General features: G+C 71.3%; 113 protein-coding genes and 1 pseudogene. 57 read left to right on the top strand and 57 right to left on the bottom strand.

Translation table 11 applies throughout. The features are described 5' to 3' along the window. Positions 1–90 precede the first annotated feature (90 nt). On the bottom strand, positions 91–1,248 hold the full coding sequence (locus AB0M93_RS32450) for an acyl-CoA dehydrogenase family protein (protein ID WP_364280477.1): 1,158 nt from the start codon (positions 1,246–1,248) through the stop codon (positions 91–93). A gap of 106 nt (positions 1,249–1,354) precedes the next feature. Here AB0M93_RS32450 and AB0M93_RS32455 point away from each other — a divergent pair, with 106 nt between their 5' ends. Then, a complete protein-coding gene (locus AB0M93_RS32455) occupies positions 1,355–3,028 on the top strand; it encodes an AMP-binding protein (RefSeq protein WP_364280480.1) in 1,674 nt (557 codons plus the stop codon). 42 nt (positions 3,029–3,070) lie between these two features. Here the strand turns inward: AB0M93_RS32455 and purE are convergent, their stop codons facing one another. From purE to AB0M93_RS32480, 5 genes are all read right to left on the bottom strand, one after another. Continuing rightward, the gene (gene purE, locus AB0M93_RS32460) at positions 3,071–3,568 is read right to left on the bottom strand and encodes a 5-(carboxyamino)imidazole ribonucleotide mutase (protein ID WP_364280483.1); all 498 of its coding nucleotides are present in this window, start codon (positions 3,566–3,568) and stop codon (positions 3,071–3,073) included. A gap of 14 nt (positions 3,569–3,582) precedes the next feature. Then, positions 3,583–4,767 (bottom strand): 5-(carboxyamino)imidazole ribonucleotide synthase, encoded by a 1,185-nt coding sequence (locus AB0M93_RS32465; protein WP_364280486.1) that lies wholly within the window; start codon positions 4,765–4,767, stop codon positions 3,583–3,585. A 13-nt stretch (positions 4,768–4,780) separates the two neighbouring features. After that, positions 4,781–5,989 carry a glycosyltransferase 87 family protein gene (locus AB0M93_RS32470; protein ID WP_364280488.1) on the bottom strand — a complete coding sequence of 403 codons (1,209 nt, stop codon included), beginning with the start codon at positions 5,987–5,989 and terminating at the stop codon, positions 4,781–4,783. Then, the gene (locus AB0M93_RS32475; protein WP_364280491.1) at positions 5,964–7,307 is read right to left on the bottom strand and encodes a glycosyltransferase 87 family protein; all 1,344 of its coding nucleotides are present in this window, start codon (positions 7,305–7,307) and stop codon (positions 5,964–5,966) included. Before AB0M93_RS32475 ends, AB0M93_RS32470 begins: the two co-directional genes overlap by 26 nt. Positions 7,308–7,378: 71 nt before the next feature. After that, positions 7,379–8,224 carry a GGDEF domain-containing protein gene (locus tag AB0M93_RS32480; protein ID WP_364280494.1) on the bottom strand — a complete coding sequence of 282 codons (846 nt, stop codon included), beginning with the start codon at positions 8,222–8,224 and terminating at the stop codon, positions 7,379–7,381. Positions 8,225–8,494: 270 nt separating this feature from the next. Between AB0M93_RS32480 and AB0M93_RS32485 the strand changes: the two genes are divergently transcribed. From AB0M93_RS32485 to AB0M93_RS32515, 7 genes are all read left to right on the top strand, one after another. Further along, the gene (locus AB0M93_RS32485) at positions 8,495–10,714 is read left to right on the top strand and encodes a sigma-70 family RNA polymerase sigma factor (protein ID WP_364280497.1); all 2,220 of its coding nucleotides are present in this window, start codon (positions 8,495–8,497) and stop codon (positions 10,712–10,714) included. Between the two features lie 19 nt (positions 10,715–10,733). After that, positions 10,734–11,261, top strand: coding sequence for a GtrA family protein (locus tag AB0M93_RS32490; RefSeq protein ID WP_364281039.1), 528 nt, complete (start codon positions 10,734–10,736; stop codon positions 11,259–11,261). 10 nt (positions 11,262–11,271) lie between these two features. Next, the gene (locus AB0M93_RS32495; protein ID WP_364280500.1) at positions 11,272–11,799 is read left to right on the top strand and encodes a GtrA family protein; all 528 of its coding nucleotides are present in this window, start codon (positions 11,272–11,274) and stop codon (positions 11,797–11,799) included. A 229-nt stretch (positions 11,800–12,028) separates the two neighbouring features. Further along, positions 12,029–13,318 carry an MFS transporter gene (locus AB0M93_RS32500; RefSeq protein WP_364280503.1) on the top strand — a complete coding sequence of 430 codons (1,290 nt, stop codon included), beginning with the start codon at positions 12,029–12,031 and terminating at the stop codon, positions 13,316–13,318. 10 nt (positions 13,319–13,328) lie between these two features. Beyond that, positions 13,329–14,177 carry an NAD(P)H-binding protein gene (locus tag AB0M93_RS32505; RefSeq protein ID WP_364280505.1) on the top strand — a complete coding sequence of 283 codons (849 nt, stop codon included), beginning with the start codon at positions 13,329–13,331 and terminating at the stop codon, positions 14,175–14,177. Between the two features lie 20 nt (positions 14,178–14,197). Continuing rightward, positions 14,198–14,842 (top strand): response regulator transcription factor, encoded by a 645-nt coding sequence (locus AB0M93_RS32510; RefSeq protein ID WP_364280508.1) that lies wholly within the window; start codon positions 14,198–14,200, stop codon positions 14,840–14,842. A gap of 95 nt (positions 14,843–14,937) precedes the next feature. Continuing rightward, entirely contained in the window at positions 14,938–15,570 is a 633-nt protein-coding gene (locus AB0M93_RS32515; RefSeq protein ID WP_364280511.1) for a response regulator transcription factor, read from the top strand. Here AB0M93_RS32515 and AB0M93_RS32520 read toward each other — a convergent pair. Further along, positions 15,567–16,850, bottom strand: coding sequence for an ATP-binding protein (locus AB0M93_RS32520; RefSeq protein WP_364280514.1), 1,284 nt, complete (start codon positions 16,848–16,850; stop codon positions 15,567–15,569). The two genes, AB0M93_RS32515 and AB0M93_RS32520, sit on opposite strands and share 4 nt — an antisense overlap. A 3-nt stretch (positions 16,851–16,853) precedes the next feature. Continuing rightward, on the bottom strand, positions 16,854–17,549 hold the full coding sequence (locus AB0M93_RS32525) for a response regulator transcription factor (RefSeq protein WP_003105231.1): 696 nt from the start codon (positions 17,547–17,549) through the stop codon (positions 16,854–16,856). 42 nt (positions 17,550–17,591) lie between these two features. Here AB0M93_RS32525 and hisN point away from each other — a divergent pair, with 42 nt between their 5' ends. The 3 genes from hisN to AB0M93_RS32540 all read left to right on the top strand — a co-directional run bounded on the left by hisN (position 17,592) and on the right by AB0M93_RS32540 (position 22,076). Further along, positions 17,592–18,377, top strand: coding sequence for a histidinol-phosphatase (gene hisN / locus AB0M93_RS32530; protein ID WP_364280517.1), 786 nt, complete (start codon positions 17,592–17,594; stop codon positions 18,375–18,377). Between the two features lie 134 nt (positions 18,378–18,511). Then, positions 18,512–21,781: a GH92 family glycosyl hydrolase gene (locus AB0M93_RS32535; protein WP_364280523.1), complete on the top strand. Its 3,270-nt coding sequence runs from the start codon at positions 18,512–18,514 to the stop codon at positions 21,779–21,781. Between the two features lie 163 nt (positions 21,782–21,944). Continuing rightward, positions 21,945–22,076 (top strand): hypothetical protein, encoded by a 132-nt coding sequence (locus tag AB0M93_RS32540; RefSeq protein WP_364256704.1) that lies wholly within the window; start codon positions 21,945–21,947, stop codon positions 22,074–22,076. A gap of 107 nt (positions 22,077–22,183) precedes the next feature. Here AB0M93_RS32540 and AB0M93_RS32545 read toward each other — a convergent pair whose 3' ends face one another. From AB0M93_RS32545 to AB0M93_RS32565, 5 genes are all read right to left on the bottom strand, one after another. Next, positions 22,184–22,444, bottom strand: coding sequence for a hypothetical protein (locus tag AB0M93_RS32545; RefSeq protein ID WP_103353123.1), 261 nt, complete (start codon positions 22,442–22,444; stop codon positions 22,184–22,186). Beyond that, positions 22,444–23,424: a TNT domain-containing protein gene (locus tag AB0M93_RS32550; protein WP_364280526.1), complete on the bottom strand. Its 981-nt coding sequence runs from the start codon at positions 23,422–23,424 to the stop codon at positions 22,444–22,446. Before AB0M93_RS32550 ends, AB0M93_RS32545 begins: the two co-directional genes overlap by 1 nt. Before the next feature lie 109 nt (positions 23,425–23,533). Beyond that, entirely contained in the window at positions 23,534–24,463 is a 930-nt protein-coding gene (locus AB0M93_RS32555; protein ID WP_364280529.1) for a hydroxymethylglutaryl-CoA lyase, read from the bottom strand. Continuing rightward, entirely contained in the window at positions 24,463–25,053 is a 591-nt protein-coding gene (locus AB0M93_RS32560) for a PH domain-containing protein (RefSeq protein WP_364280532.1), read from the bottom strand. Before AB0M93_RS32560 ends, AB0M93_RS32555 begins: the two co-directional genes overlap by 1 nt. An 84-nt stretch (positions 25,054–25,137) precedes the next feature. After that, positions 25,138–25,935: a biotin--[acetyl-CoA-carboxylase] ligase gene (locus AB0M93_RS32565; RefSeq protein ID WP_364280535.1), complete on the bottom strand. Its 798-nt coding sequence runs from the start codon at positions 25,933–25,935 to the stop codon at positions 25,138–25,140. A gap of 81 nt (positions 25,936–26,016) precedes the next feature. Between AB0M93_RS32565 and AB0M93_RS32570 the strand changes: the two genes are divergently transcribed. Together AB0M93_RS32570 and AB0M93_RS32575 are read left to right on the top strand one after the other, a co-directional pair. Further along, on the top strand, positions 26,017–27,039 hold the full coding sequence (locus AB0M93_RS32570; RefSeq protein ID WP_364280538.1) for a C40 family peptidase: 1,023 nt from the start codon (positions 26,017–26,019) through the stop codon (positions 27,037–27,039). 76 nt (positions 27,040–27,115) lie between these two features. Beyond that, positions 27,116–27,832, top strand: coding sequence for a DUF4097 family beta strand repeat-containing protein (locus AB0M93_RS32575; RefSeq protein WP_364280541.1), 717 nt, complete (start codon positions 27,116–27,118; stop codon positions 27,830–27,832). Here the strand turns inward: AB0M93_RS32575 and AB0M93_RS32580 are convergent. Both AB0M93_RS32580 and AB0M93_RS32585 read right to left on the bottom strand, forming a co-directional pair. After that, positions 27,810–28,466, bottom strand: a complete 657-nt coding sequence (locus AB0M93_RS32580; RefSeq protein ID WP_364280544.1) for a response regulator transcription factor — start codon at positions 28,464–28,466, stop codon at positions 27,810–27,812. The genes AB0M93_RS32575 and AB0M93_RS32580 overlap by 23 nt on opposite strands. After that, positions 28,463–29,587 (bottom strand): histidine kinase, encoded by a 1,125-nt coding sequence (locus tag AB0M93_RS32585; protein WP_364280546.1) that lies wholly within the window; start codon positions 29,585–29,587, stop codon positions 28,463–28,465. The genes AB0M93_RS32580 and AB0M93_RS32585 overlap by 4 nt, the downstream gene beginning before the upstream one ends. 183 nt (positions 29,588–29,770) lie before the next feature. Between AB0M93_RS32585 and AB0M93_RS32590 the strand changes: the two genes are divergently transcribed. Together AB0M93_RS32590 and AB0M93_RS32595 are read left to right on the top strand one after the other, a co-directional pair. Beyond that, entirely contained in the window at positions 29,771–30,097 is a 327-nt protein-coding gene (locus AB0M93_RS32590) for a DUF6223 family protein (RefSeq protein WP_364280549.1), read from the top strand. Between the two features lie 10 nt (positions 30,098–30,107). Further along, positions 30,108–30,446, top strand: coding sequence for a VOC family protein (locus AB0M93_RS32595; protein ID WP_364280552.1), 339 nt, complete (start codon positions 30,108–30,110; stop codon positions 30,444–30,446). 31 nt (positions 30,447–30,477) lie between these two features. On the opposite strand, the gene AB0M93_RS32600 is transcribed toward AB0M93_RS32595, so the two are convergent. After that, complete coding sequence (locus tag AB0M93_RS32600; protein ID WP_364280555.1) at positions 30,478–31,530, bottom strand: alkene reductase; 1,053 nt, start codon at positions 31,528–31,530, stop codon at positions 30,478–30,480. A gap of 65 nt (positions 31,531–31,595) precedes the next feature. Here AB0M93_RS32600 and AB0M93_RS32605 point away from each other — a divergent pair, with 65 nt between their 5' ends. Beyond that, positions 31,596–32,450, top strand: coding sequence for a sigma-70 family RNA polymerase sigma factor (locus tag AB0M93_RS32605; protein ID WP_364280558.1), 855 nt, complete (start codon positions 31,596–31,598; stop codon positions 32,448–32,450). On the opposite strand, the gene AB0M93_RS32610 is transcribed toward AB0M93_RS32605, so the two are convergent. Then, a complete protein-coding gene (locus AB0M93_RS32610) occupies positions 32,440–33,027 on the bottom strand; it encodes a dihydrofolate reductase family protein (protein WP_364280560.1) in 588 nt (195 codons plus the stop codon). The genes AB0M93_RS32605 and AB0M93_RS32610 overlap by 11 nt on opposite strands. 190 nt (positions 33,028–33,217) lie before the next feature. Here AB0M93_RS32610 and AB0M93_RS32615 point away from each other — a divergent pair, with 190 nt between their 5' ends. From AB0M93_RS32615 to AB0M93_RS32625, 3 genes are all read left to right on the top strand, one after another. Further along, positions 33,218–34,036 carry a class I SAM-dependent methyltransferase gene (locus AB0M93_RS32615; RefSeq protein ID WP_364280563.1) on the top strand — a complete coding sequence of 273 codons (819 nt, stop codon included), beginning with the start codon at positions 33,218–33,220 and terminating at the stop codon, positions 34,034–34,036. 16 nt (positions 34,037–34,052) lie between these two features. After that, positions 34,053–34,706 carry a TetR/AcrR family transcriptional regulator gene (locus AB0M93_RS32620; RefSeq protein ID WP_364280566.1) on the top strand — a complete coding sequence of 218 codons (654 nt, stop codon included), beginning with the start codon at positions 34,053–34,055 and terminating at the stop codon, positions 34,704–34,706. 166 nt (positions 34,707–34,872) lie between these two features. Next, the gene (locus AB0M93_RS32625; RefSeq protein ID WP_364280568.1) at positions 34,873–35,775 is read left to right on the top strand and encodes a LysR family transcriptional regulator; all 903 of its coding nucleotides are present in this window, start codon (positions 34,873–34,875) and stop codon (positions 35,773–35,775) included. Here the strand turns inward: AB0M93_RS32625 and AB0M93_RS32630 are convergent. From AB0M93_RS32630 to AB0M93_RS32645, 4 genes are all read right to left on the bottom strand, one after another. Further along, positions 35,732–36,616 (bottom strand): transglutaminase-like domain-containing protein, encoded by an 885-nt coding sequence (locus tag AB0M93_RS32630; RefSeq protein WP_364280571.1) that lies wholly within the window; start codon positions 36,614–36,616, stop codon positions 35,732–35,734. The genes AB0M93_RS32625 and AB0M93_RS32630 overlap by 44 nt on opposite strands. Before the next feature lie 22 nt (positions 36,617–36,638). After that, positions 36,639–37,634, bottom strand: a complete 996-nt coding sequence (locus AB0M93_RS32635; protein WP_364280574.1) for a helix-turn-helix domain-containing protein — start codon at positions 37,632–37,634, stop codon at positions 36,639–36,641. A 141-nt stretch (positions 37,635–37,775) separates the two neighbouring features. Next, on the bottom strand, positions 37,776–38,525 hold the full coding sequence (locus tag AB0M93_RS32640) for an SDR family oxidoreductase (protein ID WP_364280577.1): 750 nt from the start codon (positions 38,523–38,525) through the stop codon (positions 37,776–37,778). Further along, a complete protein-coding gene (locus tag AB0M93_RS32645; protein ID WP_364280580.1) occupies positions 38,522–39,373 on the bottom strand; it encodes an NAD(P)-binding domain-containing protein in 852 nt (283 codons plus the stop codon). Before AB0M93_RS32645 ends, AB0M93_RS32640 begins: the two co-directional genes overlap by 4 nt. 82 nt (positions 39,374–39,455) lie before the next feature. Between AB0M93_RS32645 and AB0M93_RS32650 the strand changes: the two genes are divergently transcribed. After that, entirely contained in the window at positions 39,456–39,821 is a 366-nt protein-coding gene (locus AB0M93_RS32650; RefSeq protein ID WP_364280583.1) for a helix-turn-helix domain-containing protein, read from the top strand. Here the strand turns inward: AB0M93_RS32650 and AB0M93_RS32655 are convergent. Beyond that, the gene (locus AB0M93_RS32655; protein ID WP_364280586.1) at positions 39,787–40,977 is read right to left on the bottom strand and encodes an FAD-dependent monooxygenase; all 1,191 of its coding nucleotides are present in this window, start codon (positions 40,975–40,977) and stop codon (positions 39,787–39,789) included. The two genes, AB0M93_RS32650 and AB0M93_RS32655, sit on opposite strands and share 35 nt — an antisense overlap. Before the next feature lie 73 nt (positions 40,978–41,050). Between AB0M93_RS32655 and AB0M93_RS32660 the strand changes: the two genes are divergently transcribed. Next, positions 41,051–41,626, top strand: a complete 576-nt coding sequence (locus AB0M93_RS32660) for a TetR/AcrR family transcriptional regulator (protein WP_364280589.1) — start codon at positions 41,051–41,053, stop codon at positions 41,624–41,626. Here AB0M93_RS32660 and AB0M93_RS32665 read toward each other — a convergent pair. Continuing rightward, positions 41,616–42,179: an NAD(P)H-dependent oxidoreductase gene (locus tag AB0M93_RS32665; protein WP_364280592.1), complete on the bottom strand. Its 564-nt coding sequence runs from the start codon at positions 42,177–42,179 to the stop codon at positions 41,616–41,618. The two genes, AB0M93_RS32660 and AB0M93_RS32665, sit on opposite strands and share 11 nt — an antisense overlap. A gap of 79 nt (positions 42,180–42,258) precedes the next feature. Between AB0M93_RS32665 and AB0M93_RS32670 the strand changes: the two genes are divergently transcribed. Genes AB0M93_RS32670 through AB0M93_RS32685 form a run of 4 tightly spaced genes read left to right on the top strand, consistent with a single transcriptional unit; the run spans position 42,259 to position 45,310 of the window. After that, positions 42,259–42,675: a MarR family transcriptional regulator gene (locus AB0M93_RS32670; RefSeq protein WP_364280595.1), complete on the top strand. Its 417-nt coding sequence runs from the start codon at positions 42,259–42,261 to the stop codon at positions 42,673–42,675. A 55-nt stretch (positions 42,676–42,730) separates the two neighbouring features. Further along, positions 42,731–43,528, top strand: coding sequence for an SRPBCC family protein (locus AB0M93_RS32675; RefSeq protein ID WP_364280598.1), 798 nt, complete (start codon positions 42,731–42,733; stop codon positions 43,526–43,528). A 34-nt stretch (positions 43,529–43,562) separates the two neighbouring features. Continuing rightward, positions 43,563–44,666 carry a sensor histidine kinase gene (locus AB0M93_RS32680; RefSeq protein ID WP_364280601.1) on the top strand — a complete coding sequence of 368 codons (1,104 nt, stop codon included), beginning with the start codon at positions 43,563–43,565 and terminating at the stop codon, positions 44,664–44,666. Further along, complete coding sequence (locus AB0M93_RS32685) at positions 44,663–45,310, top strand: response regulator transcription factor (RefSeq protein WP_364280604.1); 648 nt, start codon at positions 44,663–44,665, stop codon at positions 45,308–45,310. Before AB0M93_RS32680 ends, AB0M93_RS32685 begins: the two co-directional genes overlap by 4 nt. Before the next feature lie 34 nt (positions 45,311–45,344). Here the strand turns inward: AB0M93_RS32685 and AB0M93_RS32690 are convergent, their stop codons facing one another. Continuing rightward, positions 45,345–46,130, bottom strand: a complete 786-nt coding sequence (locus AB0M93_RS32690; protein ID WP_364280607.1) for a GNAT family N-acetyltransferase — start codon at positions 46,128–46,130, stop codon at positions 45,345–45,347. A gap of 54 nt (positions 46,131–46,184) precedes the next feature. On the opposite strand from AB0M93_RS32690, the gene AB0M93_RS32695 reads away from it, so the two are divergent. Further along, a complete protein-coding gene (locus tag AB0M93_RS32695) occupies positions 46,185–47,822 on the top strand; it encodes an acyl-CoA carboxylase subunit beta (protein ID WP_364280610.1) in 1,638 nt (545 codons plus the stop codon). Continuing rightward, positions 47,819–48,037 carry an acyl-CoA carboxylase subunit epsilon gene (locus AB0M93_RS32700; RefSeq protein ID WP_364280613.1) on the top strand — a complete coding sequence of 73 codons (219 nt, stop codon included), beginning with the start codon at positions 47,819–47,821 and terminating at the stop codon, positions 48,035–48,037. The genes AB0M93_RS32695 and AB0M93_RS32700 overlap by 4 nt, the downstream gene beginning before the upstream one ends. On the opposite strand, the gene AB0M93_RS32705 is transcribed toward AB0M93_RS32700, so the two are convergent. Continuing rightward, a complete protein-coding gene (locus AB0M93_RS32705) occupies positions 48,028–48,486 on the bottom strand; it encodes a MarR family transcriptional regulator (protein WP_364280616.1) in 459 nt (152 codons plus the stop codon). The genes AB0M93_RS32700 and AB0M93_RS32705 overlap by 10 nt on opposite strands. Positions 48,487–48,490: 4 nt before the next feature. Next, the gene (locus tag AB0M93_RS32710) at positions 48,491–49,381 is read right to left on the bottom strand and encodes an LLM class flavin-dependent oxidoreductase (protein ID WP_364280619.1); all 891 of its coding nucleotides are present in this window, start codon (positions 49,379–49,381) and stop codon (positions 48,491–48,493) included. 211 nt (positions 49,382–49,592) lie between these two features. Between AB0M93_RS32710 and AB0M93_RS32715 the strand changes: the two genes are divergently transcribed. Further along, a complete protein-coding gene (locus tag AB0M93_RS32715) occupies positions 49,593–50,219 on the top strand; it encodes a PadR family transcriptional regulator (RefSeq protein WP_364280622.1) in 627 nt (208 codons plus the stop codon). Continuing rightward, positions 50,200–51,813: a DHA2 family efflux MFS transporter permease subunit gene (locus AB0M93_RS32720; RefSeq protein ID WP_364280625.1), complete on the top strand. Its 1,614-nt coding sequence runs from the start codon at positions 50,200–50,202 to the stop codon at positions 51,811–51,813. The genes AB0M93_RS32715 and AB0M93_RS32720 overlap by 20 nt, the downstream gene beginning before the upstream one ends. A gap of 70 nt (positions 51,814–51,883) precedes the next feature. Here AB0M93_RS32720 and AB0M93_RS32725 read toward each other — a convergent pair whose 3' ends face one another. Further along, positions 51,884–53,737, bottom strand: a complete 1,854-nt coding sequence (locus AB0M93_RS32725) for a glycoside hydrolase family 3 N-terminal domain-containing protein (protein WP_364280628.1) — start codon at positions 53,735–53,737, stop codon at positions 51,884–51,886. Between the two features lie 118 nt (positions 53,738–53,855). On the opposite strand from AB0M93_RS32725, the gene AB0M93_RS32730 reads away from it, so the two are divergent. Both AB0M93_RS32730 and AB0M93_RS32735 read left to right on the top strand, forming a co-directional pair. Next, a complete protein-coding gene (locus AB0M93_RS32730) occupies positions 53,856–54,485 on the top strand; it encodes a nucleoside triphosphate pyrophosphatase (protein ID WP_364280631.1) in 630 nt (209 codons plus the stop codon). A 100-nt stretch (positions 54,486–54,585) separates the two neighbouring features. Then, a complete protein-coding gene (locus tag AB0M93_RS32735) occupies positions 54,586–55,938 on the top strand; it encodes a dicarboxylate/amino acid:cation symporter (protein ID WP_364280633.1) in 1,353 nt (450 codons plus the stop codon). A gap of 52 nt (positions 55,939–55,990) precedes the next feature. On the opposite strand, the gene AB0M93_RS32740 is transcribed toward AB0M93_RS32735, so the two are convergent. Further along, positions 55,991–56,713 carry a hypothetical protein gene (locus AB0M93_RS32740; RefSeq protein ID WP_364280636.1) on the bottom strand — a complete coding sequence of 241 codons (723 nt, stop codon included), beginning with the start codon at positions 56,711–56,713 and terminating at the stop codon, positions 55,991–55,993. 114 nt (positions 56,714–56,827) lie between these two features. Here AB0M93_RS32740 and AB0M93_RS32745 point away from each other — a divergent pair, with 114 nt between their 5' ends. The 6 genes from AB0M93_RS32745 (at position 56,828) to AB0M93_RS32770 (ending at position 61,678) form a co-directional block, all read left to right on the top strand. Continuing rightward, positions 56,828–57,103: an SAV_915 family protein gene (locus AB0M93_RS32745; RefSeq protein ID WP_364280638.1), complete on the top strand. Its 276-nt coding sequence runs from the start codon at positions 56,828–56,830 to the stop codon at positions 57,101–57,103. Positions 57,104–57,209: 106 nt separating this feature from the next. Further along, on the top strand, positions 57,210–59,006 hold the full coding sequence (locus AB0M93_RS32750; RefSeq protein ID WP_364280641.1) for an acetyl/propionyl/methylcrotonyl-CoA carboxylase subunit alpha: 1,797 nt from the start codon (positions 57,210–57,212) through the stop codon (positions 59,004–59,006). A 58-nt stretch (positions 59,007–59,064) separates the two neighbouring features. After that, on the top strand, positions 59,065–59,586 hold the full coding sequence (locus AB0M93_RS32755; protein WP_364280644.1) for a DUF1707 domain-containing protein: 522 nt from the start codon (positions 59,065–59,067) through the stop codon (positions 59,584–59,586). A gap of 7 nt (positions 59,587–59,593) precedes the next feature. Continuing rightward, positions 59,594–59,986, top strand: a complete 393-nt coding sequence (locus AB0M93_RS32760; protein ID WP_364280647.1) for a DUF1707 domain-containing protein — start codon at positions 59,594–59,596, stop codon at positions 59,984–59,986. Positions 59,987–60,063: 77 nt separating this feature from the next. After that, positions 60,064–61,089, top strand: coding sequence for a hypothetical protein (locus tag AB0M93_RS32765; protein WP_364280650.1), 1,026 nt, complete (start codon positions 60,064–60,066; stop codon positions 61,087–61,089). A 58-nt stretch (positions 61,090–61,147) separates the two neighbouring features. Beyond that, positions 61,148–61,678, top strand: a complete 531-nt coding sequence (locus tag AB0M93_RS32770; RefSeq protein WP_364280653.1) for a GNAT family N-acetyltransferase — start codon at positions 61,148–61,150, stop codon at positions 61,676–61,678. Positions 61,679–62,149: 471 nt separating this feature from the next. Here the strand turns inward: AB0M93_RS32770 and AB0M93_RS32775 are convergent, their stop codons facing one another. Then, positions 62,150–63,883, bottom strand: coding sequence for a glycerol-3-phosphate dehydrogenase/oxidase (locus AB0M93_RS32775; protein ID WP_364280656.1), 1,734 nt, complete (start codon positions 63,881–63,883; stop codon positions 62,150–62,152). Positions 63,884–64,129: 246 nt separating this feature from the next. On the opposite strand from AB0M93_RS32775, the gene AB0M93_RS32780 reads away from it, so the two are divergent. Next, the gene (locus AB0M93_RS32780; protein WP_364280659.1) at positions 64,130–64,879 is read left to right on the top strand and encodes an MIP/aquaporin family protein; all 750 of its coding nucleotides are present in this window, start codon (positions 64,130–64,132) and stop codon (positions 64,877–64,879) included. A gap of 31 nt (positions 64,880–64,910) precedes the next feature. Beyond that, positions 64,911–66,425 (top strand): glycerol kinase GlpK, encoded by a 1,515-nt coding sequence (glpK, locus tag AB0M93_RS32785; protein WP_364280662.1) that lies wholly within the window; start codon positions 64,911–64,913, stop codon positions 66,423–66,425. A gap of 46 nt (positions 66,426–66,471) precedes the next feature. Here the strand turns inward: glpK and AB0M93_RS32790 are convergent, their stop codons facing one another. The 5 genes from AB0M93_RS32790 to AB0M93_RS32810 form a co-directional block, all read right to left on the bottom strand. After that, positions 66,472–67,275, bottom strand: coding sequence for a VOC family protein (locus tag AB0M93_RS32790; RefSeq protein ID WP_364280665.1), 804 nt, complete (start codon positions 67,273–67,275; stop codon positions 66,472–66,474). A gap of 81 nt (positions 67,276–67,356) precedes the next feature. Next, positions 67,357–68,004, bottom strand: a complete 648-nt coding sequence (locus AB0M93_RS32795) for a class F sortase (protein WP_364280668.1) — start codon at positions 68,002–68,004, stop codon at positions 67,357–67,359. A gap of 91 nt (positions 68,005–68,095) precedes the next feature. Next, positions 68,096–68,662, bottom strand: coding sequence for a hypothetical protein (locus AB0M93_RS32800; RefSeq protein ID WP_364280670.1), 567 nt, complete (start codon positions 68,660–68,662; stop codon positions 68,096–68,098). A gap of 221 nt (positions 68,663–68,883) precedes the next feature. Continuing rightward, entirely contained in the window at positions 68,884–69,339 is a 456-nt protein-coding gene (locus AB0M93_RS32805; RefSeq protein ID WP_364280673.1) for a hypothetical protein, read from the bottom strand. Between the two features lie 72 nt (positions 69,340–69,411). Further along, positions 69,412–70,812 carry an NAD(P)H-quinone dehydrogenase gene (locus tag AB0M93_RS32810; protein WP_364280676.1) on the bottom strand — a complete coding sequence of 467 codons (1,401 nt, stop codon included), beginning with the start codon at positions 70,810–70,812 and terminating at the stop codon, positions 69,412–69,414. Positions 70,813–70,939: 127 nt separating this feature from the next. On the opposite strand from AB0M93_RS32810, the gene AB0M93_RS32815 reads away from it, so the two are divergent. Continuing rightward, positions 70,940–71,392, top strand: coding sequence for a gamma-glutamylcyclotransferase (locus AB0M93_RS32815; protein ID WP_285988293.1), 453 nt, complete (start codon positions 70,940–70,942; stop codon positions 71,390–71,392). A gap of 60 nt (positions 71,393–71,452) precedes the next feature. On the opposite strand, the gene AB0M93_RS32820 is transcribed toward AB0M93_RS32815, so the two are convergent. The 6 genes from AB0M93_RS32820 to AB0M93_RS32845 all read right to left on the bottom strand — a co-directional run bounded on the left by AB0M93_RS32820 (position 71,453) and on the right by AB0M93_RS32845 (position 79,361). Next, positions 71,453–72,295, bottom strand: coding sequence for a DUF559 domain-containing protein (locus tag AB0M93_RS32820; RefSeq protein ID WP_364281042.1), 843 nt, complete (start codon positions 72,293–72,295; stop codon positions 71,453–71,455). Positions 72,296–72,516: 221 nt separating this feature from the next. After that, positions 72,517–73,818, bottom strand: coding sequence for an amidohydrolase (locus AB0M93_RS32825; protein WP_364280679.1), 1,302 nt, complete (start codon positions 73,816–73,818; stop codon positions 72,517–72,519). Positions 73,819–74,015: 197 nt separating this feature from the next. Next, positions 74,016–74,324 (bottom strand): hypothetical protein, encoded by a 309-nt coding sequence (locus AB0M93_RS32830; protein ID WP_364280682.1) that lies wholly within the window; start codon positions 74,322–74,324, stop codon positions 74,016–74,018. 49 nt (positions 74,325–74,373) lie between these two features. Then, positions 74,374–75,357 (bottom strand): methylmalonyl Co-A mutase-associated GTPase MeaB, encoded by a 984-nt coding sequence (gene meaB / locus AB0M93_RS32835; protein WP_364280685.1) that lies wholly within the window; start codon positions 75,355–75,357, stop codon positions 74,374–74,376. A 3-nt stretch (positions 75,358–75,360) separates the two neighbouring features. Further along, positions 75,361–77,529 (bottom strand): methylmalonyl-CoA mutase, encoded by a 2,169-nt coding sequence (scpA, locus tag AB0M93_RS32840; protein WP_364280688.1) that lies wholly within the window; start codon positions 77,527–77,529, stop codon positions 75,361–75,363. After that, complete coding sequence (locus AB0M93_RS32845) at positions 77,526–79,361, bottom strand: methylmalonyl-CoA mutase family protein (protein WP_364280691.1); 1,836 nt, start codon at positions 79,359–79,361, stop codon at positions 77,526–77,528. The genes scpA and AB0M93_RS32845 overlap by 4 nt, the downstream gene beginning before the upstream one ends. Before the next feature lie 152 nt (positions 79,362–79,513). On the opposite strand from AB0M93_RS32845, the gene AB0M93_RS32850 reads away from it, so the two are divergent. After that, positions 79,514–81,241, top strand: a complete 1,728-nt coding sequence (locus AB0M93_RS32850) for a serine/threonine-protein kinase (protein WP_364281045.1) — start codon at positions 79,514–79,516, stop codon at positions 81,239–81,241. Here the strand turns inward: AB0M93_RS32850 and AB0M93_RS32855 are convergent. Continuing rightward, positions 81,225–81,866, bottom strand: a complete 642-nt coding sequence (locus tag AB0M93_RS32855) for a MerR family transcriptional regulator (protein WP_364280693.1) — start codon at positions 81,864–81,866, stop codon at positions 81,225–81,227. The genes AB0M93_RS32850 and AB0M93_RS32855 overlap by 17 nt on opposite strands. Before the next feature lie 115 nt (positions 81,867–81,981). On the opposite strand from AB0M93_RS32855, the gene AB0M93_RS32860 reads away from it, so the two are divergent. The 3 genes and pseudogenes from AB0M93_RS32860 (at position 81,982) to AB0M93_RS32870 (ending at position 84,133) form a co-directional block, all read left to right on the top strand. Beyond that, positions 81,982–82,941 carry a hypothetical protein gene (locus AB0M93_RS32860; protein WP_364280696.1) on the top strand — a complete coding sequence of 320 codons (960 nt, stop codon included), beginning with the start codon at positions 81,982–81,984 and terminating at the stop codon, positions 82,939–82,941. Continuing rightward, positions 82,938–83,357 (top strand): annotated as a pseudogene (locus AB0M93_RS32865) (ABA4-like family protein). Before AB0M93_RS32860 ends, AB0M93_RS32865 begins: the two are co-directional and overlap by 4 nt. After that, on the top strand, positions 83,354–84,133 hold the full coding sequence (locus AB0M93_RS32870) for a purine-nucleoside phosphorylase (RefSeq protein WP_364280699.1): 780 nt from the start codon (positions 83,354–83,356) through the stop codon (positions 84,131–84,133). The pseudogene AB0M93_RS32865 and the gene AB0M93_RS32870 overlap by 4 nt, the downstream one beginning before the upstream one ends. A gap of 138 nt (positions 84,134–84,271) precedes the next feature. On the opposite strand, the gene AB0M93_RS32875 is transcribed toward AB0M93_RS32870, so the two are convergent. Next, the gene (locus AB0M93_RS32875) at positions 84,272–85,432 is read right to left on the bottom strand and encodes a nucleotide disphospho-sugar-binding domain-containing protein (RefSeq protein WP_364280702.1); all 1,161 of its coding nucleotides are present in this window, start codon (positions 85,430–85,432) and stop codon (positions 84,272–84,274) included. A 30-nt stretch (positions 85,433–85,462) separates the two neighbouring features. On the opposite strand from AB0M93_RS32875, the gene AB0M93_RS32880 reads away from it, so the two are divergent. From AB0M93_RS32880 to AB0M93_RS32920, 9 genes are all read left to right on the top strand, one after another. Continuing rightward, positions 85,463–87,076 carry a phospho-sugar mutase gene (locus AB0M93_RS32880; protein WP_364280705.1) on the top strand — a complete coding sequence of 538 codons (1,614 nt, stop codon included), beginning with the start codon at positions 85,463–85,465 and terminating at the stop codon, positions 87,074–87,076. Continuing rightward, positions 87,076–87,534: a flavodoxin family protein gene (locus tag AB0M93_RS32885; protein ID WP_364280708.1), complete on the top strand. Its 459-nt coding sequence runs from the start codon at positions 87,076–87,078 to the stop codon at positions 87,532–87,534. Before AB0M93_RS32880 ends, AB0M93_RS32885 begins: the two co-directional genes overlap by 1 nt. Before the next feature lie 288 nt (positions 87,535–87,822). Beyond that, on the top strand, positions 87,823–88,251 hold the full coding sequence (locus AB0M93_RS32890) for a helix-turn-helix transcriptional regulator (protein ID WP_364280711.1): 429 nt from the start codon (positions 87,823–87,825) through the stop codon (positions 88,249–88,251). Further along, positions 88,248–88,769 (top strand): hypothetical protein, encoded by a 522-nt coding sequence (locus AB0M93_RS32895; RefSeq protein ID WP_364280714.1) that lies wholly within the window; start codon positions 88,248–88,250, stop codon positions 88,767–88,769. The genes AB0M93_RS32890 and AB0M93_RS32895 overlap by 4 nt, the downstream gene beginning before the upstream one ends. Then, positions 88,766–89,890 carry an MAB_1171c family putative transporter gene (locus AB0M93_RS32900; protein WP_364280717.1) on the top strand — a complete coding sequence of 375 codons (1,125 nt, stop codon included), beginning with the start codon at positions 88,766–88,768 and terminating at the stop codon, positions 89,888–89,890. Before AB0M93_RS32895 ends, AB0M93_RS32900 begins: the two co-directional genes overlap by 4 nt. Before the next feature lies 1 nt (position 89,891). Continuing rightward, positions 89,892–91,058: an amidohydrolase family protein gene (locus AB0M93_RS32905; RefSeq protein WP_364280719.1), complete on the top strand. Its 1,167-nt coding sequence runs from the start codon at positions 89,892–89,894 to the stop codon at positions 91,056–91,058. An 85-nt stretch (positions 91,059–91,143) separates the two neighbouring features. After that, positions 91,144–91,533, top strand: coding sequence for a hypothetical protein (locus AB0M93_RS32910; RefSeq protein ID WP_364280722.1), 390 nt, complete (start codon positions 91,144–91,146; stop codon positions 91,531–91,533). 34 nt (positions 91,534–91,567) lie between these two features. Then, complete coding sequence (gene hisS / locus AB0M93_RS32915; protein WP_364280725.1) at positions 91,568–92,857, top strand: histidine--tRNA ligase; 1,290 nt, start codon at positions 91,568–91,570, stop codon at positions 92,855–92,857. A 57-nt stretch (positions 92,858–92,914) separates the two neighbouring features. Next, positions 92,915–94,159 carry a hypothetical protein gene (locus tag AB0M93_RS32920; protein ID WP_364280728.1) on the top strand — a complete coding sequence of 415 codons (1,245 nt, stop codon included), beginning with the start codon at positions 92,915–92,917 and terminating at the stop codon, positions 94,157–94,159. 122 nt (positions 94,160–94,281) lie between these two features. Here the strand turns inward: AB0M93_RS32920 and AB0M93_RS32925 are convergent, their stop codons facing one another. The 8 genes from AB0M93_RS32925 to AB0M93_RS32960 all read right to left on the bottom strand — a co-directional run bounded on the left by AB0M93_RS32925 (position 94,282) and on the right by AB0M93_RS32960 (position 102,757). Then, positions 94,282–95,475 (bottom strand): HAMP domain-containing sensor histidine kinase, encoded by a 1,194-nt coding sequence (locus AB0M93_RS32925; protein ID WP_364280731.1) that lies wholly within the window; start codon positions 95,473–95,475, stop codon positions 94,282–94,284. Continuing rightward, positions 95,472–96,119 carry a response regulator transcription factor gene (locus tag AB0M93_RS32930; RefSeq protein ID WP_364281048.1) on the bottom strand — a complete coding sequence of 216 codons (648 nt, stop codon included), beginning with the start codon at positions 96,117–96,119 and terminating at the stop codon, positions 95,472–95,474. Before AB0M93_RS32930 ends, AB0M93_RS32925 begins: the two co-directional genes overlap by 4 nt. 63 nt (positions 96,120–96,182) lie before the next feature. Then, entirely contained in the window at positions 96,183–97,463 is a 1,281-nt protein-coding gene (locus tag AB0M93_RS32935) for a cation:proton antiporter (RefSeq protein WP_364280734.1), read from the bottom strand. After that, positions 97,460–98,689: a cytochrome P450 gene (locus tag AB0M93_RS32940; RefSeq protein ID WP_364280737.1), complete on the bottom strand. Its 1,230-nt coding sequence runs from the start codon at positions 98,687–98,689 to the stop codon at positions 97,460–97,462. The genes AB0M93_RS32935 and AB0M93_RS32940 overlap by 4 nt, the downstream gene beginning before the upstream one ends. Beyond that, positions 98,686–99,756, bottom strand: coding sequence for an alpha-hydroxy acid oxidase (locus tag AB0M93_RS32945; RefSeq protein WP_364280740.1), 1,071 nt, complete (start codon positions 99,754–99,756; stop codon positions 98,686–98,688). Before AB0M93_RS32945 ends, AB0M93_RS32940 begins: the two co-directional genes overlap by 4 nt. Continuing rightward, positions 99,756–101,291, bottom strand: a complete 1,536-nt coding sequence (locus tag AB0M93_RS32950; RefSeq protein WP_364280743.1) for an NAD(P)-binding domain-containing protein — start codon at positions 101,289–101,291, stop codon at positions 99,756–99,758. The genes AB0M93_RS32945 and AB0M93_RS32950 overlap by 1 nt, the downstream gene beginning before the upstream one ends. A gap of 90 nt (positions 101,292–101,381) precedes the next feature. Next, a complete protein-coding gene (locus AB0M93_RS32955; RefSeq protein WP_364281051.1) occupies positions 101,382–102,305 on the bottom strand; it encodes an aldo/keto reductase in 924 nt (307 codons plus the stop codon). A 50-nt stretch (positions 102,306–102,355) separates the two neighbouring features. After that, entirely contained in the window at positions 102,356–102,757 is a 402-nt protein-coding gene (locus AB0M93_RS32960) for a MerR family transcriptional regulator (protein WP_364280745.1), read from the bottom strand. An 83-nt stretch (positions 102,758–102,840) separates the two neighbouring features. On the opposite strand from AB0M93_RS32960, the gene AB0M93_RS32965 reads away from it, so the two are divergent. Further along, entirely contained in the window at positions 102,841–103,458 is a 618-nt protein-coding gene (locus tag AB0M93_RS32965) for a TetR/AcrR family transcriptional regulator (protein WP_364280748.1), read from the top strand. Here the strand turns inward: AB0M93_RS32965 and AB0M93_RS32970 are convergent. The 5 genes from AB0M93_RS32970 to AB0M93_RS32990 are packed head-to-tail and all read right to left on the bottom strand — an operon-like array spanning position 103,431 to position 107,017. Then, positions 103,431–104,651: a hypothetical protein gene (locus AB0M93_RS32970; protein WP_364280751.1), complete on the bottom strand. Its 1,221-nt coding sequence runs from the start codon at positions 104,649–104,651 to the stop codon at positions 103,431–103,433. The two genes, AB0M93_RS32965 and AB0M93_RS32970, sit on opposite strands and share 28 nt — an antisense overlap. Continuing rightward, positions 104,648–105,217: an RNA polymerase sigma factor gene (locus tag AB0M93_RS32975; RefSeq protein WP_364280754.1), complete on the bottom strand. Its 570-nt coding sequence runs from the start codon at positions 105,215–105,217 to the stop codon at positions 104,648–104,650. The genes AB0M93_RS32970 and AB0M93_RS32975 overlap by 4 nt, the downstream gene beginning before the upstream one ends. 35 nt (positions 105,218–105,252) lie before the next feature. Continuing rightward, positions 105,253–106,140 carry a pentapeptide repeat-containing protein gene (locus AB0M93_RS32980; RefSeq protein WP_364280757.1) on the bottom strand — a complete coding sequence of 296 codons (888 nt, stop codon included), beginning with the start codon at positions 106,138–106,140 and terminating at the stop codon, positions 105,253–105,255. Positions 106,141–106,172: 32 nt separating this feature from the next. Then, complete coding sequence (gene upp / locus AB0M93_RS32985) at positions 106,173–106,796, bottom strand: uracil phosphoribosyltransferase (protein WP_364280760.1); 624 nt, start codon at positions 106,794–106,796, stop codon at positions 106,173–106,175. Between the two features lie 5 nt (positions 106,797–106,801). Further along, complete coding sequence (locus tag AB0M93_RS32990; RefSeq protein WP_364280763.1) at positions 106,802–107,017, bottom strand: hypothetical protein; 216 nt, start codon at positions 107,015–107,017, stop codon at positions 106,802–106,804. 93 nt (positions 107,018–107,110) lie between these two features. Here AB0M93_RS32990 and AB0M93_RS32995 point away from each other — a divergent pair, with 93 nt between their 5' ends. Together AB0M93_RS32995 and AB0M93_RS33000 are read left to right on the top strand one after the other, a co-directional pair. Next, complete coding sequence (locus AB0M93_RS32995; RefSeq protein WP_364280766.1) at positions 107,111–107,977, top strand: helix-turn-helix transcriptional regulator; 867 nt, start codon at positions 107,111–107,113, stop codon at positions 107,975–107,977. Further along, the gene (locus AB0M93_RS33000) at positions 107,974–108,156 is read left to right on the top strand and encodes a DUF397 domain-containing protein (RefSeq protein ID WP_364280768.1); all 183 of its coding nucleotides are present in this window, start codon (positions 107,974–107,976) and stop codon (positions 108,154–108,156) included. Before AB0M93_RS32995 ends, AB0M93_RS33000 begins: the two co-directional genes overlap by 4 nt. Here AB0M93_RS33000 and AB0M93_RS33005 read toward each other — a convergent pair. Beyond that, positions 108,131–108,550 carry a protein-tyrosine phosphatase family protein gene (locus tag AB0M93_RS33005; protein WP_364280770.1) on the bottom strand — a complete coding sequence of 140 codons (420 nt, stop codon included), beginning with the start codon at positions 108,548–108,550 and terminating at the stop codon, positions 108,131–108,133. The two genes, AB0M93_RS33000 and AB0M93_RS33005, sit on opposite strands and share 26 nt — an antisense overlap. Positions 108,551–108,635: 85 nt before the next feature. On the opposite strand from AB0M93_RS33005, the gene AB0M93_RS33010 reads away from it, so the two are divergent. Then, the gene (locus AB0M93_RS33010) at positions 108,636–109,250 is read left to right on the top strand and encodes a DUF1707 domain-containing protein (protein WP_364281054.1); all 615 of its coding nucleotides are present in this window, start codon (positions 108,636–108,638) and stop codon (positions 109,248–109,250) included. On the opposite strand, the gene AB0M93_RS33015 is transcribed toward AB0M93_RS33010, so the two are convergent. Next, a complete protein-coding gene (locus tag AB0M93_RS33015) occupies positions 109,247–109,816 on the bottom strand; it encodes a Uma2 family endonuclease (RefSeq protein ID WP_364280773.1) in 570 nt (189 codons plus the stop codon). The two genes, AB0M93_RS33010 and AB0M93_RS33015, sit on opposite strands and share 4 nt — an antisense overlap. Positions 109,817–109,849: the final 33 nt, after the last annotated feature.

Raw genomic sequence — 109,849 nt, forward strand, 5'->3', positions numbered from 1 at the left:
GGCACCGGGTCAAGGCACGCTTTCCCGCCTTGACGCGGTGCCGCCGGCCGTAGTCACAATAAAAAATCGGGGTGGCGGCCCCCAAAAAAATCAGCCCTTCAACAGAGCCCGAGCCATAACAACCTTCTGAATCTGGTTGGTACCCTCATAAATCTGAGTGATCTTGGCATCCCGCATCATCCGCTCAACGGGGAAGTCCCGGGTATACCCAGCCCCACCGAACAGCTGAACAGCATCAGTAGTAACTTCCATCGCAATATCGGACGCGTAAGCCTTGGCAGCAGAAGCCATGAACCCGGCCCGCTTGTCCCCCCGCTCGGAAGCAGCGGCAGAGGCGTACACGAGATGCCGAGCTGCCTCGATCTTCGTCCCCATGTCAGCCAGCATGAACTGAACACCCTGGAACTCGGAGATCGACTTACCGAACTGCTTGCGATCCTTCACATAAGCAATAGCAGCATCCAAGGCCCCCTGAGCAATCCCCAGAGCCTGCGCCCCGATGGTGGGCCGGGTGTGATCCAACGTCCGCAGCGCGGTCTTCAGCCCAGTCCCGGGCTCACCGATGATCCGATCCTCGGGAATGGTGCAGTTCTCGAAGTAGATCTCCCGAGTAGGAGACCCCTTGATCCCGAGCTTCTTCTCCTTGGGCCCCACCGAGAACCCGGGGTCATCCTTGTGCACGACGAAAGCCGAGATCCCATTGGCCTTCTTCTCGGCCTCAGGGTCAGTAACAGCCATAACCGTGTACCACGAAGACTCACCGGCATTGGTGATCCAGCACTTGGTCCCGTTGAGCACCCAGTGGTCACCGTCCAGCCGAGCCCGAGTCCGCATGGAAGCGGTGTCCGACCCGGCCTCACGCTCCGAAAGCGCATAAGACGCCGACGCCTCACCGGAAGCGATCGAAGGCAGCACGAGCTTCTTCACACTCTCCGAACCGGACAGGATGATCGGCTGCGTCCCCAGCTTGTTCACCGCGGGGATCAGCGAAGCCGAAGCATCGACCCGGGCCACCTCTTCGATCACGATGCAGGCACCGACGGCGTCCGCGCCCTGCCCGTCGTACTCCTCACCGATGTGCACGGCGTTGAAGCCCGACTTGACCAGCGCGTTGTACGCCTCGATCGGGTACCGCTCGTTCTCGTCGACCTCCGCCGCGTACGGCGCGATCTCCTTCTCGGCCAGGGCCCGGACCGCGGCCCGCAGCTCCTCGTGCTCCTCGGCAAGCTGGTACAGGCCGTCGGTCACTTCCGGTCACCTTCTCTGCAACGTCGGGAGGGGTTCCGTCGATGTTAGCGCTCGTTCACCTGGGTCGTCCTTGTGGCGTTGACCGCAGAATTCGTATGGTCGAGTGATGCCGATCACCGCGCCGACGACGCCGCCCGGTCTGCCCGCCTCCCTCGAGTACCCCGAAGTCCCCGTCGGTTCGATCCTGGCGGCGGGTGCCGCGCGCTGGGGCGACCGGACCGCCTTCGCCCACGACGGCCGCAGCCTCACCTTCGCCGAGACCTACCGCGCCGCCTGCCGGTTCGCCAACGCGCTGCGCGAACGCGGCATCGGCCGCGGCGACGTCGTGGCCCTGCACCTGCCGAACTGCCTGGCGTTCCCGGTCGCCTACTACGGCACGCTGCTGGCCGGCGCCACCTTCAGCCCGGCGAACCCGCTGCTCCCGCCCGACGACCTCGCCTTCCAGCTCACCGACTGCGAGGCCGCGGCGGTGGTCACGTTCGGCCCGGTCGCGGGCGCGCTGGCGAGCGTCGCCGGCCGCATCCCGGCCCGGTTCACCGTCGTGGTGAGCCCCACCGGCGACCTGCCCAAGGGCGCCGTCGAGTTCGAGACGTTCGGCGCGGACCAGCCGGAGACGCGGCCGCCGGTCGAGTTCGCGCTGGCCGAAGACCTCGCCCACCTCGCCTACACCGGCGGCACCACCGGCCGGTCGAAGGGCGTGCGGCTGTCGCACCGCAACGTCGTGGTCAACACCCTCCAGCACGCGTGCTGGGGCTCCGGCTCGGTCCCGGCGCTCGACGCGCACGGCGACGTCACCCTCGACCAGGTCGGCAGCGAGGACGAGTGGCCGACCCGGCTGGGCACCGGCGTCGCGATCAACCTGACGCCGTGGTTCCACGCGATGGGCATCATCGGCGGCCTGAACGCGGCGGTGATCGCGGGCACGACGATCGTGCTCCATTCGCGGTTCGACCCGGCGGCGTACGTCGCCGACGCCGAGCGCCTGCGCATCACCGGCATCGGCGGCGCCCCGGCGCTGTTCGCCGCCCTCCTCGCCACGCCGGCGTTCCACACGGCCGACCTGTCGTCGGTCCGCTCGATCGGTTCGGGAGCGGCGCCGATGAACCACGCGATGATCAACGCGTTGCGCGCGCGCTTCCCGGACGTGGTCGTCAGCGAGGGCTACGGCCTCACCGAGGCGACGATGGGCGCGGTGATCTCGCCGACGTACCGCTCGGGCACCCGCAAGGTCGGTTCGGTGGGCGTCCCGATCTTCGACACGCAGGTCAAGATCGTCCCGTCCGAGGGCGGCGAGGACCCGCTCCCCGCGGGCGAGAAGGGCGAGGTCTGCCTGCGCGGCCCCCAGATCATGCTCGGCTACCGCAACCGCCCGGACGAGACGGCGGCGGCCCTGGTCGACGGCTGGCTCCACACGGGCGACATCGGCATCCTCGACGCGGACGGCTACCTGTCCATAGTGGACCGCAAGAAGGACATGCTGCTGTACAAGGGCTACAACGTGTTCCCCCGCGAGCTGGAGGAGCTCCTGATCACGATGCCGGGCGTCGCGGCGGCCGCAGTGGTCGGCCGCCCGGACACCGAGGTCGGCGAGCTGCCGGTGGCGTTCGTGGTCCCGCGCGGCTCGCTGGACGCGGACGAGCTGATGGCCGCGGTGAACGAGAAGGTGCTGCCGTACAAGCGGTTGCGAGAGGTGCACGTGGTCGAGCAGATCCCGGTGTCCGCCGCGGGAAAGGTGCTCAAGCGCCAGCTGCGGCAGCAACTGATCGGCGACCTCGATTAGCCACCGGGCCGGGCCGGCTCACCGCGGCCCGGCTTCCGGCGGCTAGTGACCGGTCTTCTCGCGCAGGGCCGCGTCCTTGTCCAGCACCAGCTTCTCCAGGTCCGCCTGGAAGCGTGCCATCTTCGCGCGCAGACTCTCGTCGGACGCCGCCAGGATGCGGACCGCCAGCAGGCCCGCGTTGCGCGCGCCGCCCACCGAAACCGTGGCCACCGGGACACCCGCCGGCATCTGGACGATCGACAGCAGGGAGTCCATGCCGTCCAGGTACTTCAGCGGGACCGGGACGCCGATCACCGGGAGCACCGTGGCCGACGCGACCATGCCCGGCAGGTGGGCCGCGCCGCCCGCGCCCGCGATGATCACCTTCAGCCCCCGGGAGGCCGCCGAGGTCGCGTAGTCCAGCATGCGCTGCGGGGTGCGGTGCGCCGAGTACACGCCGACCTCGTACTCGACGCCGAACTCGTCCAGCGCCGCGCCGGCCGCCTCCAGCACCGGCCAGTCCGAGTCGCTGCCCATGATCACGCCCACCTGCGGCGCCATACCCGTCACTCCCGTCAGTGGATCTCGTAGCCGTCGAGCCAGACGGCGTGGGACAGCCAGTGCGCCGACAGCAGCGCGCGGTTGCGCAGGTCCTCCATGCGCTCGCCGGTGAAGTTGACGTGGCCGAGCTTGCGGCCCGGCCGCTCCTGCTTGCCGTAGAGGTGCACCCGGGCCTCCGGGTACCGCGCGAACAGGTGGTGCAGCCGCTCGTCCGGGCCCATTTCCGGCAGCTCGGACGCGCCCAGCACGTTCGCCATCACGCACGCCGGCGCCACCAGGTCCGTCCGGCCCAGCGGGTAGTCGAGCACCGCCCGCAGGTGCTGCTCGAACTGCGACGTGCGCGCGCCGTCCATCGTCCAGTGGCCGGAGTTGTGCGGACGCATCGCCAGCTCGTTCACCAGCAGCCCGGTGTCGGTCTCGAACAGCTCGACCGCCAGCAGCCCGGTGACGTCCAGCGTCGACGCGACCCGCAACGCCAGGTCCTGCGCCTCGTGCACGCGCGAGTCGTCGAGCCCGGGCGCCGGGGCCAGGACCTCGGTGTTGATGCCGCCGGTCTGCACCGTCTCGACCACCGGGTACGCCGCACCCTGGCCGAAGGGCGAGCGGGCGACGAGCGCGGCCAGCTCCCGGCGCATCGCCACCTTCTCCTCGACCAGCAGCGCCGTGCCCGCCTCGAGGAGTTCCGGCACGGTCTCGCGCGCGTGCTGGGCGGTGTCCAGCATCCAGACACCGCGGCCGTCGTAGCCGCCGGTCGACGCCTTGAGCACCACCGGCCAGCCGTGCTCGCCGCCGAACGCCAGCACGTCGTCCACTGTGGACACCTCGGCGAAGGCAGGCCCCGGCACACCCAGGCCGGCCATCATCTCGCGCATCACCAGCTTGTTCTGCGCGAACCCGAGAGCGGACGGCGCGGGCCGGATGACGAAGCCCTCCATGGCCAGCGTCAGCAGGTGCTCGCCGGGCACGTGCTCGTGGTCGAACGTGAGCACGTCGACCGAGGAAGCGAACTTCCGCAGCGCGTCGAGATCGGTGTGGTGCCCGAGCGTGACGTCGCCGGCGACGAGCCCGGCGGCCTCGTTCTCGCTCGCGGCGAGCACGCGCAGGGACTGGCCGAGGGAGATCGCCGCCTGGTGGGTCATCCGGGCCAGCTGACCGCCGCCCACCATGCCCACGACGGGCAGACCGGTGTGTTTGTCCATAGCGCCAGTCAGCCTAAACGGTCACGACCTGGGTTGACCGCCGGACCAGGCGAAGCTCACGCGCCGCGAGCCCGAGGATCCCGCCCGCCGCCGCGAGCACGTAGACGTTGCCGAGGACCGACCACCCCAGGCCCCAGCCGAACTCGACGTCGCCGCCGTTGGGTACCAGCATCACGATCTGCGAGCCGAACAGCACCGCGACCGCCACCGCGGCCCACCAGCGCGCCTTCACCAGCAACAGCGTGATCAAGGGCACGCACCAGACCCAGTGGTGCGACCACGACACCGGCGACAGCAGCAGCCCGTAGAACGCCGTCACCAGCAACGCGCCCGCCTCCTCGCCCCGCCGGTGCAGCCGCACGACCAGCCACACCGCGGGCACGGCCAGCACCGCCGCCACCCCGACCGCCGCCGCCAGCGACCAGGGGGCCAGCTCCGATGCCCGGTTGAAGAGCCCGTTGAGCGACTGGTTGAAGATCCAGTGCACCGACCCGACCCGGCTCGGGTCGGTCGCCGAATCCCGCCAGAAGCGCGCCGCGTCGACCGGGATGACCGCGAACATCACCGCTTCGAGCGCCACGAACGTGCCCAGTGCCCGCAGTCCGTCCTTCCACCGGCCCGTGAAGAACAGGTGCGGCACGAAGATCAGCGGGGTCAGCTTGATCGCCGCCGCCACGCCGATCAGCACGCCAGCCCAGCGCGACCCGCGTACGGAGAGCACCAGGACGTCCAGCACCACGAACGCCATCAGTATCAAGTTGATCTGGCCCAGGAACAGCGTCTTCCACACCGGTTCCAGTGCCAGCGCGATGACCGTTCCCGCCGGCAGCGCCCACCGGCTTCTTCCCAGAAGCGACGGGCCCCGCGGCGGCGACGAAACCACCGTGATGACGACCATAAGGGCGACCACCGACAAAACCGCGATCACGCCCCAGACCAGCCCGGACGGCACCAGTGCGAGCGGCAGGAACAGCGGCGCGGCGGCCGGCGTGTAGGTGAACGGCAGCCGCACCCAGTCCGGCAGCGCGGTCAGCACGTCCCGCGTGTAGAGCGGGTCGCCGTGCACCAGCGTCAACGCCCCCGCGCGGTAGACGGCGCTGTCCGCGCCCAGGTGCCAGCCCGCCAGCCAGGCGACCACGCCGAAGGCCAGCACCAGCAGCGCGATCCCACCGGCGGCGTAGCGGCCGGCGCGCGCCTCAGACCCCGGCGGAGACGTCGACATCCGAGGCCGCCTTCTTCCGCGCCCGCCGCTGCAGGCCCCAGCGCAGGGCCAGCGCCGCGGCCAGCACGACCGGCATCAGGATGTAGGCGTCCCCCAGCACGTTCTGCCACACCTTCCAGTGCAGCTCGACGTTGCGGCCGTTCGGCAGGATCAGCAGCACGCAGCTGACGAACACGAACGCCACCAGGCCGGTCCCGACCCAGCGCCGCCACGCCGTCTTCGGGGTGGTCTTCGGCAGCCGCGAAACCAGCAGCACGATCAGCGGGATCACCCACACCCAGTGGTGGGTCCACGAGATCGGCGAAATCAGCAGCGTCCAGAACGCGGTGACGAGCAGCGCGGCCAGCGCCTGGCCCTTGCGGTGGAAGCGCATCAGCAGCCACAGCGCCGGGATCGCCAGCAGGAAACCGATGCCCATCGCCGCCTTCGACGCCCACGGCGCGAGGTCGGTGGCCCGGTTCATCAGCGCGTTCAGCGACTGGTTGCCCGCCCAGTGCACCGGCCCGATCCGGCCGGTGTCCGGCAGCGTGACCGTCCAGTACTTCGCCGCGTCGTGCGCGTTGATCAGGAACATCAGGCCCTGGAGCAGCACGAACGTGGCGAGCCCGCGCAGCGCGTCCTTGCGGCGGCCGGTGATGAACAGGTGCCCGAGGAACACCAGCGGCGTCAGCTTGATCGCCGCCGCGACCCCGACCAGCACGCCGCCCCAGCGGCTCCCCCGGGTGCCGATGACCAGCATGTCCAGCAGGATCATGGCCATCAGGATCAGGTTGATCTGGCCGAGGAAGATCGTCCGCCACACCGGCTCGAGGGCGAGGAAGACCAGGAAGAACACGATGGTCGAGCGGGCGGGCGAGGCCCACCAGCGCGGCCCGTCGGCGGCCGGGCGCGGCAGCGCGCCGATCGCGATCCGGATCGACAGCGCCATCGCCCCCAGCGAGACGGCCGTGATCAGGCCCCAGGAGATCTGCGTCGGGAACGCCGCGAGCGGGACGAAGATCAGCGCGGCCGTTGGCGGGTAGGTGAACGGCAGCAGCGCCCACCACGGTTCGTTGGGCAGCGTGTTGGCGTCGTAGAGCGAGTCGCCGTGCAGCAGGGTCAGCGCGCCGGCGCGGTAGACCGCGCTGTCGACGCCGAGCACCCAGTCGTGCTGCCAGCCGTAGATGCCGTACCCGATCGCGACCAGCGGGATCACCGACAGGATCAAGATCGACCGCGGGCGGACGGAGAGGCGGGCGAGTGACTTCCGCAGGGCCAGCCGGTGCTGGGATCTGGCCGCGACTTCGCCGTCGACGTCGGTGGATACGGTCCGGGTCACCGCACCAGGAAATCATGAGCGGCCCGGTCCAGGTCAGAAGGGTCCGGACGAAACCGGACTTTTCCGGTGTTCTACGCGCGCGCCAGGTGGGCCAGCAGGTCGCAGGCGAGCTCGTGGGTGGCCGGCAGCCGCACCGCCGAGACGCGCGGCCGCCCGACGTCCGCCAGCTGCGCGTCGACCGACAGCCGCTCGTGCAACGCTCTTCGCAGCGCGACGCCGTGCGAAGCGAGCCGCTCGTCCTTCGGGACCAGGGCCGCGACGACGGAGGGGCCCAGCGAGGCGACGCTCTGCCCGCTGTCGAACACCGATCTCAGCGCGTCCGCGACCAGGATCATCCCGGTCAGCCGCGCGAACCCGGCGACCTCGGCGAGGTCGAGCGAGACGACCAGCAGCACGTGGTCGTCGGCGGCGGGCCGCTCGCACGCCGCGGCGGCGCGGTAGACCTCCTCGAGCCGGGTGCGCAGGTAGGCGGCGGACGGCAGGCCGGTCAGCGGGTCGGTGACCTCGGTGTGCACGAGCTGGTCGGTGGCGACGTCCGCCCAGGCCAGCGCGGTGGTCCGGAGCAGCCGGGCGGGCGCGGCGTCGACGTCGGGCGCGACGAACCCGTCGCCGTCGTGGCCGAAGACCGCGTGCAGCGCGGCCAGGTCGGCGAGGGTCTCCGCGAGCCCCGCGCCGGCCGCCGCGCGGGCCCTGGCCAGCCCGGCCAGCGCCGTTTCGGCGGCTTCGACGCGGCCCTTCGCCATCACGGCCGCGCAGACGGCGTCGACCTCGGGCAGCGCCCAGTCGCTGGGGAACCGCCAGCCGGCGGCCAGGCTGGCCGTGCGCCAGCGCGCCCGCAACGCGCGCAGGGAAGCGTCGCGGTCGGCCTTGGCGGGCGGGGTGTCACCGGCGCCGGAGCGCGTAGCCGGAACATCCACTGGCCAGCCGCCCCTTTCGTCCGGTTCGCAACGATCTTGCTCGCTGCTTCACGGTGAGGACGTCCCCTGACGGACACCGTGACGCGTACTGACCAGTTTTTGTCTCGGACCTTTTCCGCCAAGCGGACCGGGGGTGGGTGATTTTGCTCCGCCGTCGGAGTCAACACCCCGACCACGGCGTGACCGGCCGGGGTGGGTCAGTCACACTTGTCTCGCGTCCCGGATCCGCCTGTAATGGCAGGTCCTGGCTCTAGCCGACCGAGGAGTGCCGTGTCCACCGTTCCCGCCGATCTCAGCGGAAAGAGTGACGCCGAGCTGATTGCGGAAGTCCGTTCCGGGGAGATCGCGTCGTACGGAACGCTCTACGAACGGCACACCGGCGCGGCCCACAATCTGGCCCGCCAGCTGGCCCGCTCGAGTTCCGAAGCCGACGACCTCGTGTCCGAGGCGTTCGCCAAGGTGCTCGACACTCTGCGTGGCGGCAAGGGCCCGGACACCGCCTTCCGGGCGTACCTGCTGACCGCCCTCCGTCACACTGCGTACGACCGCACCCGCAAGGAACGCCGGGTCGACCTCAACGAGGACATGACCGAAGTCGGTGGCGCGGCCGCCGAGGCGCTGAGCGTCCCGTTCTCCGACACCGCGGTCGCCGGGCTCGAGCGGACGATGGCCGCGAAGGCGTTCGCGCGGCTGCCCGAACGCTGGCAGGCGGTGCTCTGGCACACCGAGATCGAGCAGCAGAGCCCGGCCGAGGTCGCGCCGCTGCTGGGGCTGACCGCGAACGGCGTCTCGGCGCTGGCCTACCGCGCCCGCGAAGGGCTCCGCCAGGCGTACCTGCAGGTCCACCTGCAGGAGAACGCCGAGGAACGCTGCCGCGCGTGCGCCGAGCGGCTCGGCGCGTGGACCCGCGACGGCCTGTCCAAGCGCGAACGCGCCCAGGTCGAAAGCCACCTCGACGAGTGCGAGAACTGCCGGGCACTGGCCGCGGAGCTCGCCGACGTCAACGGCGGCCTGCGCGCGATCATCGCCCCGATCGTCCTGGGCGGCGCCGCCCTCGGCTACCTCGCCACCATCGGCGCCGCGAAGGCGAGCGCGGCCACGGCGGCGGCCGCGGGCGCGGCGGCCGCCGGTGCCGCGGCGGCCGGCGGCAAGGCCGGTGCGGCCGCGGGCGCCGCTGCCGCGGGCCCTCGCCAGTTCGCCGGGGTCGCCGCCTCGGGCGCCGCGGTCATCGCGGCCGTCGTCATCGCGCTCGCCGCGGGCGGCGGGACCCAGGAGATCCCGGTCGCCGCGCAGGTGCCGCCGCCGTCGGCCCAGCCCGTCCAACCACCGGCCCCGAAACCGCAGCCGCCCGCACCGCCCGCGTCGCCCGCACCGCCGGCCGCGCCCGCCACGCCGTCGGTCGAGCCCGCGGCCCCGCCGGTCGCACCCCCGGCACCCCCGGCACCCCCCGCGCCGGCCCCGCCCGCCCCGCCGTCACCCGCGCCGGCCCCGCCCGCGCCGGCGCCGCCGTCGATGTCCGCGACGACCCCGCCGGACGGCGTCGAACTCAGCCCGGGCACGGCCGCGAACCTGCCGATCACCGTCCGCAACGACGGCGGCAGCCCGTCCGAGCCGGTGGCCGTCGCGCTGAAGCTGCCGCCCGGCGTGCACGCCGTCGACACGGGCGGCGGCGGCGCGTCGATGGCCCGCGCCCAGGCCGGCGGCCCGATCTCGGTGAACTGCCCCGGCGGCGAGGGCACGGTCACCTGCAAGACCGGCGCCGGCCTGCAACCCGGCCAGAGCGCGACGCTGAACTTCCGGCTGCAGGCCGACGAGGACGCCCAAGGCGGGACGGTGACCGGCTCGGTCACCGCCGGCGTGCAGATCTCCGTCGACGTGAGCGTCAAGGTCACCGTGAAGCAGCCGCCGGACGGCGTGGTCCTGGAAGCGCAGGGCGACGGGCTTTCGGCGTTCCCGTGGACTCACGACCCGCTGGTCTACGTGCGGGTCCGCAACACCGGCGAGACGACGAAGCCGGTCACGGTCACCTTCGACCACCCGCTCTGGCAGTGGTGGAGCCTGCGCGTCTTCCCGTGCGCCCCCGACGGCAACGGCGCGAGCTGCACGACGAAGAGCGCGCTGGCGCCGGGCCAGCACGTCAACCTGTGGGTGCGGCTCAAGGGCCGACCCGAGGACGGCCGGGTGACGATCACCGCCCAGCTCGGCAAGGCGTCGGCGAAGCCGGTCACCGTGGACTTCGGCTGCTACCTCCGCTGGTGCCACCACCACCCGGTGCCGCCCACGACGACCTCGACCACGCCGGCAAAACCCCCGAAGCCGACGCCGACGAAGCCGAGCCCGGCCCCGCCGGTGACGACGAAGCCCGACCCGACGACCGAGCCGAAGTCGCCGACGACCACGACGAGCGCACCGCCGCGGCCGAGCAGCAAGCCAGGCGATCGCACGCCGACCGTCAGCCCCGAGAAGGCTTTCGGGTGGCTGACCGGGTAGCGTCCGCTCGGTGCGCGAGCTGCTGAAGAAGCATCGCGAGCTCCTCCGCTTCGCCGTCGTCGGCGGGATCAGCTTCGTGATCACGATGTCCGTCAACTACGGCCTGAAGTTCACCGTGCTGCGGACCCACCCGGTGACGGCGCTGATCGTCGGCGTCCTCGTCGCGACGATCTTCTCCTACGTCGCCAACCGCGAGTGGTCGTTCCGCACCCGCGGCGGCCGGGAGCGGGCGCACGAGGCCGCGCTCTTCTTCCTGTTCAGCGGCATCGCGCTGGCCCTGAACGCGCTGCCGCAGTGGTTTTCCCGGTACGTGCTGGACCTGCAGGCGCCGCGGCTGTCCCCGTTCGGGGTCGAGGTGGCCGACTTCGTCAGCGGCATCGTCGTCGGCACGCTGCTGGGCACGCTCTTCCGCTGGTGGGCCTTCAAGAAGTGGGTGTTCCCGGACGCCGATGGCCGGCCGCGCGCGGTCCCCGCGCGGCCGCGGAGGATCCGGACATTCACGACAGCAAGGCCGCCTGAACCACAGGTCAACGCGGAGTTCTCCTAGACTGCGTGGTGTGACCGTTGTGGAAACCGTGCTCAAGCGCACGCCGGAACCACTGCGTTCGGTGCTGATCAAGCACCGGGAGCTGCTGAAGTTCGCGATCGTGGGCGGCACGACGTTCCTCGTCGACAACGGGGTCTGGTACACCCTGAAGCTGACGGTGCTGGAGCCGAAACCGACGACGGCGAAGGCGATCGCGATCATCGTCGCGACCATCGTGTCCTACATCCTCAACCGCGAGTGGTCCTTCCGGACCCGCGGCGGCCGCGAGCGGCACCACGAAGCGGCGTTGTTCTTCGTCATCAGCGGCATCGCGGTCGGGGTCAACCTGATCCCGCTGATCATCTCGCGGTACGTGCTCGACCTCGAGGTCCCGCACGTGACGTTCCTGGTGCAGGAGATCGCGGACTTCGCCAGCGGCTCGATCATCGGCATGCTGCTGGCCATGTTCTTCCGCTTCTGGGGCTTCAAGAAGTGGGTGTTCCCGGACGAGCTGGGCGAGCGGCGCCGGGACGGCGACTCCGTCAGCCGCCTGCGCTGAGCGGAAAGTAATTGTCTTCGGACATGTAGTTGTCTACAGTCATCCTCGTCAGTGTTCCTTCGTGAGGACGCCGTCCGGGTTCGGCCGGGCGAGCGGGACGATTCGAGGTGGTTTCCGAGCGCGAAGAGGTCGCATCCGTCCGCGGATGACGATGGAGCCTTTTCCCGACTCGACGGGACGTGCCTGAAGCACGTCCGCCTCATCCGTCCCTTCTCCACGAGGACAATCCTTGACCACAATCGCGCCTTCGCGCGCCCGAAAAACGGCCCTCGGTGGCCTGTTTCTGTCCGTTTTCCTCGCGATGCTCGACGCCCAGGTCGTCGCCACCGCGCTCCCCCGGATCGCCGGGGAGTTCGGCGGGACCGGGGCCTACGCCTGGGTCACCACCGCCTACCTGCTCGCCGGCAGCGTCACCGCGCCGCTGTACGGCAAGCTCGGTGACGTCTTCGGGCGCAAACGCGTGCTTCTGGGCGCCCTCGCGCTCTTCCTGCTCGGTTCGCTCGGCTGCGGGCTCGCGCCGTCGGTCACGACGCTGATCGCCGGCCGGGTCCTGCAGGGCGCCGGCTCCGGCGGCCTCTTCGTCTCCGTCGGCGCTTCGCTCGGCGAGATGTTCACGCCTCGCAAAGGCGCGAAGTACTTCGGGTGGTTCTCGATCTGCTTCGCCGTCGCTTCGCTCGCCGGTCCGGTCGTCGGCGGCCTCCTGACCGGGGTGGCCGGCTGGCGGTCGATCTTCCTGGTCAACCTCCCGCTCGGGCTCGTCGCCCTGGCCTGTCTCCGGTCGCTCGACCTGCCGAGACGGCGGAGGGAAGCGCCGTTCGACTTCGCCGGGGTGGTCCTGCTCGGCGCTGCGATCACCGGGTTCACCCTGCTGACGCCGTGGTCGGTCGCCCTCGGTGCCGGTTCGGCTCTCGCGTTCGTCGTCATCGAACGCAAAGCCGAAGCACCCGTGCTGCCGCTGCGGCTCTTCCGCGACCGCACGTTCAGCGTGTCGGCCGTGCTCAGCGTGCTGGCCGGGTTCGCGTTCCTCGGCTCGGTCAACTACGTCGCGGTCCTGCTGCAGGCCGACGCCGGCCCGGCGGAAGGCGGGCTGCGGCTGGTGCCGATGACGCTCGCCGTGGCGGCCGCCTCCCTCGTCGCGAGCAAGATCATCGCCCGCACCGGCGCCTACCGGTGGGCACCGCGGCTGAGCATGGCGCTCGGCCTGCTCGCGGTGCTCGGCCTGCTCACCCTGCACGGCCTCCCCGCCGTCCTCGGCTGCCTGGTCGTGTTCGGCCTCGCGGCCGGGCTGAACCTGCAGGTCCTGGCCATGGCCACGCAGAACACCGCACCCCCGGCGGACCGCGGCGCGGTCGCCGCCGGCGTCAACCTCGCCCGCGCGCTCGGGTCGGCGCTCGGCCCGGTCGCGCTCGGCTTCGCCTACACCGCCGGCACCCACGGCGTGTTCCTCGCGCTGCTGCCCGTGCTCGCCCTCGGGCTCGCCGCGGCGTTCGCGCTCCCCCACGTTCCGCTTTCCCGATAGGAGAATTCCCGTGATCTTCGTCCTCGGCGCCACCGGCAAGGTCGGCCGCCACCTCGTTCCCGCCCTGCTCGACACGGGCGCCACCGTCCGCGCGCTGACCCGCGACCCGGCGAAGGCCCGGCTCGACCCGCGCGCCGACGTCGTCCGGGGCGACCTCGACACGGCGGACCTGCCCGCGCTGCTCGACGGCGCGGACCGCGTGTTCGTGCTGACCCAGGGCCACAGCGCCGACCGCGAGGCAGCGGTCGCCCAGGCCGCCGCGCAGGCCGGCGTGACCCACCTCGTCAAGCTGTCCACCACGGGTGTCCACTTCGGACAGAACGATCCGATCACCCGCGCCCACGCCGAAGCCGAGCAGGCGATCCGCGAAGCGGGTCCCGAGTGGACGATCCTGCGGCCCGGCGCCTTCATGGACAACCGGTTCGCGTGGCTGGGCTCGATCCGCAGCGAGAACGCCGTGTACGTGCCCGAAGGCGACCCGGCCTCCGCGCTGGTGCACGTCCGCGACATCGCCGCGGTCGCGGCGCTCGCCCTCACCACGTCCGGCCACGAAGGGGCGACCTACGAACTCACCGGCGGCGAAGCCCTCACCACCGAAGCGCAGGTCGCGATCCTGGCCGACGCGATCGGCCGTCCTCTGAAGTACGTCGAGGAGCCGGAAAGCGCGGCCCGCGAGCGGATGGTGCAGCGGTTCGGCTGGCCCGCCGAAGCCGTCGACGGCTTCTTCGCGCTCAAACGCGAGTCGGCCGCGCACGAACACGTCGTCTTCGACACCGTCGAACGGCTGCTCGGGCGGCCGCCGCTCACTTTCGCAGCCTGGGCACGAGAGAACGCGTCCGCGTACCATCACCAAGAGTGACGAAGCGGAGGTGAGGGCGGATGGGTGACCTGCGCGTCCTCGTCGTGGACGACCATCCCCTGTTCCGGATCGGCGTGAGCACGCTGCTCGCCGCCGAACCCGGGATCGAGGTCGTCGGCGAGGCCGCCGGCGGAGCCGACGCGGTCACCTCCGCCGCCGCCCTGCACCCCGACGTCGTGGTGATGGACCTGCACCTGCCCGACCTGTCCGGGATCCAGGCGACGCGGCACATCGTGGCCGCGAACCCGGACACCGGCGTGCTGATGCTGACGATGGCCGACGAAAGCGAGTCGGTCTTCGCGGCGATGCGCGCCGGTGCCCGGGGCTACCTGCTCAAGGACGCCGAGCCGGACGAGATCATCCGCGCCGTGCAGGCCGTCGCCCGGCGGGAAGCCATCTTCGGCCCCGACATCGCGAACCGCGTGCTCGCCTTCTTCACCCAGCCGCCGGCCGCCGACCCGGTGTTCCCCGAGCTGACCGGGCGCGAGCGCGAGGTGCTCGCGCTGATCGCGGCCGGGCACAGCAACGCCACCATCGCCGGCACGCTGCGCCTGAGTCCCAAGACCGTGCGCAACCACATCTCGAACGTCTTCGCCAAGCTGCACGTCGCCGACCGGGCCGAGGCCATCGTCCGGGCGCGGGACGCCGGCCTCGGCCGTTCCTGACGCCCGGGCACATCGGGACGCCGGTCCCATGCGCCCGGGACACGGGAGCGGGCAAGCTGGGCAGCTTGCACCGTTTCGAGGGGAAATGGGGAACGATGTTCGAAACCGACCGGACTCCGGTGGTCGTCCGCGCCACCGATCCGATCCTGCACAACGGCGTCTGCATGACACTGCGTTCGCGCGACGACGTCCGGGTGGTGGACGGGGACCCGGCCGACCCGGCCCTGGTCGCACTGCTGGTCGCCGACCGGCTCGACGAACCGATGACCAAGCTGCTGTCCGCGCTGCACCACCAGGGCTTCACCCGGATCGTGCTGGTCGCGGGCGAGGTCGACGACAACGAGATTCTGGGCGCCGTCGAGCACGGCGTCTGCGCGGTCGCCCGCCGCGCCGACGCCGGGCCCGAAGTGCTCGTCCGGCTGATCAAGGCGGCCGCGGCCGGGGAGGGCGCGCTGCCGCCCGACCTGCTCGGCCGGCTGCTCAGCCGGGTTTCGCGGCTGCAGCGCCAGGTGCTCCAGCCGCGCGGCCTGCGGCTGGGCGGCATGAGCGACCGCGAGACCGAGGTGCTCAAGCTCGTCGCGGCGGGCTACTCGACGCAGGAGATCGCCGACGAGCTGTGCTACTCGCAGCGCACGGTGAAGAGCATCCTCCACGACGTGACCAACCGGTTCCAGCTGCGCAACCGGTCGCACGCGGTCGCGTACGCCCTGCGTGAGGGGTTGATCTAACGCGGGACGCGCTCGGCGGGCCAGCGCACTTCGGGGACGTCGCTGGGCCGGGGCACCTTGAGGAAAAGGCTGAACACCGCCGGACGGCGGTTCGACAGTTCGAGGCGGCCGCCGTCGGCCTCGACCAGGGCCCGGGCCAGCGCCAGCCCGACGCCCGTCGAACCGCCGCCGGAGAACCCGCGCTCGAAGATGTGCGGGGCCAGCTCGTCCGGCACGCCGGAGCCGGTGTCGCTGACCTCGATCACGACCGTGCCTTCGGCGTCGCCGCGGCGGGCGATGAGGGTGACCGTGCCCGAGCCGTGCCGCAGGGCGTTGTCCAGCAGCACCCCGATGACCTCGCGGAGCCGGCCGGGCGTGGCCCGCGCCATCAGCCCGTCGGCCACGCGGGTGCGCAGGTTGCGGCCCTCCGAGCGGAGCAGCTCGCGCCACTCCTGCGCCATTTCGGGCAGCTGCGTCGGCAGGTCCACCGGTTCGGCGCCGACCTCGCGCGCCGCGCGGGCCGCCGCCAGCAGCTCGTCGAGCGCCTCGGCGAGCCGGTCGGCCTGCTCCTGGGCGGCCTTCGACTCGTCGGCCACCTCGTCGTCCGGGTGCACGGTGAGCGGTTCCAGGCGCAGCTGCAACGCCGTCAGCCGGCTGCGCAGCTGGTGCGAGACGTCCCCGACGAGCTGGCGTTCCCGCTGCACGAGCTGGGCCAGCGCGGTGCCGGACGCGTCCAGCGCCTCGGCGACCATGTCGAGCTCGCCGACGCCGTAGCGGCTCGGGTCGGGCCGGAAGTCGCCGCCGCCGAGCCGGGCCGCGCGTTCGGCGACGTGCCGCAGCGGCTTCGCGAGCCGTCTGGCGGTCGCGATCGCGACCACCGCGCCGGTGCCCACCGACAGCAGCACCAGCAGCACGACGACCAGCGTCACCGTCGTCTGGCGCTCGTGCATCGGGCCGGCCGGGACCGCGATCTCCACCTTGCCGTCGCGGGCCAGGTCGGCCGTCTCGGTGACGGTCTCGGGGCCGGGGCTGCTGCCGTAGCGCTTCTCGGTCTGGCCGCTGGTCCGGACGGTCAGCAGCCCGTTCGCCGGGACCGCCGCGCGCACCTGGTCGAGGTCGATCTCCTGGCCGTTGGCGATCTCGGTGTCGAGGATCGCCGCCGCCGCACGGGCGTTCTCCGCGAGCGTCTCGCGGTAGCTGGACTCGATCTGCCAGCTCGCCACGATGCCGAGCGGGATGCCGAGCACCGCCGCGGTGACCGCGACGGCCAGCAGGATGGCCAGCAGGATGCGGCGGCGCACGGCTTATTCGGCGTTGAAGCGGAAGCCGACGCCGCGGACGGTCGCGATCCGCCGTTCGCCGTCGTGGGTCTTGCTGGTCCGGCCGGCGGCCTCGTCGGCGGCGATCGCGAGCTTCCGGCGCAGCCACGACATGTGCATGTCGAGCGTCTTGGACGTCTTCGACTCGAGGTCGTTCCAGACCTCGGCGAGGATCTCGTCGCGGCTGACGACCTGCCCGGCGCGGCTCATCAGCACGCGCAGCAGCTCGAACTCCTTGTTCGCCAGCTGGACTTCGTGGTTGTCCACGGTGACCAGCCGGGCGCCGAGGTCCATCCGCACCCCGCCGGCCTCCAGCACCTCGGGCACCCGGCGGCGCAGCAGCGCGCGGATCCGCGCCAGCAGCTCGGCGAGCCGGAACGGCTTGGCGACGTAGTCGTCGGCACCCGCGTCCAGGCCGACCACGAAGTCGACCTCGTCGGTGCGGGCGGTGAGCATCAGGACGGGCAGCTCGGTGCCGCCGGCGCGGAGACGGCGGCAGACCTCGAGGCCGTCCATCCCGGGCAGACCGAGGTCCAGCACGAGCAGGTCGACGCGCTGGGCGGCGGTGGCGTCGAGCACCGAAGGGCCGTCGGTGACGACGTGGATCTCGTATCCCTCACGTTCGAGGGCGCGGGAGAGCGGTTCGGCGATGGCCGGATCGTCTTCGGCAAGTAGGACCATGCTCACCTGGCCAACTGTACGGCGGACGGGCGTGAAACCATCGTGACCGTGCCTGGCTACGGAGATGATCTGGCTCTCGCCACCCGGCTGGCTGACGCCGCCGACGCAATCACGACGGCGCGGTTCCGCGCCCTGGACCTGGCGGTGGAGCGCAAGCCCGACCGCACCCCGGTGACCGATGCGGACACCGCGGTCGAGGACGCGATCCGGGCCGTGCTGGCCGAGGAACGCCCCGATGACGCCGTGCTGGGCGAGGAGCGCGGCGGATCCGCCGCGACCGGCCGGGCGTGGGTGCTCGACCCGATCGACGGCACCAAGAACTTCCTGCGGGGTGTCCCCGTCTGGGCCACTCTGATCGCCCTGGTGGCGGACGGCGACCCGGTCGTCGGCATGATCAGCGCGCCCCTGCTCGGCCGCCGGTGGTGGGCGGCTTCCGGGTCCGGTGCCTTCTCGAGCGACTCGGCCGGGACGCGGCAGCTGTCGGTTTCGAAGGTTTCGTCCCTTTCGGACGCTTATCTGTCCACAACGGACTTGAACTCCTGGACGAAGTACCACTCGCGCGAGAAGTACCTCGGCCTGGTCGACGCCTGTTGGGAGACCCGCGCGTTCGGCGACTTCTGGCACCACGTGCTGGTGGCCGAGGGCGCACTGGACGTCGCCGCGGAGTGCATCGTCAACCCGTGGGACGTCGCCGCGGCGCAGGTGATCGTGACCGAGGCCGGCGGCCGGTTCAGCGACTTGGACGGCGTCGCGCGCTACGACAACGGGAGCGCGATCTCGACCAACGGCCGGCTGCACGACGAGGCGCTGGCGATCCTCAAACGGTAACCGGCTGGGCCGCTCGGCGGGAATTCCTTGACCGGTCTGAACGACCGGTGGTTCACTCCCAGTGCTCGCCGGGTCACCCGGTCCGTTGACAACGTTGTCAACCCGGGTCGCCCGCTCACTCCGGGAGGAAGAGCATGCGCAGAGTCGTCACCGCGGCTTTGATCGTCCCCCTCGTCACCGCGGTCGCCCCCGCGGCCGCCGACACCACCGACACCCAGCACCGCGACCTCGCCGCCTACGTCAACCCGTTCGCCGGCGCCAAGGCCGGCGACACCCCCGAGACCAACACCTACGCCGGCGACACGTTCCCCGGCGCCGACGTCCCGTTCGGCATGGTGCAGTGGAGCCCCGACACGCCACTGCAGCCCAAGCCGCCCGCCGGGCAGGGCCGCTACTACGCCCGCGACCGCGACGGCGGCTACGCCTGGGAGGAGAACAAGCTCCGCGGCTTCAGCCTCACCCACTTCAACGGCGCCGGGTGCGGCGGCGCGGCGGGTGACGTGCCGTTCCTGCCGTTCGCCGGGCCGATCTCGACGTCCCCGGCCGTCGACGCGACGAAGTACTTCCCCACCTTCAGCCACGCGAACGAATCCGCGTCCCCCGGCTACTACCGGGTGACGACGGACTCCGGCATCACCACCGAGCTGACCGCGACCCAGCGCTCCGGCCTGGGCCGCTTCACGTTCCCGAAGGGCTCTCCCGCCACGCTGCTGATCGACGTCGCCCAGTCCGCGATGGGCAGCGACGACGCCTCGGTCACCGTCGACCCGGCGCGGCGGACCGTCGAAGGCTGGGTCTCCAGCGGTCACTTCTGCCGCGGCCCGAACACGTACAAGGTGTACTTCACCGCGTCCTTCGACCAGCCGTTCCGGACGTCGGGGACCTGGCAGAACGCCACCGTGACGCCGGGCGGGACCACCGCCCGCGGCGGCGACCTGACCAAGACGACCTGGGACAAGCAGGTCGTCACCGCCGACGGCGGCTCCGGCGCCTACCTGACCTTCGACCCGGCGACACCGGTGCAGGTGCGCGTCGGACTGTCCTATGTGGACGCGGACGGCGCACGGCTGAACCTGGCCGCCGAGCAGCGCGGCGCGTCCTTCGACGCCGTGAAGAACGCGGCGCGCCGGACTTGGAACGACCGGCTACGGCAGATCGCCGTCGAAGGCGGCACGGACGCGGCGACCAGGACGTTCTACACCGCGCTCTACCACACCCTCATGCAGCCGAACGTCTTCTCCGATGTGGACGGTCGCTACGCCGGCTTCGACAAGGCGGTCCACCGCGCGAAACCGGGCCACGCGCAGTACGCGAACTTCTCCGGCTGGGACACTTACCGCGACGAAGTCCAGCTGCTGTCGCTGCTCGCCCCGCACGAAGCCGCCGACATGGCGCAGTCGATGCTGAACCAGGCCGACCAGGCGGGCGGGATCTGGGACCGCTGGTCGCAGAACAACGACTTCATGGGCGTGATGGGCGGCGACCCGTACCACTCGATCATCGCCAGCACGTACGCCTTCGGGGCCACGGACTTCGATGCCCGCGGCGCGCTGAAGTCGATGGTCAACGGCGCCACCCGCGTCCAGCAGGCGGGCGAGCGTGCGCTCGAACGGCCGGGCCTGTCGGACTACCAGACGCTGGGCTACCACCCCAACAACGTCTCCGACATGCTCGAGGAGACGACCGCGGACTTCGGCATCGCCCAGCTGGCCCAGCGCCTCGGGAACCAGTCCGTGTACCACCGGTTCATGAGCCGCGCCCAGTACTGGGAGAACGTCTACAACCCGGCCACGGGCTACCTGCAGACCCGGATGCGCGACGGCCAGTTCCTCTCGCCGTTCGATCCCGCGCAGTACCAGGAAATGCGGTACCAGGAAGGGAATGCGGCGCAGTACACGTGGATGGTGCCGTACAACGTCCGCGGCCTCTTCGACGCGATGGGCGGCAACGACGCCGTGAAGAAGCGCCTCGACTTCTTCTTCACGAAGCTGAACAGCGACGCCAGCTCGCCGTACGCGTTCATGTCGAACGAACCGTCGTTCGAGGTGCCGTGGGAGTACGCCCACGCGGGAGTGCCGTCGAAGACGCAGGACATCGTGCGCCGGTCGGCGGAGCTGTTGTTCAAGCCGGGCGAGGACGGCCTTCCCGGCAACGACGACCTCGGTGCGACGTCGGCGTGGTACGTCTTCGCGGCGCTCGGCATGTACCCGGAGGCGCCGGGGCGGGCGGAAATGGTGCTGGCCAGCCCGATGTTCCCGAAGATCACGCTGACGCGGGCGACCGGTCAGCGGATCGAGATCACCGCGCCCGGCGCGTCCAGCTCGGTGAAGTACGTGAAGGCCCTGAAGGTGAACGGTCAGCCGAGCACGAAGCCGTGGCTGCCGGAGTCGTTCGCGGTGAACGGCGGCCGGCTGGACTTCACGCTCGGAGCGTCGCCGACGTCGTGGGGATCGGGGGCGTCCGACGTGCCGCCGTCGTTCCGCGACGGTGAAGTGGGGGTGCGCGGCCGGGTCGGCCCGGGCCGGGTCGTCGTCGCGCCCGGCTCCGCGAGCACGGCGACGGTCATCGCAGAAGGCATCACCGGCGCGGGCACGGTGTCGTGGCAGGCGAAGCCGCCGGCCGGGATCACCGTGACGCCGTCGAGCGGGACGCTCACCGTGGGCGCGCACGGGACCGCGTCACAGCAGGTTCGCGTCACCGCCGCGGCGGGTGCCCCGGACGCGTACACGAGCGTGCCGGTGACCTTCAGCGGGCAGCCGGTGCCGGCGTACCTGCCGGTGACCGTCGGGAAGCCGGGGACGCTGCACGCGGCGAACACGAACGTCGGCGTCACGGACGACAAGCTCGTCCAGTACGGCGACTTCGGCGAGACCGACCTCTACCCGGGCGGGTTCGCGTTCTCGTACTCCGCGCAGGGCTTCGCCGCGAACGGCATCACGCCGGGCGGGACGGTGACGGTGAACGGGCAGCAGTTCCGCTGGCCGTCGAGTCCGACGGGGTCGCCGGACAACGTCATCGCGGCAGGGCAAACGCTTGCGGTGGACGCGCCGAAGGGGGCGGCGAAGCTGTCGTTCCTCGGCGCGGCGACCGGCGCGGACGCCCAGGGGGCGGTGACCGTCACCTACACCGACGGCTCGACCCAGCAAGGGCAACTCGGGTTGTCGGAGTGGCTGCTGAAGGGCGGAGAGGAGACGCCGCAGTTCGGGAACACGGTCGTCGCGAAGGTGCCGTACGTGAACTCGGCGTTTCCGCGGTACATGTTCCGGCTCCAGCGGCCGTACACGTCGTACCTGTTCGCGACGGCCCCGATCGCCCTTGACCCGGCGAAGCAGGTCAAGTCACTGACCCTGCCCGCGTCGACCGGCGCGGGACAGGCGCACATCTTCACCTACGCGGTGAGCTGACGGGTGGCGGCGGCCGGTCCTTCCCCCCGGCCGCCGCCACGCGCTACCGTGGGTTCGCGGCTGGTTCTTCTCCGTCGACTCCGGGCACGACGCCCGCGAGCCCCTGGGGAAGCCCAGGGGTCGGTCCGGGTCGCAGCAGCGGCCCCCACCCAAGAGGAGAACCGTGTCGCACCGGAAGAAGAGCAAGCGTGGCCGGAAAACACCGGTGGCGGCCCTGGCCGTCACGGATTTTTTCGTCGCCTTGGTCGTGGTCAGCAAGGTGGTGCACCTGCTGAACCAGGCAGGCGTCCTGTAGGTCGCTCCCCGCGACCCCCAGGCTGGTGGAGCGGAACCAGGACGCGTGTGACGGTGCGGCACGAGCCCGGTCGCGACGGCTCCCGCGTCTCCGGACGCGGGAGCCGTTCACTTACCGGGCAGCAGGCCGACGGCGCCGCGGGCGACCTGCGCCCAGGCCAGCCGGCCGAAGAGGTAGTGGCACGCCACCTGTTCGCTGGTGAACCGCGCCCAGTCGTAGCGGTTGCCCTGCTCGCGCCAGAACACCTCCCACGCCTCGTCCTCGCCCTGCATCAGGCACCAGGCGTTGTCGACCTCGGCGCCGAGCGAGACGACCTCCGGCGGCACGCCCAGCACGCCGAGCCACCGCTGGATCGACTGGGTGTTCATCAATCCTCTTCCCACTTGGCCTCGGCGAGGTAGCCGAGGGTCACGAGTTCGTCCGCCGCCAGCAGGGCACGGTACCGGGTGCCGCCGCCGACCTGGCCGAACCAGCCCGCGGTCTCCGACCGCCACATCGGCACCGCCCGCACCACGACGTACCGGCGGTACTCGGCGTCCAGCGTCGCGGGCGGCAGCGAGCGTTCGGCGAACGGCGTGCCGTCCTCGAAGAGCACCCGCCCGTACGCCGGGCCGAAGCGGTCGAGGACCGTGTCGGCCGGGACCATCACCGGCTCGGGGTGGTCCACGCTGCTCTCGGGGAACAGCTCGCCCGGCGGCCACGCGTACTCGGGGCCGAGTTCGCTGTGCCCGACGACGAAGCGGCGGATCCACACCGCCTGCGTCGCGCGGGCGTACGGCACGTACCCCGCGGTCAGGTGCCGCGGCACCGGCCGCGACGGCGCGGTCGGCGAGCGGCGGAAGCCCGCGGTGACGTTGGTGAGCGCCTGGTCGTCGAAGATCAGCCGGGCGTCCGGGTGGTCGTTCGGCGCGAAGCCGTCCGGGTCTTCGGGCAGCGGCAGCTGGCGCGCCGGCTTGTCCATCGCGATCGGCAGGTGCCCGATCGGGAACATGTGCACCAGGAACAGCGCGACGATGCTTTCCCGTTCCGTGCGCGGCGAACCGAGCGGCGGCAGCGGTGCGGGCGACCCCGGGTTCGGCGGCGGGCCGGCCACCGGCGGCGGCCCCGCGATCGGCGGCGGCAGCGGGGCCGGCGTCGGCGGCGGGGGTGGCGGCGGGGCCGGGGGCAGCGGGAACGGCGGCAGCAGCGGCGACACCGCGTGCGGCCACGCCGCGGGGTTGCCCGAGGGCGGGGTCGGCGCCTCTTCGAAGGCGCCGGAATCCGCCAGGCCGTACCCGGGCAGCTGCACCGGCCCGGTGTCGAGGTCGGCCTCGACCGGTTCGGAGCCCGCCTCGGAAGGCTCGGTCACACCCATCCTCCGGCTCGGTCGGTGCCCGGCGGGCACACGCTGTTCGACGCGGCCGCGGCGCTGCCGGTCCCCCTTGATACCGCACCCCTTGCCTGGGGGCGCGACGAGGTCAGCCCAATGCGGCGACCACGCGGGACGGGCTCGGGCGGCCGAGCTGTCCCGCCATCCAGACGCTGGCCCCGACCAGCGCGTCCAAGTCGACGCCGGTGGCCACCCCGAGGCCCTCCAGCATCCACACCAGGTCTTCGGTCGCCAGGTTCCCGGTGGCCGATTCGGCGTACGGGCAGCCGCCCAGCCCGCCCGCCGACGAGTCCACAGTCGACACTCCACATCGGAGCGCGGTCAGCGTGTTGGCGAGAGCCTGACCGTAGGTGTCGTGGAAGTGCACGGCCAAAGTACCGACATCGCCGAACAGCCCGATCAGGTTTTCCACCTGGCCCGCGGTCGCGACGCCGATCGTGTCGCCCAGCGAAAGCTGCGAGCACCCCATGTCCAGCAGGCGACGGCCGGCGTCGGCGACCTGCTTCGCCGGCACGACGCCTTCCCACGGGTCGCCGAAGCACATCGAGAGGTACCCGCGCACGTCGAGGCCCGCCGCGCGGGCCCGCGTGACCACCGGCTCGAACATCGCGAACTGCTCGTCCAGCGCCGAGTTGAGGTTCTTGCGCGCGAAGGTCTCCGTCGCGCTGGCGAAGATCGCGATGTGCTCGACACCGGCTTCGAGGGCCCGGTTCAGGCCCTTCTCGTTCGGCACCAGCACCGGGTACCGGACGCCTTCGCGGCGGTCGAGCCGCGCGAGCAGCTGCTCGGCGTCGGCCAGCTGCGGCACCCACTTCGGGTGGACGAAGCTGGTCGCCTCCAGCGTCGTGAGGCCGGCGCCGGCGAGCCGGTCGAGGAACTCCAGCTTGACCTCGACCGGGACGATCGCTTTTTCGTTCTGCAGCCCGTCGCGCGGCCCGACCTCCCAGATCGTGACGCGCTCGGGCAGGTCGCCTGCCGAGGGAACCCGCTCGGGCAGACCCAGTTCGCGGGTGCCCATCAGCGGCGTCTCTCGCCGCGCGGCGGGTGCCCGCCGCCCTGGGGCGGCAGGGGCGTGGTCTGCTGGGGCTGCTGCGGGGCACCCGGCCGGTAGTCGTCGTACGGGTTGTCGTTGACCTCGCGGTAGATGACCGTGTGCACCTTCTCGACGTGCGGGATGTCCTCGAACCGCAGCGGCTCGTCGGAGGCGGACTCGATGATCAGGGTGCCGCAGCCGAAGACGCGGTCCAGCAGGCCGTGCTCGAACTGGACGCTGTTGATGCGGCCCATCGGGATGTCGATGCCGGTGCGCTTGAGCACGCCCTCGCGGGCGATCAGCCGGTCGGTCGTGACGATGAAGTGGGTGGTCCGCCAGCGCACGAGCGGCGCCAGGAACAGCCACACGACCAGCACCAGCGCGACCACCCCGATGGCGATCAGCCCGGCCGAGTTCCACGGCGCGGACGCGTCCTTGGCCAGGATCGCCAGCCACGTGCCCGCACCCACGGTGACCAGCAGCGCGAGCGTCGGGAAGATCAGCATCTTGAAGTGCGGGTGACTGTGCACCACGACGTGCTCTTGCTCGCTGAGCAAATCGTCCGGATAAGCCACGGCGGACGCTCCCAAGGTCGGTGCGGCGGTGTCGTCCCACCGTACCGGCGAGACGCCCGGCCGGTGAGTGCAACGCCCGGGAAATCAGGCCGGGCGGACGTGGACCACGTCACCCGCGAAGACGGTGTGCCGCTGGCCGCCCGCCACGTCGACCTGAAGCTGCCCGGCGGCGTCGATGTCGGCTGCGCGACCGGTCAGCGAGCTGCCGTCCGGCAGCTGCACCTCGACGTCCTGGCCGAGGGTGGCGCAGTGGGCGCGGTAGTCGCCGAGCAGCCCGGCCTCGGTGAGGTCGCCACCGGCCAGCCGCCAGCGCCGTTCGAGGTCCGCGAACCCGGTGAGCAGCGCGACGGCGACGTCGGTGCGGTCGGTGTTCGTGGCGCCCCGCTCGGCCAGCGACGTCGCGGGCAGGCCGCCCGGCCCCGGCTGGACGTCGCCGAGGGGCAGCACGTTGAGGCCGATGCCGAGCACGATCGACGGCTCGTCCCCGGCGACGGCCTCGGCGAGGATCCCGGCGCACTTGGCGCCGCCGGCGAGCACGTCGTTGGGCCACTTGAGCACGGCGTCCACCCCGACGGACGCGGCGGCCGCGCGGACGGCGAGCCCGGCGACGAGGGACAGTGAGCCCAGTGCCGCGAAGGGGACGCCGGGCCGGAGCGCGACGCTCAGGTACAGCCCGGCCCCCTTCGGCGAGCTCCACGAACGGGCCCGCCTGCCGACCCCCGCCGTCTGTTCCTCGGCCAGTAGAACGGTCCGGTCCGCGGCGCCTTCTTCGACGGCTTTCCGCAGGTCGGCGTTGGTGGAGCCGGCGCGCTCGACGACGTCGATCTTCGCGTAACGATCTTGGAGCGCAGCGGTGAGCCGGCCGGCGTCGATCTCAGGCATGTGCCCACAATATGGGAGTCCCCCTAACGTGCAAGCTACTCGCTCGTTCACTAAGAGGTGCGCTCTTCTAAGTTGGAACCTGTGACGACGAAGCAGACTTCGTGGGCCCGCGGCGCTGCGCTGCGCGGCCTGGTCGCGCTGCCGCTCGTCGCCGGTCTGGTCACCGCGGGCTGGCTGCTGGCCGACCGGTCGCCCGAGCCGGCCGCCGCCCCGCCGCCGGTGGTGCGCGACGCGGTGTCCGGCCCGTCGGTCCTCGAGGTCAGCGCACCGGTGAAGGCCCAGGAGCCCGGCCAGGGCGCGTCCGGCCAGGGCGGGAAGAGCCCCCTGCAGCAGTGGGCCGACCAGCTCGCCGGCCCCCTCGACATCCCCGCGGACGCGCTGATCGGCTACGCGCACGGCGAGCTGGCGCTGCGCAGCGAGGACCCGTCGTGCCACCTCTCGTGGGTCACCCTCGCGGGGGTCGGCTCGGCGGCGTCGAACCACGGCCGCGACGGCGGCAACCTCCTCGGCCTGACGGCGGCCCAGGCGAAGAAGTACGGCGCCGAAGCGCCGGTCGCGGCCGGGCGGGCGCTCTGCGCGGGCGGCACGGACCTCGGCGCCGGCCCCGGCTGGTGGAAGGCGATCGCCGCCTACCACCCGGGCAGCGACACCGAGCTGTTCCGCCAGCGCGTCCTCGGCATGGCCCAGCTGTACGCGACGCTGTCGCTCGACCCGGCGTCGGCCGGCTCGGCCCGCGTCCGCGCGACCCGCTTCGCGCTCGGCCAGCTCGGCCTCCCGTACGTCTGGGGCGGCAACGGCCCGGACTCGGGCGCGGCGGGCTTCGACTGCTCGGGCCTGACGAAGGCGTCGTACGGCAGCGCGGGCGTCGCCCTGCCGCGGACGGCGGACAGCCAGTTCCGCGCGCTCCCGCCGGTCCCGGCCTCCGAAGAGCCCCGCCTGGGCGACCTGGTGTTCTACGGCAGCCCGGCGACACGCATCCACCACGTCGGGCTGTACCTGGGCAACGGCCTGATGATCAACGCGCCGACCGAGGGCCAGGCGATCCAGATCCACACGTACCACTCGAAGGGTGACGACTACGCGGGGGCGGGCCGGCCCGCCTGATCGGGCGTCCGGGCGGTGTCAGCCGCGTGTCAGGTCCGCCGGTGATCGTGGTTCCACCGACCACGAGAGGACCCCGATGACCACCTTCGCCACGCCGCAGCCCATCACCGCCACCCTGACCACCGCCGGCGCCCGCGTCCGGGTCACCGCGACCGACCGGCCGGACACCGTGGTGCGGGTCGAGCCCGTCGACCGCGCGAGCAAGTCCGACGCGAAGGTCGCCGAACGCACGGAGGTCGCCTTCGCCGACGGCGAGCTGTCGGTCAAGACGAGCAAGTCGGGTGACCGGAGCGGTTCGGTGGCCATCACGGTCGAGCTGCCCACCGGCTCCCGGCTGGTGCTGAACACGGCGTGGACGGACGTCCGGACCGAGGGCCCGCTCGGCGACTGCCGGCTGAACGTCGCCTCGGGCGACGTCCACCTCGGGCACGTGACCGGCCACGCCACCATCGAGGGCGGCTCGGCCGCGGTCCGCCTCGGCCACGCGCAGGCGTCCGTCGAGTTCAGCAGCGCCGGCGGCAGTTTCGACGTCGAGCGCGCCGACGGCGACGTGGTCGCCCGGGCCGGCGCCTGCCCGATCCGGATCGGCCGGCTCACCCGTGGTCAGGCGCAGCTGGCCAACGCCTCCGGCGGCATCGACGTCGGCGTCGCCGAAGGCACCACCGCCCAGGTGGACGCCGGCAGCACGAAGGGGCAGGTGCGCAACTCACTGCCCGAGGGCCCGGACGCCGGAGTCAGGATCCACGCCCGCACGCGGCGCGACGACATCGTCATCCGCCGCGCGGCCGGGTGAGCCCCGACTCGTAGGCGAACACCACGAGCTGCGCGCGATCCCGCGCGTGCAGCTTCACCATGGCCCGGTTGACGTGCGTCTTCGCGGTGAGCGGGCTGATCACCATCCGCGCGGCGATTTCGTCGTTGGACAGCCCGCGGGCGACCAGCGCGACGGCCTCGCGTTCGCGGTTGGTCAGTTCGGCGAGACCCGCGCCGGGGACGGGCGGCTGGGTGACGTACCGGTCGATCAGCTTGCGCGTGATCGACGGCGCCAGCAGCGCGTCACCCCGGGCGGCGACGCGCACCGCGTGCAGGAAGTCCTCGGGCTGGATGTCCTTGACGAGGAACCCCGCCGCGCCGGCGCGCAGCGCGTCGAAGACGTACTCGTCCAGGCCGTAGTTGGTCAGGATGACGACGTGCACCGCGGCCAGCGCGGGGTCCGCGGCGATCCGCCGGGTCGCCTCGATGCCGTCGGCCCCGGGCATCTGGATGTCGACGAGCGCGATGTCCGGCCGGTACTCCAGTGCGAGCCGCACCGCTTCGGCGCCGTCGGCGGCTTCGGCGACCACCTCGATGTCGTCTTCGACGTCGAGGAGCGCGCGGAACCCGCTGCGGATGAGCGGCTGGTCGTCGGCCAGCAGGACGCGGATCACGCCGGGTCCACCGGCAGTTCGGCCCGGACGCGGAAACCGCCCTCGTGACGGGGTCCGGCTTCGAGCCGGCCGCCCAGCGCCGTGACGCGCTCGCGCATCCCGGTCAGCCCGACGCCCGGCGCACTGTCCACAGTGGCCTTCCCGTCACCCTTTCCATCGTCGCCCTTACCGTCGTCGTCGACCCGGATGACGAGCGTGCCGGGCCGGTGGTCGATCCGGACCGACGCGGTGGCCGCGGCGGCGTGCCGGGCGACGTTGGTCAGCGACTCCTGGACGATCCGGTAGGCGGTCCGGCCGACCGCCGCCGGCACGTCGTCGCGGCGGCCCTCGACCGTCAGCCGCGCGTCGAGGCCCGACGCCCGGGCCCGGCGCACGAGGTCGGGGACGTCGTCGACTCCGTGCGGCGGGTCGCGGTCGTCGTCGCGCAGGGCTTCCAGGGTCGCGCGCAGTTCGCGGGCCGCCTCCCGGCCGGCGTCCCGGATGGCCAGCAGGGCGTCGGGCACGTCCTCGCCGCGTTTCCGCGCCAGGTGGACGGCGACCTCCGCCTGGACCTTGATGACGGAGATCTGGTGCGTGAGCGAGTCGTGCAGCTCCCGCGCGATGTGCAGCCGTTCTTCGTCGGCGCGCCGCCGCGCGGTTTCCTCGCGGGTGCGCTCGGCTTCGTCGGCCCGGCGTTCGGCCTGGCGCAGCGCCTCCCCGGCCGCCCCGGCGGCGATCAGCCACGCCAGCTGGAGGACGTCCCGCGCCTGCGTGAACGCCTCACCGGCAGGCAGGCCGGAAGCCAGGAGCGCGAGCGGCACCCCGGCCAGCATGACCACCGAAGCCACGACGGCGGCGATCCGGTGTCCCGCCCGGACGGCGGCGTACACGGCGAACAGGTAGGCGACGACGGGCACTTCGAACCCGGCGGCCTGGTAGCCCAGCGCGGACCCCGCGGTCACGGCCAGCACGACGACGGGCGCCCGGCGACGCGCGACCAGCGCCAGCCCGCCGGCCACCAGCGCGGCGTACCCCAGCACGTCGAGGTCCGTCGGCCGGCGCGTCGCGGACAGCCCGGCGACCAGCAGGGCCGCCGCGATCCCGACGGCGACCACGGCGTCCACGATCCGAGCCCGGCTCACCTTCGCACCCTAACCGCCGGGAACTGCTGCGTGCGGCGGATTTCCGGGCTACTGCGCCCGCGGTAGTCCCCCGGTTCCTGCGCCGCCCGCAGCAGCGCGAAGTGTCTGCTCCGGCACAACGACGGGCGAGGGCTCCGGCGGACATGCTCACCGACGTCCCACCCGGAACCGGAGGAGCACCTCATGGACGTCCAAGACCTCGCCGCCGTCAGCACCTACGCCATGACACCCGGGCGCGTCTGGTCCCTGATCGCCGCGGTCCTCGGGGTGGCGGGGGTGGTGGCCGGCGGCCTGGCACTCGCCCGCCGCCGGGGAGTCGTCGTGGCGCTGGCCGGTGGCGTGGCCGCCGCGGTCATCGGCGGCTGGGTGGTGGCCGCCGCCAAGGGCGGTCCCGGCACCGGCTACGGGATCGTCGGCGGCTACGCGGCCCTGGTGATCGGGCTGGTCGCGCTGGTGCTGGGCGGGCTGGCCCTCGCCCGCTCGCGCGGTTTTGTCGGTGGTCGCCGCTAGCGTCACGGGCATGTACGAAATCGACTTCGCCGAGTTCCCGTCCACCTCGGCCGCGGCGTCCGGGCAGTTCTTCGAGCGCGCGTTCGGCTGGGCGGTGACACCGTACGGCCCGGACTACACCGACGTCCGGGCCGCCGGCCTCACGTTCGGGTTCCAGTCGGACCCGGCCGAGCAGCCGCGCGCGCCCCTGCTCACCATCCGCACGGACGACCTGACGGCCGCCCGCGAGGCGGTGGTGGCAGCGGGCGGCGTGGTGACGAAGGAACCGTTCGCCTTCCCCGGCGGCCGGCGCTTCCACTTCCGCGAGCCCGGCGGGAGCGAGCTGGCGGTGTGGTGTCCTGACGCCTAGGGCGACGTCCGGGTTCCGGTGGCGCGCCGTTCTACTGGGACACCGCAGCCAACTCGGCGGCCTGCTCGACGTAACCGGCGGCCCCGCCGCCGTAGTACGTCGACGGATCGGCGGCCCGGAGGGGGTGCCCGAGCGCGAACCGCGTCACCAGGTCCGGGTTCGCGACGAAGTGCCGCGCGTACGACACCGCATCGGCGATGCCGGCGTCGATCACGGCGTCGCCCGTCGCGCGGTCGAAGCCGTTGTTGACGATCAGCGGGCCGTCGAACAGCTCCCGGTAGCGGGCGAAGGCCGCGAAATCCGGTCCCGCGTCGGGGCCACGGAGGTGCAGGTAGTCCACGGCGAGGCCGGCGACCAGTTCGTCGTAATCGGTGCGCAGCTCATCGTCCACAGTGAACAGTCCGCCGGTCCACCACGGCGAAAGACGGACGCCCACGCGGCCGTGCGCCGCGGCCGCGTCGACGACCTCGGCCAGCAGCCGGCGGCGGTGGGCCGGGGAGCCGCCGTAGCCGTCGGTGCGCCGGTTCAGCCGCGGGTGCAGGAACTGCGCGAGCAGGTACACGCCGTTGGCCGCGATCTCGACACCGTCGAACCCGGCGCGGCGGGCGTTCTCCGCCGCCGTGCCGTAGTCCGCGACCGTCTCCCGGATCTCGGCCACGCCCATCTCGCGCGGGACGCCGGTCGGGCGCTGCCCGGCCGCGGTGTGCACCGGCTCGTCCGGGTTCACCGCCGATGGCCCCGCCGGCCGCCGCCCGCCGAGGAAGTCCGGGTGCGACACCGCCCCGGTGTGCCACAGCTGCGCCACGATCCGGCCGCCGAGCGCGTGCACGACGTCGGTGACCCGCCGCCACCCGGCAACCTGTGCTTCGGTGTACAGCCCGGGGACGTTCCCGAAGCCGACCGCCCGTTCGCTAACCCAGGTGCCTTCGGTGACGATGAGCCCGGCGCCGGCCCGCTGCGCGTAGTACGCGGCCTGGAGGTCGCCGGGCACCCCGCCGGGGACGCGCGCCCGGGTCGTCGGCGCCAGGACGACCCGGTTCGGCAGGCACCAGCCGTCCAGGTGGGCAGGGGTCAGCAGGCTCATCCGGTCACCTCCGGTCGCGGGGATACGTCGACAAGGCGACGGCAGGAACGCGTGAAAGGTGACCGATGGACGAGCTGACGGCGGAGTTCGAGGCCGAACGCGGCAGGCTGCGTGGCCTGGCCTACCGGATGCTCGGCTCGGCGGCCGAAGCGGACGACGCCGTCCAGGAAGCCTGGTTGCGGCTCAACCGATCCGGCCCCGTCGACAACCTGGCGGCCTGGCTCACCACGGTCGTCTCGCGCGTCTGCCTCGACGTCCTGCGGTCACGGAAGGCGCGTCACGAGGAGGCTTTCGACGTCGTCCCGGAGCCGGTGGCCGACGCCGATCCGGCGGGCGAAGCCGAGCTCGCCGACTCGGTGGGCCGGGCGCTGCTCGTCGTGCTGGACGCGCTCGGGCCGGCGGAGCGGATCGCGTTCGTGCTGCACGACCTGTTCGCGGTGCCGTTCGACCGGATCGCGCCGGTGCTGGACCGCACCCCGGTGGCCGCGAAGAAGCTGGCGAGCCGCGCGCGGCAGCGGATCCGGGGCACTTCCCCGCTGCCCGCGGCCGACCTGGCCCGGCACCGCCGGGTGGTGGACGCGTTCCTGGCCGCGGCCCGCGGCGGCGACCTCACTTCGCTGCTCGACGTGCTCGCTCCGGACGTCGTCCGCCGCGCCGACGCGGCCGCGTTGCCGGCGGGAGCGGCGCTCGAGGTGCGGGGCGCGCGTGCGGTGGCCGAAGAGACGCAGGTGTTCGGGAAACGAGCCCGGTTCGCCGCGACGGCCCTGGTCGACGGCGCGGTCGGCGTCGTCGTCGCGCCGCGGGGTCGGCTGGTGCTCGCCTTGGCCGTGACCGTCGAAGGCGAGCGGGTGGCGGCGTACGAAGTGATCGCCGACCCCGCCCGCCTCGCCGCGCTGCACGTCACGCTCCTCAGCGCTTGACCCGGTAGAACAGGTGCGTCACGCCGGTGCCCTCGGTGACCTCGGGGTCGGTCAGCTTCGTGGTGGCGTCGAGGTTGTCGAAGAAGCGGACACCGGAACCCAGCAGCACCGGGACGAGGTCGACCTGGACGCCGTCGAGCAGGCCGAGGTTCAGGCACTGCTGGGCGATCGTGGTGCTCGCGACCGCGACGTTCTTGTCGCCGGCGGTCTTCTTGGCCTGCCGGACGGCGCTTTCGAGGCCGTCGGTGACGAAGGTGAACGGCGCGTCCGGGTGCGGCCAGTCCGCGGGCTCTTCGTGGGTGACGACGAAGACCGGCACGCCCATCGGGTGCGTGCCGCCCCAGCCCTGGGCCAGGTCGAACAGGCGACGGCCGCTGAGCAGCGCACCGACGTTCTCCATCGCGGCGCGCAGCATCTTCGCGCTGGCTTCGGAGGTCTTGAAGGTGGCCCAGTCGACGGCGGTGGGGACCTCGACGTCACCGTTGCCGAACCACTCGAACAGGTGATCGATGCGGTCCTCCGGGTCGGCCACGAAGCCGTCGAGGGACACGGACATGTTGGCGATGACCTCGGCCATGGTGAGTTCCTTTTCGCTGGTCAGAGGCGGTTCCTCCGCTGACGTGAACTTTGCCAGCCGCACGCCGCCGGAAGATCTGCCACCTGGCCGACATCCGCCGGCGGGGTGGCCGATGCCTTGACGCCCGAGGGCGTCGGCGGCACTATGAACACGTGTTCATGAACGTATGTTCATAACGAAGGGGACGGGGATGACCGGGATCGTCAACACAGCACAGGCGGAAGCGTGGAACGGGTACGAGGGAGAACACTGGGCTTCGCACGCCGACCGCTACGACGGGGTGAACAGCGGTTTCAACGGCTATCTGCTCGACCGGGCAGGCCCGGACGACCGCGTGCTCGACATCGGCTGCGGCAACGGCCAGCTGACCCGGCTGGCCGCGGCACGCGCCCGGTCCGTGGTCGGGGTGGACCTGTCCGAGCCGATGCTCGCCACCGCGCGAGCCCGGGCGGCCGGGGTGCCGAACGTGACGTTCGAGCAGGGTGACGTCCAGGTCCACCCGTTCGCCGGCGGCGGGTTCGACCTGGCGGTCAGCCGGTTCGGGGTGATGTTCTTCGCCGACCCGGTAGCGGCGTTCGCCAACGTCCGGCGCGCGCTGAGCCCCGGCGGGCGCCTGGCGTTCCTCTGCATGACCGCGCTCGCCGGCACCGATCTCGGCCGGCTGTTCGGCGCGATGGCGGCCTTCCTCCCCCAGCCGACGGGCCCGGACGGCAGCGGCCCGACGTCGTTCGCGGACCCGGACCGGACGAGGGCGGTGCTGACCGAAGCGGGCTTCGACGACGTGGTGTGCACCCACGTCGAGGCGGACCAGGTCTGGGGCCGTGACGTGCCAGACGCGGCGCGCTTCATCGCGGGCTGGGGGCCGGTCCGCCACCACCTGGGCCTGGTCGACAAGGCGACGGCGGCCCGGGCCACCGAGGCGCTGACGGCGGCGCTCGAACCGTTCGCGGCCCCGGACGCGGTCCGCCTGCGCGGCACGGCGTGGCTGGTCACGGGAAGGAGGTCCTGACGACGACGGCCGTACGATGGCGGTGATGTCACCGAGGAAAGCCGCCGCGCAGCGGGACGGGCAGTCACTGCACGACCTGCTGGTCGAGACCGCGCAGAAGATGATCGCCACCCACGGCACGATCGGGATGACCGTGCGCGAGATCGCCCGGTTGGCGGGCGTCGCCGACGGCGTGCTCTACAACCACTTCTCCGACAAGGAGGAGCTGGTGGCCCGGGCCCTGCTGGAGCACGTGCGCACGACGGAGGCGGAGCTGGGCGAGCTGCCGGTGGCCGGCGAAGGCACCCTGACCGGCAACCTCCGCCGGCACCTGGAGTTCGGGCTGGCACTGCACAAGGCGCTCGTCCCGGCGTTCAGCGGCCTGATCGGCCAGCCGAAGGTGCTGGAGCGGTTCGCGGAGATCAGCGAGCGGTCCGGCTACTGGCGCGACCGGCTGGTGGCCTACCTCGAGGCGGAGAAGGCACTGGGCCGCCTGCGCCCGGAGTCCGAAGTGGACGCAACAGCGGCGATGCTGGTCGGCTACTGCCACGCTTCGGTGCTGACAACGGTGTTCCCGCACACGGCACCGCTCGACCCGCCCCCGGTGAACTCGATAGTGTGCGCGGCCCTCCACGGCATCGCCCCGGCAGAGCCCGAGCAGGCCGAGCCGGACGTTTCGGCTCAGGGCTGACCCCGAGCGGCGCGGTCGTTGAGGCGCGGTCGTTGAGGGCGGCGCCGGGGTGAGCCCGAACGACACCGCCGACGCACCGTCCTTTGTGGACTTATCGACACCAACCCCGCCATGCGCGAATCAGAAAGGGAAAGACCTGTGGACTCCGCCGCGATACTCTCCCGGTATGGACGATGTCGAGGTCCGTGAGCTGCGGTATTTCCGCGCGGTCGCCGAGGAGCTGAACTTCTCGCGCGCTGCCGAGCGGCTCGGGATGGCGCAGCCACCGCTGTCACGCGCCATCCGGCTGCTCGAACGGCGGCTGGGTGTCCAGCTCTTCGAACGCACCAGCCGGCACGTCGCCCTGACGCCGGCCGGCACCGTCCTCTTCGCCGAGTCGGCGAAGGCGCTGGACGCCGTCACCGCGGCGGTCCGGCGGACGCGGCGGGCCGCGCAGCGGACGCCGGCGCTCGTCGTCACCGCCAAGCCCGGTGTCGTGACCGATCTGCTGCGGCGGATCGCCGACGCGCACCCCGACCCGGTCGAGGTGCGGGTCAGCGGGTTCGGCGAACAGGCGGAGATGGTGCGCGACGGCCGGGCCGACGTGGCGGTCCTCGGCTGCCACGGCCACACCCGGCACGGCCTGGACGTCGAGGTGCTGTTCAGCGAGCCACGGGTGGCCGCGCTGCCGGTGGGCCACGAGCTCGCCGGGAGGGCCGTGCTGACCTGCGCGGACTTCGCCGGGCGGCCGACGCCGTGCTGGCCGCTGTCCTCGGCCGCGGACCGGGCGTACTGGTCCGGGCAGGACGTGACCGGCGGCCCTGTGACGCCGGGGCCGGTGGTGCACGACAGCGCCCAGCTACTGGAGACCGTCGCGCTCGGGCAGGCGGTTGCGCTGCTGCCGGCGTCGGTTGCCGAGCTGCGTTCGCGGGACGACGTCGTCTACCGGCCGGTGGTCGACGCGACGCCCTACACGCTGGCGCTCGCCTGGCCGTCCGGGGCGCGGGATCTGCGGATCGCGCAGTTCGTGCGGACCGCCGTCGAGGTCAGCGGAGCACCACCTCGGCCAAGTGCTGTTCCGGCGGGGTGACCGTGCGGATCACCGGCGGCACCCGGACGTCGTCGGCCTCGAACGCGGCCCGCAGCTGCTCGACGTCGGCGTGAGCCATCAGCTCGGCCAGCTCGTCGGCGCGGGCGAGGGTGGCCGGGGGCAGCGAAACCGAAGCGTCGAGCGCGCCCCAGGTGTCCCACTGGAGCATCTCGTGCTTGTTGAGCGCGGCGAGGTCGAGCACGAGGTTGTGCCAGGCGTACGGGATACCACGCAGGAACGGCACGTCCAGGTCCGGCGAAACGACCAGCCGGCCCGGGTCGAGGTCGCCCGCGCGGGCCGCGGTCCACGCGTCGGGGGCGGTCAGGAACCGGTCGCGGGGGACGTCGAGGAGGTCGAACTCCGCGTCGTCCACCGGGTCGCGGAAGCCCGCTGACAGCTGGGGCTCGACCAGGCGCCAGCCGTCGTCGCCGGGGACCTCGGCGACGACGTGGTCGAGGTACCAGCCGGGCATCAGGTAGCTCGCGAAACCGACCCGGGCGCGCGCCGGAATTCCGTGGTGGCGCGCCATCGAGACGAACAGGAGGGTGAAGTCGCGGCAGCAGCCGACGATCCGGTGCAGCGGCGACCGTGGCCCGCCGGGCGGCGCCGGGTCGAGTTCGCGCAGGCGCGCCCACATGTCCGTGGCGTAGCGCAGGGTGATCTCGGCGCGGCGGGCCGCCGGGAAGCCGTGCTCGGTGATGTCGCCCGCGCCCCAGTAGTGGAACACGAGCTGGGACGCCGCTTCGCGCAGAGCTGCGACCGTGCGCGGGGTTGCGTCGAGCCAGCCCGCGTGCGGGCCCGGGTCGGAGAAGCGGCTGTGGCTGACGTAGAAGTCGTCCATGGCCGTCGACGCTAGCCGGATTTCAGCCCGCCTGGGCGGCCAGTTCCCCGCGGAACGTCGAACGGTACGCGCTCGGCGACACCGCGAGCGCCGCCTGGAAGTGCTGGCGCAGCGACGCCGCCGTCCCGAACCCGGCTTCGGTGGCGACGCGGTCGACCGGCAGGTCGGTCTCCTCCAGCAGCTGGCGGGCGCGCTCGACCCGTTGCTGCGTCAGCCATTGCAGAGTGGAGACGCCGACCTCGTCGCGGAAGCGGCGGGTGAACGTGCGCGTGCTCATCGCCTCGCGGGCGGCGAGCTCGCGCAGCGTCAGCGGGCGGTGGAGATTCTCCAACGCCCACGCTCGCGCCGCTTTCGTCGACGACGTGCGGGGCTCGGGCACCGGACGGCGGACGAACTGGGCCTGGCCGCCCTCGCGGTGCGGGGACACCACCGTGCCGCGGGCGACCTCGTTGGCCACCGCGGCGCCGTGGTCGCGGCGGATCATGTGCAGCACCAGGTCGATGCCGGCGGCGACGCCCGCGGAGGTCAGCACGTCGCCGTCGTCGGTGTAGAGGACGCACGGGTCGACGTCGACCTCGGGGAACCGGTCCTGGAGCTCTTCGGCGGAACGCCAGTGGGTGGTGGCCGGGCGGCCGTCGAGCAGCCCGGCCGCGGCGAGCACGAACGCGCCGGTGCAGATCGACGCGATGCGCGCGCCGTCCGGGATGCGGTCGAGCGCGGCCTTGAGCGGCGGGGTCAGCACGCGCGCCATCGGCTCGTACTCGGCCAGCGACGCGGGGACGATCACCGTGTCGGCCTCGGCGAGCACCTCGGGGCCGCGGTCGACCGGGATGGTGAAGTCGGAGTCGGTGCGCACCGGGCCGGGCTCGAGGGTGCAGGTCACGACCTCGTACAGCGGCTCGCCCGCCGCCGACCGCGCCTGGCTGAACAGTCGGTGGACGATCCCGAGCTCCATCACGAGCATGCCGTGGCGGACCAGGACGGCGACGTGGTGACGGTTCGGGTGCACGAAGGCCATGGCTCGATTCTTGCACAGGTCGGCCATCGGGCCACTCGATCGCGCCGCGGGGCCGCGTGATCATCGAGGCCATGAAGCCCCGGACGGGCGGCTGGACGTCGGCGCGCACACGCCCGCGGCGATCTGAGCCGGCGGCGCACCTCACGCGGGCAGGGTGAGGCGCTGGCCGAGCCCGCCGTCCACGGGGAGGTCGGCGCCGGTGGTGAACGTCGCCTCGAAGGCCAGGAACAGCACCGCCGCCGCGACCTCCTCCGACGTCGCGTGGCGCTTCAGCGGCGTGATCTCGTCGCCGATCGCCTTGAACTTCGCCAGCACCGGCTCCGGCACGCCGGTCACGCCCATCGTCGGCGTGTCGGTGTAGCCGGGGCTGACCACGTTGACCCGGATCCCGCGGGGCGCCAGCTCGGCCGCGTACGTGCGGGCGAAGGACCGCACCGCCGCCTTCGCCGCCGAGTACAGGCCCATCCCGGCGATCCCCGCCCCGGCCGCGACCGACGTCGTGAAGACGAACGAACCACCCGACCGGACCAGCGGCGCCAGCCGTTGCGCCGTGAAGTACGCGCCCTTGGTGTTGACGTCGAACGTCCGGTCGTAGAGCTCGGGTGTGGCGTCCTCGTACGGTGTCAGCGTCGAGAACCCGACGTTGACGAACACCAGGTCCAGCTCGCCGAGCGTGTCCGCGGCCACCGAACCCAGCTCCTCGACGTCGGCCAGCCGGGCTGCGTCCGACGACAGCAGGTGCGCCTTGCCCGGCAGCTTCCCTTCCAGCGGCGACACGTCCCGGCCGGTCAGCAGCACCTCCGCGCCGCCGTCGAGCAGGGCGCGCACCACCGCCAGTCCCATGCCGTGCGTGCCGCCGGTCACGACGGCCTTCTTCCCCTGGTACTTCACCGGATCTCCTCGATGACGCTGGCGATCGCGTGCGAGCCGTGGCCCGCCGCGACCGCGCGGTCGAACAGTTCTTTCAGCGCGGCGGGCACCGCCGTGCTGATCCCCTGCGCGCGGCTCGTCTCCACCAGCAGGCCGAGCCCGGCGGCGTTGATGTCCAAGGCGGACACGTCGGTTTCGTAGTCGCCGCTGCCGACCTGGGCCCCGATTCCGGCCAGGAACCCGCCGACGGCCGAGTGCCAGGCCGAAGCCATCGGCGCGAACTGCTCCGGCGTGACGCCCTCGGTGCCGACCAGCGCGAGCGCGTGCAGGTAACCGCCCATCGACGACCACATCATGCCGAGCAGCGCCAGGTCGTACAGCGCCGCCAGCCCGGCGTCCTCGCCGAGGAACACCGGCTCGCCCAGGACTTCCAGCACCTCGCGCTGCGCCTCGAACACCGGTTCCGAGCCGCTGTAGAGGATCAGCGCGCCCGGTGTCCCGATCCCCTGCGGCACGGCCATGATCACGCCGTCCAGGTACTCGATCCCCGCCGACGCCGCCCACTTCGCGGTTTCGCGGGCCTGCTCCGGCGTTCCGGACGTGAGGTTGACGAGCACCTTCGGCGACGCCGCCTCCAGCACCGGCCGCTGAATGTCGTAAGTGGACAGACAGCTGACGACGACCTCTGCCGACGCTGCCTCCTCGGGTGTGGCCGCGAGCCGGGCACCGCGGTCGAGCAGCGGGCCGGCCTTGCGCGGCGACCGGTTCCACACCGAGACGTCGTGTCCCGCCCCCAGGAGCGCCCCGGCGAGGGCGGCACCCATCCGCCCCAGGCCGAGCACGCTCACGTGTTTCTTGCTTTCTCCCATGGGTTCCATGCTGCGGGCGCGCTTTACACTGGACAAGTACCGACTAATAAGTCAGGTACCCACCAAAACGTAAGGATCCTGCATGCAGCCCCGAACCTACCGCTGCGGACTGGACGCGGCCGTCGACGTGATCGGCGGCCGCTGGAAGGCCCTGATCCTCTGGGCGCTGCACGCCGAGCCGCTGCGGTTCGGCGAGCTGAAGCGGAAGGTGGCCGGCATCAGCGAGAAGATGCTGATCCAGGCCCTGCGGGAGCTGGAGGCGGACGAGATCGTGCACCGCGAGGTGTTCCACGAGATCCCGCCGAAAGTCGAGTACTCACTGACGGACTTGGGTCAGCGGCTGAACACCGCGTTGCTGCCGCTGGGCGACTGGGGCGAGGAGAACATGGCCGGGATCGCGAAGCGCCGCGGCGTCACACCGGCACCACCGCATACGGCTTCAGCGTGATCGCGTTGCCCGCCTTGAGCGGCAGTTCCTCGATCACCTTGCGCCACGGCAGGTACGGCAGCAGCCGGTAATTCAGGTTGCGGAATTTCAGCCACGCGCGCGACGGCGGCACGAACCACTTCCCGTTGCCCTCGGCCAGTTTCTGGCAGGCGTCGACGAAGCCGCGCATCTCGTCGCGGTACGCGCCGAACGCCGCCGTGTGGTCGCCGCCGGCCGCCGCGAGCTCGCCGGCCAGCACGTACGCGCCGACGATCGCCAGGCTGGTGCCCATCCCCGAAAGCGGCGCGGCGCAGTACGCGGCGTCGCCGACCAGCGCGACACGCCCGCGCGAGTACGAGTCCAGCTTGATCTGGCTCGCCGAGTCGAAGTAGAAGTCCGGCGCCTCGCGCATGGCCTTGAGCAGCGCCGACGTCTCCCAGCCCGTTTCGCGGAACATCTCTTCGACGATCCGCCGCTGCTGCTCGACGTCGCGGTGGTCGTAGTCCAGCCGGTCGGAGCCGAACCAGAACAGCGCCTTGGCCTCGGTGTTCTCCTTAGCGCTGTAGACGCCGACGGTCCGGTTCGGCTCGTTGTAGAACCGGCCTGCGCGGTCGAGGCCCAGATGGTTCGGCACGGTGAAGATCGAGACGTAGTAGCCGAGGTCGTGGCGGAACGGCGTCTCGTCGCCGAAGACCAGCGAGCGCACGTTCGAGTGCAGCCCGTCGGCCCCGATGACCAGGTCGAACTCGCGCGGCTCGCTGTGGGCGAAGGTGACCGTGACACCGTCGCCGTGCTCGGCGAGGCCGGTGATCGAGTCGCCGAAGACGTACTCGACGTCGTCCTTCGTCGCGTCGTGGAGGATGCGCGCGAGGTCGCCGCGGAGGATTTCCAGCTCGCCGCTCTGGTAGGCCGGCGGCGTGACCACCAGCGGCCGGCCGTCACTGTCCACATAGGTCACTTCGCCCATCCGGGTCGCCGCCGTTTCGACCGCGCCCAGCAGGCCCATCCGGTCGAGAACCCGCAGCGACGCGCCACGGAAGTCGACCGCGTAGCCACCGTCACGCAGCTCGGGAGCGCGCTCGACGACCGTCGGCGTGAAGCCGTGGCGACGGAGCCAGAAGGCGAAGGCGGGGCCGGCGACGCTCGCGCCGGAGATGAGGACTCGTCTGTTCTGCATGCCCAGAACGGTAACCCCGATTTGGGCGATCGCGCAAGACGATCGCCTAAGACGAACGTGCTAGCCTCTGGCCATGGGCAACAAGGAAGCACTGCTGGCCGCCGCGAAGCGTTGTCTGCACGAGAAGGGCTACGCCCGCACGACCGTGCGCGACCTGGCCACGGCGGCGGACGTCAGCATGGCCGCCATCGGCTACCACTTCGGCTCGCGCGAGGCACTGCTCAACACCGCGTTGATCGAGGCGAACGAAGAGTGGGGCGAGGCGCTGGCGAAGACACTGCAGGTCGAGACCCCGCCGGACGCGGCACCGGCCGAGCGGTTCGAGCTGATCTGGCAGCGCGTGCTCGAGTCGTTCGGCGAGCACCGCCGGATGTGGGCGATGACGTTCGAGGCGTACGCACAGCCGGACCTCGACGAGCAGGTCCGCACCCAGCTGGCCGAGGCGCTCGAGCTGGCCCGCCACGGCTTGGCGAACCTCTTCCAGGGCCTGGACGACGGCAGCGCCGAGGCCCGGGCCGCCGGCACGGTGCACCAAGCCCTGCTCTCGGGCGTGATGCTCCAGTGGCTGATCGACCCGGACCACGCGCCGTCGGCCGCCGACCTGACCAGCGGCCTGCGCCTGATCGCGAAGGACGTCCTTACGCCGTGACCAGGTCCGCGCCGGCGAAGAACGTCTGCGCGGCCGTCATCGCTTCGGTGTCCGCGAGCACGTCGCCGGGCCGGCTGCCGTTGCCGAGCAGCACGCCGCCCCAGTGCATGCCCAGGTACTCCGCGCAGAGCTCCAGGGTGCCGATCAGCGGCTGGGCTTCGCGCGGGGTCTCGCTCAGGACGCTCACGCCCCACAGTGCCTTCCCGCGCATCCGCGGCTTGAACTCCACCGGCAGGCGCATCCAGCCCGACCAGTAGTCGAGGTAGAGCTTCACGCTCGCCGCCACCGAGTACCAGTACACCGGTGACACGATCACGATGTCGGTCGCGGCGAACGTCGCGTCCATCAGCAGCTGCTCGTTCTCGCCCGGATCGGGATGCGATCCGGCGCCGTGGCGGCGGTCCTCGAACGGCGGCAGGGGCACCTCCGGCAGCCGGATCCACCGCTGCGCCACGTCCTTGGGCAGTTCCTTCGCCGCCCGCCGGGCCAGCATCTCGGTGTTGCCGCCGGCCCGCGCGGCCCCGACCAGGAACAGGAAGCTGCGGTCGCTCATGTCCGAACCCCTCCAGTTATTTGCATGTACATATAAATACTGTCCCTGGACTATCCTGGCGTCAAGAGGAGGTCGCAAGATGACCGTCGACGCCCAGGCCTGGGGCCGCGTGCTCGTGCTGCACGCCCGGATCGAGCAGGAACTCGCCAAGGCGCTGCAGCGGCGTCACGGGCTCGGCCTGTCCGAGTACCGCGCGCTCGGAAAGCTGATCGCGGGTCCGCGGGGCGGCCTGCGGATGCAGGAGCTCGCCGAGGCGATCGGCCTCAACCAGAGCTCGGTCAGCCGGATGTGCGCCCGCCTCGAAGAGGCCGGCCTGACCATCCGCGACCTGTGCGAAGACGACCGCCGCGGCGTCTACTCGGTGATCACCGACGCCGGCCGCAAGCGCTACGCCGAAACGGAACCGACGTACACCACGGTCCTGCAGACCGCGCTCGACAAGGCCGCGAGCGATCCCGAACTCGCCACCGCGGTCATCGCCGTACGCGGCGCTTGACCTCAATATGCCCTGGTGGTTATATACCGGCACAGGCAACCCACGGGAGGACGCCGTGTCCGGACGAGCGACGCTGCAGACCGCCGACGAACGCCCCGCGCTCCGGCTGGAACGCCGGCTGAAGCACCCACCCGAACGGGTTTGGCACGCGATCACGGACCCGGCCGAGCTGGCGCACTGGTTCCCCGCGGAGGTCGACGTCGAGCTGCGGGCCGGCGGCGCGATCCGGTTCACCTTCCCCGGCGAAGACAGCACGACCACCGGCCGGGTCGTCACCGCCGACCCGCCGCGCGAGTTCACCTTCGTCTGGAACGACGACACCCTGCGCTGGCTGATCTCCCCTGACGGCGACGGCAGCCTCCTGCAGTTCACCCACACCTTCGGCCGCGGCGACCCCGCGATCGCGAAGCTGGCCGCGGGCCGGACGGCCGCCGGCTGGGACGTCTGCCTCGACGCCCTCGACGCCCGGCTCGCCGGCGGCGAGGCCGAACAGCCCCACCAGTGGCACGAGCGGACGGCGTCCTACGTGGCGGAATTCGGCCTCGACGACGGCGAGCTCCTCGCCGGCGGCACGATCCGCTTCCGCCGCGACCTCGGCTGGAAGCCCGTGGACGAGCTCCGCCCGCTGCTGCCGGACGAACCCGGCTGGCAGCTGGTCCACGACCCGCGCGAAGGCACGCGCGTCGAGTTCACGGAAGCGGCCGAGGCCGACGTCCCGGCGCAGCTGGCCCGCCGCCACGAGCAGGTCGACAAGCTGTTCGCCGCCACCCACGGCGTCGACCTCCCGGACTGGCCACCCGACCGCGTCGAAGCGGTGAAGAAGCATTACGCGGAGCATCCGACCCAAGGTTGACGCGCGCGGCCGGGGTCCGCATTACGTTCGGTTCATGCGCATTCGCATGGTCCTGGACGGGCTGGCCGTCCTGGTGCTGACTCTCGGTGCCGTCGGCAACCTGGCCGCGGGCGCGTGGTCCCTGCCGCTGTGGTTGCCGGCCTGGCTCGGCTGGACGATCCTCGTGGTGAGCGGGGTCCCGATCGTGCTCCGCCGCTGGTCACCGCGCGCCGCCTACATCCTGTCCCTGGTGGCGACGGCGGCCGCGGTCCCGATCGGCGGCCCGGTGCTGGCGGTCGCGGTCGTCTCGGCGGGCTGCGCGCTGTACACGTTCGTGGTGCACCGAGGCAGCCGCGCCTCGCGGGTCGGCTTCGCGGCCGGCCTGCTGGGCGTCGGCCTGGTCGGGATAGTGGTCCCGAACCCGAGCACGGCGACAACGGTGAACTTCGGCGCATCGGCGCTGATCGTCGGGTTCGCACTGGGCATAGCGGTCCACGGCCGCCGCGAGCACGCGGTGATCGAGCGGGAAACCCACGCCCAGCAGGCGGTTTCGGCCGAGCGGCTGCGCATAGCACGGGAGATGCACGACGTCGTCGCGCACAGCATGAGCCTGATCGCGGTGAAGGCGGCGGTCGGCAACCACGTCGCCCTGGAGCAACCGGACCAGGCCCGCGACGCACTGCGCGTCATCGAAGACACCAGCCGCGAAACCCTGGCGGAGCTGCGGCGGATGCTGGGCGTACTCCGCGACGGAACGGGCGTCCCGGCCCTGACCCCCGCCCCGACACTGGACGACCTGCGGGCGCTGGCCGAACGCGCCCAGCAGGCGGGCCCGGCGGTCGACCTGGCGATCGACGGCCTGACGGAGCTACCGGGCGGCGTCGGCCAGTCGGTGTACCGGATAGCGCAGGAGGCCCTGACCAACGTGGTGAAGCACGCGAACGCGACAACGTGCCGGATCCACGTGACAGGCGGCGACGGCGAAGTGAGCATCGAGGTGAATGACAACGGCCGCGGCGGCGAGGCGGTACCCGGCCACGGCCTGATCGGAATGCGCGAACGAGTGGCGGTCTACCACGGCGAGTTCTCCGCGGCCCCGGCCGGAACGGGCTTCCGAGTGTATGCACGCCTGCCCTACGAAAGGGCGGCGAACAGATGACCCGCGTCCTGATCGCCGACGACCAGGCACTGCTGCGCGGAAGCTTCCGCGTCCTGGTCGACAGTGCACCGGGCCTGGAGGTGGTCGCCGAAGCATCCGACGGAGTGGAGGCGGTGGCCCTGACCCGGGCCGAGCGGCCGGACGTGGTCCTGATGGACGTCCGCATGCCGGAGATGGACGGAATAGAGGCAACCCGCAGAATCTGCGCGGAAACCGACACAAGAGTCCTGATGCTGACCACATTCGACCTGGACGAGTACGTGTATTCGGCCTTGCGGGCAGGAGCGAGCGGCTTCCTCCTGAAGGACACCCGCCCACCAGATCTCTTGGCCGCAATAGAAGTGGTGGCATCGGGCGACGCGCTGTTGGCCCCGTCGGTGACACGAAGACTGGTGGCGGAGTTCGCAAGTCTCCCCTCGGGCCCGATGACAAGACTGGACGGAGTGACGGCAAGAGAGCAGGAAGTCCTGACCCTGATCGCCAAAGGCCTGTCGAACGACGAGATAGCGGCAAGACTGCACGTAGGAATAGCAACGGTGAAAACCCACATAGGCCGCCTGCTGCACAAACTGGCAGCAAGAGACCGCGCACAACTGGTGATAGCCGCCTACGAGTCAGGCCTGGTAAGGCCCACATCGACGTGACGCAGGCCTTCAGCCCACCCTGCATCCGAAGCGTTTACCCGATAGCCCGCGTAAAAGGCGCAAACCGCATCGCCGGATCCCCCGGCAGCGCCCGGCCCCCCAGAACCAGCCGCGGCGCCAAGGCCCCCGCAACCAAACCCCGCTCCCGAACCCACGCAGTAAGCGCGGGAAACCGAAAGTCCGGATCCACCCGCACCGCACCGGAAACCGACCGCGCCACCCCCCGGATGACCGCCTTCGCCTGCTCCTCGGTTTCGGCGACAACCGGCCCGATCACCGTCACGTGCCCGATGTCCGTACCGAAAGCGAAGCCGCCGTCCACCACGAACGGCGTCCCGAGCCGCTCGAGCAAACCCCGCCGATCCACCCCGTGAGCCGCGCGATCCAGCGGTAGCACGTCAGACAACGCACCGGGACAGGCCCCCACCCCACCATCGTCCGAGAACGACCCGGCATGCCCCTGACAACCGCCGTCGACGACGAACCCCATCGACTCGTACAACGGCCGCCCCATCGAAGAAGCGTGCAACCACACAACCCGGTCCCCGGCTGCGGAGACGGCATGCGAGGTGATCGCCCGCCCGAGCCCCCGCCGCTCGTACCGGCCGGCAACCAGCACCATCGAGATCGACGCCACCGACCCGAACGGCACGAGAACGCTGCAAGCGGCCAGCCCCGAGCCGTCCGGAGCATCCACGCCGAACACCGTCCCGACCTCGTGGAGCAACCTCCACTTCGGCGGCTCCCGCGGCCAGGACCGCGACTCGGCCAGGTCGGAGCAGGCGGACAGGTCGGCAACACCCAGGGTTCGGATCTCCACAGACGTTGCCTACGCCACACGCGAAGTGACCGACAAGTAGTTAAGCTCCCCGGAATGAGCAGTGCGACGGAGCCGCTCGGGACGCCGCCCGAGGACGAACCGGACATCCACACCACGGCCGGCAAGCTGGCCGACCTCTACCGCCGGTACGACGAGGCGGTACACGCGGGCTCGGCCCGTGCGGTGGAGAAGCAGCACGCCAAGGGCAAGAAAACCGCACGTGAACGCATCGAGCTGCTGCTCGACGAGAACTCGTTCGTCGAGCTCGACGAGCTGGCCAGGCACCGCTCGACCAACTTCGGCCAGGAGAAGAACCGCCCCTACGGCGACGGCGTGGTCACCGGCTACGGCACGGTCGACGGCCGCCCGGTGTGCGTCTTCAGCCAGGACGTGACGGTCTTCGGCGGCAGCCTCGGCGAGGTCTACGGCGAGAAGATCGTCAAGGTGATGGACCTGGCCATCAAGACCGGCCGGCCGATCATCGGCATCAACGAGGGCGGCGGCGCGCGCATCCAGGAGGGTGTCGTCTCGCTCGGGCTGTACGGCGAGATCTTCAACCGCAACGTCAAGGCCTCCGGCGTCATCCCGCAGATTTCGCTGATCATGGGCGCGAACGCGGGCGGGCACGTCTACTCCCCCGCGCTGACCGACTTCGTCGTGATGGTCGACGAGACCTCGCAGATGTTCATCACCGGCCCGGACGTCGTGAAGACGGTCACCGGCGAGGACGTCACCTTCGAGGAGCTCGGCGGCGGCCGCACCCACAACACGAAGTCCGGCGTCGCGCACTACCTCGGTTCCGACGACGAGGACGCCATCGCCTACGTCAAGGAACTGCTCTCCTACCTGCCGCAGAACAACCTGTCGGACGCGCCGGTGTTCGAGGTGCCGGACAACCCGCCCGGGTTCTTCGACGACGTCACCGACGCCGACCGCGAGCTCGACACGATCATCCCGGACTCGCCGAACACGCCGTACGACATGCACGAGGTGATCACCCGCGTCGTCGACGACGGCGACTTCCTCGAGGTCCACGAGCTGTTCGCGCCGAACATCATCGTCGGCTTCGGCCGGGTCGACGGCCACAGCGTCGGCGTGGTCGCCAATCAGCCGACGCAGTTCGCCGGCTGCCTGGACATCGACGCGTCCGAGAAGGCCGCGCGGTTCGTCCGCACCTGCGACGCGTTCAACATCCCGGTGCTCACCTTCGTCGACGTCCCGGGCTTCCTCCCGGGCACCGACCAGGAGTGGAACGGCATCATCCGCCGCGGCGCGAAGCTGATCTACGCCTACGCCGAGGCGACGGTCCCGCTGGTGACGGTGATCACGCGCAAGGCGTACGGCGGCGCGTACGACGTCATGGGCTCCAAGCACCTCGGCGCCGACGTCAACCTCGCCTGGCCGACCGCGCAGGTCGCGGTGATGGGCGCGCAGGGCGCGGCGAACATCGTCCACCGCAAGACCTTGGCGAAGGCGGCGGCCGAGGGCCAGGACGTCGACGCGTTGCGCGCCGAGCTCATCCAGGAGTACGAGGACACGCTGCTGAACCCGTACGCGGCCGCCGAACGCGGGTACGTCGACTCGGTGATCGTGCCGGCGCACACCCGCGGGCACGTCGCGCGGGCGCTGTCGCTGCTGCGCAACAAGCGGGAGTCGCTGCCGCCCAAGAAGCACGGGAACATCCCGCTGTGAGCGAGCAGCGTCCCCTGCTGAGGGTGGTCCGAGGAAACCCGAGCGACGCCGAGCTGGCGGCGCTGACGGCGGTCGTCGCCGCGGCTTCGGCCGCGAAGGCGCCGGAGAAGCCGAAGCCGCGTACGTCGTGGTGGGGCGATCACGCCCGTTCGCTGCACAAGCCGCTTCACCCCGGCGAAGACGCTTGGCGCGCTTCGGGTCTGCCTCAGGGCTGAAGGGTGTCGAGGAAGACCGTCGGGGCTTCGTTCTCGCGCACGATCGTGCCGAGCAGGGTCGCGAGCCGGTCGCGGTCCGGCGGGCTCAGGCGCGCGGCCAGCTCGTCGACCCGGCGGCACGTCGCCGCGTAGAAGTCCTCCGCGACTTCGCGGCCTTCCTCGGTCAGGAGGACGTGCACGGCCCGGCGGTCGTCCGGGTCGGGCGCGCGGCGGACGAGCCCGCGCCGGACCGCGCGGTCGACCAGGCCGGTGAGGCTCGATTTCTCGAGGCCGAGCGTCGCGCCCAGGTCGCCCATGCCGTAGGGGCGGCCCATCAGCACGCACAGCAGCTGCCCCTGCTGCACGGTGAGGCCGTACTGGCGGGCGGACTCGGCGTAGACGGCGTTCACCAGGAACGACGCCCGCACGAGCCCGGCCACCACACCGAGGTCCGCCCCGCTCTTCCCCATCCGGTCAGCGTACGGCTTCCCGTACGGCGGGCACGATTTCCTCCGCCCACCGCGCGACCGCGAACCGGTCGGGCGTGCTGCCGCCGGGCCCGAACAGCACGAACCCGGCGGCGCCGTGGTCCAGTACCGCGCCGGTCAGCTCCTCGATCCACTGGGCAGGCGACCCGCCGATCCAGCGGCCGTCGTCAGCGCGGGTCCTGGCGAGCGGTTCGGCAGTGATGCGCCCGGGGAAGTTGTAGACGGTGGCGATCTCGGCGGGATCGCGCCCGGCATCGACGGCGGCGGCGTCGATCACCGGGCGCGAGGTGCGGTAGCGCTCGCTGAGCCAGTCGGCGGCGCGCCCGGGCATCCACCCGTCAGCGACCCGCCCGGTGACGGCGAGGGACTTCGGCCCGACGGACCCGGTCCACACCGGTGGTATCTCCTCCTGCGCGGGTTCCAGGTCGGTGACCTGGTAGAACTCGCCGTCGAAGGTGACCGGCTCGCCGCCCCCGCCGAGCAGTTTCACCAGCCGGATGCCCTCTTCGAAGGCCCGGACGGCCTGTCCTGGCGTCAGCTTGGTGAAGCCGAGCCGCGCGATGTCGTCCCAGAGCCCGCCGACGCCCATGCCGAGCACGATCCGGCCGCCGGTGAGCGCGGACAAGCTCGTGACCGTGCGCGCCAGCATCGACGCGGGCCGCGTGGGCAGATTGGTGACGCTGACCAGGCCGGAGATCTGCCTGGTCGCGCCGAGAAGGACACCGAGTTCGGCGTACGCGTCGAGCCGGTCGGCGTGGTACGGGTGATCGGAGACGGTGATCAGGTCCAGGCCGCTGTTGTCGGCCTGGACGGCCAGTTGCAAGGTCTCGGAGACGGCGGAGACGGCGGTGGACACGCCGATGCCGAAGTGCACCATGTTTACTCCCACTTTTAGTTCGTAACACGAACTGAGTCTAGATAGTTCCTATCACAAACTTCTTCATCCAGGCAGAACAGTCGCGCTCAGGAGATCACGCCGCTTCCCGTTCACCAACCGCACACGCACGGTTACCCCATTGAGAGTAGACCGCCACCTACTCCCCACCGTATAGTCCACGTGGAATAAACGACCTGGAGGGATCACCGTCATGGCCTCGCCCAAGCTGACGCCACTCGGCATTGCCGTGTTGGAGCTGCTCCACGAGGGGCCGCTGCACCCGTACGAGATGGCTCAGCTCATGCGCGAGCGGTACGTCCACATGCGGGTCAACGTCAAAGCGGGCTCGCTCTACCACACCGTGGAGCGCCTGTGCCGTGACGGCTTGATCGAGGTCGTCGAAACGCAGCGTGACGGACGGCGGCCCGAACGGACCGTCTACGGCATGACCCAGACCGGGCTGGACGAGTTCGCCCAGCGCGGTCGCGAACTGCTCGGCGATCTCGCCACCGAGTTCCCCGCCTACCTGTCCGGGCTCGCGGTGATCGACGAACTGGGGCTGGAAACCTCGTTGATCGAACTCGAGCACCGGATCACCCGGCTGCGCGCCGCGGTGGCCGCCGACGAGGCGGTGCTGCAGCGCCTGGCCGAGGACGGGACGCCGCCGATCTACTGGCTGGACTGGCGCTACCAGTGCGACCACCGGAAGTTCGAGCTGCAGTGGACCGAACGCCTCCTCGACGACCTGCGGTCCGGGCGGATCCCCTTCCCGGACAAGGAACAACCCAAGCTCACGCTCATCACCAGGGAAGACGACGATGAACGCAAGACAAGCTAATCCGTGGGCGGCGCTCGGCGCGCTGTGCCTCGGCTTCTTCATGATCCTGCTCGACACCACGATCGTGTCGATCGCGATCCCGACCATGCTGAACAAGCTGGGCGCCGGGCTGAACTCGATCGTCTGGGTGATCAGCGTCTACCTGCTCACCTACGCCGTGCCGATGCTGTTCACCAGCCGGCTCGGTGACCGCTTCGGCCCGAAGCGCGTGTTCCTGGCCGGGCTCGTCGTGTTCACCGGTGCGTCGCTGTGGTGCGGTTTGTCCGGCAACGTCGAGATGCTGATCGCCGCGCGGGCCGTGCAGGGGCTCGGTGCCGCGCTGATGACGCCGCAGACGCTGGCGTTCATCACGCACCTGTTCCCGCCGGCGAAGCGCGGTCCGGCGATGGGCATGTGGGGCGGCGTCGCCGGCCTGGCGACGATCGCCGGCCCGCTGCTCGGCGGGGTGCTGGTCGACCACCTCGGCTGGGAGTGGATCTTCTACGTCAACGTGCCGATCGGCGTGATCGCCGTCGTGCTCACGCTGCTGCTGGTGCCGGACTGGCAGCCGAAGCACTCGCACTCGTTCGACCTGGTGGGGATCTTCCTGTCGAGCGCGGCGCTGCTGTGCATCGTGTTCGGCGTCCAGAACGGCCAGCAGTACGACTGGGGCACGGTCTTCGGCGGCATCACGGTGTTCGAGATCATCGGCGCCGGCGTGCTGCTGATGGTCGCCTTCGTGGTGTGGCAGCGCTTCAACAAGAGCGAGCCGCTGCTGCCGCTGCAGGTGTTCTCGAACCGGAACTTCTCGGCCGGGACGCTCACCGCGGCGACCGTCGGCTTCGCGATGACCGGCATGTTCCTGCCGCTGGTCATCTACATCCAGTCGGTGCTCGGGCTGAGCCCGACCATGGGCGGCCTGCTGACCGCACCGATGTCGCTGCTGTCCGGGATCATCGCGCCGTTCGTCGGGCGCGCGTCGGACAAGGTGAACGGCAAGTACCTGGTGATGTTCGGGCTCGCCGCGCTCGCGGCCGGGCTGGGGATCATCGCGCTGCAGGCGACGCCGGACAGCAACCCGTGGTCGTTCGTGCCGGCGTTGCTGGTGTGCGGGCTCGGCATCGGCTGCATCTTCTCGCCGATGAGCAACATGACGATGGGGTCGGTCGAGCCGCGGCTGGCCGGGACCGCGTCCGGCATCTTCAACACCGCCCGCCAGGTCGGCGGCGTGCTCGGCAGCGCGGCGATCGGTGTGCTGCTGCAGGCCCGGATCAGCGCGTCCATCGCGGACGAAGCGACGAAGGCGGCGACGCAGCTGCCGGAGCCGTACCGGGCGCCGTTCGCCGAGGGGATCGCGCACGCGGCGGCGAGCACCGGCGAGTTCGGTTCGGCCGGCGGCCCGTCGCCGATGCCGGGGCTGCCCGCGGAGATCGCCGCGCGGGCCGGGAAGCTGGCCACCGAAGCCGTCCACAGTGGACTGACCGACGCCGCCCGCGAGACGATGCTGCTGCCGATGGTCGTCCTGCTGCTCGGGGTCGTTTCGGCGGCGGTGATGCGGCGGGTCAAGCCGCGCTGGGAAACCCCCGCGCCGGCGCCCGAAGCGGCCGCGGCCTGAAAACCGTGCAGGCCCCCGCGCCGGTGTCGGGTACCGGAACGGGGGCCTGCACGGACCGCGGGAGCGGTGGCTAGTGGTGGTGGCGGCGGTAGGACAGGCCGAACCCGTAGGGGAACAGGCCCTGCTGACCGTCACCGGCGTTGATCGGTTCCTGGGCCGAGCTCTTCGGCCAGGTGAAGCTCAGCTTCCCGGTCGGGTTGTAGTCGCCGTAGAGGACGTCCGCGACGCCCGCGCCTTCGGACCCCGGCAGCCAGGCCGCCACGAGCCCGTCGAAGGACGGCAGCTGCGCCGCGATGTCGAGCGGCCGCCCGGAGACCGTCACCACGACCAGGGGCACGCCGGACGCCTTCAGCTTGGCGACGAGGGCGAGGTCTTCAGCGTCGAGGCCGAGTCCGCCCGGCCGGTCTCCCTGCCCTTCGGCGTACGGCGTTTCGCCCACCACGGCGACCGCGACCTTGTAGCTGGAGTCGATTCCGCCACCCGCACGGTCATAGGTCACCTTCGTGCCTTTCCCGGCACCGGCCTTGATGCCGTCGAGGATCGTCGTGCCGGGGATGACCCGCGCGCCGCTCTGGCCCTGCCAGGTCAGCGTCCAGCCGCCGGCCTGGTTGCCCATGTCGTCGGCGTTCTTCCCGGCCACGAAGATCTTGTTGTCCCGCTTGGCCAGCGGCAGCACACCGTCGTTCTTCAGTAGCACCTGCGACTCGCGCACCGCCTGCCGCGCCACGGCGCGGTGCGCCGCGCTGCCGAAGTCCTTCTGCAGCGAACGGTCGGTGTACGGGTGCTCGAACAGCCCGAGTTCGAACTTCTTCGTGAGGATCCGCCGGTTCGCGTCGTCGATGCGGGACATCGGGACGTGCCCGTCGAGGACTTCGGCCTTGAGCGTGCTGATGAACTTCAGGTAGTCGTTCGGGACCATCACCATGTCGATCCCGGCGTTGACGGCCTGGCTGACCTCGGCCGGGGTGAACCCGGGCTGGCCGTCGATCTGGTCGATGCCGTTCCAGTCGGAGATCACGTACCCGGAGAAGCCGAGCTCGCCCTTGAGCAGGTCGGTGATCAGGAACTTGTTGCCGTGGTCCTTGACGCCGTTCCAGCTGTTGAAGCTGATCATCACCGAGCCGACGCCGTGGTCGACCGCGGCCCGGAACGGCGGCAGGTGGATCTTCCGCAGCTCGTCCAGGCTGATCTGGGTGTTGCCCTGGTCGACGCCGCCGGTGGTGCCGCCGTCGCCGATGAAGTGCTTGGCCGTGGCCATGATGGACGTCGGGGCGTCGAGCCGGCGGCCCTGCATGCCCTCGATGATCACGGAGTTGGCGACGGGGTTCGCGGGGACTTCGCCGAACGACTCGTACGTGCGGCCCCAGCGGTCGTCGCGGGCGACGCACAGGCAGGGGGCGAAACCCCACTTGACGCCGGTCGACGCGGCTTCGTCGGCGGTGATCGCGCCGATCCGCTCGACCAGCTGCGGGTCGTTCGCGGCCCCCAGGCCGATGTTGTGCGGGAAGACCGTGGCGCCGTAGACGTTGTTGTGGCCGTGCACGGTGTCGGCGCCGTAGACGATCGGGATGCCCAGGCCGGTGGAGGTAAGCGCATTCTGGTAGGCGTCGACCATGTCCGCCCACCCGGCCGGGGTGTTCGGCGTCGGCGTGGACCCGCCGCCGGACAGGATCGAGCCGAGCCGCGCGGCGGCGGCCTGCGCGGGCGTCGCGGCGCCGCGCTCGCCTTCGGTCATCTGCCCGACCTTGTCGTCGAGCGTCATCCGCGCCATCAGGTCCGTGACGCGGTCGGCCACCCGGGCGTGCGGGTTCCGGTAGAGCGGCGTCGCGGAGGCGGACGCCATGGGGACGAGGGCCGTGCCCGCGAGGAGCAGGCCGGCCAGCGAAGTGAGTCGCAATGATCTCGTGGTGCGGAGGAGCGGCATTGTTCTCTCCGTGACGGTCCGTCGATCCATAAGTTGCGAGCCACAACAAACTAGCTCTCCCGCGAAGTGACGCCGGTCACAATTCGGTCACGACCACCTGGTCAAGTAAGTTTCAGGCGTGCAGTTCGTCCTCGCCTCCCAGTCCCCCGCCCGTCTCGCCCTGCTGCGCTCCGCGGGCCTCGATCCGGCCGTGTTCGTCTCCGGCGTCGACGAGGACGCCGTGGCCGCCGCCCTGACCGATCCGTCGCCGTCCGAGCTGGTCACCGCGCTCGCCGCGGCCAAGGCCGAAGCGGTCATCGACCAAGTCGCCGCGGCCCACCCGGACGCCGTCGTCGTCGCCTGCGATTCGATGCTTTCCATCCACGGCCAGATGGTCGGCAAGCCCGGTTCGCCCGAGGTCGCCCGGACCCGCTGGGCCGCGATGGCGGGGGCATCCGGTGAACTCCTCACCGGCCACGCGGTCGTCCGGCTCGACCGCGGGACGCGCGCGAAGGAGGCGTCCGGCTGGGAAGCGACCACGGTCCGGTTCAGCACGCCGAGCGAGCACGAGATCGACGCCTACGTCGCCAGCGGCGAGCCGCTGCAGGTCGCCGGCGGCTTCACGATCGACGGCCGGGGCGGCTGGTTCGTCGACGGGCTCGACGGCGGTCACACGAGCGTCATCGGGATCAGCCTGCCGCTCACGCGCCGGTTGCTGGCCGAGGTCGGCGTGAGTGTCGTGGATCTCTGGCAGCCTCCCGCATCCTGAGAAAGGCACCACACCATCGGGTGATCCGGAAGAGTCCTGCCTTGCCTGACGTTCTCCCTACCCGGCAAGACTGGAAATTTTCGAGCACCGGAGTCGCCCCGTGTCTTTTGTCCGGACATACACCAAGCCGCGGGTGTTCGCGGCCGCGGTTCTCGGCTCGCTCGTCGTCGGCGCCCTCCTGGGCGTCGTCGCACGGCAGACCGAAGCCGGCTGGCTGACCGATCTCCTCGACCAGATCGGCACCATCTTCACCACGCTGCTGCAGATCGCGGTGATCCCGCTGGTCTTCACGGCGATCGTGGTCGGCATCAACAGCCTCCGCAAGCTCGGCGGCGGCCGCACCGCCGCGCGCCTCGGCGGCAAGACGGTGCTGTGGTTCGCGATCACGTCGTTCATCGCGTCGCTGATCGGCATCGCGGTCGGCCGGATCTTCAACCCCGGCGCCGGCGGCCTCGGCGGCGTCGAAGCCACGGCCAAGAACGCCGACAAGGCAGCGAAGAGCGTCGACCACTGGGGTTCGTGGGACGCCTTCGTCAACGGGCTGCTGCCGGAGAACTTCGTGAAAGCGTTCTCCGACGGCGAGACGCTGCAGGTGCTGTTCCTCGCGCTGGTGATCGGCGCCGCCGCGTACAGCCTGGGCGACAAGGCAAAGCCGTTCGTGGACTTCACGACGAGCGTGTTCGAAATCATCCAGCGCTACCTCGGCTGGATCGTCCGGCTCGCCCCGCTCGGCATCATCGGCCTGATCGGCGCGGCGGTGTCGAACTACGGCGACGCGCTGTTCCGCCCGCTGTTCTCGACGACGCTCGCGGTGTACGTCGGCTGCCTGCTGGTGCTGTTCGTCGTCTACCCGATCCTGCTGCAGTTCGTGGCGAAGGTCAGCCCGCTGAAGTTCTTCGCGAAGGCGGGCACGGCGATCCAGTTCGCGTTCGCTTCGCAGTCTTCGGCCGCGACGCTGCCGCTGACCCGCCAGTCCGCGGTCAACCTCGGCGTCCAACCGGCGTACGCGGCCTTCGCGACCCCGCTCGGCAGCGCGACCAAAATGGACGGCTGCGCGGCGGTCTTCCCGGCGATCGCGGCGATCTTCGTCGCGAACCTGGCCGGGGTGTCGCTGAACTTCTGGCAGTACGTGGGCATCGTGGTGGTCGCCGTGGTCGGCGCACTCGCGACGGCCGGGACCACCGGCTGGCTGACGGCGTTCACGCTGACGACGTCCTTCATCGGCCTGGACGCCAAGCAGGTCGCGCTCGGCCTGGCGCTGATCTACTCGGTCAACCCGATCATGGACATGATGCGGACGGCGACGAACGTGGCCGGCCAGATCGTCGTCCCGACGATCGTGGCGCGCAGCGAAGGCCTCCTCGACGACGAGGTCCTCAACGCCCCGACCGACCGTCCCGAGCACAGCGACGACGGCTCGGCGGCCCGTCACACGGAACCCGCCCCCGCCTGACGCGCAAACCCGTGAAGGCCGCCTCGAGCGTTCGAGGCGGCCTTCACGCGTGTCAGGACGGGCAGGTGCGGAGGTCGGCGCGGGTGAGGCGGATGTCCGGCCAGCCGCGCAGGTCCGACGGCGACGTCACCCGCCGCGTGCAGCCCACCGAGCGGCCGGCCAGGTCGTACACCTCGCCCAGCACCGGCGCCGCCGTGCACTTCGGGGTGCCGGACGCGGAGTCCGGGCAGTCGTGGCGGACCACGATCACGTCGGGGCTGGCGTCGGCCGTGACGTCGTAGAGCGACAGCGTCCCGGCGTCCGCGTAAAACGGCTTGCCCGGGTCGCGCCACACTCCCCCGTTGCCGACCAGCAGCTCGCCGTACGCGGCCGTGCCGTCGTCGCCGACGTCACCGCGCACCAGGCACGCCGGGGCCGGGCCGTCGATGCAGCGCAGGGAGTTCTGGTCCAGCCGCACGCCCAGCTGGGCGATCGACAGCTCGAACACCGTGCCCGGCTCGGGCCCGACGCGCAGCCGCGCCGAACCGCCCGCCGCGTCGGTCAGCAGCACCACCGGCGTGCCCCCGACCGTCACCGCCGCGAGCTGGCGGCAGGGGCCGCCGCCGCAGGTCACGGCGGGTGTCACCGGCGCGGCGGCGGGTTCGGCCAGTTCCGGGGCCGCTTCGGGCCGCGGCCGCAGCAGGAACACCGCGCCGATCGCGCCGACGGTCACCACCGCGGCCAGCACCGCGGTGAGCAGCGCCGACCGAGGCGTCCGCACCGCCGTAGTCCGCATAAGACAGAGCGTAAGCCGCTTCGCGGCCGCGCGTCGGCAGCGCCCCGTCGCGATGTGGCCCGTTCAACCTGACGTGGTCAGGCGTAGCGGAGCGTGTCCGTCTATGTTGTCCGGGTGACGAACCCGAACCTGCCTCCCGCCCTCTACCTGCCGACCGGCCCGGTCAGCGCCGAGACCGAAGGCGCGTCGATCGAACTGCGCCGCACGCCGGACGGCCGCACCGCGCTGGTCGCGTTCACCGCGCTGGACCGGCTGATCGACTGCTGCGGCGAGCACCAGCCGTGGGCGCTGGTGAACACCGAGCACCTGGCGAAGGTCCACGCGGCGAACCCGTACGACGTGATCGTGCTCGACTCGCCCCTGCCCGAGGAGCTGCGGCACCACGTCTGAGCGTGGTTCACCTCTCACTCAAGAGACTCCCGACGTCATATCCGTAGACTTCCCTGATGCCGCGTGGGCGGTCAGCAATGCAGCTGTCGGACGCAGGAGGTGCGGGGTGGCCGAGCAGGTCGGCGAATCCACGGGTGGTCCGGTGACCAGGATCCTGGTCGCCAACCGTGGCGAAATCGCGGTACGCGTCATCAGAGCCGCGAAGGATGCTGGCCTGGCCAGCGTCGCGGTGTACGCCGACCCGGACCGCGATGCGCCCCATGTGCGGCTGGCCGACGAAGCCTTCGCGCTGGGCGGCACCACGGCCGCCGAGAGCTACCTGAACTTCGACAAGCTCCTGGACGCCGCGAAGCGCTCGGGCGCCGACTCGGTGCACCCGGGCTACGGCTTCCTCTCCGAAAACGCGGACTTCGCCCAGGCCGTCCTCGACGCCGGGCTGACCTGGATCGGGCCGAGCCCGCAGGCGATCCGCGACCTCGGCGACAAGGTGACCGCCCGCCACATCGCCACGCGCGCGGGCGCGCCGCTGGTGCCGGGCACGAAGGAGCCGGTCAAGGACGCCTCCGAGATCGTCGCCTTCGCCGACGAGCACGGCCTGCCGGTGGCCATCAAGGCCGCGTTCGGCGGCGGCGGCCGTGGCCTGAAGGTCGCGCGCACCCGCGAAGAGATCCCCGAGCTGTTCGAGTCGGCCACCCGCGAGGCGGTCGCCGCGTTCGGCCGCGGCGAGTGCTTCGTCGAGCGCTACCTCGACAAGCCGCGTCACGTCGAGGCGCAGGTCCTGGCCGACATGCACGGCAACGCGATCGTCGTCGGCACCCGCGACTGCTCGCTGCAGCGCCGCCACCAGAAGCTCGTCGAGGAGGCGCCCGCGCCGTTCCTGAGCGACGAGCAGCGCAAGCGCATCCACGAGTCTGCGAAGGCGATCTGCAAGGAAGCCGGCTACTACGGCGCCGGCACGGTCGAGTACCTCGTCGCCACCGACGGAACGATCTCCTTCCTCGAGGTCAACACGCGGCTGCAGGTCGAGCACCCGGTGTCGGAGGAGACGACCGGGCTGGACCTGGTCCGCGAGATGTTCCGCATCGCGCGCGGCGAGAAGCTGCGGATCACCGAGGACCCCGAGCCGCGCGGCCACTCGATCGAGTTCCGCATCAACGGCGAAGACGCCGGCCGCGGCTTCCTGCCCGCGCCCGGCACGGTGACGAAGTTCGTCGCGCCGAGCGGCCCCGGCGTGCGCGTCGACTCCGGCGTCGAGTCGGGCAGCGTCATCGGCGGGCAGTTCGACTCGATGCTGGCCAAGCTGATCGTCACCGGCTCGGACCGGAACAACGCCCTCGAGCGCAGCCGACGGGCGCTGGCCGAGATGGTCGTCGAAGGCATGGCGACGGTGCTGCCGTTCGACCGCGTGATCGTGAACGACCCGGCGTTCATCGGCGACGAGAACGGCTTCAGCGTGCACACGCGCTGGATCGAGACCGAATTCGACAACAAGATCGAGCCGTTCGTGGCGCCCGACATCGAGGCCGCCGAGGAAGAGCCGCGGCAGAACGTCGTGGTCGAGGTCGGCGGGCGGCGCCTGGAAGTCTCGCTGCCGGGCGGGTTCGCGTTCGAAGGCGGCGGCGGGGGCGGCGGCACGGCCGTCAAGGCGAAGCCGCGCAAGCGCGCCGGTGGCTCCAAGGCCGCGGTGAGCGGCGACGCCGTCACGGCGCCGATGCAGGGCACGATCGTGAAGGTCGCCGTCGAAGAGGGCCAGACGGTCGAAGCCGGCGAGCTGATCGTCGTGCTCGAAGCGATGAAGATGGAGAACCCGGTCACCGCACACAAAGCGGGCACCGTCACCGGTCTTTCGGTCGAAGTCGGCGCCGCCGTGACGCAGGGCACGCAGCTTCTCGAGATCAAGTAGCGCCGTTCGTTACAGATGTCGTGGTGGGCCGCCCCCGAGGCGGCCTACCATCGACTACGTGACCGAAGTCCCGTCTCCGCAGCTGCGGATCAGCGACCAGAACCGCGAGTCCGCGCTGTCCGCGCTCGGTGAGCACATGACCGCGGGGCGGATCGACATCGACGAGTACGGCGAACGCTCGGCCCGGATCACCGCGGCCAAGACGCGCGGCGAGCTGGGCGAGATCTTCGCGGACCTGCCGGCGCCGCACCCGCAGTACGACGACGTCCCGAAGGTCGCCGTCACGGCACCCGAACCGGCGGCCGGGCCCGCACCGCGGCCGGCGGCCGCCCCGGACGGCTGGTCGTCGTCGCAGCGGTTCGTGGCCGCCTTCATCCCGCTGGTCTGGATCGCGACGATCGCGTTGATCGCCAGCGGCGTGGTGACGGGGACGCTGATCCTGATCCCGATCGGGCTGAGCGTGTTCGGCCGCGCGATGTGGGGCCACGGGCACCACCACGACCGCCGTGACCGGCACCTGCGCGACCGGGAACGCCGTCGCGAACTGCGTGACTCCTACCGGCGCGAGATGGGCCGCTGATTCCGCCGTGGGCGACATGCGGTTGAGCGACGCCGAGCGCCAGGACGCCCTGGACGTCCTCGAAGAGCACGTCCGCACCGGCCGGCTCGACATCGACGAATACGGCGCCCGGTCCGCGAAGGTCACGGCGGCCAAGCGGGTCAGCGAGCTCGTCCCGCTGTTCGACGACCTCCCGTCGCCCCGCCCGAGCGCGTTGCTCAACGGCGTTTCGGCGCCTCGGGTCCCGGTGGCGTCGTCGGAGGACAGCGCACTGGTCCGTTTCCTGACCGCGGCGGCGGTGCCGATCGCGATCGTCCTCGCGGTCGCGGTGCTGATCCTCTCCCGCGGCCGGCTGCTGATCATCTCGGTGGCGTTGCCGCTGGTCGTGGCGATGATCGCGGGCGCTCGCCGCCGTCGCTGATTACTCCCTTTGCCGGGCAACCTGCGCCCGCGTTCCGACGTGGTGATCACGCAGGTCGGGGGAAAGGGAGGATTTCCATGAACAGGGTGTTTTCGCGGCCGGGGGTGCTGGCGGCGGTGGCGATCACGGCCGCGGCGCTGGCAGCTGCACCGGCCCAGGCCGCAACCGGCCGGCTGGGCTGGCAGCCGACGCTGCTGCCGCTGCCGGCCGGAGCCGACCCGGTGGGGCACGGGTATCTGACGGGGTCGGACGGCCACGGCGAGTACAGCGGGTCGTTCATCGTCGGGGACAAACTGCAGGTGATCAGCTGGCGTGGGGGTCAGCCGACGCTGCGCGGCGTGCCGGACGGTTTCGAGTGGGCGATGGCCGAAGGGGAGGACAGCGCGGGGCGCATCTACGGCGAGGCGCTCGACTACGACACGGGAGCCGACCGCACGTTCGTGGCCGACGCCACGGGGTTCCACCTCCGCGACAACCCGCCCGGTTACCGCTCGTTCCAGATGCGCGCGGTCAACCGGCGGGGTGACGCGGTCGGCATGGTCTTCACCGACGACCCCGCGGGCCACGCGGCGGCGGTCTGGCCGGCGGGCGCGGCCGCGGCCACGGTGTTCCCGCTCCCGTCCGGCGCGGACAACGTGGTCGACATCGACGACGACGGCTCGATCCTGTTCAGCGGGTTCGAGCGCGACATCGTCTGGAAGAACGGCGTGAGCCGGCCGCTGGCGGACATCCCGGGCTTCTCGAACCCCCACGGTTCGGCGATCCGCAACGGCGTCGTGGTCGGCTTCGCGTCGAACGGGAACGCGTCGCAGGCGATCCGGTGGACCACACCGGAGACGCCGGTCGCGCTGACCGGCGGCGACTACGCGAGCGACCTGAACGTGGGTGGCCTGACGGCGGGCCTGGCCCCGATCCCGGGCTCGTTCCGGTACAAGCCGATCGTGTGGCGCGGAACCACCCCGGGCGGCGAGCTGAAGCAGCCGGGCACGTACACGGGCTACGAGTCGAGCCACGTCGCTGACGACGGCGTGTTCACGGGCTGGGCATCGAACGGCCCGCTCGACGAGGGCGGAGTGCCGGTGATCTGGCGCTTCACCCCGTAGGCGCCGGTTGACGCCGGGCCGGGGGCGGCACGCTCCCGGCCTGGCTAGGCTGGGTGGAGTGGAACCGGTGGAGATCAACGCGGGCACGTACTACCTGCGCCAGCTGCGCGCCGACCGGCACATCGACGACCGCAGGCTCCTGATGGAGGCGTTCGCGGACCCGACGCACCGCAAGTACGTGTTGAACTACCGGCTGCGCACCCTGGACGAGGCAACGGAGTACGTGACGTTGCGAGCGGCCCAGTGGGCAGGCGACGAGCGCTGTTCCTGGGCGATCGCCGAACCGACATCGGGCCGCTTGCTGGGCGAGGTGGGCTTGCGCGAGCTGAACCTGGACGCGGCGTACGCCGAGGCAACGATCTGGGTCCACCCGGCAGAGCGGGGCAAGGGAATCGCAACGACGGCGTTGAACGCGGCACTCCGGTTCGGCTTCGGAGGGCTGGGGCTGACCGAGGTGAGTTACCGGTACGAGGAGAGCAACACGGCATCGGCGATCGTGGCGGAGCGGTGCGGGTTCACGTTGATCGGCCCGGAGCCGGAGCGAGCCGCGACGGGGGAACGGCTGATCCGCTGGCACCGGACTTCCTGAGCGGCGCCGCGCCTACGACCTCCCTCAGCTCACCGGCTCCACGATCGCCGTTCGGTCAACCGCCGGTCCGCCGTGGCCATCCCGAAGGGGAGTGGCGTGTCTGCGGCGAAGCGACCTACCAAGCGCTGTAGGTGCAGGCCCGAGGCGGTTGCGGCGCGAGTCGCCGGGTGGCCGCGGGCCGGCCGCACCACCCACCGGCCCCGAATCAGCAGCGGCCACGGGTAGCCACCCGATGGGTGGTGATCAGCGACCGGCTACCGGATCTCGCTGACAGCGCATGGGAACGGCGACCTGATCATGAGCGCGCGCGACTAGCCCACGCTCCTCGGGGCATCCCCGCCGCCGAACATCCCCCGCCACTCCCAGGGGGGCGGCCCCTAGGCCAGTCTATCGGCGCCCCCGGACGAAACCCGGTCCGAAGGCGCCCAGCAGCACCGACTGCCCACAACCCCGCGAGGCTGTGGACAACCCTCAGCTCACCGGCTCCACGATCCCCGCCCGGGCTTCCGGGGCCGCCGACCGCAGGGCGTCCGCCGCTTCGTCGCTCGGCTGGGACTGGGATTCGCGCTCTGCCTCCACCCTTGCCCGGTACACCTCGATTTCGTGCTTCACCGTTTCGGGTGACCAGCCGAGGACTTCCCCCACCAGGGTGGCGACCTGTGATGCGCAGTCCACTCCGCGGTGGGCGTACTCGATCGAGATGCGCGTCCGGCGGGCGAGGACGTCCTCCAGGTGCAGCGCCCCCTCGTGCGAAGCCGCGTACACCACCTCCACGCCCAGGTAGTCCGGCGCGTGCTCGATCGGCTTCAGGAGCTCTGGGCGGCCGTCCGCCGATGCCAGGACTTCGTGGACCAGCGAGCCGTACCTGTCCAGGAGGTGCCTCACCCGGTAGGGGTGCAGGCCGTGCTCTGCGGCCAAGTGGTCGGCCTGGTTGACCAGTGCGTGGTAGCCGTCCGCGCCCAGCAGGGGGACCTTGTCCGTGATCGAGGGCTGAGACCGGCCCGGGAGGTCCACCGCCGCCGCGTCGACCGCGTCCGCCGCCATCACTCGATAGGTCGTGTACTTGCCGCCCGCGATCGCCACCAGGCCCGGGGCCACGCGGGCCACCGCGTGCTCGCGCGAGAGCTTCGATGTCTCTTCGCTCTCCCCCGCCAACAGCGGGCGAAGGCCCGCGTACACGCCTTCGATGTCGTCGTGCGTCAGTGGTGTCGCCAGGACCGTGTTGACGTGCTCGAGCAGGTAGTCGATGTCGTGCTTCGTCGCCGCCGGGTGGGCCAGGTCGAGGTTCCAGTCCGTGTCCGTCGTGCCGACGATCCAGTGGTTGCGCCACGGGATCACGAACAGCACCGACTTCTCGGTGCGCAGGATCATCCCCGATTCCGAGACGATCCGGTCGCGCGGGACGACGATGTGCACGCCCTTGCTCGCGCGCACCCGGAACCGGCCGCGACCGCCGGACAGGCGCTGCAGCTCGTCGGTCCAGACGCCGGTGCAGTTGATCACCGCGGCCGCCGAGATCTCCGTTTCGCGGCCGTCCTCGACGTCTCGCACGCGCACGCCCGACACCCGGTCGGCTTCGCGCAGGAACCCGACGACCTGGGTCGACGTCCGCACGACCGCGCCGTAGTGCGCCGCCGTCCGGGCCACCGTCATCGTGTGGCGGGCGTCGTCGGACTGCGCGTCGTAGTAGCGGATCCCGCCGATCAGCGCGGACCGCTTGAGCGCCGGCACCATCCGCAGCGCGCCCGCCCTGGTCAGGTGCTTCTGACCGGGGACGCTGCGGGCGCCGCCCATCGTGTCGTACATCAGCAGGCCCGCCGCGGTGTACGGCCGCTCCCACACGCGGTGCGTCAGCGGGTACAGGAAGCTGACCGGCTTCACCAGGTGCGGCGCGATGGTCGTCAGCATCAGCTCACGCTCGCGCAGCGCTTCCCGCACCAGGCCGAATTCGAGCTGTTCCAGGTAGCGCAGGCCGCCGTGGAAGAGCTTGCTGGACCGGCTCGACGTCCCCGACGCGAGGTCGCGGGCTTCGACGAGCGCGACCCGCAGCCCGCGCGTCGCCGCATCGAGCGCCGTGCCCGCGCCGACGACGCCGCCGCCGATCACGACGAGGTCGAAGGTCTCGTTGCCGAGCCGTTGCCAGGTCTCTTCCCGCTTGGCCGGGCCCAGTCGAGCCGGGTTCGTCTCCGCTGCGTGCTGCGCCACGTGACATCCTCCTCGTGCTGGCGAGGCTTCCAGCATCGCACGACCCGGTGATCCTCCGCCCGTCCACGGATGACACTTGTGGCGTAACCCTCTGCGATCTTGGCCGCGATCTTGAAAAGATTCGGCTGCCCGGTGCTTGGAAGTAGCTTCTACGCCCCGGTAACGTCGCGCGGACGTGGGTCGGCAACGGTGCCGTGGCACGCCGTGATCGACCCTGCGCAGAGTGTCCAGTGTGGAGGTGCAGCGGTGAGTGCTGGGGCAATAATCGTCTGGGAACTACTGGGAACGGCCGCCCTGATCCTGCTCGGCAACGGGGTGGTCGCGAACCACGTCCTCCGTAAAACCAACGGCAACAACGGCGGCATGCTGTTCATCAACTTCGGATGGGCGTTCGCCGTCTTCACCGGCGCCAGCATCGCCGCGCCCAGCGGCGCGCACCTCAACCCGGCGGTGACCCTCGGGCTCGCCATCGCCGACAAGACCCCGTGGGCCGACGTTCCCTTCTACTTCATCGGCCAGTTCGCCGGCGCCATCATCGGCGCCATGCTCTGCTGGGCCACCTACAAGCTGCAGTTCGACGACCACCCCGAGCCGGAGAACACCCTCGGCATCTTCTCCACCGGCCCGCAGATCCCGAACATCGCGTGGAACCTCGTCACCGAGATCATCGGCACCTTCGTGCTGGTCGCGTGGATCCTGCTCAGCCCGACCTACGCCGCCGGCGACGGCGGGACGCCGAACTTCGGCAACTCCGCGCTGGGCTACGCGGGTGTCTCGTTCGTGGTCCTCGTGATCGGCACCTCCCTCGGTGGCCCGACGGGGTACGCCATCAACCCGGCGCGCGACCTCGGCCCCCGGATCGCGTACGCGTTCCTGATGCCGATCCGGAACAAGGGCAACGCCAACTGGGGCTACTCGTGGATCCCCGTCGTCGGCCCGCTGGCCGGCGGCGCCCTCGCCGCACTCCTCTACCTCCTCGTCCACAACCTGACCTGATCGCCCGTTCGATGGAATTCCGGGAGCACACATGACTTCGTACGTAGCCGCGATCGACCAGGGCACCACCTCCACCCGGTGCATGATCTTCAACCACGAAGGCCGCGTCGTCTCGGTCGACCAGCGGGAACACGAGCAGATCTTCCCCCGCGCCGGCTGGGTCGAGCACAACGCGGAAGAGATCTGGGAGAACACGCGCCGGGTCGCCGCGGGCGCGCTGGCCAAGGCCGACCTCACCGCCAAGGACATCGCCGCCGTCGGCATCACCAACCAGCGCGAAACCGCGCTCGTCTGGGACAAGAAGACCGGCAAGCCGGTGTACAACGCGATCGTCTGGCAGGACACCCGCACCGACAAGATCGTCACCGAGCTCGGCAACCTCGGCGGCGGCCAGGAGCGCTACCGCGACAAGGTCGGCCTCCCGCTCGCGACCTACTTCTCCGGACCCAAGATCAAGTGGATCCTGGACAACGTCGAAGGCGCGCGCGAGAAGGCCGAGGCCGGTGACCTGGTGTTCGGCAACATGGACACCTGGGTGCTGTGGAACATGACCGGCGGCGCGGACGGCGGCGTGCACGTCACCGACCCGACCAACGCCTCCCGCACCATGCTGATGGACCTCGACACCCTGCAGTGGGACGCCGAGATCGCCGGCGAGATGGGCATCCCCCTTTCGATGCTGCCGGAGATCCGCTCCTCGTCCGAGGAGTACGGCAAGGTCCGCGAGAAGGGCGCGCTGGCCGGCGTCCCGATCGCGGGCATCCTGGGCGACCAGCAGGCCGCGACGTTCGGCCAGGCCTGCCTTTCGCCCGGCGAAGCCAAGAACACCTACGGCACCGGCAACTTCATGCTGCTGAACACCGGCACCGAAAAGGTGATGTCGCAGAACGGGCTGCTCACCACGGTCTGCTACAAGATCGGCTCGAACGACACGGTCTACGCGCTGGAAGGCTCCATCGCCGTCACCGGTTCGCTGGTGCAGTGGCTGCGCGACAACCTCGGCATGATCACGACCGCGGCCGAGATCGAGGACCACGCACGCAGCGTCGAGGACAACGGCGGCGCGTACTTCGTCCCGGCGTTCTCGGGTCTGTTCGCTCCTTACTGGCGCTCCGACGCTCGTGGCGCGATCGTCGGGCTCACCCGGTTCGTCAACAAGGGCCACCTCGCCCGCGCGGTGCTGGAGGCGACCGCCTTCCAGTCCCGCGAGGTCATCGACGCGATGAACGCCGACTCCGGAGTCCCGCTGAAGTCGCTCAAGGTCGACGGCGGCATGGTCGTCAACGAGCTGCTCATGCAGTTCCAGGCCGACATCCTCGGCGTGCCGGTGATCCGCCCGGTGGTCAACGAGACCACCGCGCTGGGCGCCGCGTACGCCGCCGGCCTCGCCGTCGGGTTCTGGAAGTCCGAGGACGACATCCGCACCAACTGGGCCCAGGACAAGCAGTGGGACCCGTCGATGGACGACGCCCGCCGCGAGCGCGAGTACCGCAACTGGAAGAAGGCCGTCACCAAGACCTTCGACTGGGTCTCCGAAGAGGACTGACCGGCGAGGGCCGGGGGCGCCCGAAAGGCGTCTCCGGCCCGCTCGCTCACACTTCCCAGCCCTCCGGCTCGCCGGACTGCTCGTTGGGCGCGATGACCAGGAACGGCACGCCCTGGTCATCGGTGACCCGCACCTGCCGCCCGTACGGCGAGTCGAACGGCTTTCCCTGCACCGTGCCGCCGAGCTCGACGACCTTGGCCGCGGCCGCTTCAGCGTCCGGCACCCAGAAGTAGGTCAGCCAGTGCGACGGCACCTCGGCCGGCACCGATTCGGGCAGGGCACCGAGCCCGCCGACCGGCCGCCCGTCGATGAGCAGCACCGCGTACGTGAATTGGTCGCTCGAAATGTCCTGGAAGCCGTAGCCGAAGACCTCCTCGTAGAACGGCTTCGCCGCCGCGTAGTCGCGGCTCATGCACTCGTTCCAGGCCGGGGTGCCCAGGGCCGAGGTGACCTGCGTGCCGAGGTGGTGGCCGGCCTCCCAGAGGCCGAAGACCGCGCCCGCCGGATCGGCGACGACGGCCATCCGGCCCTCCTTCATCACCTCCATCACCGGCATGACGACCTGCCCGCCGGCCTCGGTGATCGCCGTGACGGTCCGGTCCACATCGGATACCGCGAGGTAGGTCGTCCAGACGGCCGGGATGTCCTGGCCCGGTGGCGTCTGGCCGATCCCGGCGACCGGGCGCCCCCGCAGCTCCGCCATGCCGTAGAAGCCGGTCTCTTCACCGCCCCGCTGCACGTCCCAGCCGAGCAGGCCGCTGTAGAAGGCCACCGCCTTCGCCTGGTCGGGCACCATCAGGTCCACCCAGCTGGGTGTGCCGTCGGGCCATCTTTCTTCCCGGAACACCATGTCGACTCCCAACCCTCGTCCGCGCCACCGGCCGGTGACGACCGCCACAGTCTGGCACCGGGCACCGACAAAAACCGAAAATCAGGCCTGGACCAGCCGGGCGTAGACGACGATGTTGTCGACGTAGTTGTGCGCGCTCCGGTCGAAGACGCCGCCGCAGGTGATCAGCCGCAGCTCGGGACCGGCCGTGTCGTCGTACACCCCTTCGGCCTCGAAGTCCTTCTTCGGGACCTGGTGCACCTTCGTCACTTCGAAGACCGCCGTGGTGCCGTCCTTGCGGGCGATCGAGACGCGGTCTCCGGCGGCGAGTTCCTTGAGCCGGAAGAAGATGCCCTTCTGGTGGTTGCCGTCGACGTGCCCGAGGACGACGGCCGGGCCGGTCTCACCCGGCGTCGGCGCGTAGGTGTACCAGCCCGCCTGCAGCGGCGTGGTCACCGGCGGCACCTGGACGGTGTTGTCCGGGTTGAGCCCGAGCGGGACCAGCGACGAGCGGGCGCCGATCTTCGGGATGTCGATCGAAACGGGCTCGGACTTCGGCAGTGCCGCGACGGCGTCCCGGTTGTCGCTGCGGGGCTGCGGCACCGCCGCGACCGGCTGGGCGGGCGGCGGCTGCGCCGACGACGGCTCCGGGCCGCCGCCGAGCGTCAGGGCCAGCACCGCCAGGGCCGCCAGCAACGCGATGACGAGGGTGATCAGCACACCCCGTCTGTTCGTGATCCTCGTCGTCATGTTCTCCCCCGTGACCGGCGCCTGGAAGTTCACACGTCCGGGTGGACCGTTCGGTTGCGCCCCGACGGTACCTCCGCGGACAGTCCCCTGGTCAACGGCGCCAGGCCCGGCGAGCGAGCACCAGGCCGCCGCCCCCGACGGCGAGCACGCCCATGGCGGCCGCGGCCGCGAGCGGACCGCCGGAGCCGTCAGCGGGGCCGTCGGTCCCACCGGTCTGCGGCGCGCCCGCCGGCACCTTCGTGACCTGTTTCTTGGCCGGCAGGACCTCGAAGCGCGCGGTGTAGGTCTCCGGGCCGCAGTGCAGCGTGACGGGGTACTTGCCGGGCTTGACGTCCTGGACCTCGGCGGCGGCGAAGTTGCCGGGCGCGGGGAAGACGAGCGCCGCCGACCGCACGCTCACCTTCTCCTCCGGGCCGCGGGTCTGGCAGGCGAAGTCGAGCTTCACGTGCGCGCCCGGCAGCGCCTTGGCCGGGGCCACGGTCAGCAGCCGGGTGATCCGGGTCAGCGGGCCGTCCGGGTACTCCGGCTGCGTGGTGGGCGTAGCTGACGGCGTGGCCGGCGTCGACGGCGTCGTGGTGGGCGTGGCCGCGAGGGCCGCGCTCGGCGCGAGGATCGCGAAAGCGGCGGCAACGCCCGCGACGACAACGGTGTTCTTCATTCTTTTCTCCCCTGTGGATTCCGCACTCGGAAACGGGTGACGGACGCCGTCCGCAGTTCCCCCTGCCTCGGCCTTGCCCGTTCACCTACGCTCCCAAAGACGTCTCCACCTGCGTGGGGTTGCGCCCGAAGGTCACGGAATCGTCGCGAAAACCGGCGTGGTGAACTCATGAAAAAACCACCCCGGAGCGTGGCTCCGAGGTGGTTTCGACGTTTCCCGATTCAGCCGGCCATGCTGCCGTCGCCCGCTTTCGCGGCACCCGACGGCACCTTCGCGACCTGCGCGGCGGGCACCGTGAACTGCGCGCTGTACGTCTGGCTTCCGCACGTCACGGTCAGCGGGTACGTCCCCGCCGCGGTGTCGGGCTTCAGCGCGACGTCGGCGCTGATGTTCGCGTCGACGCCCATGAAGGGGCCGGGGGTGTAGTTGGCGAAGGTCAGCACCGGCGACGCGAACTTCGGCGACGGGCCGTCGCACTTCGCCAGTGCGACGTTCGGCGCGTCGCGGACGTACTTGCCCGCCAGCGTCTGGTTGATCGCGGTGTTGACGTTGAGCTGGACCATGCCGGCGGCAGGACTCGGCGCGGCCGCGGTGCTGGTGTTCTGCGCCATCGCCGGTCCCGCCAGCGTCGTCGCCCCGATTACCGCTGCCGCAACGAAAAACACCGTCTTGCGCACCTTCACACCCTTCGCGTCCTTCAGACTTACACCCGACAAGACGCGACGGGGCGCGACGGGTTGCCTACGGGATCAGTCGAGATCGTCGTGCCGCATGAGCTGGCGCCCGGCCTCGGTGATCGAGCCCGAGAGCGACGGGTAAACCGAAAATGTCAGTGCCAGGTGGTCCACTGTGAGCTGGTTCTGGACGGCGAGCGCGATGGGAAGGATGAGCTCGCTCGCCTGCGGCGCCACGACGACTCCACCGACGACCACGCCGGTGGCGGGGCGGCAGAACAGCTTCACGAAGCCTCGGCGGAGGCCCTCCATCTTCGCGCGCGCGTTGGTGGCCAGGGGCAGCATGATGGTGCGCGCGGGCACCTCGCCGGAGTCGATCGCCTGCTGGCTGATGCCGACGGTGGCGATCTCCGGGTGGGTGAACACGTTGGCGGCGACGGTCTTGAGCTTGATCGGCGCGACGCCCTCGCCCAGCGCGTGCCACATCGCGATGCGGCCCTGCATGCTCGCCACCGAGGCGAGCATGAGCACGCCGGTGCAGTCGCCGGCGGCGTAGATCCCGGGAACGGAGGTGCGCGAAACGCGGTCGACGGTGATGAACCCGCCGGGGCCGGGCTCGATGCCGACCTTGTCGAGGCCGATGTCCTTGGTGTTCGGGACCGACCCGACGGTCATCAGCGCGTGGCTGGCTTCGATCACGCGGCCGTCGGCGAGGTGGATCTCGACGCCCTTTTCGGTGCGCTCGACGCGGTCGGCGCGCGCCTGCTTCGCGACGGTCGTGCCGCGCTGCGAGAAGACCTCTTCGAGCACCGCGGCGGCGTCGGCGTCCTCGTGCGGCAGCACGCGGTCGCGGCTGGAGACGACGGTGACCTTGACGCCCATCTCGGTGTAGGCGGAGGCGAACTCGGCTCCGGTGACACCCGAGCCGATCACGGCGAGGTGCTCCGGGAGCTCCTGGAGCTCGTAGAGCTGGCGCCAGTCGAGGATGCGCTCACCGTCGGGCACCGCGCCGGGCAGCACGCGCGGGGTGGCGCCGGTGGCGATGAGGACGACGTCGGCGGGCAGCTTCTCGGTGCCGTCCTTCGTCGTGACGGCGACCTTGTGCGTCGCGAGGCCGGGCTCTTCGTCGCAGAAGCGCGCCTCGCCGGCGATGACGCGGACGCCTTCGCGCTGGACGCGGGCGCGGATGTCGGCGGACTGGGCGAGCGCGAGGCCCTTCACCCGGCCGTGGACGGTCGGGAGGTCGATGCTGGTGTCGGCCATGTCGGTGTTGATGCCGAGCTCGCTGAGGTCGTGCATCTTGGCCAGCGCCCCGGAGCTGGCGATGAACGTCTTCGAGGGGACGCAGTCGTAGAGGACGCAGGCGCCGCCGAGGCCGTCCCGTTCGACGATCGTGACGTCGGCTCCGTGCTGAGCCGCGACCAGCGCGGCTTCGTAGCCGGCCGGGCCCCCGCCCATGATCACGATCCTGGTCACCTGGGTCCTCCTCATGGCTGTTCGTGCGGTGCTCTCACCGTACGCGGCGAAGGTGTCCGAACACTGAAGTGGGCGAACACGGCGAGTGCGTCCACTCGGGTGAGGGAGGTATCGCTACGCTGTCGGCGTGCCGTTGTATGCCGCGTACGGATCGAACATGGAGCCCGCCCAGATGCTGGAGCGCGCGCCGCACTCTCCGATGGCCGGCAGCGGCTGGCTGGAGGGGTGGCGCCTGACCTTCGGCGGCGAGGACCTCGGCTGGGAAGGTGCCCTGGCCACGATCGTCGAAGACCCGGGCTCCCGCGTCTTCGTCGTCCTCTACGACGTGACGCCACTGGACGAGACCGGGCTGGACCGCTGGGAAGGCGGCGAGCTGGGCATCCACTCGAAGATCCGCCTCCGGGTCCAGACGATGGACGGCTCGGTCCTGGCCTGGTTGTACGTCCTGGACGCCTACGAGGGCGGCCTCCCGTCAGCCCGCTACCTGGGCGTCCTGGCCGACGCCGCCGAGGCGGCCGGCGCCCCGGCCGACTACGTCGACGACCTCAGAACCCGCCCCTGCTCCGGCATAACCGGCTAACCCGTGTCGACCTCCTGATCACGCGTGTCGACCCTTCAATCACGCGTGTCGACTCTCTGATCACGCAACCCGGCCGGATCGTCGGCTGAAGGCGCCCCGCAACTCGCTCAGCAGGCGGCTGGGATCGCGGAGGTCCGCTGCTTCAGCGCGGATAGTGATCCAGCCACGGGCGGCCATCCGCTCGTCGCGTTCGAGGTCGTACTCACGTCGTTCCTCGTGAGCGGCGTATCCGTCGTACTCGAGCGCGATCTGCCTGCTCGGCCACGCCATGTCGAACACGTAGAGCTTCCGGCCGTCGATGGTGGTGATCTGGTGCTGCGGCTCAGGCACCGGAAACCCGGCTTCGACGACGATCAACCGGAGCACGCTCTCGGGAGGGGACTCCGCCTTGCCCGTGGCGAGGTCGAGGAGCATCAACGCCCTGTGGATACCTCGCCGGTCACGGCGGTCGGTGAGCCGGGCACGAACGTGCTCGCGGAGCTTCCCGAGGTGATCCGCCGGCAGTCCTCGCATTGCCTCGTCAACCGCGGAGAAGGCACCTCGCTTGTCGCCATCGCAGAGGAAATCGGCCAGCGCCCGGTCGAGCACGAACATCGGCAGCCCATCGATTTCGACCACGTCTTCGTCGCAGAAGCCGCCTTGGTGCACGACCAAGCCGGCGCGCGATCGGATGCGCCGCGAGTAAGGAACCATCACGTGGATTTCTCGCTCGTCTGCTGCGGAAATGCCATGCAGCGCAAGAGAAGTGACGCCGGCCAAGGCAACGGGCGGTCCGACGGCAAGCAGAGCGGCTGCCGCCCTCGTCGGTAACTTCAGCAGATCCGTGGCGTGCACGACGACACCTCTCCACGGCTGCGAGAGCAGCCCTCGTTCGAGGCCTTCGAGGACTTTGCGCCGACCCAAGATCCGGTCAGCTTCGCCGCGCGAAAGCACTCCATGTCGCCTTGCCCAGTCGGTCACAAGATCGAGGATGAGACCCTTTTCGGGCCGACCGGAAGGGCCTCATCCTCGATCTGTGGACAACTACCTGCCTGTGGATAACTTGTGTACAACCCGCTCCGTGATGGAGTGGTCGACACGCGTGATCAGAGGGTCGACACGCGTGATTGGGGGGTCGACACGAGTTAGGCGAGGGAGGTTAGGGCTGTGTGGACCAGGGTGCGGACTCCGCAGAGGAGGGAACGCTCGTCGAGGACGAACGTCGGGCGGTGGATGTCCGATTGGGGGGCGGGCGGGCCGGGCCAGACGCCCAGGCGGGCGAAGGCTCCCTGGACGTGCTCCAGGTACCAGCCGAAGTCCTCGCCGCCCGAGGACTGCTCTGTCGCAGCCACCGCGCCCTCGCCCAATGCTGCCTCGACGCCGGCGCGCATCAGGGCCGTCGACTCCGGGTCCGAGACCACCGGCGGGACGCCCCGGCGGTAGTCCAGGTGGAAGCCGACGCCGGTGGGAGCCAGCAACGACTCCACCGAGGCCGCCACCAGCGGCTCCAGGGCCGTCCAGACCTCGTGGTCCGCCGTGCGCAGCGTGCCGCGCAGGACGCCGTCCTGGGGGACGGCGTTGGCCGCCTGGCCCGCGTGGACCGCTCCCCACACCAGGACCGTGCCGGACCGCGGGTCGACGCGGCGGGAGAGCACCGCGGGCAGCGAGGTGATCACCGTGCCCAGCGCGTGGACCAGGTCCGCCGTCAGGTGCGGGCGGGACGTGTGGCCGCCCGGGGACGTCAGGCGCAGCTCGATCAGGTCCGCCGCCGACGTCAGCGCGCCGACGCGCATGCCGACCGAGCCCACCTCGAGGCGCGGGTCGACGTGCAGGCCGTAGATGCGCTCGACGCCGTCCAGCGCGCCCGCCGCGATCATGTCCAGCGCGCCGCCGGGCATGACCTCCTCGGCCGGCTGGAAGATCAGGCGGACCCGGCCCGGCAGCTCCGGTGCGCCGGCCAGCGCGCGGGCCGCACCCAGCAGGATCGCCGTGTGGGCGTCGTGGCCGCACATGTGCGCCGCGCCCTCGGTCGTCGACGCGTACGGCAGGCCGGTCGCCTCCGTCAGCGGCAGCGCGTCCATGTCCGCGCGCAGCGCCACGCACCGCTCGCCGCGGCCGATGTCGCACACCACGCCGGTGCCGCCCGGCAGCACCCACGGCTTGAGCCCGACCGTCCGCAGCAGCGTGACGACCAGTTCCGTGGTCGCGAATTCGTGCCGGGACAGCTCGGGGTGCGCGTGGATGTGCCGGCGCCAGGCCAGCACATCGGTCGCGTTGGCCCGGAGCCAGTCGTCGAGCCAGAACGGGCCGCGGCCCGCACCAAGGTCCTCCACGGGAGCCATGCTTACGCCGGCGTCGGAAATCAGCGCTTCGGACCCCTCCATGGGGTTGATGATGCGCCCTTGGGGGTCGCCTGGAACGTCCGGCCGTGAATCCAACACCGTCACGCCGCACCTCCTCCCGCAACACGGGTAACCCGCGCAGCGGCTGGGGTCACGCGTCGTGCCGATCGATCTGTCGTACGCATTTGCAGACGATCGTGCACCATGCAGGCGGCAAGCCGCGCCTCGAAAACGGCCGTCCTAGACGGCCGGTACCGGATCTGCGTTGAACGGCGTGCACCACTTCGGCAAAGCCGAAAACCTCAGGACCCCTTGGCCCGCTTCGAACGGATCTTGCGCCCCCAGATCACGATGCCGAGCAGGACCACCGCGATCAGCGCCGCGATCAGCTTGTTCCTGGTCTTTTCGGTGTTCGCCTTGTCCGTCTGGGCCGGGTCGAGCACCGGGCCGGGCGGCTGGGTCTGCACCGGGACCAGCGCGACGGACGCGTGCGAAACGGTCACCGAGACGCCGGCCGGCCGCACCGGCCCGGCCAGCGCCTGTGCCGGCGACGCGGTGAACAGCACCGCGCCCAGCAGCCCGACCAGGACCAGACCCCGCAGTTTCGCCATGTCATCCTTTCGCCACGACCAGGCATTCTGCCCACGGACCGCCCGCACGTCAGCCACCGAACGCGTCGAGGATCCGCTGTGCACCGAGGGTAGCCGTCAGTTCACCGTCCCGCACCGCCCGTTCGACGTCCGGAACGACCGTTCGCACGTCCGGATGCACCGCCAGCCGACCGAGCAGCTGCTCGCGCACCATCGCCCACGTCCAGTCGACCTGCTGCTGCCGCCGGCGGGCGTCGAGCTCCCCGGACGCCGTGAGCGTGTCGCGGTGCTGCTCGATCGCGCCCCAGACCTCGTCGAGCCGCAGGTTGTGCAGGCCGCTGCAGGTCAGCACCGGTGGCGTCCACGACGCTTCGGGCCCGTAGATCATCCGCAGCGCGCCCGCCAGCTCCCGCGCCGCCCGCTTGGCGTCCCGCTCGTGGTCGCCGTCGGCCTTGTTGACGGCGATGACGTCGGCGAGCTCCAGCACGCCCTTCTTGATGCCCTGGAGCTGGTCACCGGTGCGGGCGAGGGTCAGGAACAGGAAGCAGTCGACCATGTTCGCCACGGTCACCTCGGACTGCCCGACGCCGACCGTCTCGACCAGCACGACGTCGTAGCCGGCCGCCTCCATCAGCACGATCGTCTCGCGGGTGGCGCGCGCGACCCCGCCCAGCGTCCCGGACGTCGGCGACGGCCGGATGAACGCCCGCGGGTCCACCGCGAGCCGGGCCATCCGGGTCTTGTCGCCGAGGATCGAGCCGCCGGTCCGCGTCGACGACGGGTCCACCGCCAGCACGGCGACGCGATGGCCGGCCGCGGTCAGGTCCGTGCCCAGCTGGTCGATGAATGTCGACTTGCCGACACCGGGGACGCCGGTGATGCCGACGCGCCGGGCGCCGCCGGCCGCGGGCAGCAGTTCGACCAGCAGTTCCTGCGCCAGCGCCCGGTGGTCTTCCCGCTGCGACTCGACCAGCGTGATCGCCTTCGACAGCGTCCCGCGGTCGCCCGCCAGGACCCCCTTGGCGTAGGCGGTGACGTCGATCTTGCGCGGCAAGGGTCAGGACTCCTGCGCCGACAGCTGGCCGAGCAGGTCGATGGCCGCGTCCGCGAGCACCGTGCCGGGCCCGAAGATCGCCGCCGCCCCGGCCTCGCGCAGCGCCGGGTAGTCCTGCGGCGGGATGACGCCGCCGACGACGACCATGATGTCCTCGCGGCCCAGCTCGGCGAGCTCGTGGCGCAGCGCGGGCACCAGCGAGAGGTGCCCGGCGGCCAGCGACGAGACGCCGACGACGTGCACGTCCGCCTCGATCGCCTGCCGCGCCACCTCGGCCGGGGTGGAGAACAGCGGGCCGACGTCGACGTCGAAGCCGAGGTCGGCGAAGCCGGTGGCGATCACCTTCTGGCCGCGGTCGTGGCCGTCCTGGCCCATCTTCGCGACGAGGATCCGGGGACGGCGTCCCTCCTCCGCGGCGAACTCTTCGACCAGCTGACGGGCCTTCTCGACGTTCTGCGTCTTCCCCACCTCCTCGCGGTACACCCCCGAGATGGTCCGGATCTGGCCGGAGTGCCGGCCCCAGATCTTCTCGAGCGCGTCGGAGATCTCGCCGACGGTCGCCTTCGCGCGGGCCGCGTCGATGGCCAGTTCCAGGAGGTTGCCGCCGTTGCCGGCGCCTTCGGTGAGCCGCCGCAGCGCGTCTTCCGTCGCCGACGAGTCGCGTTCGGACCGCAGCCGCCGCAGCTTCTCCAGCTGCTGGGCGCGGACGCCGGCGTTGTCGACCTTCAGGACATCGATGTCTTCGTCGTCGGTGACCTGGTACTTGTTCACGCCGATGACGGGCTGGCGGCCGGAGTCGATCCGCGCCTGGGTGCGCGCGGCGGCCTCCTCGATGCGCAGCTTGGGGATGCCCGCGTCGATCGCCTTGGCCATGCCGCCGGCCTGCTCGACCTCGCTGATGTGGCCCCACGCCTTGCGTGCGAGGTCGTAGGTCAGCTTCTCCACGAAGGCGCTGCCGCCCCACGGGTCGATCACGCGCGTGGTGCCGGACTCCTGCTGCAGCAGCAGCTGCGTGTTGCGGGCGATCCGCGCGGAGAAGTCCGTCGGCAGCGCGAGGGCCTCGTCGAGGGCGTTCGTGTGCAGCGACTGCGTGTGCCCCTGGGTCGCGGCCATCGCCTCGACGCAGGTCCGGACGACGTTGTTGTAGACGTCCTGGGCGGTCAGCGACCAGCCCGACGTCTGGGAGTGCGTACGCAGCGACAGCGACTTCGAGGACGAAGGGTTGAAGCCCTTCACGAGCTTCGCCCACAGCAGGCGCGCCGCGCGCAGCTTCGCGACCTCCATGAAGAAGTTCATGCCGATCGCCCAGAAGAACGACAGCCGCGGCGCGAACTTGTCGACGCTGAGCCCCGCGTCGACACCCGAGCGGATGTACTCGACGCCGTCGGCGAGGGTGTAGGCCAGCTCCAGGTCGGCCGTCGCGCCGGCTTCCTGCATGTGGTAGCCGGAGATGGAGATCGAGTTGTACTTCGGCATGTGCTGCGAAGTGAAGGAGAAGATGTCGGAGATGATCCGCATCGACGGCTGCGGCGGGTAGATGTAGGTGTTGCGGACCATGAACTCCTTGAGGATGTCGTTCTGGATGGTCCCCGCGAGCTGCTCCGGCTTCACCCCCTGCTCCTCGGCCGCGACCACGTACAGAGCGAGCACGGGCAGCACGGCGCCGTTCATCGTCATGGACACCGACATCTTGTCCAGCGGGATGCCGTCGAAGAGCTGGCGCATGTCGTAGATCGAGTCGATCGCGACACCCGCCATGCCGACGTCACCCGACACGCGCGGGTGGTCGGAGTCGTAGCCGCGGTGGGTGGCCAGGTCGAAGGCGACCGAGAGGCCCTTCTGTCCGGCGGCGAGGTTGCGCCGGTAGAAGGCGTTGGACTCCTCGGCGGTGGAGAACCCGGCGTACTGGCGGATGGTCCACGGCTGGTTGACGTACATCGTCGGGTACGGCCCGCGCAGGAAGGGCGCGATGCCGGGGTACGTGCTCAGGAAGTCCACATCGGACAGGTCGGCGGCCGTGTAGACGGGCTTGACGCCGATGCCCTCGGGCGTCTCCCAGGCCAGGGCGTCCGGGCCCTTGCCGGTGGCGTCCTCCACCGCGCGCGCCCACGCGTCGCGGTCGCCCGGCGACGGCGTGCCGAGGTCGAGCCCGGCGAAGTTCGGGATGGTCATCGCGCAACTCCCAGCTTGGCGTGCAGGCCGTTGAGGACTTCCAGGGCGTCGCAACCGGCGAAGACGTTGGCGTCCACGCCGTCGTAGGAGCCCTTCCCCGCCAGTAGGACGTACTCGGCGCCCAGCGACGCGGCGACGTCGGCCGCCTGCGCCGCGTAGGCGTCGTCGGTGCCGCAGATGCAGGCGATGCGAGCGCCGGACGCGCGGAACGCTCCGGGCAGGTCGTCGGTCGCGCCCGGGTTGACGGCTTCGATCCCGCCGGCCTGGAACAGGTTGGCGGCGAAGCCGGCGCGGGCGGTGTGCGCGGCGACCGGGCCGAGCGTCGCGAGGAAGATCTTCGGCCGCGAGCCGTGCTCAGCGAGGTACGCGTCCGATGCATCGCGAAGCGCCTCGAAGCCTTCGGCGTACCGGTGGCGCGGCAACCCACCGTCCACAGGGGACTCAAGTGGTGCCCGGACCACCGGCTTTTCGGCCAGGTTCGGGAACTCGCTGACGCCGGTGAGCGGGTCACGCCGGGTCGCGATCCGCTGGGACCGCTTCTCCCACGTCGAAGCCAGCCGCCCGGCCAGTGCGCCGGACGCGAGCTCGGCGACCAGGCCACCCGCGCCCTCGATGGCGGTGAACTCGGCCCAGGCGGCGTGCGCGAGGTCGTCGGTGAGCTTCTCGACGTACCAGGAGCCGCCCGCCGGGTCGGCCACGCCGGCCAGCTTGGACTCCTCCAGCAGCACGGCGTGGGTGTTGCGGGCGATCCGCGCGGAGAACGCATCGGGACGGCCGATCGCCGCGTCGAACGGCAGCACGGTGACCGCGTCCGCGCCGCCGACGCCCGCGCCGAAGCAGGCGACGGTCGTGCGCAGCATGTTCACCCACGGATCGCGCCTGGTCAGCATGGCCGGCGACGTCACGGCGTGCTGGCGCATCGGCGAGGTGAACCCGCAGACCTCGGCGACGCGCGCCCACAGGCGCCGGGCCGCGCGCAGCTTCGCGATGGTGGAGAACTGGTCGGCGGTCGCGGCGAGCCGGAACTCCAGCTGGCCGGCCGCCGCCTCGACGTCGAGCCCCGCGTCCGTCAACGAACGCAGGTACGTGACGCCGGCGGCGACGAGCGCGCCCAGCTCCTGCGCGTCCGACCCGCCTGCTTCGTGGAACGGCAGGCCGTCGGCGACGATCGTCCGCACTTTCGGGTACTTCCCGGCGACACGCGCGGCGAGCGCGGCGGCCGGTTCGAGCGCCACGGCGGAGCCGGCGCGGGCCGCCAGCCCGATCGGGTCGGCGCCCAGCACGGCGGTGGCTTCGCTCGCCGGGATCTCGCGCTCGGCGAACAGCGCCAGCAGTTCCGAAGCAGCGGTCTCGTACTGGTCACCGGCGTCGAGGACCACGGGCGCCAGGTCGAGGTACACCTCGTTCAGCGCGTCGCCCAGCGACGCGGGCGGCACCGACAGCCAGATCGACGTCACGCCGCCTTCGAGGTCGGCGAGGATCGCCTTGTTGACCGCGCGGGCGTCGTCGCCGGTGAACCGGGCCCGGACGTCCCAGCCGGTGCCGACCCGGCCGTCCGGCCGGGCACCGCGCACGTACGGCGGCAGCCCGGGGAAGCCGATGTCACCGGGGACGTCCTCGGCCGTGTACAGCGGCTGGATCTCGATCCCGTCGTAGGTTCGGGTGACGAGCTTGCTCTCCGGGGCGCCCGCGAAGTCCTCCGGCAGCTTCCCGCTCTTGCGCAGCACGCCCGCGACCAGCTCCTGCCACTGTCCGCGCGTCGCCTGGGGGAACTCGGCCGCGAGGTCGAGCTCGGAGATCGGCACTGACTCCGGACCGGCCACATCAGTCATAACCTGTGATGGTAGAGGCACTCGCCGGCTCCGACCTGTGAGTCTGGTCGCGCTAGGGGGCGGGCCGCGGCCAGGTTAGGGGCCAGCCTGCAGAGACTGTCGGTCCCGTACGCCACAATTGGCGGGTGCCCCCCTCCAGCGAAGAGACACGAGTGGTCGCCGGTCGCTACCGGCTGCGTTCGGTGCTCGGCTCCGGGTCGATGGGCACCGTCTGGTCGGCCTACGACGAGTTCCTGCACCGGCAGGTGGCCGTCAAGGAGATGAAGGTGCCCCCGGGCATCCCGGCGTCGCAGGCGGACGAGCTGCGGGAGCGCACGCTGCGCGAGGCCCGCGCCATCGCCGTCCTCTCCCACCCCAACGTGATCATCCTGCACGACGTCGCCCGCGAGGACGACCAGCCGTTCGTGGTGATGGAGCTGCTGCCCTCGCGCAGCCTGGCGCACATCCTGCGCGACCACGGGCCGCTGACCGTCGGGCAGGCCGCCGCGGTCGGCATCGCCGTGGCGTCCGCGCTGGAGGCCGCGCACGCCGCCGGCATCACCCACCGTGACGTCAAGCCGGGCAACGTCCTGGTGGCCAGCGACGGCCGGATCAAGCTGACCGACTTCGGCATCGCCCGCAACGTCTCCGAGGCGACCATGACCCGCACCGGGATCATGCTCGGCTCCCCCGCCTACATCGCTCCGGAGGTGGCCTCCGGCGGCCCGGTCACGCCGGCCGCGGACCTGTGGGGCCTCGGCGCGACGCTGTTCGCCGCCGTCGAGGGCGCGCCGCCGTACGACGCCGACGGCGACCCGCTGGAGACGGTCGGCAAGGTCGTCAACGGGAAGGTGCCGAAGCCGAAGGCCGGCCCGCTCGCCGACGTCATCAGCGCGCTGATGACGAAGGAGCCCGGCCGCCGGATCACGCTGCGGGACGTCCGGCACCGGCTGTACCCGCTGCAGACGAAGACGCCGCTCGACCTGTTCGGGCCCGAGCTGTTCCACACCCCGGACGGGAAGAAGACGTCCGCGCAGCCGGACGCGACCGACACGCAGGTGATCAAGACTGTCCTGCCCGACAAGACCAAGGCGGAGAAGAAGGCCGAGGGGTCGAGCAGCGAGCTCGCCACCGACCCCGGCCCGCTGCCGTTCCTGCGCCCGCCGGCCCCCGCCGCCCCGGCGCCGGCCACGGACCCGCCGACGGTGTTCGTGCCGCCGCCGCGGGTGAGCCGCCGCAGCGGCACGGCCACCGCGGTGCTTGTCGCGGTGGCGATCCTGCTCTTCCTGCTCGCCGCCGGCGGCGGGTTCGCGCTGGCCAGGACGGTCGGCGGCCAGTCGCTGCTGCCGCCGGCCGCCGCCCCGCGCAACACGTCGAACGGCCCGACCGACGTGCCGGCGCCGTCGCTGGTGCAACAGTCCGGCGACGCGAGCTACGCGACCGGCAACGGCGGACAGTTCGGGCTCGCCGTGCCGCAGGGGTGGCAGAAGTTCGTCGCCCCGCACACCACGAAGTTCGGGGCCAGCACGGCCGTCCAGTACATCTCGCCCGACGGGCGCCGGTCGCTGCGGGTGGAGCGGCTCGCGAAGTACTTCGCCCAGTTCCCCGACGTCGGCGAGTACATCGCGTGGCTGAAGCAGACCTACCAGGGCAACGCGTTCCAGCTCTTCGGGCCGTCGCCGCTGCCGGACGGCAAGGGCTCGACGCTGACCTACCGCCTGGCCGAGGGCGCCACGCTGCCCGAAACCGGCGGCGGCGGCACCCGCGTGACGTTCATGAACCTGGTCCAGGCGGGCACGAGCCTGTGGCTCCTGTCGGTCACCGTGCCGGTCGAGCAGGAGAACTCGGGCCGCCAGGACGTCTTCGACCCCGTCGCCCGCACCCTCAGCGTTTCGGACTAGCGCCGCCGAGAACCTCGCGGGACACCTGCTCCTGGGCGAGGTGGCGCAGCCCGGCGAAGATCCGGTCGCCGAGCACGGTGGCGACCACGCCCGCTTCGATGATCTTGTCCACCGACGTCAGGCCGGCCACCACGCCGACGTCGACTTCCGCGACGCGCGATGCCAGCCGGGCGTACTCGCCGAGCCGTTCGGTCAGCTTGTCCTGCCCGAGTTCCCTCGCCGTGGCCAGCGCGGCGACGAGGTTGTCCATCACCGCGCCCCCCGGTTCGTGCCACTTCCAGCCGTTCTCCCGGACGACGTCCTCGAGCAGCCCGGACGCGCACTCCGCCGCCTCGGCGGACACCTTCGGCGCGGGCCCGGCCAGCTCCTCCTGGACAACGCCCATCGTCCGGTGCGGGGTCTCGTCGCCGTCGATCGCGTTCAGCACGACGCCGACCGAGGCCAGCGGCAGGCCGCCGACGTCGGTGAGCGCCTTGATCAGCCGCAGCCGCTGGACGTGCGCCGGGGAGTACCGCGCCTGGTTCGGGCTGGTGCGCTCGCCGGGCGGGAGCAGGCCCTCGCGCAGGTAGTACTTGACGGTCGCGACCGGCACCCCCGACTGAGCGCTCAGTTCGGCCATCCGCATGCGCATCCGCTCCAAATCCCGGGGTCCGTCTCCGGGGCAACCCTGAAGACTTCTCAGTATGGATAGCTTAACTTCCCATAACGGAGAGCTTGACTATCCATTCTGGGAGGGAACCATGACCATCCTTGCCGATCTCCGGAGCAGAACGAACTCCTGGCACCGGCCGTCCGCGCTCGCGGCCGCCACGCTGGGAGTGGTGGCCCTGCTGGGGCTCGCCGCGCTCCTGGTCGACCAGCGAACCCTGGCGGGCGCGCCGATCTGGGCCAAGCCGGTCAAGTTCGCCGTGTCCGGCGCGCTCTACTTCGCCACCTGGAGCTGGCTCGTCTCGCTGCTGCCGCGGTTCCGGCGCACGGCGGCCCTGCTGACCAACCTCCTCGTCGTCATCTTCGCCGCCGAGTACGTTCTCCTCGTGTTCCAGGCGGCGCGTGGCCACGCCAGCCACTTCAACAACGCGACCCCGCAGGACGCCCTGATCTACAACGTCATGGGCAAGATGATCATGGGCCTGTGGGTGGCGACGCTGGCGCTGACCGTGCTGGTGATGTTCACGAAGGTGCCGGACCGGGCGAGCTTCTGGGCGGTGCGCGCCGGAGCCGTCCTGTCGCTGGTGGGAATCTCGCTGGGCATCCTGATGACGTCGCCGACCGCGCAGCAGCTCGCGCAGTGGAAGACCGGCTCCGCGCCGGCGATGGTCGGCGCGCACACGGTCGGGCTCGAGGACGGCGGTCCGGGCCTGCCCCTGCTCGGCTGGAGCACGGTGGCCGGCGACCTGCGGATCCCGCACTTCGTCGGGATGCACGCGCTGCAGGCGCTGCCGCTGCTCGCCATCGCGCTGGCGGCACTGGCCCGGCGGTTCCCGCGGCTGCGTGACGACGTCGTCCGCGCGCGGCTCGTCCTGCTCGGCGCGGCCGGGTACGCGGGGCTGACCGCGCTGGTCACCTGGCAGGCGCTGCGGGCGCAGTCGATCGTGCACCCGGACGCGACGACGCTGGGGGCGTTCGCGCTGCTCGCCGCGGCGGTCGCGCTGGGCGCGCTGGCCGTCGTCCGCGCGCCGGAGCGGACGGCGGTCCGATGACGCTGTTCACCTGGGCGTTCCCGCTGGCGGCACCGTTCTGGGCGCTGCTCATCCTGGCCCCGAACTGGCGGTGGACCGAACGGATCATGGCGTCGCCGTAGGTGCCGCTGCTGCCGCTGGTCTGCTACTTCGGGCTCGTGCTGCCGCACTTCGGCGAGTGGGGGCGGGCGATGCTGCGGCCCGACCTCGGCGTCCTGCAGACGCTGCTGGCCACGCCATGGGGCGCCGGGCTCGTCTGGGCCCACCTCATCGCGTTCGACCTGTTCATCGCGCGCTGGATGTACTTCGAAGGCCGGGCGCGCGGGATCTCGCCGTGGATCGTCAGCCCGATCCTGCTGCTGACGATCTTCCTGTCCCCGTTCGGGCTGGTGGTGTTCCTGGTGGTCCGGGCCGTGCGGATACGCTCCCTGGCATGAGTGAACAAGAGGCCGCGGCCGCCATTGCCAAGCGCACCGGCGTGGACGCGCACGACATCGCGGTGGTCCTCGGCTCGGGCTGGCGCCCGGCGGCGGACGTCATCGGGGAGTGCGAGACGGAGATCCCGTTCGCCGAGCTCCCCGGCTTCACCACCCCCGGCGCGGTGGGCCACGGCGGCACCATCCGCTCGCTGAAGGTCGGGGACAAGAACGTCCTGGTGATGCTGGGCCGGACGCACTTCTACGAGGGCAAGGGCATCGACCCGGTGGTGCACAACGTGCGCACCGCGGCGGCGGCCGGCGTCCGGTCGGTGCTGCTGACGAACGCGGCGGGCGGGCTGCGCGAGGGCTTCCGCGTCGGCCAGCCGGTGCTGATCTCCGACCACCTGAACCTGACCGCGCGCTCCCCGATCGTCGGCGCGAACTTCGTCGACCTGACGGACCTGTACTCGGCGCGGCTGCGGGACATCGCCCGCGAGATCGACCCGTCGCTCGAAGAGGGCGTCTACGCGGGCCTGGTGGGGCCGCACTTCGAGACGCCGGCGGAAATCCGGATGCTACGCACGCTCGGCGCGGACCTGGTCGGCATGTCGACGGTCCTGGAGGCGATCGCCGCCCGCGCGGCCGGCGTCGAGGTCTTCGGCCTGTCGCTGGTGACGAACCTGGCCGCGGGCATGACCGGCGAACCGCTGAACCACCAGGAAGTCCTGGAGGCGGGCCGCGCGGCCGCCACCCAGATGGGCTCCCTGCTGCGGGACCTCGTCACCCGCGCCTGACTTCGTGTCGTCCCCTCAATCACGCGTGTCGACCCTTCGATCACGCGTGTCGACAGTTCGCGCACCGGGTGGTGTGCAGAAAACGTCGACACGCGTGATCAGGAGGTCGACACGCGTGATCAGCGGGTCGACACGAGGTCAGGCGAGCTTCGGCAGGTCGGCGGCCACCTCGGCCGGGGACGGCATGGCCGCCACCTCGTCGGCGAGCTGGCGGGCCGCGTCGCGGACCGAGGCGTCCGTGAGCAGGTGACGGGCCTTGGTGGCGACGGCTTCGGCCGTGACCTCGGCGCCGAGGAGGCGGTCGCCGACGCCGGCCGCGACCACCGCGTCCGCGTTGGTGAACTGGTCCGCGCCCTGCGGCAGCAGCAGCTGGGGCAGGGCCGCGCCGAACGCGCCGAGGGTCGTGCCGCTGCCGCCGTGGTGGACCACCAGGTCGACGTGCGGGAGCAGCGCCGCTTGCGGGACCCACGCCTCGAGCCGGACGTTGCCCGGGACCTCGCCCAGCGCGTCGTCGGGCAGCGACGGGCCGGTGGCGACCAGGACGTCGACGTCCAACCCGGACAGACCGGCGATCGCCTCGGTGAGCACGCCGGCGTGCCCCATCGCCGTGCCCAGCGTCAGGTAGACCAGCGGACGCCGCTTGTCCAGCACGCCCGGCGGCAGCTCGCCCGGCTCGCTCCAGCCGACCGGGCGCAGCGGCACCCGGCGGGTGCGGGCCAGGAAACCCCGGTCCTGCACCGACTCCGGGCAGATGTCGATGAACGGGCCGCCGAAGGCCAGGTCGTCGCCGATCTCGATGCCCAGCTCGGCGCCGTGCGCGAGGATCGCGTCCCGGATCTTCGTGGTCATCGGGTCGCCGGTCGACACGCGGCCGAAACCGTGCGCCACCACCGGGAGCCCGGCCTTCATGGCGGCGAACGCCCCGCCCGAATTGCCCGCCTCGCTCACCACGAGGTCGGGCCGGACGTGCTCGAACAGCGGCAGCAGGTCGGCGAGGAACCGCTTCGGCATCAGCTCGCCGAACACCTTCGCGACGACCGGGTACAGCTCTTCGCGCGGGATGTCGCCGGGCGGACGCCGTGGGCCGGGCGGCCCCGATTCGGCGAACGCCTCGCCGAACGCGTCCTTGATCGCGAGCCCGGCCGCCGCCGTTTCGAGCCCGGCTTTCGTCAGCTGTGGCAGGAAGTCTTCCGAGGTGGCGAAGACTACGTCGTGGCCCGCCTCGCGCGCGGCGACCGCCAGCGGGACGAGCGGGAAGGTGTGGCCGAAGGACCCCAGAGAGGTGAAGAGTAAGCGCACCTACCCGACCTTAGCCCGTAGGCTGGCCCCGTGACGACCGATTCCACCTTGCGCGACGCCGCTTTCCGCTGGATCACCGACGACCCGGACGAAGGCACCCGCGCTGAACTGCAGGCTGTGCTGGCGAAGGCGCTGGGCGGCGAACCCGGTGCCGCCGAAGACCTCGCCGACCGGATGGCCGGCCCGCTCGAGTTCGGCACGGCCGGTCTGCGCGGCCCGGTGCGGGCCGGGCCGAACGGGATGAACGTCGCCGTCGTCACCCGCACCACCGCCGGCGTCGCGGACTGGCTGACCGCGCACGGGCACGCGGGCGCGCTGGTCGTCGTCGGCCGCGACGCGCGGCACGGCTCGGAAGCCTTCGCGACCGCGGCCGCCGAAGTGCTGACCGCGGCCGGGTTCGACGTCAAGGTGTTCCCCCGCCCGCTGCCCACGCCGGTGCTCGCCTTCGCGGTCGGACGGCTCGGCGCGGTGGCCGGCATCCAGATCACCGCGTCGCACAACCCGCCCGCCGACAACGGCTACAAGCTCTACGACGCCACGGGCGGCCAGATCGTGCCGCCGTCCGACGGCGAGATCGAGCGGGCCATCCAGGCCGCGCCCGCCGCGGTGGACGTGCCGCGGGCGCCCGGCGCCGAGGTCACCGACCTGCTGGACCGCTACCTCGACGAGGTCGCCACGCTGCCGCTCGGGCACGAGCGGGCGGTGCGCGTGGCCGCGACGGCGTTGCACGGCGTCGGCGCCGACACGCTGCGCGCGGCCTTCGAGCGGGCCGGGTTCACCGACCTGCACCTGGTGGTCGCGCAGGCGTCGCCGGATCCCGACTTCCCGACGGTGTCGTTCCCGAACCCGGAGGAGCCGGGCGCGACGGACCTGCTGCTGGCGCTGGCGTCCGAAGTGGACGCCGACCTGGCGATCGCGCTCGACCCGGACGCCGACCGGTGCGCGCTGGGCGTGCGCGAGCGGGACGGGCGGTGGCGCATGCTGCGCGGCGACGAGACCGGCGTGCTGCTCGGCTCGTACATTTTGTCCACAGTGGACCGCACGGTGCTGCCGGACCCGCTGGTGGCCACCACGATCGTGTCGTCGTCGATGCTCGGCGAAATCGCGAAGGCCGAAGGCGCGCGCTACGCCGAGACGCTGACCGGCTTCAAGTGGCTGGTGCGGGCCGGCGACGGACTCGTCTTCGCCTACGAAGAGGCGCTCGGCCTGTGCGTGAACCCCGGCTTCGTGCGTGACAAGGACGGCATCGCCGCCGCGACACTGGCCGCGGGGCTCGCCGCGCAACTGAAGGCGCAGGGCCGCACGCCGCTGGACGTGCTCGACGAGCTCGCGCAACGCCACGGCGTCCACCTGACCGACCAGGTTTCGCTGCGGGTCACCGACCTCGCGGTCCGCGGGCAGCTGATGGCGAAGGTGCGGGCGACCCCGCTGTCGCGGCTCGGCGGCGTCGAAGTCACCCTCGAAGACCTGCTGCCGGACGCCGACGTCGTGCGCCTGACCGGCGAAGGGGTGCGAGTCGTCATCCGGCCGTCCGGCACCGAGCCGAAGCTGAAGGCGTACCTGCAGGTGGTGGACAGCGCCCGCGACGCGGCGCAGGAGCGGCTGACGGCGTTGCGGGCGGACGTCGAGGAGCTGCTCGCCTGATGCCAAGGTTGCTGATCGTGCACCACACGCCGTCGCCGTCGACGCAGGCGCTGTTCGAAGCGGTGGTGGCGGGCGCGACGCACCCGGACATCGAAGGGGTGGAGGTGGTTCGCCGCGCGGCGTTGGGGGCAGGAGTCCCCGACGTGCTGGAAGCGGACGGCTACCTGCTGGGCACGCCGGCGAACCTGGGCAGCATGAGCGGCGCGCTGAAGCACTTCTTCGACACGATCTACTACCCGTGCCTGGACGCGACGCGAGGTCGCTCGTTCGGGTACTGGATTCACGGCAACAGCGACACTTCGGGCACGGAACGCCAGCTTCTCGCCATCACCACCGGCTTGTCCTGGACAAAAACGGCAGACCCCGTCATCACGACGGGTGAACCGGACAAAGCAACGCTGGAAGCTTGCACCGAACTGGGCGCGACGCTGGCCGCGTCCCTGATGCCCGGAAATTAAAGGGGCCTGTCACCGGAAGCCCTGGGGGTCGACCTCCGGCAACAGGCCGTGGCCAAGGGTTCGCACTAGGGCGATCGACCTTGGCCCCTGAAGCGTACTACAGACGGCCGATCATGACGAGTCGAAGGCGCGACAACCTCTCGCCGTGGCCGTTCCGTGCACCCCCAGGGCACGGGCCGCCAGGCGAGAGGCAAGCCAACTGTAAACCACTGCATACGAATGCTGTCAACATGTGCGTACAGTGGTTTGCGGTTAGAATTTCCGCGGCTCGATTCCCAGGGGGTGGAAATGGCACGGGAACGCACCTTTGCGGAGCGCCTGAGCGCCCTGATCGAGGCCGCCCGGGTGGACGGCCTCGCACCGCACAGCTACCGGGAGATCTCGGCCGCCGTCGAGCGTGCGGGCGGCCCGGCGATGTCGCCCGCGTACCTGCAGCAGCTCGCCACCGGCAAGCGCGTCAACCCGAAGATCCACTACGTCGAGGCGCTGGCGAAGCTGTTCGGCGTGCCGGTGACGTACTTCTTCGACGAAGAAGTGGCCGCGGTCCCCGCGGGCGAGGCCCAGCTGATGGCGATGCGGGCCCAAGAGCTGTCCCCGCAGGGCCGGCGGCAGGTGATGGACCTGCTCGAGCTCGTCGAACGCTACGAGCGGGCCGAGCGCGAGGGGCGGAACCCGGAGGACGCCGAGGGCCGGGGCCCGGGAAACGCGGTGCGATGAAGGAGCGCGAACTGCGCCGCCGCTGCCGGAAGCTGCTCAAGGACCTCGACATCGGGCCGCCGCTGGACGTCGAGGTGCTGTGCGCGCGGCTGGGCGAGCGGCGCGGGAAGCCGATCCGGCTGCTGGCGTACCCGCTCGAGGTGCCCGGGCCGTTCGGCTGCTGGATCGCGACGTCGTCCGCGGACTACATCTTCTACCAGGCCGAAACCACGAAATCCCACCAGGACCACATCATCCTGCACGAACTCGGCCACATGCTGGCCGACCACCACCCGCACGGCGACGCCCAGCCGGCGGACTTCCTGCGCGGCCCGGCGGCGGATCTCGACCCGGATGCCGTACACCGCGCCCTGCGCCGCTCGTCCTACGATGACGCGCACGAGTGGGAAGCCGAAACGGTCGCGACGATCATCCTCGAATGGGCGTCGGTCCTGAACTACACGATCCCCCGGCGCGCCGCTGACCGGGATCTCCGCCGGATCCAGGGTGCGCTCGGCGATCACCAAGGGTGGTTGTGAGCACGCTTTTCAGTCCCGTCAACCTGATCGCGCTGGTGCTGTTCGCCGCGGCGCTCGCGTGGCGGATCTACCAGGTGACGCGCGCGCCGACGGTGCCGAACTGGGCCGTCACCGCCTGCGTGGCCGGCTTCGCGGCGGCGTTCCTGTTGCAGCAGACCGTGATCTCCGACGAGGTGGACGCGCTGTTCGGCCGCGGCACGGCACGGGTCGCGAACAACGCGCTGCTGGCGTGCGGCCTCTGCGGGCTGCTGATCTTCTTCCTCGGCTCGGCGCTGGGCCCCCGGCGCTACCGCCGGGTGGCGCTGGAGCTGGTGCCGCTCGCCGCGGCCATCGTGCTGATGATCGTCACGATGATCCTGACCCCGCCGGAACTGCGGGGCCTGCCGCTGGGGCCGTCGACGATCCACGACAGCGGCGTCGCGGTGTTCTACCTCGGTGCCGGGCTCTACCTGATCTACGGTCTCATCGCCTGCACCGCCTGGATCGTGCGGTATCAGCGGATTGCCGACCGGAATCTGCGGATCGGCCTGCGGTTGAGCGCGATCGGCATGGCCAGCGCGGCCGCCGGCAGCATCTTCCGCGCGCTCTACATCATCGTCGCGTGGGTGTTCGGGCCGCTGGTGAAGGTCCTGCTCCTGCTGGGCGCGCCCTTCGTCATCGTCGGCGGGATGCTGTTCCTCGCCGGCGTCACCTACCCCGGGCTGCGGGCGCGGGTGGCGGCGTTGCGGCGGCGCCGCCAGCACCGGCGCGAGCACCGGGCGCTGGCTCCCTTGTGGACGGTCCTGGTCCGGGCGTTCCCCAGCATCGTGCTGCGGACCCCGCCGCGGCGCCGCGAGCGGCTGTCCCCGCGCGGCGTCCACCGCGGGCACTACCGGCGGGTGATCGAGATCCGGGACGGGCTGGTGCAGCTGTCGCCGTACCTGGACACGGACTTCGGCGACGTCGTCGCCACCGATCCCGGCGCCGCGGCGGCCGCGTTGAAGGCGGCGCTGGCGCGGCACGCGGCGGGCGAGCCCAGCGACGGCCGCGCGAAACAGGTCCTCCCCGCCGGGGCGGACGACCTCGAATCCGACGTCCGGCCGCTGCTCGCGCTGTCGGCCGCACTGGACACCGGGACGTGACGTGGACACCCTGATCACCGCCGGCCGGGTCCTGCCGCGGCCGGCCACCCCGATCGACGACGGTGCCGTGCTGGTGCGCGACGGCGTGATCGTGGCGGCGGGCCCGCGCGCGGACGTCGTCGCGCAGGCCGCGCCGGACGCGGCCCGGCACGACTTCCCCACCGGGACCGCGCTGGCCGGGCTGTGCAACGTCCACGTGCACCTGGCGTTCGACGCCTCGCGCGAGATGCTGGCGCACTTCTCGGAAAGCGACGACCTGCTGGAGGGCGCGCGCTCGCGGCTCACGGCGATGCTGCGCAGCGGCGTCACGACCGTGCGGGACCTCGGCGACCGCGGGCACCTCGGCGCGGCCGTCCGGCGTTCGTTCGAGAGTTCCGCGGCACCGCGGCTGCTGGTGTCGGGGCCGCCAATCACCGTGCCCGGCGGCCATTGCCACTTTTTCGGCGGGGAAACGGCTTCGGACCACGAAATCCGTACCCTGATCGACGCCAACGCGGCCGCGGGCGCGGACGTGATCAAGGTGATGGCCAGCGGCGGCCAGATCACCGAGGGCGGCGCGGACATGTGGGAGTCGCAGTTCGACGCCCGGCAGCTGTCGGTGATCGTCTCGCACGCGGCGTCGCACGGGCTGCCGGTCGCCGCGCACGCCCACGGCGCCGACGCGATCGAGGCCGCGGTCGAGGCCGGGGTGTCGACGGTCGAGCACTGCAGCTTCCTGACCGGGCCGAAGACGTTCGACCGCCGGGACCACGTGGCGAAGCGGATGGCCGCCGAGGGGATTTCGGCGTGCTCGACGAGCAGCCGCAACTGGCGGGTGATCGTCGAGAAGCTCGGCGACGACGTCGCGCAGGCGATGTACGGGCGGCTGCCGTGGCTCGAGGAACACGGCGTCCGGCTGCTGTCCGGCACCGACGCGGGCCTGCCGGGCTCGGTGTTCGACGACCCGGCCGGCGCGCTGGAGCTGTACGAGTGGCTCGGCTTCCCGCGGCGCCGGATCCTGGAGATCGCTACCGAGGACAGCGCGGCCGGGCTGGGCCTGGGTGACGTCACCGGACGGCTCGAAGCCGGGCTTTCAGCGGACGTCCTGGTCGTCGAAGGCGACCCGCTGGCGTCGCTGGCCGCCTTGCGCAACCCGCTGCTGGTGCTCGCCCAGGGCCGGATCGCCTAGCTCCCCGATCGAGGGAATGCCGGATTTGGTGACAGCGTTTTAAAACAGTGTTACTGTTACGCCACCCACCTCGAAGGAGTCCCCGATGCACGGACCGACCCAGCTGTTCACGGTGATCGCCCTGGTCTCCCTGCCGACCGTGATGTACGGCGGCTACGCGCTGATGGGCGTCATGCGCGATCGCAAGCTCACCGAGCACCAGCGCGCGATGTTCCGCGCAGGGCACGCGCACGCCGGCGTCCTGCTGGTCCTCGCCCTGGTCGCGCTGCAGATCCTCAGCCGCACGACGCTGTCCGACACGACCTTGTGGATCGGCTGCTTCCTGCTGCTGTTCGGGATCCTTGCCCAATCGGGTGGATTCTTCCTGCACCTGCTCCCGAACAAGGGCAAGTTCGGCGGCCGCGTGACGTCCGTCGGCGCGCTGTTCCTGGCGGCGGCGGTGCTGCTCACCGCGTACGGGGTCGCCTTCCCCTGAAAACCCGGATGCGGCCGGTCGTTAAGCTGGTGACGTGCCTGAATACCTGCCGACCGCGCCCTCCAAGGGGCTCCGGGACTTCCTGCCCGCCGAAATGTCCGTGCGTACCCAGGTGTTCGGTCATCTCTACGACGTCCTCGAACGCCGCGGCTTCCTCCGCTACGACGGCCCGATCCTCGAGCCGGCCGAGATCTACGAGCGCAAGTCCGGTCAGGAGATCGCGGACAAGCAGCTCTACACGCTCACCGACAAGAGCGGGCGGCGGCTGGCGCTGCGCCCCGAGATGACGCCGTCGGTGGCGCGGATGATCGCCGGGAGCGCGAAGTCGCTGTCGTTCCCGGTGCGCTGGTACAGCCACCCGAACTGCCACCGGTACGAGACGCCGCAGCGCGGCCGCGTCCGCGAGCACTGGCAGATCAACGCGGACATCTTCGGCTCGGACAGCGCCAACTGCGAGATCGAGATCTTCGAGCTGGTGCACGACCTGATGGCCGCGCTCGGGGCGACGCCGGACATGTTCGTGCTGCGCGTCAACGACCGGAACCTGCTGACGTCGGCGCTGCTCGACGTCGCCGGGGTGTCGCAGGACCACCTGAGCCAGGTGTTCGCGCTGGTCGACCGCTGGGAGAAGTACCCGCGCGAGAAGCTGGCCGAGAACGCCGCCGAGATCGGCCTTTCGGACAAGCAGTTCGAGAAGCTCGCCGAGACGCTCGGCGCGGGCGAGGCGCTGCTCGACGAGCTGCCGGCCGAGGTTCGGGAGCGGTCGAACCTGGTCCACGTCCTGAACAGCAGCGCGGGCTCGCTGGTGAAGTACGAGCCGATGATCGTGCGCGGGCTGGCGTACTACACGTCGACCGTGTTCGAGGTCTTCGACACCTCACCGGAAAACCGCCGCGCCCTGTTCGGCGGCGGCCGGTACGCCGACCTGGCGTCGATGTTCACGCCGCAGCAGATCCCGGGCATCGGGTTCGGCATGGGCGACGTGACGCTGATCGACTTCCTCGACACGCACGGGCTGACACCGGCCCCGCGCAACGAGGTCGACGTCATGGTGATCCCGGTGACCGAGGACCTCTTCGACGCGGCTCGGTCGGTGGCGGCGTCGCTGCGCTCCGCGGGGCTGCGGACGTCGACGCCGATCGAGCACCGCAAGCTGGGCAAGGAACTGACCCGCGCGGACAAGGCGGGCGCGCTCGCGGTGGTGATCGTCGGCCAGGAGGACTGGGCCGCCGGCAACGTGACGGTCCGGAGCCTGGCGACCCGGGAGCAGAACCCGGTCGCGATCGCGGACGCTCCGGCGGCCGTGCAGGCGCTGCTGGCGTAAATCGGTTCGACTCCCCGCCGGCGTCCCGGGCATCCTGGGCGCCGGAAGGGGAGGCCGATGATCGAGTTCGAAGACGTGCGGCAGTGGGCCGAGTTCGACCTCGCCGTGCGACGGGAGTGGTGGTACAACGGCGGCCGCCGTACCGCGCGGGAAGCACTGGCGTTCGCCGCCTGCTCGCCCGACGGTCACGAGCGCGAAGCGGTTGTCCGGCGCCTCGCGGCCAGCCCGGACCCCGAGGCGGTGGCGCTGCTGCTGATCCGGTGCGTCGACTGGGTCCCCCAGGTCCGGGCGGCGGCCCGGAAGGCAGTGCTGTCCAAACTGGACTCTGCGTCGCTCCGCGCGATGCTGCCCCTGATCGGCATCCTGCGCCGGCGTCTGGTCGACGGCTGGATGACCGAGTTGTTCCGCCGGGCGCTGCTGAGCTCGCTCGACACCGCGCTGGCGCTGGACGACCGCGAAAGCCGCCGGTTCGCGCACCGCGAAGCGCTCGGGCTGCTGTCCCGCGAGCGGCTGCTGAAGATCGCTTCCAAGCACCCTGACTTCGTGGTGCGCATGATCTGCGGCGACGCGCTGCTCGACCGCGGCGAGTGCGTCGAGGAGCTGCTGGCGGCCGGGGCGCCGAAGGTGCGGATGCGGGCGTTGACGCTGCTCGGCCCCGACGCCGCCGTCGCGCACCTGGCGGACCGGTCGTCGGCGGTGCGGTCGATGGCGCAGGTACTCGTCCCGGACCCGGCTGCGCACTACCGCACGCTGCCGGTCTCGGTCGGCGCCCTCGCCGGCCTGGGCGAAACCGGCACGGCCGCCGACGCCCCGCGCCTGGAACGTCACCTCGCCGACGAACGTCCCCGCATCCGCCGGGCGTCGGTCCGCGGCCTGCGCCGGATCGCGCCGGAGTCGGCGGCGGTTCAGCCCCTGCTGACGGACCCGTCGCCCGCGGTGACCCGCGAGGTGGTGGCGTTCCTGCGCGGCCGGTTCGTCGACCCGGCCACGCTCCGCCCGCTCCTGTCCCCCACCCACCCGCTCCACACGCGCCGAGCGGCCGCGGCCCTCCTCCGCGACCACGACCCCTGGCACCGCCTCCACACGAACCTCACCCTCCTTCGCGACCCGGACCTCGCCCCCGCCGCCCACCAGGACATCCACTCCTGGCTCCAGCACACGGCGGCGACCTACACCACCCCGTCCCCCACCCTGGCGGCCGAAATCGAGGCCCACCTCGACCTCCTCCCGCCCGAAACAGCCCGCCAGCTCCGCTTCGCCCTGCCGAACCGGCGTGCGGGAAGGGTCAACTCGCGTGATTGAGCAGTCAACACACGTGATTGAAGGGTCGACACGACGAAACTGCCGTGTCGACCCTCCGATCACGCGTGTCGACCCTCCGATCACGCGTGTCGACCCTTCGATCACGCGTGTCGGCCCTTGGGTCACGTGGGGTCGGCGCGGAGGAGGCGGAGGGTGAACGTTGCGCCGGTGCCGGGGCGGGTGGCGGCCGCGATCGTGCCGCCGTGGCCCGTCACCACCTCGCGGACCAGGGCCAGGCCGAGGCCGAAGCGGCGGCCGTCGCCGTCGGAGCCGCGGGCGAAGCGCTCGAAGATGCGGTCCGCGTCGGCCGGCGGGAAGCCCACGCCCGTGTCGCGGACGCGCAGTTCCACGTGGCGTTCGTCGGGGACGCCGAGCCACACCTCGATCGAGCCGCCCGGTGGCGTGTGGCCGAGCGCGTTGTCCAGCAACGCCGACAGCACACGGCGCAACGCCGTCGGCACGCCCTGGACGAGGTACGGCCGCCGCTCGCGCGTCACCGCCAGGCGGACGCGGCCCTCTCCCGCGCGCACCGCTTCGGCCGCGACCGCCTCGTCCGCGAGCACGCCCAGCTCCACCGGTTCCAGGGACGGCCGTTCGCCGCACGCCTGCGCGGACAGCAGCAGGTCTTCGACGACTTCGCCGAGTTCGCGCGTGCCGCGCACCAGCTGGTCGAGTTCGGCCGCGTCGCGGCCGGACGCCCGCCGGGCCAGCAGCTGCGCGCGCGTGTGCAGCCGGGTCAGCGGGGCGCGCAGCTCGTGGGACGCGTCCGCGACGAACGTCCGTTGCCGCCGCAGCGCGTCTTCCAGGGGCCGGATCGCCCGGCGGGCCAGCACCCGCCCGCTCACCAGGGCCGCCAGCAGCGCCAGCACCTCGGCGACCCCGAGCCCGAACAGCAGCGACGCGCGGTCCTGGATCTGGTAGCGCTCCTCGAACAACGCCTGCGAGACCACGCCGCCGTGGTTCTCCACCCGGATCGTGTAGGTCATCCAGCCGATCGACCGCCGTTCGGTGTGGACGTCGCCGGGCGAGGGCACCAACGCGTTCAGCTCCGGCAGCGGCATCCCCGCCGGCGGCGGTCCCGAAGGCGCGTGCGCCGCCGGCGTGAACAGCCAGACGCAGCCGGGCGGGGTCGTGCCGGGGCCGAGCTGGATCGTCCTGGCCAGCGTCCGGTCGGCGTCGGCGTGCTGGCCGGACAGCAGCATCCCGTACGCGATCGCGCCCGCGACGGCCACCAGCAGCGACACCACGACGGCGACCTGCGCGGTGATCACCCACCGCGCCCGACGCAGGGCCCGCGCCTCGGGGTCGGGGCTCATACCGCGCCGATCTGGTACCCGAGGCCGTGCACGGTCCGGACGACGTCGCGGCCGAGCTTGCGCCGCAGGTAGTACACATAGGTGTCCACAATGGACTCCCCGGTCGAGTCGGCGAACACGCGCGTGCGCAGGGCCGCCCGCGGGTGGATCGCCTTGGGCCGCTGCGCCAGCGTCCGCAGCAGCTCGAACTCCCGCCCGGACAGCGTGATCCGCTCGCCGCGCGGCAGCACGACCTCGTGCCGCTGCAGGTCGAGCGCCGCCGCGCCGAGCGGGAGGCACTCGGCGCCTTCGAAGTCGCGGCGGGCCAGCGCGCGCAGCCGCGCCAGCAGCTCCTCGGCCTCGAACGGCTTGACGAGGTAGTCGTCGGCCCCGGCGTCGAGCCCGGCGACGCGGTCGGCCACGTCGCCGAGCGCCGAGAGCACCAGCACCCGCGTGATCACCGCCCGGGCCCGCAGCTGCCGGAGCAGTTCGAGGCCGTCGAGCACCGGGAGCCGGCGGTCGATGACCATCACGTCGTAGCGCCCGGTGAGCCCGAGGTGGAGACCCCGCTGGCCGTCGTGGGCCGCTTCGGTTTCGTAGCCTTCGTCCGCAAGCAGCTCCCCCAGCATGCCTGCCAGTTCCCGGTCGTCTTCGACCAGCAGCACTCTCGGTTTCGCCACCGCTTCGCGCACGGATCCATACTGGCAGTTATTTCCGAACTTGAAAAATCAACTTTTCCCGCTCAGCGGAACCGGTTCGGCCATCAGGAGTACTTCAGTGGTCCCCTTGCGGGCATCACGCCGGTCGAGCCAGCTGAGCACCGGCGCGGTCATGATCGTGGTGACCAGCGCGACGAGCACCAGCACCGTGAACAACGCCGGCGACACGATCCCGGCGGCGAGGCCGACGTTGAGCGCGATCAGCTGCATGAGCCCGCGCGCGTTGATCAGCGTGCCGACGCGCAACGCCACCGGCTGCGACTCCCCCACCAGCCGCGCCGCGCCCCAGCAGGCACCGAGCTTGCCGACGATCGCGACGACCACGCACACCACCGCGAACGCGAGCAGCTTCGGGTCCGCGAGCAGCGCGAACCGGGTGTTCAGGCCGGAATAGGTGAAGAACAGCGGGAGGAACACGATCCGCCCGATCGGCATGATCTTCGCGAGCACGGCGTCCGCGGCGGGCACGCGGGGGAACACGATGCCGACGCAGAAGGCGCCGAACACCGCGTACAGCCCGATGATGTCGGTGAACCAGGCGGCCGCGAACAGCGTCAACGCCGTGATCAGCATCTTCTGGTCGGCGGAGATCCGTTCGCTGCCCATCGCCTTCGCGAGCACCCGGCGTCCGACGAGCACCAGCAGCAGCGCGAACAGCAGGCCGCCGCCCACGGCCAGCGCGACCGGCCCGGCCGAGTCCGCGTGCATGCCCAGCACGATGGCCAGCAGGACCCACGCCAGGACGTCGTCGAGGGCGCCGCAGGCCAGCGCGAGCGAGCCGAACCGGGTGCCGCCGAGACCGCGTTCGGTGATGATCCGGGCGAGCATCGGGAACGCGGTGATGGCCAGCGCGACCCCGACGAACGCCGCCGACGTCGCGAGCGAGACGCCGTCCTTGCCGATGCCGGCCCAGCTCGTGCCGAACACGGCGACGCCGACGCCGAGCGCAAGCGGCACCACCGTGCCCGCGGCCGAGATCGCGCCGACCGACTTCGCCGAGCCGCGGATGCTGCGGAGGCTGAACTCGTACCCCGCGCCGAACATGTAGATGACCAGGCCGATCTGGCCGCCGACGTAGAGCAGCGGGCGGATGCCGTCGGGGAACAGCGACGTCTGCACGCCCGGGAGCACCAGGCCCAGCAGTGACGGGCCGAGCAGCACGCCGGAGATCATCTCGCCGACCACCGGTGGCTGTCCCAGCCGCACCGCGACCAGGCAGACGAGCCGGCACACCACGAGGATGGCCGCGACGGCGAGGAAGAACGCCGGTGCCGCTTCGGTGGGGGTCATGAGTTACCTCCGGCGAAGTAGGTCGTGCAGAGGGCTTTCTTGCGGGCGTCGAGCACCATGTACGTGCCGAAGACGAGCTGGGCGAAGCTGCGCCAGACGTCTTCCCAGCGGTCGCGGACGGCGATCCACACCAGGGGCGCGCGCCGTCGGCGGCCGCCGCGGGGCGTCAGCAGGGCCGGGCCGCGGTTGGGGATCGAGCGCGTGTGCCCGGCCGTCGAAGCGAGGTCGAAGCGGCGCAGCACCTCCTGCGTCACGATCCGCATGGTCGGCGGCGCGAGCCCGCGGGCCGGGCAGGCCCGGTTCTGCGCGACGCCGAACGGGATGAAGTCGTCCTTGCCGGTCTGGGCGGCGAAGTCCGGGTAGCTGAAGCACAGCACGGTTCCGGCCGGGATGGTCAGGTCCGCCAGCTCGATCTCGGCGGTGGTGATCCGGTGCGCGATGCCGAACAGCGGATACGCACGCAGGCCGTCGTCGATGACGCGGTCGATGTCCTCCGGGTGCCCGGCGAGCCGCTGCTGGAGGCCGTCGTCCTGCGCGATGATCATCAGCAGGTGCGCCATCGCCTCCGACATCTGCACGACGGCGGTGGTGAAGAACGTCCCCTGCAGGTAGTAGGCCTGCTCCTCCGGCGTCAGGGACTCCGGGAGCGGGTGCGGGACGTCGGCGAGGCGCTGCCTGAGGTACTTCGTCAGCCGCGCCCGGCGCCGCATGTTCCGCGGCCGCACGCACTTCAGCGCCGAGACGACGTCGTCGGCGTGCGCCACGATGAGCTCTCGCGCCTCGGGTGGGCACGGCTCGTCGAACACCAGCTCGTAGTACAGCTCGGCCCAGATCGGCATCATCTCGTCGCGCAGCCGGACGAGCCCCGGGCGGACACCGTCCAGGACGTGGCGGGCGACGCGCCGGGTCAGCTCCTCGGAGTCCTTTTTGGACCGGACCAGGATGTGCCGGGTGCACTTGGCGACCTCGTCGTAGCGCGGCCCGGCTTCGAGGTGTTCCTGGTGCACCTGCGGCCCCGGCGAGAGCCAGTACCAGAACAGGTCGGACAGCGCGGCGCCGCGGCTGCGGCCGTTCGCCGCCGGGTCGGCGTAGACGCGCCGGAAGTCGGCCACGCCGACCTGCGGGCCGGGGACGGTGATCGCGTCCTGGCCGTTGACCAGCGCGAAGATCCGCATCCGCAGCGCGACCACGTGCTCGGGCAGCCAGCCGAGCACCTTGCCGATCATCGCCGCACCTGATCGGGGGTGAGATCGGCCGGGTGCCGGCCGCCGCACAGCGCAAGGGCCTGGTCGAAGTCCTCCCGCAGCAGGTCCAGAACCCGCGTGACGCCTTCGCGGCCGCCCGCGGCCAGCCCCCACACCACCGGGCGGCCGACGCCGACCGCGTCCGCGCCGAGGGCCAGCGCCTTGACGACGTCGGTGCCGCGGCGGATCCCGCCGTCCAGCAGGACCGGGACCGCCCCGCCGACCGCCGCCGCGATCTCCGGCAGCACGTCGATGGTCGCCGCGACCGTGTCGAGCTGGCGGCCGCCGTGGTTGGACACCACGATCCCGGCGACGCCGTGGTGCACGGCCAGCCGCGCGTCTTCGGCGTGCAGCACGCCCTTGATCAGCACCGGCAGCTTGGTCTTCGAGCGCAGCCAGGCGATGTGGTCCCAGTTCAGGCCGGCCGACATGACGATCTCGCGGACGTGGCTGGCGTTGCCGCCGCTGCGGTTCTCGCCGATGTTGCGCAGGTTCTCCACGACCAGCCCGGGCGGCAGGTCGTGGAAGGCGTTGCGGTCGTCGCGTTCGCGGCGGCCGAGCACGGGCGAGTCGACGGTGACGACGAACGCCTTGACGCCCGCCGCCTCGGCCCGGCGCACGATCGCCTCGGTGAACTCGAGGTCCGGCTGCAGGTAGAGCTGGAACCACAGGCCCGGGTCCGGCGCGACCTCGCGCGCCGCCGCGGCGACGTCCTCGATCGCCGTGGTGGCGGCCATGCTGACGATCATGATCGTGCCCGCCCGCGCCGCGGCCCGGGCGGTGGCGAGCTCGCCGTCGGGGTGCGCGAGCCGGTGGAACGCCGTCGGCGCGATCAGGATCGGCATCGACGACGGCGTGCCGAGCAGCGTCAGGCTCAGGTCGCGCTTGTCGCTGCCGCGCAGCACCCGGGGCAGCAGCCGCAGCCGCTGGTAGGCGGTTTCGTTCTCCCGCAGGGTGATCTCGTCCTGCGCGCCGCCCGCGAAGTAGTCGTAGTGGGCCGGATCGAGGCGCTCGCGGGCCGCCGCCTCGAACTCCGCGATCGTGCGCATCAGAGCTCCCCGGTGAAGAAGGCGGTCAGCGGTCCGATGTGGACTTCCTGGTCCCACTCGTTCTCGAGGTTCTCGGTGACGTGGTGGGTCGCGGTCAGCTCGCCGCGGCGGTAGTGCCGGACGATCGGGTGCAGGTAGTGGCCCTCGCCGCGGTCGTTCGCCTTGTCCTGGGCGGCGCGGGCGACGAAGTCGAACGGGTCGATCTTGTCGTGGTCCGGGCCGTAGTCGAGGGTGACGACGTAGGCGTCCTCCGGCGGGTCGGCGAGCACCCGGTCGACGGGCACCTCTTCGAGGTAGCGGGCGGTGTCGCCGTCCACGACCACGACGTCGCCGAGGAAGCCGAACTGCTGGTACAGCCCGGACGTCCGGTTGATCCGGGTGATCACGGCTTCGGTCAGCGCGTCCGGTTTGGCGGGCAGCTCGGTGTTCGGCCACGGGACGTCGTGGTAGCGCTCGTCCAGCACCTTGGCGAGGGCGCGGGCGCCGTAGCGGAAGCCGTGGATGAACGCGCTGGTGGCCTTCTTGAAGTCCCGGACCTGCGTGATCGTGCCGGCGAAGTGGAGGCCGGGCACGTTCACCGACTCCCAGTCCGGCGTCTGCGCCGGGAACCGGTCGTCGATGGTGAGCTCCGGGCGGCAGTCCTCGTCGAACAGCGACGCGTCGAACCGGAAGCCGGTGCAGCCGATCACGCGGTCGTAGCGGATCTCCTTGACGACCTCGTCGGTGCGGGCGAAGGCGAACTTCACGTGGTAGCCGTCGGCGTCCTTACGGACCTCGCGCACCTCTCCGTCGAGGATCGCGTGCTGCAGCTTGAGCTGGTACATGTCGAGGATGCCCGCGTTGTAGGCGCGGAGGTGGCCGACGAAGTGCGTGCGCCAGGCCAGCTTCACCGGCCGCGGGCCGCCGACGTGCACGACCGCGGCCTTCTCGATGAGGCTGTCCGCCGTCTCGAACGCGGAGTTGCCCTTGCCGAGCACCAGGACGCGCTGGTCGGTGAAACTTTCCGGGTCGACGTCGACGTCCACGTACTGGTCGATCAGCTCGACGCCGGGGAACTGCGGGATGTACGGCTTCGTGACGCCGGTGGCCATGATCAGCCGCTTCGCCCGGAACTCGGTTTTTCCCGCGGTGAGCACGAAAGTTTCGCCCTCGCGCCGGATGCGCGTCACCCGGGTGTCGTAACGGATGTTCAGCTGGTACTTCGCCGCGTAGTCGGCGAGGTAGCGGAGGAGGTTTTCGGCTCGGGGGAAGAGTTTGTCGCTGTAGTCGGTGAAGAGGACGGGATTGTCGTCGCCGTCGGCGAGGATCGAGTTCCAGTCCATCCGCATCCGCAGCTCCGGGTCGCTGTACCCGGTGTGCTTCTTGTTGATGGAGATGAGGGTCCGGTGCCGCGGGAAGGTTTCGAAGAAGTGGCCGGGCGCGGAACCGGCCTCCAGCACGAGGTACCGGTGCCCGGCGTGGCCGAGGAACTGCCCCAGCTGCAGTCCCGCCGGTCCGGCCCCGACGACCAGATAATCGAGCACTTCCTCCGCCACGACGACCTCCTGAGGCTCGGCACCGACCGCATGATCGGCGCCGAGCCTGCTCCGGAGATCTCAGAAAAGCCTCAGAAGCGCGTAAGTTACTTACCGGCCGGCGGCTCGCGCCAGCCGCTCCGGGTAGCGCTCCCCGGCGATCGCGTCCGCGGGGGCCGCCGCCTCGATCGCCTCGATGTCGGCCGGCGTCAGCTCGAGCGACGCCGACGCCACGTTCTCCTCCAGGTACTTGCGGCGCTTGGTGCCCGGGATCGGCACGACGTCCTCGCCCTTCGCCTGCACCCACGCCAGCGCCAGCTGGCCGGCCGTGACGCCCTTTTCGTCCGCGAGCGCGCGCAGGGCCTCGACGATCGCCATGTTGCGCTCGATGTTGCCCTCGGCGAACCGCGGCAGGCCGCGGCGCAGGTCGTCCTCCGGGAGGTCGTGCACCGACGTCACCGCGCCGGTCAGGAAGCCGCGGCCCAGCGGCGAGAACGGGACGATCCCGATGCCGAGCTCGCGGCAGGTGTCCAGGATTTCGCCCTCGATGCCGCGGGTCCACAGCGACCATTCGCTCTGCAACGCCGTCACCGGGTGCACCGCGTGCGCGGCCCGGATCGTCGCGGCGCTCGCCTCGGAAATCCCGGCGTACCGGATCTTTCCGGCCTCCACCAGCGAAGCCAGCGCGCCCCAGGTCTCCTCGATCGGCGTGTCCGGGTCGACGCGGTGCTGGTAGTAGAGGTCGATGTGGTCGACGCCGAGCCGGCGCAGCGACTCGTCGCACGACTGCTTCACGTACGCGGCGTCACCGCGGGCGCCCATCGCGCCGTCGTTCCACACGATGCCGAACTTCGTCGCGAGCACGACCTCGTCGCGGCGGCCGGCGATCGCGCGGCCGACCAGTTCCTCGTTGACGCCGTCGGCGTAGACGTTCGCCGTGTCCAGCAGCGTCACGCCGAGGTCCAGCGCACGGTGGATCGTCGCGATCGACTCGTCCTCGTTGTCGCGGACGCCGTAGGCGTGGCTCATGCCCATGCAGCCGAGCCCCTGGGCGCCGACTTCGAGGCCGCCCAGCTTCCTGTTCTTCACGCGGAAATCTCCTCCATACCGGGTTCCACGCCGAGCACCTTGCGCTCGACCTGGGCGTAGTTTTCGATCTTGTAGTCGAGGACGTCGAGGCACCCCTGCAGCTCGGCGATCCGCTCGGCGACCGACCGGCGCTGTTCCACCAGCAGCGCCTTGCGGCGGCCCGCGCTCGCGACGCCGTGGCGACGCAGCGACGCGTACTCGCGCATGCTCTTGATCGGCATGCCGGTGGTGCGCAGCTTGGTCAGGAAACCCAGCCAGTTGAGGTCGTCGTCGGAGTACGCCCGGCGGCCCGCGGTGTCCCGGGCGGGCGGGTCGAGCAGTTTGATGCGCTCGTAGTACCGGAGGGTGTCGATGGACAGTCCGCTACGTCGCGCGGCTTCCGCTATCGAGTAGCTCATGGCCCGACACTACGACCTGGAGTGCACTCCAGGTCAACTCTTGGCCCTGGCCTTTGATAACACCGTTCCGATACGCTGTGTGCATGGCGCGACCCCGCACGCACGACGAAGCGCTCCGGCTCCGGCTCCTCGACCGGGCCGGCGAGCTCATCGCGGCCGACGGCCCGAAAGCACTTTCCCTGCGCAAGCTGGCCGCCGACGCCGGGACGTCGACCACCGCCGTGTACTCCCTCTTCGGCAGCAAACCCGATCTGGTGAACGCCCTCTACACCGAGGGCTTCCGCCGCTTCGGCGCCCGGATGGCCGGGACGCCGCTGACCGGCGACGCCGTCGAGGACCTCGTCGCCCTCGGCAGCGCCTACCGCACGAGCGCACTGGCCGACCCCCACCTGTACGGGATCATGTTCACCAGGTCGGTGCCCGGGTTCGAGCCGAACGAGGACGCCGAGGAGCTCGCCCGCGAAACCCTCAAGCCCCTGGAGCGGATCATCCGCCGCGCCGTCGCCGACGGCGTCTTCCTCGACATCCCGCCGGAGACCATCGCGGTCGGCTGCTGGGCCATCGTGCACGGCCTGGTGTCCCTGGAGCTGACCGGCAACCTGCCGGAGGAGTTCGACGTCACGACGTCGTACGAAGCGGCGCTGCGCGCGAACGCCTCCGGCTGGCTGCGGCCTCAGAACAGCGGCAACATCCCGTCGTAGACGACCGTGCCGTGGGCGTCCCACGCCTTGACGTGCCCCTTCGCGTCCGGCTTGAGCCGGCTGACGGGGAGCCAGACGGCGAACATCCCGTCGGTCACGAGCGTGTCGGCGCCGTTCCCGCCGCCGTAGTCGACGATCACGCTGGTCGCCGTGGCCGGGACCACCGCCGCGAACGGCGTCCGCGGCCGGTCTTGGCCGCCGCCTTCGGTCGCCCCCAGGGTGTCGACCACGAGGGCGCGGGCGGGCACGGCCGGGCCCTCGTAGCGGTCCGGGTAGGCACGTGACCGCTGTCCACCGGGCCCCGGCTCGGTCGTGCACGCGATGACCCGGTCGCCCAGGCGGCCGAGCACGATCCGGTAGCCCTGCTCGGCCAGCAGCGGGCCGGCCCGGTAGGCGGCGGCGTCGGCGATGACCTCGTCGGCGGCGGCCAGGCAATCACCCAGCGCCCGGCCCGCGGCCGAGGTCCGGTCGGCGTCGGCCGGACGGTCGGTGACCGAGAGCAGCGGCGGGGGCGCCGCCGGCAGGCGGAACATCGGCTGGTCGCCGGGACCGTCCCCGATGGCCAGTTCCGCCTTCGCCGGCACCGTGCCGGTGAACGCGACGAACTGGCGGCTGGCCGGCGAGAAGCCCAAGCCCGACGCACCCGTCTTCGTGGCGAAGGCCGCCTGCCGCCAGGCCGGGTCGACGACGCCGGCCGCCAGCCCGGTCGCGCTGTGCAGCAGCAGCCCGGACCGGCTGCCCGGCGCGTACGCGGGCGCGGCCGCCGGATCCGACAGGGTCACCGTCGTCTCGGTGACCTCGCAGAACATCGGCTTCCCGGCGGCGGCGGCCGCGACGACGGAGTCGGTGCCGGATGTGTCGGTGAACAGCGGCACCCAGTCGGCGCGGTCCGGCACGCTGCCCGTCTTCCCCGCCGTCCGCACGGCCGTCCAGCACCGGTCGAGGGCCGAGGTCGCCAGCTTGGCGTCGAGCGTCAGGCCGGTGCTCGCCGCGGGCGGGGCCTCGGCGGGCTGCCGGAACTGCCGCGTCGCCACGACCGCGCCGGCGGCCAGGACGAGCACGGCGGCCGCGGCGGCGTACCAGACGTGCTTCGTCCGCCGTGGTTTCGCCATGCCCTGACGCAGCTCGGCGAGCAGCCGGTCGTGGACGGCGTCCGGCAGGGCACGCCGGGGTGGGAGTCCTCGCAGGGTCATTTTTCCTCCAGCAGCGTGCGCAGCCGGGCACGGGCCCGGGACAGGTGGGAACGGACGGTGACCTCCGCGACGGCCAGCAGCTCGGCGGCGTCGGCGACGCTCAGCTCGCCGAGCAGGCACAGCTCGACGACCTCCCGCTGCGCCTTGGGCAGCGTCCGCACGGCGGCGACGATCTTCCGCAGCCGCCGCTCGCCGTCGAGCCGCTCGGCGACGGCGTCGGCGTGGTCGGACACCACCGGCGCGTCGGGCATCTTCCGGAGCAGGCGCAGCCGCCGGCTCGCGCCGCGGTGTTCGTCGCGAGCGGCGTTGCCGGCGACGGTGTAGAGCCACGGCAGCGCGCTGTCCCGCACGAGCGTCACGTCGGCGCGGCGGCGCCAGGCGATGAGGAAGGTGTGCGAGGTGAGGTCTTCGGCCGCGGCCCACGAGCCGGTCAGCCGGTAGGCGTGGTTCCAGACGGCCTCGGCGTGCCGCTCGAAGAGCTCGCCGAAGGCGGCTTCGTCGCCCCCGGCCGCCCGGTCCCACAGTGCCCGGTCACCCACCGGCGCCCCTGTCACTTGGTTGGTCACACCCTTGAGTGGCCGGCACCGGTCCGGGTGTTGCGCTACCCGGCGTCGGGGAACTGCGCGTCCGCCACGTCGAGCTCCTCGTGTTCGCCGCCCTCGAAGTCCGCGCCCTCGTCGAAGACCGTGTGGGAGAACTGGAACACCCCGCCCGAACGGATCCGGGTGAAGCGGACGTCCCGGGCGAAGTGCGCCCAGGAGAAGAACGCGCCTTCGTCGAAGATCGACCGGTCGAAGTTCGCGGTGTCGGTGAACTCCGTGCCGTAGAACCCCGCCCGCCGGGTGAAGTGCGTCCCGCGGATGTGGACCGCGCCGACGAACCGGGCGCGGCTGAAGTCCGCGGCGGCCAGGGTGCAGCCGCTCAGCCGGAAGTCGACGAGGACGGCCCGCTGCAGGTCGATCGACATCTCCGGCCAGTAGCCCGGTTCGCCGTGGCTGAGGTGGGTCTTGAGCAGGTCCTGCGCGGCCAAGCGGACCAGCAGTTCGGGGTCGGTGTCCTCGCCGAGGTCGGCGACGGTCCGGCCGCGGAGGCCGGTTTCCGGGCCCTTGAACGGCATCCGCAGGTAGGCGCACAGCACGTTGACGATGGTCTGCCGCTGCTTCGGGTTGTCCTGCCCGAGCCGCTCGAGCGCGTAGAGGCCGCCGAGCCGGACGGGCGCCTTGTCGCTGCCGAGCTGCTCGACGGACTTCGTGTACAGCTCGGTGACCCGGCGTTCCGCCAGGTCCAGGGTCGTCTCGGCCAGCTGCAGCTCGAGCGTGCGCTGGCGGCGGGTCGCCAGCCAGAGCGCGAACGCCCCGCCCGCGCCCGCGCCGACGCCGAACGCGGTCTTGACGGCGTCGATCCGGACCGGCGCGTCGGGCCGTCCGGACCAGGCCAGGAACAGCCAGAGCAGGGTGCCGGTGACGGCCGCGACCGCGACGGCGGTCACGGCGATCCACCGCCACTTCAGGACGGGCAAGGCTAGACGGCGCCGTACTGGCGGTCGCCCGCGTCGCCGAGGCCCGGGACGATGAAGCCCGAGTCGTTGAGGCGTTCGTCGACGCTCGCCGTGACCACCCGCACCGGCAGGCCGGTCTTCTCCAGGTGGGCCAGGCCCTCGGGCGCGGCCAGCGCGCAGATCGCGGTCACGTCGTCGGCGCCGCGGTCGGTCAGCAGGCGGATCGTGTACTCCATCGAACCGCCGGTGGCGAGCATCGGGTCGAGCACCAGCACCGGCCGGTCGGCGAGGGATTCGGGCAGCGACTCGAGGTACGGCGTCGGCTTGAGCGTCTCTTCGTCGCGCGCGAGGCCGACGAAGCCCATCTGCGCGTCCGGGATCAGCTTGTGCGCCTGGTCGGCCATCCCCAGCCCGGCGCGCAGCACCGGCACCAGCAGCGGCGGCTTGGCGAGTTTGTAGCCGTCGGTGCGGGCGACCGGCGTGTGGATCCGCTCGATCTTGACCGGGACGTCGCGCGTGGCTTCGTAGACCAGCATGACGGTCAGCTCGTGCAGCGCGGCCCGGAACGCGGCGCTGTCGGTCCGCGCGTCGCGCATCGTGGAGAGCCGGGCCTTCGCGAGGGGGTGGTCGACGACGTGCACATCCATGCGCGTCAATCTAGCCGGTGGGCCAGGTCGGCGTCCCTTCTCAGCTCGTAGAGGTTGACGGTCTCGAAGAAGTGCCCGACGACCGGCGCCAGCTTCTCCCCCGGCCACTCGGGCACGTCGTTGGTGTACTCACCCGGCTCGATCGCGACGGTCAGCTTCCAGTTCGCGTAGACCCCGTTCAGCGTCCACGTCTTGTGCATCTGCTGGCGTTTCTTGAGCATGCCCAACCCTGGTTTCTTGCCACGGACGCACGCAACTGATCGACCGGGTGAGCGATCTTCCTTGCCGCGGTGGCAAGCGGCGAAGGTGTGCGCATGGCCAAGAACAAGCGGGTGTCGGTGCGGCAGCGAAGGGTCTCGGCGGAGCTCCGGACGTTGCGCATCGCGGCGGGCCTGACGTGCCTGGACGTGGCAACGGCGCTCGACTGCTCGGAGAGCAAGATCAGCCGCATGGAGACGGGCGACCGTGGTCTGTACGCGGACGACGTGTCGGCGATCCTGGGGCTGTTGCGCGTGCCGGCTGCGAAGCGGAGTGAGCTGTTGGCGCTGGTCAGGGAAGGTGAGGAGCGCAACTGGCACGAGATTCATGGCAAGTTGCCGACCAACTGGAAGGACCTGATCCGTTTCGAGTCCGAGGCGACGGCGGTGCGGAACTACGAGCCAACGCTCTTCCCCGGATTGGCACAGGTCGCCGACTACTCCCGCGCGATCATCAGCGGGGCGAACCCCAAGCTCACCAGCGCGGAAATCGATACGTTGGTCGCCACACGCATGACACGCCAGGTGATCTTCAGCCGCCACCCGGCACCGATCATCCACCTCATCGTGGATGAGACCGTGTTGACCAGGCCCGCTTGCTCTCCGGAGATCATGCGCGCTCAACTGCGGCACCTGCTCAGTCTCAACGAGCGCAGCATGGTGACCATCCAGGTCGTGCCTTTCCGCACGAAGGCTCATCCCGGCTTGACCGGCCCCTTCGTGCTTCTCGACTTCGAATCGAACCCGTCGGTTGCCTATATGGACAGTTGCGGCACGAGCAGTTTTCTCGAGGAGGACCAGCAGATTGAGCGTGTTAAGGTTGCCTGGCAAGGCATTCGCGCCGTCGCACTGTCACCCGAAGAGTCGATGAGGCTCGTTGCCAGTGCCCTCGGCGAGCTGACCGGCCAGGAGGAAGTTCCATGATCACCCAGGTCACCTGGCGCAAGAGCAGCTACAGCAGCGACCAGGCCAACTGCGTCGAGGTGGCCACTTCTTCCACCACCGTCGGCGTCCGGGACACCAAGGATCGCGAGGGCGGCCACCTCACCATCCCCACCTCTGCTTGGACCGCCTTTCTCAACTCTGCCGCGCGAACCAGCTGACCCAGCGTCGCTGCCAGGGCGTCTCGACCGCCCGTTCGTGGTAGTGCTCGCGCACCCACGCGACCGCGTCCTCGGCCGGCACCCCCGACAGCGTCGCCAGGCAGGCCATCACCGTCCCGGTCCGCCCCGCACCGCCGTAGCAGGCGACCTCGACCGTCTCGGTTTTCGCCCGTTCGTGGAGCGCGATGATCTGCCTTCGCGCTTCCGCAGGCCGCACCGGAAGCAGGAAGTCCGGCCACGTCACCCACTCGTGCGACCACGAAATCCCGCCGCCGTACTTGCGCCGCAGCCGGCTCGTCCCCAGGTAGAGCCCGAAATCCGGCTCGGGTCCGTCGGGGCGCGGGCGCCTCAGGCCGCGTCCGTGCACTCGGGTGCCGTCGGGGAATTCCACCATCGGGTCAGTGTCCTCCAGAAGATGGACACACAGAGTGGTTTTCGCCGATAAGCTGCGCCGGGTGAGCGAACTGACGCCCGACCAGATGCGGGCTTCCGACGCGGACCGCGAACGCGTCGCCCAGGTGCTGCACAACGCCCTCGCGGAGGGCCGGATCACGGTCAACGAGCTGGAAGAACGGCTCACGACGATCTACGCGGCGAAAACCCTCGGCGAGCTGAAGCCGGTGACGGCGGACCTGCCGACGTCCCCGGCGGCGATGGAGCCGGCGACGACGCGGGCCCTCGGCTTCCCGGACCAGCGCATCGGCGGCCACCCGGGCTCCCCGGTGTCGATCGGCGTGCTGTCGGGCGCGGTCCGCAAGGGCAGCTGGGTCCTCCCCCCGCAGCACAACAGCCTGGCCTTCTGGGGCGGCGCGGAGATCGACCTGCGCCAGGCCCGCTTCGCGGACAAGCACAGCACGATCACCGCGGTCGCGATCATGGGCGGCATCCAGATCACGGTCCCGGACGACATCAACGTGGACGTCACGGGCATCGGCCTGATGGGCGGCTTCGTCCTGGAGGACAAGTCGGGCGCACCGCCCGCCCCGCCGACCGCGCCCACGGTGAAGATCAACGGCCTGGCGTTCTGGGGCGGGGTGGTCGTGTACCGGAAGCCTTCGAAACGAACCGAGCCGCCGCAGATCGAAGGGGCTTAGAGCCACTTCATGTCGATGTTGACCGCGAAGGGATCGGTCACGGCGAACGGCCCGTCGTGGACGGCGGCCGGGGCGTAAGTCCCGGTCGTGGGGTCCAGCTGATAGCAGAACAGGCGCACCTTCTCCGGGTCGTCCGTGTTCTCGACCCGCCAGAAGTGCTGGATGCCCCCTGCGGCGTACTCGCCCGGCTTGTCGATCCGGTCGGCTGTCACCGAACCCGGCGACATGAGTTCCACCACGAGCACGCAGTGCTCGGCTCGCAACACGAAGTCGTCCGGCAGCGACGAGTCGTACACCACGATGTCCGGCCGCCGGTTCAGCAGCGGCACATCGCGCAGCCGCAGGTCGACGTCGGTGGAAACCTCGAACTCGGGGCCGCAAGCCGCCTCGAGCGCGTTCGCGAGCCGTCGCGCGAAGATCTGGTGCGAACGGCGCGGGGCCGGGTTCACGACGATGGCTCCATCAACGATTTCGATGCGGCGGCAGACCTCTTCCGGCAACGCTTCGTAATCGTCTGCACTCAATCCGGATGCCGACAGTAACATCCAGTCGGGCAGAGCGGTCATGCTCACCCTCCCATCGCCACTGCCGAACTTGAT

The organism is Amycolatopsis sp. NPDC051102 (assembly GCF_040682815.1).
Classification (GTDB): Bacteria; Actinomycetota; Actinomycetes; order Mycobacteriales; family Pseudonocardiaceae; genus Amycolatopsis.

What these genes read in the sequence shown, in the direction of transcription:
- AB0M93_RS32455 (WP_364280480.1), top strand. Translation starts at nt 1,355, where the DNA reads ATGCCGATCACCGCGCCGACGACGCCGCCCGGTCTGCCCGCCTCCCTC.
- purE (WP_364280483.1), bottom strand. Translation starts at nt 3,568, where the DNA reads ATGGCGCCGCAGGTGGGCGTGATCATGGGCAGCGACTCGGACTGGCCG.
- AB0M93_RS32465 (WP_364280486.1), bottom strand. Translation starts at nt 4,767, where the DNA reads ATGGACAAACACACCGGTCTGCCCGTCGTGGGCATGGTGGGCGGCGGT.
- AB0M93_RS32470 (WP_364280488.1), bottom strand. Translation starts at nt 5,989, where the DNA reads ATGTCGACGTCTCCGCCGGGGTCTGAGGCGCGCGCCGGCCGCTACGCC.
- AB0M93_RS32510 (WP_364280508.1), top strand. Translation starts at nt 14,198, where the DNA reads ATGGGTGACCTGCGCGTCCTCGTCGTGGACGACCATCCCCTGTTCCGG.
- AB0M93_RS32515 (WP_364280511.1), top strand. Translation starts at nt 14,938, where the DNA reads ATGTTCGAAACCGACCGGACTCCGGTGGTCGTCCGCGCCACCGATCCG.
- AB0M93_RS32525 (WP_003105231.1), bottom strand. Translation starts at nt 17,549, where the DNA reads ATGGTCCTACTTGCCGAAGACGATCCGGCCATCGCCGAACCGCTCTCC.
- AB0M93_RS32535 (WP_364280523.1), top strand. Translation starts at nt 18,512, where the DNA reads ATGCGCAGAGTCGTCACCGCGGCTTTGATCGTCCCCCTCGTCACCGCG.
- AB0M93_RS32545 (WP_103353123.1), bottom strand. Translation starts at nt 22,444, where the DNA reads ATGAACACCCAGTCGATCCAGCGGTGGCTCGGCGTGCTGGGCGTGCCG.
- AB0M93_RS32555 (WP_364280529.1), bottom strand. Translation starts at nt 24,463, where the DNA reads ATGGGCACCCGCGAACTGGGTCTGCCCGAGCGGGTTCCCTCGGCAGGC.
- AB0M93_RS32565 (WP_364280535.1), bottom strand. Translation starts at nt 25,935, where the DNA reads ATGCCTGAGATCGACGCCGGCCGGCTCACCGCTGCGCTCCAAGATCGT.
- AB0M93_RS32575 (WP_364280541.1), top strand. Translation starts at nt 27,116, where the DNA reads ATGACCACCTTCGCCACGCCGCAGCCCATCACCGCCACCCTGACCACC.
- AB0M93_RS32590 (WP_364280549.1), top strand. Translation starts at nt 29,771, where the DNA reads ATGGACGTCCAAGACCTCGCCGCCGTCAGCACCTACGCCATGACACCC.
- AB0M93_RS32595 (WP_364280552.1), top strand. Translation starts at nt 30,108, where the DNA reads ATGTACGAAATCGACTTCGCCGAGTTCCCGTCCACCTCGGCCGCGGCG.
- AB0M93_RS32600 (WP_364280555.1), bottom strand. Translation starts at nt 31,530, where the DNA reads ATGAGCCTGCTGACCCCTGCCCACCTGGACGGCTGGTGCCTGCCGAAC.
- AB0M93_RS32605 (WP_364280558.1), top strand. Translation starts at nt 31,596, where the DNA reads ATGGACGAGCTGACGGCGGAGTTCGAGGCCGAACGCGGCAGGCTGCGT.
- AB0M93_RS32610 (WP_364280560.1), bottom strand. Translation starts at nt 33,027, where the DNA reads ATGGCCGAGGTCATCGCCAACATGTCCGTGTCCCTCGACGGCTTCGTG.
- AB0M93_RS32615 (WP_364280563.1), top strand. Translation starts at nt 33,218, where the DNA reads ATGACCGGGATCGTCAACACAGCACAGGCGGAAGCGTGGAACGGGTAC.
- AB0M93_RS32620 (WP_364280566.1), top strand. Translation starts at nt 34,053, where the DNA reads ATGGCGGTGATGTCACCGAGGAAAGCCGCCGCGCAGCGGGACGGGCAG.
- AB0M93_RS32625 (WP_364280568.1), top strand. Translation starts at nt 34,873, where the DNA reads ATGGACGATGTCGAGGTCCGTGAGCTGCGGTATTTCCGCGCGGTCGCC.
- AB0M93_RS32630 (WP_364280571.1), bottom strand. Translation starts at nt 36,616, where the DNA reads ATGGACGACTTCTACGTCAGCCACAGCCGCTTCTCCGACCCGGGCCCG.
- AB0M93_RS32635 (WP_364280574.1), bottom strand. Translation starts at nt 37,634, where the DNA reads ATGGCCTTCGTGCACCCGAACCGTCACCACGTCGCCGTCCTGGTCCGC.
- AB0M93_RS32645 (WP_364280580.1), bottom strand. Translation starts at nt 39,373, where the DNA reads ATGGGAGAAAGCAAGAAACACGTGAGCGTGCTCGGCCTGGGGCGGATG.
- AB0M93_RS32650 (WP_364280583.1), top strand. Translation starts at nt 39,456, where the DNA reads ATGCAGCCCCGAACCTACCGCTGCGGACTGGACGCGGCCGTCGACGTG.
- AB0M93_RS32655 (WP_364280586.1), bottom strand. Translation starts at nt 40,977, where the DNA reads ATGCAGAACAGACGAGTCCTCATCTCCGGCGCGAGCGTCGCCGGCCCC.
- AB0M93_RS32660 (WP_364280589.1), top strand. Translation starts at nt 41,051, where the DNA reads ATGGGCAACAAGGAAGCACTGCTGGCCGCCGCGAAGCGTTGTCTGCAC.
- AB0M93_RS32665 (WP_364280592.1), bottom strand. Translation starts at nt 42,179, where the DNA reads ATGAGCGACCGCAGCTTCCTGTTCCTGGTCGGGGCCGCGCGGGCCGGC.
- AB0M93_RS32670 (WP_364280595.1), top strand. Translation starts at nt 42,259, where the DNA reads ATGACCGTCGACGCCCAGGCCTGGGGCCGCGTGCTCGTGCTGCACGCC.
- AB0M93_RS32680 (WP_364280601.1), top strand. Translation starts at nt 43,563, where the DNA reads ATGCGCATTCGCATGGTCCTGGACGGGCTGGCCGTCCTGGTGCTGACT.
- AB0M93_RS32685 (WP_364280604.1), top strand. Translation starts at nt 44,663, where the DNA reads ATGACCCGCGTCCTGATCGCCGACGACCAGGCACTGCTGCGCGGAAGC.
- AB0M93_RS32695 (WP_364280610.1), top strand. Translation starts at nt 46,185, where the DNA reads ATGAGCAGTGCGACGGAGCCGCTCGGGACGCCGCCCGAGGACGAACCG.
- AB0M93_RS32705 (WP_364280616.1), bottom strand. Translation starts at nt 48,486, where the DNA reads ATGGGGAAGAGCGGGGCGGACCTCGGTGTGGTGGCCGGGCTCGTGCGG.
- AB0M93_RS32710 (WP_364280619.1), bottom strand. Translation starts at nt 49,381, where the DNA reads ATGGTGCACTTCGGCATCGGCGTGTCCACCGCCGTCTCCGCCGTCTCC.
- AB0M93_RS32715 (WP_364280622.1), top strand. Translation starts at nt 49,593, where the DNA reads ATGGCCTCGCCCAAGCTGACGCCACTCGGCATTGCCGTGTTGGAGCTG.
- AB0M93_RS32720 (WP_364280625.1), top strand. Translation starts at nt 50,200, where the DNA reads ATGAACGCAAGACAAGCTAATCCGTGGGCGGCGCTCGGCGCGCTGTGC.
- AB0M93_RS32725 (WP_364280628.1), bottom strand. Translation starts at nt 53,737, where the DNA reads ATGCCGCTCCTCCGCACCACGAGATCATTGCGACTCACTTCGCTGGCC.
- AB0M93_RS32740 (WP_364280636.1), bottom strand. Translation starts at nt 56,713, where the DNA reads ATGCGGACTACGGCGGTGCGGACGCCTCGGTCGGCGCTGCTCACCGCG.
- AB0M93_RS32765 (WP_364280650.1), top strand. Translation starts at nt 60,064, where the DNA reads ATGAACAGGGTGTTTTCGCGGCCGGGGGTGCTGGCGGCGGTGGCGATC.
- glpK (WP_364280662.1), top strand. Translation starts at nt 64,911, where the DNA reads ATGACTTCGTACGTAGCCGCGATCGACCAGGGCACCACCTCCACCCGG.
- AB0M93_RS32790 (WP_364280665.1), bottom strand. Translation starts at nt 67,275, where the DNA reads ATGGTGTTCCGGGAAGAAAGATGGCCCGACGGCACACCCAGCTGGGTG.
- AB0M93_RS32795 (WP_364280668.1), bottom strand. Translation starts at nt 68,004, where the DNA reads ATGACGACGAGGATCACGAACAGACGGGGTGTGCTGATCACCCTCGTC.
- AB0M93_RS32800 (WP_364280670.1), bottom strand. Translation starts at nt 68,662, where the DNA reads ATGAAGAACACCGTTGTCGTCGCGGGCGTTGCCGCCGCTTTCGCGATC.
- AB0M93_RS32830 (WP_364280682.1), bottom strand. Translation starts at nt 74,324, where the DNA reads ATGGCGAAACTGCGGGGTCTGGTCCTGGTCGGGCTGCTGGGCGCGGTG.
- scpA (WP_364280688.1), bottom strand. Translation starts at nt 77,529, where the DNA reads ATGACCATCCCGAACTTCGCCGGGCTCGACCTCGGCACGCCGTCGCCG.
- AB0M93_RS32845 (WP_364280691.1), bottom strand. Translation starts at nt 79,361, where the DNA reads ATGACTGATGTGGCCGGTCCGGAGTCAGTGCCGATCTCCGAGCTCGAC.
- AB0M93_RS32855 (WP_364280693.1), bottom strand. Translation starts at nt 81,866, where the DNA reads ATGCGGATGGCCGAACTGAGCGCTCAGTCGGGGGTGCCGGTCGCGACC.
- AB0M93_RS32860 (WP_364280696.1), top strand. Translation starts at nt 81,982, where the DNA reads ATGACCATCCTTGCCGATCTCCGGAGCAGAACGAACTCCTGGCACCGG.
- AB0M93_RS32870 (WP_364280699.1), top strand. Translation starts at nt 83,354, where the DNA reads ATGAGTGAACAAGAGGCCGCGGCCGCCATTGCCAAGCGCACCGGCGTG.
- AB0M93_RS32885 (WP_364280708.1), top strand. Translation starts at nt 87,076, where the DNA reads ATGCCAAGGTTGCTGATCGTGCACCACACGCCGTCGCCGTCGACGCAG.
- AB0M93_RS32890 (WP_364280711.1), top strand. Translation starts at nt 87,823, where the DNA reads ATGGCACGGGAACGCACCTTTGCGGAGCGCCTGAGCGCCCTGATCGAG.
- AB0M93_RS32895 (WP_364280714.1), top strand. Translation starts at nt 88,248, where the DNA reads ATGAAGGAGCGCGAACTGCGCCGCCGCTGCCGGAAGCTGCTCAAGGAC.
- AB0M93_RS32910 (WP_364280722.1), top strand. Translation starts at nt 91,144, where the DNA reads ATGCACGGACCGACCCAGCTGTTCACGGTGATCGCCCTGGTCTCCCTG.
- AB0M93_RS32920 (WP_364280728.1), top strand. Translation starts at nt 92,915, where the DNA reads ATGATCGAGTTCGAAGACGTGCGGCAGTGGGCCGAGTTCGACCTCGCC.
- AB0M93_RS32925 (WP_364280731.1), bottom strand. Translation starts at nt 95,475, where the DNA reads ATGAGCCCCGACCCCGAGGCGCGGGCCCTGCGTCGGGCGCGGTGGGTG.
- AB0M93_RS32935 (WP_364280734.1), bottom strand. Translation starts at nt 97,463, where the DNA reads ATGACCCCCACCGAAGCGGCACCGGCGTTCTTCCTCGCCGTCGCGGCC.
- AB0M93_RS32940 (WP_364280737.1), bottom strand. Translation starts at nt 98,689, where the DNA reads ATGATCGGCAAGGTGCTCGGCTGGCTGCCCGAGCACGTGGTCGCGCTG.
- AB0M93_RS32945 (WP_364280740.1), bottom strand. Translation starts at nt 99,756, where the DNA reads ATGCGCACGATCGCGGAGTTCGAGGCGGCGGCCCGCGAGCGCCTCGAT.
- AB0M93_RS32955 (WP_364281051.1), bottom strand. Translation starts at nt 102,305, where the DNA reads ATGGGCATGAGCCACGCCTACGGCGTCCGCGACAACGAGGACGAGTCG.
- AB0M93_RS32960 (WP_364280745.1), bottom strand. Translation starts at nt 102,757, where the DNA reads ATGAGCTACTCGATAGCGGAAGCCGCGCGACGTAGCGGACTGTCCATC.
- AB0M93_RS32965 (WP_364280748.1), top strand. Translation starts at nt 102,841, where the DNA reads ATGGCGCGACCCCGCACGCACGACGAAGCGCTCCGGCTCCGGCTCCTC.
- AB0M93_RS32970 (WP_364280751.1), bottom strand. Translation starts at nt 104,651, where the DNA reads ATGACCCTGCGAGGACTCCCACCCCGGCGTGCCCTGCCGGACGCCGTC.
- upp (WP_364280760.1), bottom strand. Translation starts at nt 106,796, where the DNA reads ATGGATGTGCACGTCGTCGACCACCCCCTCGCGAAGGCCCGGCTCTCC.
- AB0M93_RS32990 (WP_364280763.1), bottom strand. Translation starts at nt 107,017, where the DNA reads ATGCTCAAGAAACGCCAGCAGATGCACAAGACGTGGACGCTGAACGGG.
- AB0M93_RS32995 (WP_364280766.1), top strand. Translation starts at nt 107,111, where the DNA reads ATGGCCAAGAACAAGCGGGTGTCGGTGCGGCAGCGAAGGGTCTCGGCG.
- AB0M93_RS33000 (WP_364280768.1), top strand. Translation starts at nt 107,974, where the DNA reads ATGATCACCCAGGTCACCTGGCGCAAGAGCAGCTACAGCAGCGACCAG.
- AB0M93_RS33005 (WP_364280770.1), bottom strand. Translation starts at nt 108,550, where the DNA reads ATGGTGGAATTCCCCGACGGCACCCGAGTGCACGGACGCGGCCTGAGG.
- AB0M93_RS33010 (WP_364281054.1), top strand. Translation starts at nt 108,636, where the DNA reads ATGCGGGCTTCCGACGCGGACCGCGAACGCGTCGCCCAGGTGCTGCAC.
- AB0M93_RS33015 (WP_364280773.1), bottom strand. Translation starts at nt 109,816, where the DNA reads ATGACCGCTCTGCCCGACTGGATGTTACTGTCGGCATCCGGATTGAGT.